This is a genomic window from Flavobacterium frigidum (assembly GCF_048286795.2).
The window spans coordinates 1-83,438 of the sequence record NZ_JBLVPT020000015.1; the positions used below are offsets into that span (position 1 = coordinate 1).

Genomic DNA, 83,438 nt, shown 5'->3' on the forward strand with positions numbered 1-83,438 from the left:
ATTTACGAACATAATAATCATTTCAAATCGTCACGCTCAAAAATGACTCTTAAAATACAGATTTACAATAATTTCAAAGAACTTGTTTTATTTTTTAGTGGACACTAGTGATTCATTTTATAAAAAAAAATGTTGGTAGTAATTGGATTTTTTTTGGAGCATATTATTTCGTTTTTTCATAGTGAGTTTGTCTATAATAGTATTGTTCTTTTGTATGTGTTCTCTGGTGTAAAAGGATGCTGTAACTATTCGGTTTCAAAGCACTTTTTTATTTTGGTAGTTATATTAAAAAAAAACAGAAAGCCTTACCTTAAAAACGTTTTCAATTCCTCGTATGATTTGATTTTTATACTTATTTTTTCTTTATTTATCACACTTTCTATTTGTTCTGGAATGGGCAGTTTTACATTCAAAGCGGGTTCTACTACATCCAGAAATTTAATTGGGTGAGCGGTTTCCAAGAAAATTCCAATTGCGTTTGGGTGATTTTCTAATTCCTTTTTCAATCCTAAATATCCAACTGCTCCGTGAGGTTCTGCAATATAACCATCTCTCTTGTAAATGGTTTTCATCGCTTCTAAAGTCTCTTCATCAGAGAAGGTAAAGGATGAAAAATCTTTTTTGAATTGTTCTAAATCATTTTGATATAGCTCTTGAATTCGAATAAAATTACTTGGATTTCCTACGTCCATAGCATTAGAAATGGTCGCTTTAGAAGGCTTTGGATTATAAACTCCGTTTTCTAAAAATCTAGGAACAGTATCATTCACATTTGTTGCTGCAACAAAATGCTCGATTGGCAGTCCTATTTTCTTGGCAATGATTCCAGCACAAACATTCCCAAAATTTCCACTCGGACACGAAAAAATTAATTTCTTATTTTCTTTTTTTAAGGCTTTGTAAGCAAAAAAAAAGTAAAACATTTGGGGTAACCAGCGTGCAATATTGATTGAGTTTGCAGAAGTTAAGTTTTTGTGTTTTAAACGTACGTCTAAAAATGCTTTTTTAACCATGTCTTGACAATCATCAAAAACGCCATCAACTTCTAGTGCTTTTATATTTTGTCCTAATGTAGTTAATTGTTTTTCCTGAATGTCACTTACCTTTTTGGATGGATAAAGAATAATAACTTCAACACCTTCAACAGCAAGAAAACCGCTTGCAACAGCGCCGCCTGTATCGCCAGAAGTAGCTACAAGAACTGTGTTTTTACTGTCTTTTATATTTGTATTAAAATATGCCAAACAACGTGACATGAATCGAGCGCCAACATCTTTGAATGCCATTGTAGGTCCATGAAATAATTCAAGTGCGTAAATTCCTTTTTCGATTTCTACTAAGGGAAAATCAAAACACAAGGTATCTTTGATTATTGTTCGTAATGTGATCTCAGGAATTTCATTACCTACAAATTGTTGAATCGCTTGATATGCAATTTCTTCGTTGCTTAAATTTTCGATAGTGTCAAAAAAAGTAGGTGCTAATGGGGTTATGGTTTCAGGAAAATACAATCCTCTATCAGATGCTAATCCTTGTATCACAGCTTCTTTGAAAGAAACTTGTGGGGCGTTATGGTTTAAACTATAGTATTTCATTGTTTATTAAGTTCTAAGTAATTAGTCTTTATTCTTGGCTTTTGCAACGGAGCATTAAGAACTAAGTACTCATTTTTAAATAATTCGTACTCCATCAGGATTTACTTTTGACACATGAATTTCATACGGTAAATTCATTTCATCATATACGGCGCTCATCGCTTTTGCAATTTTTTCTGCAGTTTCTTTTCCTTTACTCAATGCAAAAATAGAAGGACCCGAACCTGAAATTCCTGAACCCAAAGCACCATTTTCGTAGGCTGTTTTTTTTATTAAATCAAAGCCAGGAATCAACACGCTTCGCAACGGTTCTACAATTTCGTCATGCAAGGAACGTCCTATCAGCTCGTAATCTTTGGTATACAAACCAGCTATTAGTCCGCCCACATTTCCCCATTGAATAATAGCACTTTTCAATGAAATAGTTTGTTTTAACACCGATCTTGCATCCGAAGTTTTTAATTCAATTTGAGGATGAACCACCGTAGCATACAATTTTGAGGGGCTATCAATGCGAATAATATCTAACGGATTTGAACTTCGTACTAATGTAAATCCGCCCAAAAGAGCAGGAGCAACATTATCCGCATGAGCATTTCCACTAGCTAGTTTTTCGCCCTGCATGGCAAATAGAACCAATTCCTTTCGGGTAAATGGTCGTCCAAGTAATTCATTTATGCCAAAAACAGCTCCGGCGGAACTAGCAGCACTGCTTCCTATTCCGCTTCCCGCTTTGATGTGTTTGTAAATTTCAATTTCGAATCCAAATTCGGTTTCTACAGCTTCCAAAATTGCTAGAGCAGATACTCCAGCCACATTTTTTTCGGTTTCTAGCGGCAAGTCCGCACCCACAATTTTAGTAATTCGAATCCCTTTTTCAGCTGATTTCCTAATGATCATTTCGTCGCCAGCAGTTTCCAAACAAAGTCCCAAGACATCAAAACCACAAGAAAGATTTGCGATTGTAGCGGGGCAAAATATTTTTATTTCATTCATAAATTTTGGTTTCAGGTTTAAAGTTTCAGGTTTAAAGTTTTTGCCAGTTGTAGAACTTGAAACCTTAAAAAAATAAAACTTTTAACTATTTCTTAAATGTTTACAATTCTAATCACATCAGCAAATATACCTGAGGCCGTCACTGCAGCTCCTGCACCAGCGCCTTTTATCAACAAAGGCTGATCTACATAGCGATCTGTAAAAAACAGCACAATATTATCTTTACCTTCTAAATTGTAAAAAGGATGGTCTTTAGGAATGAATCGCAACCCAACATTTGCTTTTCCGTTTTCAAATTGTGCCACGTATTTTAATCGCGAATCTTTACTAAGTGCTTCTTTGTAAATAGATTCAAAGTGCTCTGCATGCTCTTGTAAAGACTCGAAAAAAGCTTCATTTGTAGTGGTTTCCAAGCATGCTGCGGGCATAAAAGATTCATTTTCAATTTCGTCAATTTCCATTTTGTAACCGCTTTCCCTAATCAGGATTAAAATCTTTCTAGCAACGTCAATTCCGCTCAAATCAATTTTCGGATCTGGCTCTGTAAATCCTTGTATACCAGCTTCTTTAACTACATCATGAAAAGTACTATTTTGCTCAAAATTATTAAAGATAAAATTTAAACTTCCAGATAAAACAGCCTGAATTTTATTGATTTTATCTCCAGAGGCAACTAGGTTTTTCACAGTATCAATAATTGGTAATCCGGCTCCTACATTCGTTTCAAATAGAAAAGGGGTATTGAATTGTCGGGATAGTTTTTTTAGTTTTTTATAGTTGTCGTATTCTGATGCACAAGCAATTTTATTACAGGTTACTACTGCAATATTTTGTTTTAAATAGTGTTCATAGGTTTTAGACACACTTTCATTTGCAGTAATATCTACAAAAATACTATTGCGTAAATTGAGTTGTTTTACATTGGATATAAACTGTTCTTTATCGGCAGGATCACCAGTTTCCAATAAGAAATGCCAGTTTTTTAATGAAATCCCATCTTCATCGAAATACATTTTTCGAGAATTGGACAATGCAATAACGCGGAGGTTTATTCGTAAGGTGTCTTTTAAAAATTTCTTTTGTTGGTGTATCTGTTCGATAAATTTTTCTCCCACATTTCCCACTCCCATCACAAAGAGATTCAATTGCTTGGTGTTTTTTTCGAAGAAGTTTTCATGTAAAGAATTCAATGCTTTTTTTACATCGCGTTCGTTTATAACTGCCGAAATATTTCTTTCGGAAGCACCTTGTGCAATCGCTCGAATATTTACATTGTTTTTCCCCAAAGTGCTAAACATTCTACCGCTCAACCCTTGATGATTTTTCATATTTTCTCCAACTAATGCTATGATGCACAGGTTTTTTTCGACAATACAAGGTTTTATTTTATTTTGTAAAATTTCAACTTCAAAGGCTTTGTTTATAGCAATTTCGGAAATGTCGGCATCTGAATTTAGAATTCCGATACAAATTGAATGTTCTGAGGAGGCTTGAGTAATAAAAACGACATTGACATTTTCTTGTGACAACACTTCAAAAAGTCTTTTGGAAGAACCAGCAACACCAATCATTCCTGGACCTTCCAGCGTAATCAAACTAATTTTATCAATATGACTAATTCCTTTCACAGGATTGGTAAAATCCATTTGTTGGTTGGAAATTAATGTTCCCTCGGCTTCTGGCTCGAATGTATTTTTGATAAGAATTGGAATATTTTTTTTTAAGACGGGTTGTATAGTTGGCGGATACAAAACTTTCGCACCAAAATGAGATAATTCCATTGCTTCCTGATACGAAATAAAGGCTATTGGATGTGCTTGTTTTACAATTTTAGGGTTGGCTGTATACATTCCGTTAACATCGGTCCAAATTTCTAAATCTATAGCATTCAAAGCTCCCGCGAGTATAGCAGCGGAATAATCAGATCCTCCGCGGCCTAAAGTAGTATTGATCCCGTCTAATGAGGCAGCAATAAATCCAGGCATAACGACCACTTGATTTTCATTCGAAGCAAAAAAATCAGTTATTAAAGCATTGGAAACATCAAAATTTACAATTGCTTTACCAAAATGGTTGTTGGTTTTAATAAGCTCTCGACTGTCTTTATAAATACTATTGTTCCCATTTTGTTTCAAAGCTTCGGCGATAATGAAAGCAGATAGTAATTCACCGAAACTCAAAATTGTATCTGAAGTTCTGGGTGATAATTCGCCTAAAAGATAGCAGCCATCCAATAAGGTCTCTAAATGGTTGATTATTCTTTTTACATGGCTCAAAAGACTGCTTTGTTCACTTATTGGTATAAGATCTTTTAATACGTCTAAATGCTTTTTCTCTAAATCGGTCAGAATTACTTTGAAGTTTTCGTCGCCAGCAGCTGCTTTTTGAGAAGCTAGTTGCAACAGATCAGTTACTTTACTCAACGCAGAAACTACAACAATTAATTTTTCATCTCTTGCTTTTTCATTTATAATTCTTAAAACCAACTTTATGTTTTCTGCATTGGCAACAGAGGTTCCGCCAAATTTTAATACTTTCATATCTAATAATTTATATTTTGTACCTGTAAAATCGCCAATTTTATCTTTTTCAACTTAGTTGTGATTTACTAGTGTTTAGTTTGTTTGTTTAGAAACGTAGTCTTTTATACACAGCCAATAAACTCTTTTTCTTTCGAAAAAAATAATAATAGAATTATATGTAGTGAGTTTACCCCAAAGGGGTAGTAGCAGTCGTTGTTGAAAATGAAAAAGCAAAGCCAACCCAAATTTGAGTTGTTATCGAAGTCTGATATGTTGCTTTGTGGTGTGTCATTTATATATTCAAAAGTACTGTTTTTTATAAAACACAGCGCGACTCAAATTGTTTTTGCGAATATTTGAAAATAAGAGGTATCTGCTGATAATTGTTGATTATTGTTTCATTTATTAGGTACTCAAAAAAGCTATTCGTAATTTTTATTGAATTCTTTAATTTATTTCCAAAAGTTTATTGCTACTTAATGCAAAAGGATTGATGCAATTATTTTTATTATGATAGCGAACTGCTGAAAGTATCCCCATTACTATTTTATAAATGAAATAGGATAAGCAAGTTACTAAGATCAAAAGTGTTTTGAGAATACTTTTGATCCGCATTAGAAAAAGTAAAAAACAATAATTTTTTGTTTTGTTTAACTTTAAAATTAAAATAGGAGAAATAAATGTTGTGTAGTTATAAAGATTTATTCAATTTTACTTACTTAAAACTAACAAAATGGACAATACGCATTACATTAGTACTGAATTGCTTAGCTTAGAAATACTGCAGGAAATTGTTTTACATCATAAATTACTGGCGCTATCAGAAGAAGCAAAAGTTAATATTCAAAAATGTCGTGAGTATTTAGACAAAAAAATGGCATTACAATCGGAGCCTATTTATGGAATAAACACTGGTTTTGGATCTCTTTGTAATGTTAAAATATCAAATGAAAATTTATCAAAATTACAAGAAAATTTAGTTAAATCACATTCTTGTGGTACCGGTGGAGAAGTACCAATTGAAATTGTAAAGTTGATGTTGTTACTTAAAATACAATCCTTGAGTTACGGGCATTCGGGCATTCAATTACAAACAGTAGAGCGATTGATAGCCTTTTATAATAATAATATTTTCCCTGTAATTTATGAACAAGGTTCACTAGGAGCTTCGGGAGATTTGGCTCCATTGGCACATTTATCGTTGCCTTTATTGGGCGAAGGTGAAGTTTATTTTGAAGGTAAAAAAGTGCATTCGAGTGTTGTTTTGAAACATTTTGATTGGCAACCGATTGTTTTACAATCAAAAGAAGGATTGGCTTTACTGAACGGAACACAATTTATGAGTGCTTATGGAGCCCATATTTTAATGAAGGTAAATAAGTTTTCTTATTTAGCAGATTTAATAGGAACTATTTCATTGGAAGCTTTTGATGGTCGTATAGAACCTTTCCATGAATTAATTCATTTTATTCGACCTCACAAAGGACAAATAATTACTGCGAATCGTATTAAAGGATTCTTAGAAGGAAGTGAGATTATCAAGCAGCCAAAAAAACATGTTCAAGATCCGTATTCTTTCCGCTGTATGCCACAAGTACATGGCGCTTCAAAAGATGCAATTGACTATGTGAAAAAAGTATTTAAAACTGAAATTAATTCGGTGACCGACAATCCAAATATTTTTATTGAAAGTGACCAAATCATTTCTGGTGGTAATTTTCATGGACAACCTTTGGCATTGGCCCTAGATTTTATGGCAATCGCTTTAGCAGAATTAGGAAGTATTTCTGAACGAAGAACGTATCAGTTAATTTCAGGAACGAGAAATCTTCCCGCATTTTTGGTTGATAATCCAGGACTTAATTCAGGCTTGATGATTCCACAATATACCGCAGCGAGTATTGCAAGTCAGAACAAGCAGTTAGCAACACCAGCTAGCATAGATAGTATTGTTTCAAGTAACGGGCAAGAAGATCATGTAAGCATGGGTGCAAATGCCGCTACTAAAGCTTTACGTGTTTTAGATAATTTAGAACGAATTCTTGCCATAGAATTATTAAATGCTTCACAAGCTATAGAATACAGACGTCCTTTATTATCTAGTAACTTCATTGAGTTGTTTTTATACGCGTATCGAGAGGAAGTACCGTTGATAAAAGAAGACAGGATTTTACATTATGACATTGAAAATACAGTTTCATTCTTGAATACTTTTCAAATAGAAAATAATTTGTTAACAATGGCTTAACATTAGCGATTAATAATGAAGTAATTTTGCCAAACTAAATTTTAATGAAATGAACATAAATAATTTTTTCCAATTTTTGGTTCCTAAAGACAAAAAGTTTTTCCCTCTTTTTGAAGAAGCTTCTAGTAATTTAATAGAAATTGCTACAAATTTGCATGAAGCCGTAAACCTTCCTTTAAAAGAACGCGAAGTTCTTTTTCAGAAAATTGATGTTTTAGAACAAAAAGGAGAGGATATTACCCGTCAAACAAACCTTGAGTTGAGTAGAAATTTTATCACACCATTTGATAGAGAGGATATTTATTCATTAATTACTTCAATTGATAATGTTGCTGGAAATCTTCATGGTGCAGCAAGTAGAATGCGTTTGTACCAAGTAGATAAAATTACCAAATCAATCAGAAAATTAACTGAAATTAATCTCGAAGCCTGTCAAAATATTGATGTTGCTATCAGAGAATTGAGAGATTTGAAAAAAATGAAGAATATTACTGATGCTTGTCTTCGAATTAATAAACTAGAAAATAAATCAGACAACGTTTATGATAAAGCGGTTCTTGATTTATTCGAAAATGAAACGGATGCAAAAAATATAATCAAATACAAGGAAGTATTATCAGTTTTGGAAACTGCAACGGATAAATGTAAAAGTGTAGCTGGTGTTTTAGAATCTATTTCTGTAAAACATTCTTAATTCAATCCGTTTTATTCTGAAATTAAAAATATGGAATTTACTCTACTTATAGTTATTATAGTTTTGGCATTAATTTTTGATTACATCAATGGTTTTCATGATGCTGCCAATGCTATAGCAACAGTTGTTGCTACCAAAGTATTATCCCCTTTTCAGGCTGTTGTTTGGGCAGCATTTTTTAACTTTTTGGCTTACTGGGTTTTTGGTTTTGGTGTAGCTGATACTGTTGCAAAAACTGCTAATACCATGGATATAAACCTAATTGTGATTTTAGCAGGTGTAATAGCAGCTATTATTTGGAATTTATTTACGTGGTGGCAAGGAATTCCTTCAAGTTCTTCTCATACATTGATAGGTGGATTTGCAGGGGCAGCCATTGCTCATGCTGGTTTTGGCGTAGTTTCTTGGTACAAAGCAGGAAAAGATGGTGGTATGCCTTCGGGAGTTTTAATCATCGTTGCCTTTATTATTTTGGCACCTTTATTGGGAGCTTTGATATCTTATTTAATGTCTATTTGGTTGCTTAATGCCTCTAAGAAAAGTATTTATCCAAAGATTTTCACCGCTTTGTTAATGGTATTAACAGTTTGGTTTGTAGAATCACAAATGGTTTATTTTGATCAAATTGAAAAACCTCGTTTTGATTCTCATTTTTGGAGTGTTGCTTTTGAGACACACAATATAAAATGGTTTTTAGTTGCTTTTATAGTTTTGTCAATTAGTACTTTTTGTTTGATATTTAGTAGTTTAAATTTAAATCAGGCGACTGCTTGGTTAAAGAAAATGCAATTACTATCATCTGCAGCTTTTAGTTTAGGTCACGGAGGAAATGATTCCCAAAAAGTAATGGGTATTATCGCAGCAGCTGTGGCAGTTTATATCAACACTAGCGGTGTTGCTCAAGAATCGCTGCCATCTTGGTTGGATGTTGTATTACCAAATGATGAAGGTGCTTTTAAAATGCCCGCTTGGATTCCTTTAGCGTGTTATTCTGCCATTGCTGCAGGAACTTTAAGTGGAGGATGGAAAATCGTGAAAACGATGGGTTCAAAAATCACAAAAGTAACATCTTTTGAAGGTGTTGCTGCTGAAACAGCAGGAGCTTTAACCTTATATTTTACAGAACATTTTAAAGTTCCTGTAAGTACAACACATACAATCACGGGATCAATCATTGGAGTTGGTCTTACTAAAAGAGTCTCTGCAGTACGTTGGGGAATGACCGTAAGTTTGTTATGGGCTTGGGTTTTAACTATTCCAATATCCGCAATTCTTGCAGCAATCTTGTACTACATTTTCAGTATTTTTATATAACGAAGTGAATTATTTACAAAAAAAACCATTCTTAACGGAATGGTTTTTTTGTGAATTTCATATACGTTTCTTTAAATTTCAGAATATGATTTGTTTTATGCGAAATGTTTAATTGTATTAAAAATTTCAGTTTTCATCATTTAAAGCTTAAAATCTGGATTCATTTTGTTTGAATTTATCAATGTAAATTGAGTTTGATTCGAACAATAATAAATTATCTGTTTTTTAATAGGAGGAAATTATACATTGAATTCGATGTTCATTTTTTTAGGTGTATTTCATTTATTTTTAATATTGTAGATGCTAAATGATGGCATGATGTTATTTTAGATCCGCTTTTTGCTTGAAATGTTTTTCAATTGCTTTGATCATTTCACCTGCAATATCCTTGTTTGTAGCGCCTTCAATTCCCTCTAAACCCGGAGATGAGTTTACTTCAAGCAATAAAGGACCTTTTGAGGAACGAATAATATCTACACCAGCTACTTTAAGATCCATTGCTTTAGTTGCTTTAATAGCTATTCTTTTTTCTTCAGCGGTAACTTTTATTATAGATGCTGTTCCTCCAAGATGAATATTGGCTCGAAATTCACCTGGCATTGCTTCCCTTTGAATAGCGGCAACTACTTTTCCGTCTATAACAAAACAACGAATGTCTTTTCCATTGGCTTCTTTGATAAATTCTTGCACCAATATATTAGCATTTAAACTTTTGAAGGCGTTGATAACACTCTCTGCTGCTTTTTTGGTCTCCGCTAAAACTACCCCTTTTCCTTGTGTTCCTTCTAGTAATTTTACGATCAACGGGGAACCTCCAACCATTTTTATCAAATCATCGGTATCCAAAGGTGAATTGGCAAATCCAGTAGTGGGAATTTCTACGCCATGATTTAATAGTAATTGCAAGGAGTATAATTTATCACGTGATTGTGTAATAGCGTTTGAAGAGTTCAGGCAATACACTTTTAAGGCCTCAAATTGTCTAGTTAGTGCACAACCGTAAAAAGTAATACTAGGTCTGATTCTAGGAATAACAGCATCAAATTGATTTAATATTTTTCCACCGCGATAATGAATTTCAGGTGTTTTTGCATCGAGTTTCATATAACATTCTTTGATGTTCAAAAAGTGCATTTCATGACCACGCATTTCGCCTGCCTCCATGATGCGCTTGTTGCTATACAATTCTGGATTGCTGGCCAAAAGTCCAATGCGTAAACCAGAACTTGCTTTTTCAGAATTTTTATATAATTCTTTCAAAGTGTCAGTGCTAGGCTGTCCCAAAAGATATTTTTGTTCTGGATCTACTAGCACTCTTCCGCTCATCGCTTCACGACCTAGTAGCATTCTAAAACCCATAGAATCTCGATTGGTCAATGTCATTTCAATTGGCCATTTTGAACTTCCTATTTGAAGATTTGTTTGTATAACATAGCGTTGTTCTCTAAAACCACTTGAACTTTTAACAATCCGTTTGTCAATTAAAGGAGCTTCGCAATGAATTACCGTTTTTAGATTATTCTGTATCGGGTTAATGTCAAATTTCACCCAGTTGCTGTCGTTTTTTATAAACGGGGCAATGTTTATAGCGTGTAAAGCAGATGTTTTTGCACCCGAATCAACTCTTGCTTTTATTGTAGGAATTCCTATTTCTGGAAAAGAACACCATTCTTCACTACCTAGAATAACTTTATTGTCTGACATAAATTGATATTTTTAACCTTTTTTAAAATCAAATGTAAATATTTGTTTTCAAAAAAAGGATGTTTATTGTAAATAATAAACCCGTTATGTTATAAAAACGTAACGGGCTTATTGAATTGTTTTAAGGAGTAAATTTAAAGATTTGTAGCCTCTCCAGCTTTGTGAATTTGAACGGTGAGTTCTTGTGAACCCTCTTCTATATCCATAAATATTTCATCACCTGAAGTGATTTTAGAAGTTATGATTTCCTCAGCTAATGTATCTTCAACATACTTTTGAATCGCTCTTTTTAAAGGCCTTGCGCCAAATTGTTTATCAAAACCTTTCTCAGCAATAAATGCTTTTGCTTTATCAGAAAGATTTAATTGATATCCTAATTCAGCTACGCGTGCAAATAATTTTTTCAATTCAATTTCGATAATTAAATCAATATCATGTTTTTCTAGGGCATTGAATACAATTACATCATCAATTCGATTCAAGAATTCAGGTGCAAAAGTTTTCTTTAAAGCATTTTCTATAATGCTTTTCGAATTATCATCAGCCTGAGCCACTTTGGCAGCGGTTCCAAAACCTACACCTTGCCCAAAATCTTTCAGTTGTCTGGCTCCCACATTTGAAGTCATGATGATAATTGTATTCTTGAAATCAATTTTGCGTCCTAAGCTGTCTGTCAAATATCCGTCATCTAAAACTTGTAATAACATATTAAAAACATCAGGGTGCGCTTTTTCAATTTCATCAAGAAGTACCACACAATATGGTTTTCTTCTTACTTTTTCAGTAAGCTGACCACCTTCTTCATATCCAACATAACCCGGAGGTGCTCCAACTAATCGTGAAATGGCAAATTTTTCCATGTATTCACTCATGTCAATACGAATCAAGGCATCTTCAGAATCAAATAATTCTTTCGCTAATACTTTCGCCAATTGGGTTTTACCTACGCCAGTTTGTCCTAAGAAAATAAAAGAACCAATTGGACGATTCGGATCTTTTAATCCGGCACGATTTCTTTGGATAGAGCGCGCAATTTTCATCACCGCTTCTCTCTGTCCAATAACTTTTCCTTCAATAAGTTCAGGTAATTTTGCTAATTTGTTGCTTTCAGTTTGTGCAATTCGATTTACTGGAATACCACTCATCATAGAAACTACATCAGCAACATTATCTTCAGTAACTTCTATTCTGTTGTTTTTAGCATCTTCTTCCCACTGTTCTTGAGCAATAGCTAAATCTTTTTCAATACGTTTTTCATCGTCTCGAAGTTTAGCAGCTTCTTCGTATTTTTGTTTTTTTACAACAACATTCTTCAGTTCTCGAACATCTTCTAATTGACGTTCTAAATCTAAAATTTGTTTGGGTACTTCAATATTAGTGATGTGAACTCTAGAACCTGCCTCGTCCAAAGCATCAATAGCTTTGTCTGGTAAAAAGCGTTCAGACATGTATCTATCCGTTAATTTAACACAGGCTTCAATAGCTTCTTGTGTGTAAGTAACATTGTGATGGTCTTCGTATTTATTTTTAATATTATTCAAAATGGTAATTGTTTCCGATACCGTAGTTGGCTCTACGATTATTTTTTGAAAACGTCTTTCCAGAGCTCCATCTTTTTCTATGTATTGTCTGTATTCGTCTAATGTTGTTGCGCCAATACATTGAATTTCTCCACGAGCTAATGCTGGTTTAAACATATTCGAAGCATCAAGCGAACCAGTGGCACCACCAGCGCCAACAATGGTGTGAATTTCATCTATAAAAAGAATGATGTCATCATTTTTCTCTAGTTCGTTCATGACAGCTTTCATGCGCTCTTCAAATTGTCCTCGGTATTTTGTACCCGCAACTAAACTCGCTAAATCAAGCGTTACAACACGTTTATTGAATAAAGTACGTGATACTTTTTTCTGAATAATTCGTAACGCTAAACCTTCGGCAATAGCAGATTTACCTACACCTGGTTCCCCTATAAGTAAAGGATTGTTCTTTTTTCGACGGCTCAAAATTTGCGAAACGCGTTCAATTTCCTTTTCACGTCCCACCACCGGATCTAATTTTCCTTCTTCAGCCATTTCGGTTAAATCTCTTCCAAAATTATCTAAAACTGGAGTTTTTGATTTTTTGTTGGACTTATTTGCTGGATTGTTAAAGCTACTTTCTTTCAGACTGTCATCTTGTCCTGAATCGTCATTATACGATTCATTTCTTGGCAAATTTTCTATAAAATCTTCTTCGTTTGGAGTCATGTTTAGATATTGTTCTTTGGCTATATCGTAATCAATTTTTAATTTATTCAATAGCTTGGTTGTTGGATCGTTTTCATTTCTTAAAATACACAACAATAAATGTGCTGTGCTAATCGAGGTACTTTGAAATACTTTTGCTTCCAAAAAAGTAGTTTTTAAGGCTCGTTCTGCTTGGCGTGTCAAGTGTAAGTTTTTTTTCTCAACATTTACTTCTAAACTGGGACTCGCAGGGCTTAGGATTTCTACTTTTCTACGTAAATGTTCTAAATCAACATCAAGGTTATTCAATATTTGAATCGCTTTGCCGTTTCCGTCTCTTAAAATACCTAACATTAAGTGCTCTGTTCCTATAAAATCATGCCCCAATCGCAATGCTTCTTCTTTGCTGTAAGTAATAACGTCTTTTACTCTTGGTGAAAAATTATCATCCATAATATATATTTGATATCGTAAATTTAGTGAATTAGTGATAGAAAAACAAAAACCATTCCTATTCGAAGTGCTGTCAGCTAAGTGACAAAAATAATCATGATATTAAAGTTAAATTTACCTTAAATTATTAACTTAAATCGAGGAATAATTTGTTGATAAATCATTTAAATAAGTGTTTTAAAATTGGTTTAAAAATTTCAAAAAGGCGTATATTGGCACGTTTTGAAACTAATATAATTATTTAATATAACAACCTATGTCTGAAGGAGAAAAGTTAATTCCTATTAACATTGAAGATGAAATGAAAACAGCTTACATCGATTATTCGATGTCAGTAATTGTATCAAGAGCACTTCCAGATGTCAGAGATGGCTTGAAACCAGTACATCGAAGAGTACTTTATGGTATGCATGATTTAGGAGTAAACTCCAGATCTGCCCATAAAAAGTCCGCAAGAATTGTCGGGGAAGTTCTTGGAAAATATCACCCACATGGTGATACCTCTGTCTATGATGCCATGGTTCGTATGGCACAAGAATGGAGTATGCGTTATTTATTGATTGACGGTCAAGGTAATTTTGGTTCTGTGGATGGAGATAGCCCTGCAGCAATGCGTTATACGGAGGCTAGAATGCGCAAAATTTCAGAGGAAATCTTGGCGGATATAGATAAAGAAACTGTTGATTTTAAATTAAATTTTGATGATACGTTAGAAGAGCCAACAGTTATGCCAACGCGTGTTCCTACCTTATTAATAAATGGGGCAACAGGAATTGCAGTTGGTATGGCAACTAATATGCCTCCGCACAACTTAACCGAGGTAATCAACGGTACGTTAGCCTTCATGGATAATAATGATATTGAGATTGATGAGTTGATGACGCATATCAAAGCTCCCGATTTTCCTACAGGTGGTATTATATATGGTTATGAAGGGGTTCGTGAAGCATTCAAAACAGGTAGAGGACGTATTGTAATGCGTGCCAAAGTAGGTTTTGAAGAAGTGGATGGAAGAGAATGTATTATCGTTACCGAAATTCCTTATCAAGTTAACAAGGCCGATATGATTAAGCGTACGGCTGATTTGGTTAATGATAAAAAAATTGATGGAATTGCGAATATCCGAGATGAATCGGATAGAAACGGGATGCGAATCGTTTATATTTTGAAACGTGATGCTACACCAAACGTAGTTTTAAATACACTTTATAAATTTACACAGTTACAATCTTCGTTTAGCGTAAACAACATTGCCATTGTGAAAGGGCGTCCGCAAATGTTGAATCTGAAAGATTTGATTCATTATTTTATAGAGCACCGTCATGATGTAGTGACTCGCAGAACGCAATTTGAATTGAAAAAAGCGGAAGCTAGAGCGCATATATTAGAAGGTTTGATTATCGCTTCAGATAATATTGACGAAGTAATTGCTTTAATCAAAGCTTCAAAAAGTACCGAAGAAGCAAGAGAAAAATTAATTGAAAGATTCAATTTATCCGATATTCAATCTCGTGCCATTGTTGAAATGCGTTTGCGTCAATTAACAGGTCTTGAACAAGATAAGTTAAGAACAGAATACGATGAAATAATGAAGTTAATAGAGTATTTAAAAGCTTTATTAGCAGATGTAAACTTAAGAATAGCCTTGATTAAAGAAGAACTAACGGAAATTCGTGATAAATATGGAGATACACGTCGTTCTGTTATAGAATATTCAGGAGGAGACGTAAGTATTGAAGATTTAATTGCAGATGAAAATGTTGTAATCACAATTTCACATGCAGGATATATTAAACGTACCAATCTTACGGAATACAAAACGCAGAATAGAGGAGGAGTTGGGCAAAAAAGTGCAGGAACAAGAGATCAGGATTTCTTAGAACACATGTTTGTGGCAACAAATCACCAGTATATGATGTTCTTTACGCAAAAAGGAAAATGTTTCTGGATGCGTGTTTATGAAATACCAGAAGGAAGTAAAACCGCTAAAGGACGAGCTATTCAAAACTTAGTTAACATTGAAAGTGACGATAAAGTAAAAGCATTTATTTGCACCCAAGATTTAAAAGACAAAGAGTACATCACTAGCCATAACCTTATTATGGTGACCAAAAAAGGGCAGGTAAAGAAAACATCTCTTGAAAAATATTCTAAACCTAGAGTCAATGGAGTTGCTGCGATTACAATTAAAGAGGGCGATGAGTTATTAGAGGCAAAATTAACTAATGGTCAAAGCCAAATTATATTAGCTGTTAAATCTGGAAAATTAGTTCGATTTGAAGAGACTAAAACCCGTCCAATGGGAAGAACAGCTTCTGGAGTTCGTGGAATTACACTTAAGGACGATTCAGATGAAGTAATTGGCATGGTTACTGTAAATGATATGAATAGTGAGATATTAGTAGTTGCCGAAAACGGATATGGAAAACGATCTAGTTTAGACGAATATCGTATAACGAATCGCGGTGGTAAAGGAGTTAAAACACTCAATATTACTGAAAAAACAGGTAAATTGATTTCTATAAATGCAGTAACTGATGCAGATGATTTAATGATTATCAATAAATCAGGATTGACCATCCGAATGGCCGTTGAAGACCTTAGAGTAATGGGTCGAGCTACACAAGGTGTGAAATTGATCAATATAAAAGGAAACGATTCTATTGCAGCTGTAACAAAAGTTATGAAAGATGATGTGGCTGAAGTAGTCTTAGATGAAGATGGAAACATTATCGAAAATGAAACTATAGAGCGAGTTAAACCCGTTTTAGAAGTACTGGAAGACGAAGGATCGGAAGAGGATGAAGACGAGGACGAAACCGAAGAAGATGAGGCAGATGACGAGTCAGATGTAGAAGATGACGAAGACGAATCATAAAAAATAGAAATCTAAGAATAATTATTAAACAAAAATAGAATAGTATGAAAGGTAAATATGTATTACTAGCATCAACAATATTGATATCAGTAGCTACTTTTGCTCAAAAAGATCAAATTAAAGCCGCTGAAAAAGCGTTGAAAGCAGGTAAGTCTCAAGAAGCGGTAACCATATTGATGGAAGCAGAAACGGTGATGGCTAACGCGACAGATGCTGAAAAAGCGCAGTTTTTTTATGTAAAAGGAAATTCATTATTGGATTTAGCAAACAAGAATATTGATGCTAATACTAATTTTTCTCTTGCTGCAAAAGCATACCAAGATTTAATTGCAGCAGAAAAAACTTCTGGAAAAGTAAAATTTTCAACACAAGCAGCTACTTCAATAACGGAGATTAAATACAAATTGATTAACGGTGCTATTGCTGATTCAAAAGCAGAAAAGCATGCAGATGGTGCTAAAAAATTATATGACGCTTATTTGTTAGATAAAAAAGACACTATTAATTTATATTATGCTGCTTCAACTTATGTAAATGCTAATGATTATGATTTAGCTCTCAAGCTTTATGATGATCTTAAAACCTTAAATTATTCAGGAAAAGGAACGAGCTATTTTGCAGTTAATAAATTAACGACTCAGGAAGACTTTTTCAACACTTTACAAGAAAGAGACAGAATGGTAAAGTTAGGAACACATGAAAAGCCTAGAACAGAAGCAATTCCTTCAAAAAGAGGTGAGATTTATAAAAATATCGCTTTGATTTTAGTACAAAAAGGAAAAACGGAAGAGGCGAAGAAGGCAGTTTCTGATGCGAGACTTGCAAATCCAGAGGACACCTCATTAATATTGACTGAAGCTAATTTGTATCTTGAGACTAAGGATTTTGATACTTACAAAAAATTAGTGGCACAAGTTTTAGAAAAAAATCCAAATGATGCTGATTTAGTTTTTAATCTCGGAGTATTGAGTGCCAATGCAAAAAACACAGTGGATGCTGAAAAATATTACAAGAGAGTAATCGAAATTAATCCACAATATACCAATGGATACATAAATCTAGCTGCAATGAAGTTAGAGAATGAAAAAATTATCATTGATGAGATGAACAAATTGGGAACCTCTACAAATGATATGAAGCGTTATGACGAGTTGAAAAAGAAAAGAGAAGACCTATTTAAAGCAACAATCCCTTACCTTGAAAAAGCCGTTGAATTAGACCCTAAAAATGTAGATGTTAATAAAACTTTATTGGGTGTTTACAGTGCCTTGGAAATGACTGCAGAGTATAAAGCATTAAAAGCGAAGCAATAAGTATTTCTTTCGTAATAAAAAAAATACCTGTCTAAATTTAGACAGGTATTTTTTTTAAATGATTTTTTTTATTACTCTTAATTTATGTGTGTGCTTGTTGGTATCAGCATTAAATATTCCTAAATGGTCTATGCGATCGATACGTACCTTTCCACTGGCGTGAATGATGTAATTGTCGGCCATTATAATGCCAACATGGATAATATTACCTTCTTCATTATCAAAAAATGCAAGATCGCCGGGTTCACTCTCCTCGATAAAGCTCAAGGCTTCTCCTTGTGTTGATTGTTGAGAAGCATCTCTTAATAAATGATATCCATTGAGTTTGTAAACCATTTGCGTAAAACCAGAGCAATCTATACCAAAAGGAGTTTTACCACCCCAAAGGTAAGGAGCATTCAAATACATAAAGGCACTATTGATTAAACTTTCTTTTGATTTTTCTCCACTGGTTTTAGTCCCTTCAAAATTAAAATTAGAGCTATTTATATCATTATGATTAAGGAAAGCTAAAGAAGATCCAAGGGGTATTGGAATCAATAAATTGTCTGGAGCAGTAACGTATTCTATTAAATCTGCATTGAGAATTATGGCTTCTGCTGATAATTGATTAAAACTAGATTCTGAGATAAGTTGCAATTGCTTTGTATCGATCCAACCTTCATAATCATCATATTGCATTTTAACTTTAGACCATTGTTTTTGTTGTTCTAAAATTTCAAAATGTTCACCAAATAGAACTTGAGAAACGATTTCGCCTCTATCACTGGGTTCAAAGCGAAGTGGAATGATGGCTAAATTACAAATTCCGAACATCTAAATTTTATTAAAATTTAATAATTATGGGTTATAAGTCTTAACTTATAACCCATTTTATATAATTATTTTAAGCTCTCTCAATTACAATTGCTGATGCACCGCCACCGCCATTACAAATTGCAGCAGCACCTATTTTTGCATTGTTTTGCTCTAATACATTCAGTAAAGTAACAATGATTCTAACTCCAGAACAACCCAGAGGATGTCCTAAAGATACTGCGCCACCATTTACATTTACTTTGCTGTCTTCTAGGCCTAAAATTTTAGAATTAGCCAAGCCAACAACAGCAAATGCTTCATTAAATTCAAAATAATCAACATCGCTAATCGCTATTCCTGCTTTTTCTAATGCTTTAGGCATTGCTTTTGCTGGACTTGTAGTAAACAATTTTGGTTCTTGTGCAGCATCGGCATATCCTTTAATATAGGCCAAAGGTTTTAATCCTAAAGCGATTGCTTTTTCTTCACTCATCAGGATTACAGCTGCTGCACCATCATTGATTGTAGACGCATTTGCGGCAGTTACAGTTCCGTCTTTTGTGAAAACAGCGTTCAATGAAGGTATTTTATCTAATTTTACATTAGTGAATTCTTCATCTTTAGAAACTATGATAGGGTCGCCTTTTCTTTGTGGAACCGAAACCGGAACAACTTCATTGTCAAATTTACCCGATTCCCATGCTTTTGCACTCCGCTCATACGATTGAATTGCGAAGTTATCTTGATCTTCACGACTAAAGTTATATTCTGTTGCACATAAGTCAGCACATACTCCCATAGCGCTGTTATCGTAAGCATCAGTAAGACCATCTTTTTGCATTCCATCAATCATTGTGGCTGGACCAAATTTAGTTCCATTTCTAAGGTTGAGGTAATGTGGAATCATACTCATGTTTTCCATTCCGCCGGCAACTACAATTTCAGCATCGCCGCACAGTATTGCTTGTGCGCCCAGCATCACCGCTTTCATTCCCGAAGCGCATACTTTATTTATGGTGGTACAAGAAACAGAATTAGATAAACCAGCGTATAATGCAGCTTGCCTTGCAGGAGCTTGTCCTACACCAGCTTGAACTACATTACCCATAAATACTTCATCTATTAAATTTGGATCTAGATTAATTTTATCTAGAGCGCCTTTGATTGCTGCTGCTCCTAATTTTGGCGCAGTTACTGTAGATAATCCCCCCATAAAACTTCCGATAGGTGTTCTAACGGCAGATACGATAACAACTCTTTTGTTCATAACTATGATAATGTTGGTTTATCTAGCAAATTTAAGCTTTTTTAGATAAATTCATATTTTGGGAGTTAGATAATCGCTTTTAAATTTAATTTGATTGTATATGTTTGATTGTGAAGCTTTTTTATGGATGTATCAAAAAATATTAAAAAAAAGCTTTAAAATAGTTGTGAGAAGTCTAAAGATATCATAAGTTTGCAACCGCAAAACAGAACACGTTTTCTTGAGCTTGGAGGGGTGCCAGAGTGGTAATGGAGCAGTTTGCTAAACTGTCATCGAGTAATCGGTGCCAGGGTTCGAGTCCCTGTCCCTCCGCTTTGTAATTTTTTTCGGGGTGTAGCGTAGCTCGGTTATCGCGCCTGCTTTGGGAGCAGGAGGCCGCAGGTTCGAATCCTGCCACCCCGACTTTTAGGAGTCGATTTAGATTTTTAAAATGGAGGCATAGCTCAGCTGGATAGAGCACCTGCCTTCTAAGCAGGCGGTCGAAGGTTCGAATCCTTCTGCCTTCACAAAAACCGATACTCAACAAGTATCGGTTTTTTTGTTTTAATAGTTCTCGAATTTCCTTTATTTATTCTATTTTTATAAAAAATAGCATTTATGACTTCCTGTTTCAAACCATTTGCACTTCTTTGTACCTTTTTATGTATTGTCTCTTGTAAATCACAAACTATCGTTTCTGATGCTAAAGAAAATAACAGTTCAATTATTAATGATACTACATTTGTAAATTTAAAGGACTACAGCCTAGATTTTGTTTATGACTTGAAATATTCAACTACTGATAATTTTTTGAAAGCTAAAGTTTATGATTGTGAAGCATGTTTTTTACGTCTTAAAACGGTAACTGCTTTGGTAGAAGTGAATAAGAAATTCATGAAAAAAGGATTTAAAATCAAAATTTTTGATTGTTATCGTCCCTTAGATATTCAAAAAAAAATGTGGAAAATTGTTTCTAATCCAGAATATGTTGCAAATCCAGCCAAAGGTTCGGTTCATAATAGAGGAGGAGCGGTAGATATTACTTTGGTTGATGCAACAGGGAAAGAGTTAAACATGGGAACTTCTTTCGATTTTTTTGGAATCGAAGCGAGTCATAACTATCCCAAAGTATCTATGGAAGTAAAAAAAAATAGAATTCTTATCAGAACACTTATGACTAGCAATGGTTTCAACTCTTTTGATTCCGAGTGGTGGCATTACAATTTAAAGTCAGGTTTAAATGATAAAATATCAAACGCTAAATGGGACTGTGAATAATACTATTCTATGCATTTTAAGTAATTAATGAAGTAGTCTTCGGGGTAGTATGTTTCATTATTTAATTCTGATTTTAACTCCTTTTTTAAAACATAATCCTCTGTATCCGTCAAGTATTTTATACGCATCAAAGAAACAGAGGAGTTTTTTAGGTCTTCAAAACTTTCTTTCATGAACATAAAAATTCCGGAATTAATTCTATTATCAAATCCTTTATCATCCCTAATCATAGTACCACAATTTTCTTGATCGATATGAATTAATGTAATTATTTTACCATTATTTAACTGTAAGATTAATTTAGAATTTTTATCGAAGCAATTGGCTTTCATAAAATCTTTACTTTTTTGAATATTTTGAACAGTCAAAGTTGGTAATCCATCTGTCAATGACAAAGTGCAAAAAATATAGCTTGAGCTTCCGCCAAATTTTTTCTCACTAATCATATAATCCCGGGTTGCTTTATAGGTGCCAATAGAATCATTTACATTGACACTATAATCACATGGTTTCTGTGCTGCACTATTGAAGCTGATGAACAATGAGTATAAGAAAATTATGTATTTCATTTTTATATTATTTTAGTGCAAATTAAAACTATTTTATGATTGTTTTCATCAGTTGTAAAAAAACAATAGGTATTTCCTCCCTCTTTTATTTTCCATTTTTTCCGAATAGTTTCGACACTATCTGGAAAGTTTCTTGTGGTTAGATTAGCTTGTTTCTTTTCTAAGTAAACTTTCATCTCCGATTTATGGTATGGTATTGCGTGTAGAATTTCAAAAGTACGTCCTGGAAATGAAATTAAGACATCAGAAGTGTAAAGATGAGAGTGTTTTTGTATTTTATTTAAATTGTAAAATGTTCCAACTTCATCGAATCCACCTGATTTCATGATGGCGCTATTGGGTTCGTATAAATACTTTTGTGGACTACTGTAATTTGGAATTTTAGAATTTTTGTTTAAAATGAAATCGAATAGTTCAATTTTATTCTTAACGATATTAGCAGTTTTGATCTCTGTAGTGCCAAAATAATCTTTGTGTAGTTCCCATAACAACTCTTTTACTTCATTTTCTAATGCTAGGATATGAATAATTTTAACGTTTTTTAATTCTGATAAACCTGCAGAAATATCTAGTATAGGTGCAGTTTTTATAAGTACAGAATTTGAATGAGAGAAATAAAAATCGAGGTTTTCAGGAACATTAGGCAAGCAATCCTTTAACATAAATACTTTACCTTTTGTTTCATTTCTTCTAGAAGGATCGATATAAATCCAATCCCATTTTTTATTTAAATTAGATAAAACAACTAAGCTATCTCCGGCATAACAGTTAATATTTAATATGTTTAATTGTTTAAAATTGTATTGAACGATAGCAGAAAGCTCTGAATTTATTTCACAATGAGCTACTTTATTAATTTTTTGTGCAAAATAATAATCATCTACTCCAAAACCTCCAGTTAAATCGATTAAAGATTCACCTGAGATTAAAGAAGCTTTGTAAAAAGCTGTTTTTTCAGATGAAGTTTGTTCTATTGAAATTTTATTAGGAAATATAATATTTTGAGCCAAAAACCAGGTAGGCAACTTCTCTTTAGCTTTTGTTTTAGCTTCTATTTGATTCAAAATGATATGCCAATTCATTTCTTGAAAAGGATTTTTTTGTAGGGCTAACTTTGTTATACTTTTACCAATATTTTCATTGATAAATGCCTGTATTTTGGCATCTAAAATCTCTAAATCCACAATTAGATGTCTTTGGTTAGTAACATAATGATTTTGTTTTCTGGAAAAAATTCTTTTCCAATTACTTTGATTATAGTATAAAGAGGAACAGCCACTATCATTCCTAGAATTCCAAAAAGGAAACCTGCAATGAGTATCACTAAGAAAATTTCGAGTGGATGTGAACTCACACTTTTAGAAAAAATGATAGGTTGTGACGCATTGTTATCGATAATTTGAACTATCCAAAAACCAACTAAAACGTATATCGTTGTTGGTAAAATTTCAGTTCTAAAATCACTCCCTAAATTACTCATCATCGTTAAAATAGCGGCTAGAAAGGAGGCAATCAATGGCCCTATATAAGGAATGATATTGAGTACTGCACATAAAAAGGCAATAACAATTGCATTTGGAACTCCAAAAATGAATAATACGATTAAGTATAAAAGAAAGACAATAAATAATTGAAGCAATAAACCAATAAAATATCGAGACAGCAAGTGGTTTATTTTTTCTAATGAGCTTAATATTTGATCTTCATGGCTATCTTCAATTATTTTTTTAAAACCAATAATGAAAATTAATCGATCCTTTAAAAAGAAAAAAGTAATAAATAAAACGGAACCTAAGCCAACCCCAAAGCTACTGATAGTATTGATTACTGTATTTAAAAAATTAGGAATAAAATTAAAATTGATTTTAGACGTAAGATTAGTCTCTTTTAAAATTTGAGAAGAATCAATTTGGTGACTCTCTAGATATAAACTGATTTGACTTATTAATTGAACAATATTACTTTCTATTTTTGAAGTATTTAAAAGTGATAAATTTTGACCTTGTGATAAAATTAAAGGAACAAACATCATTATAAAACCAGATATAATCAATACAAAAAGTAGTAAAGTGGTAATAGTAGCAAAAATATGATTGAATTTCAATCGCTTTTTAAAAAAGTCTAAAATAGGATTCCCTATTAAGGTTAGTATTAAGGATACAACGAGATAGATTAGTACCGCTTGAATTTTGTATAAGAAGAACAAAACCAAACCGACAACTAGAACGATTAATAAGGCTCTGATAATGCCATTTGAAATGGTTTTAGGTGTAATCATTTTATTGTTTTAGGTTATAAAGATAAAAAAACTCGCTAACAAGTAGCGAGTTTTATAATCTAAAAAAACAAAAAATTATAACCTGAAACTAGCTCTTGATCCACCAGAAACAAAAACTGCAGCCATTCTTGATTTTTGTCCGTTAGAGAACATGTACATTCCTCTATCATCAGTATAATCCATATAGTTCATTGTCATTTCAACAGGATTTCCTGAACAAGTACTATAATGTGGGTATGCTGGAACTCCAGAATTTGCAGCGTTGTGAGTAGGTGTATCAGATACTAAATCACTACCGCAAGTTGCATCTCCCCAAATATGACGTAAGTTCATCCAGTGTCCTACTTCATGAGTTGCTGTTCTTCCTAAGTTGAAAGGATATACAGCAGTTCCCGTATTCCCTAAATATTTAGAATCTATAACAACACCATCAGTAGAAGAGGATCCGCCAGGAAATTGAGCATAACCTAATATACCACCACCAATTGTGCAAGCCCAAAGGTTCATCCTAGTAGTTGGAGTAGTTGGTGAAATTCCTCCTAATGAAGTACTTTTCATTTCATCGTTTGTTCCCCATGAAGTTTTAGTAGTTGCTTTTCTGTAAACTGCTTCAAGTACAAAAGAGATTCCAACATTTGCTTTTACTCCTGCAAATAAAGTAGGTACTTGATTAAAATCTGAATTAGCAGCATTAAAATCTTTGTTTAAAACATCAATTTGAGATTGGATTTGTGCTAATGAAATATTTTCCGTAGTTGTTCTGTACAATACATTAACTACGACAGGAATTTGAATTTTTCCATCTACTATTCGAGCAGATGCCATTGATTTTTGTGTGAATGCTTCAATCTCGTTCATTCTTAGCGCTAGTTTTGGATCAGCTTTCATTTGAGCTAATAATACGTCCTGAGATGCGCAGCCTCGTTGTGCAATTGCATTAGTTTCTGGAGCAGATTCTGTCGTTTCATTTTGACAAGAGAAAAGCATTACTAATGCTACAGCAGATAAAAAAATTTTTTTCATAGTAAATAGGTAATAAATTAGTTTTGGTTAATTATTTAACAATTTTATAACTTTTTATTTAAAACACCAATTTTTTACTCATTTATTTTTTAAATAATGTAGAATACTATTTCTGCTTTTATTTTGGATTTAAAATTGTAAGAGTAGTAGCCAAAATTTTATGGATAAAAAAATAGCAATGGAAAATTCGGTAGAAATAAAATGCTAAGAAGTGTTATTATTTTCAAGAATACCTTGAAAAATAGAATAAAAAAAGGAGGTGATTTATTGAATCACCTCCTTTTATGAAGTTTAAAAATTATATTCCGAAACCTGCTCTTGCTCCACCTGAAACAAAAATTGCAGCCATTCTTGATTTTTGACCATTAGAGAACATATACATTCCTCTATCATCAGTGTAATCCATGTAGTTCATAGTCATTTCTACTGGAGTTCCAGTACAAGTGCTATAGTGTGGGTAAGCCGGAACACCATAATTTGAAGTATTGTGTGTAGGAGTGTCTGAAACTAAATCACTTCCACAAGTAGCATCTCCCCAAATGTGACGTAAGTTCATCCAGTGACCAACTTCATGAGTCATTGTTCTTCCCAAGTTGTATGGGAATGCTCCTGAACCAGATAATCCAAAATATTTAGAATCTACTACAACACCATCTGTAGAAGAAGCTCCCCCAGGAAATTGAGCATAACCTAAGATTCCACCACCAATAGTACAAGCCCACATATTCAATTTAGTTGTAGGTGATGTAGGATCTAAACCTCCTTGTTTTGTTTTTTTCATAGCATCTCTAGTCCCCCAAGAAGATTTAGAAGTAGCCTTTCTGTTTACTGTTTCTAAAACAAACGTGATTCCTACATTTGCTGCAACTCCAGAGAATAAAGCTGGTGTACTGTTGAAATCTGAATTTGTAGCATTGAAATCTGCATTCAATACATCAATTTGTGATTGGATTTGAGTTAGCGAAATGTTTTCTGCAGCAGTGTTATATAAAACGTTTACTACTACTGGAATTTCAACTCTACCATTTACCAAACGACCATTTAGCATTGCTTTTTGAGTAAAAGCTTCAATTTCATTCATTCTCAAAGCTAAAGTTGGATCAGCTTTCAATTGCGCTTCAAGAACTTCTTGTGATGCACAACCACGTTTTGCAATTGCATTAGCTTCTGGAGCTGCTTCTGTTGTTTCATTTTGACAAGAGAAAAGCATTACTAATGCTACTGCAGATAAAAGAATCTTTTTCATAAATAATTTGTTATAAATTAATAGGATTGGTTAATTATTTCACAATTGTATAACAATTATTTCATAATAAAAATTTTTTCAATTAAAAAAATCAAATAAAAATAGCAAACAATCGATTTTACTGCTTTTGTTTATTTTTGACGATTTATTATTTACAAGTGCTTTCATACAAATAGAAAACACCAGTGATAGTAATACTCTATTTCATAAATAGAAAAGGATTTTTAAGAAATTTTATGTCATTACTTAGAACAATATCTTAAAACTATTGGAAATGTGTAGGTTATTGTTTTTTACTTTAAAACTTAGAATTAGAAATTAACCAATTTTCTATCTTTGGTAATTGGGTCTGTCTAAATGAATTTGAATTAAAATTTGAAAACGAGAATTAATAAAAAAATAGATGAATTACATTATTGTAAAATCACCAAAATTCAATTTTAATTATTAAAAATGTAGTTTAGAATGTTAGCTCCCATTTTAAGAGCTTTTTCACGTACTGCTAAGGGATCATTATTTACTTCCGCATCTTCCCAACCATCACCTAAATCGCATTCGTAGGTGTACAGCAAAACCAACTTATTAGCGATAAAAATACCAAAAGCCTGTGGTCGTTTTCCGTCGTGTTCATGAATTTTTGGTAACCCATTAGGGAAGGAATAAGGTTTTTGAAAAATGGCGTGCGTGGCAGGTATTTCAACCAACTCATTATTTGGAAATATTTTTTTTATTTCTTTTCTAATATATTGATTCATACCATAATTATCGTCAATATGAAGAAAACCTCCAGCGAGTAAATAATTTTTTAGATTATTGCTGTCAGCGTCATTAAAAACTACATTTCCATGCCCAGTCATGTGAATGTATGGGTATGAAAATAAATCGGGACTGCTGGGTTCAACCGTTGTTGGTTTTGTTTTTATTCGAGTATTAATGTTGGCGTTACAAAATTTTATCAAGTTGGGTAGCGATGTAGGATTTGCATACCAATCACCACCACCACTGTATTTAACCAAAGCAATTTCTTGAGAAAATGATGGTATAGAAAGTAAAACTAGTAGATAAAATAGTTGTCTCATAATGGATAAAATAAATGTTTATTCTTCTTCATTTATAAAAACCACGCTGTGACAGGCTACAATTGCTGCAGTTTCTGTTCTTAATCTGGTTGTGCCTAATGTTACTGCAACAAATTCATTTTCAAGCGCCAAAATAATTTCTTTTTCTGAAAAATCACCTTCTGGTCCTATTAATATGGTTACATCTACATTGGGTTTCACAATTGATTTTAGGGTCTTTTTTTCAGTTTCCTCACAATGTGCAATTAGTTTTAAACCTTTTCTATTCCCTTTAACAAACTCTTTAAAGGTGATGGCATCATTTAATTTAGGTAAATACAATTCATTAGATTGCTTCATAGCAGCTAATAAAATCTTATCAAATCGCTCGTTATTAATGACTTTTCGCTCTGAATGGTCACAAATAATTGGTGTTATTTCGTGTACGCCTATTTCTGTGGCTTTCTCGAGAAACCATTCAAAACGATCATTCATTTTCGTTGGTGCTACTACTAAATGCAAATGAAATTTTGAAGCAGTCGCTTTTTCGAAAGAAAGAATTTTTACAGTACACTTGCTATCGGAGGCTAATGTAATTTCAGTTTTGAATAAAAAACCAAGTCCGTTGGTTACATGTAAAATATCGGTATCTTTTTTTCGAAGTACTTTAATAATATGTTTGCTTTCTTCTTTATCAAAAGCAAATGTTGCTGTAGTTTCCGAAATATTCGGATTGTAAAATAATTGCATAATTTATATTTGTATTCTAGCTTTAGAAACAACAGAGGAAGTTTCAAATTGTTGTGATAAAAACTTTTGGTACCCCACAATACCTATCATTGCAGCATTATCGGTCGTATATTCAAATTTCGGAATAAAGGTTTTCCAACCGTATTTTTTTTCTGTTTCTTTTAAGGTGTATCGAATTCCAGAATTTGCCGAAACTCCCCCGCCAATAGCAATTTGTTTAATTCCTGTATCTTGGACTGCTAACTTTAATTTATCCATTAAAATTTCAATAATGGTATGTTGAATTGATGCGCAAATATCATTTAAGTTTTCATCAACAAAATTTGGATTTTCTATTTTTTTCTTTTGAATAAAATAGAGAATGGCCGTTTTTAAACCGGAAAAGCTAAAATTCAATCCTGGAACTTTTGGTTTAGTAAAAGCAAAAGCTTTAGGATTTCCTAATTGGGCATATTTGTCAATCAAAGGTCCACCTGGGTAAGGAAGCCCTAATATTTTTGCGCTTTTGTCAAAAGCTTCGCCAACAGCATCATCTGTGGTTTCGCCAATTATTGTCATGTCAAAAAAATGATCAACTTTTAAAATCTGAGTATGTCCACCACTTATAGTCAACGCCAAAAAAGGGAATGTTGGTTTTTCATATCCATCCTCATCAATAAAATGAGCTAAAACATGCGCTTGCATGTGGTTTACAGCAATTAATGGAATTTTTAAAGCCAATGCAATAGATTTTGCAAATGAACTTCCCACCAGCAATGAACCCATGAGCCCAGGACCTTGAGTGAAGGCAATTGCTGATAACTGATCTTTTTGTATATTTGCTTTTCGAAGCGCTGCATCGATCACCGGAACAATATTTTGTTGGTGTGCACGTGAGGCTAGCTCAGGTACAACGCCACCATATTGATTGTGTATTAATTGATTCGCCACGACATTTGACAATACTTTATCGTTTTGTAAAATAGCGGCAGCGGTATCATCACAAGAACTTTCGATCGCAAGAATAAAAACCTCGGAATTTTGCATAAAAAGGCATAAATTTTGAATTACATTTGACAAATCGATTCAATAAATCGATTTGTAGCATTCAAAATTAAAGAATTTTTATTGAAAGTGTTGCTGTTTCCAAGTGCAAATTAAAATATTATAGAATTAAATAGTTTAAAGGTATCAAAAAATTTAGAAAAATAGTATTTCGTTCTTTGCTTGGACTAATCCTACTTTTGTTAGTGCTTGGTATTGCATTGAGCATGCCATCAGTACAAACAAAAATTGCTAGATACTTCACCAATAGTATAAATGAGGATTTTGGTACTAAGATTTCTATTGATGAAGTTGCTATTTCAATTTTTGGAGGCGTGAAATTTAAGAAAGTATTGATTCTGGATCATCGCAATGATACTTTGATTTATTCTAATAGGATTTCTACAACCATTTTAGAAGGTAAAAAAATGCTAGATGGAGATTTGATCTTTGATGATCTAAATTTACATGGGTTATTTTTTAATTTTAAAACCTATAAAAATGAAAAGAAATCCAATCTTAATGTATTTTTCGCAGCTTTTGAAAAAGGGAAAAAATCAAAAAAGAAATTTTTACTTAAAATAAATAAGGCTCAAATTTTTGATGGCCGTTTTGTTTTAACCGATGAAAATAGGGAGAATCCCAAAGATTTAGATTTTACCAAACTAAATGCGTCCTTGACAGACTTTCAAATATATGGACCAGAGGTAACTTCCATGATTGATAAAATGTCATTTTTGGATTTCCGAGGTTTGTATGTCAAGAATTTAAATTCAAAATTCACGTATTCAAGAGAGAATATCAAATTAGAAAAGCTAGATCTATTGACCAAAGAATCTACGTTTAAAGGAACGGTAGTTCTAAAATATAAAATTGAAGATTTTTCTAGTTTTACAGATAAAGTTCTATTTGATATTAAATTAGATGCCGCTTCTATCGCCTCTAATGATATTCGTTATTTTTATAAAGAAATTGGTAAAAATCAACATTTTTACGCCAAAACCAATATTAAAGGAACTCTGAATGATTTGCGATTTAAAAAATTAGAGTTGGTAGATGATCGTAAAACCCAAATTAATGGCGATCTCAATTTCAAGAATTTATTTGCTAAAAAAGGGCAGAAATTTTCTATGTATGCGAAGTTTAGTAAGCTAACATCGAGTTATGATGACTTAATTGTGATACTTCCCAATATTTTAGGAACCAAATTACCAACTTCTTTAAAAAAATTAGGCAGGTTTACCGCTTCGGGAACTGCTAACGTTTCGACTACTGCTGTTGAAGCTGATTTTTATATGGTCACGGCACTAGGGATTGTCTCTAGTAATCTGGAAATACAGAATATTGATGTAATCGATAAGGCGTCCTACACTGGGAACGTAATTTTAGAAAAATTTGATATTGGAACTTTATTTGATCAGAAAGAACTTGGTACCGTAAGTTTAAATTTTGATGTTGATGGAAAAGGCTTTAAACGAGAATTTCTTAATACTGCAATAATTGGTGACATTAGTCAAATAGAATATAAAAATTATAATTACACTAATATTGTTGTCAATGGAACGCTAAAAAGTCCTAATTACAAAGGACAAATTTCTATAAACGACCCTAATTTAACGATGACTTTCGATGGGTTATTAGATTTAAGCAAAAAAGACAGTCGTTATGATTTTCATATCAATGTTGAGAATGCCGACTTAAATAAATTGAAATTAGTAAAAGATCCTATTTCTTTTTTTAAGGGAGATGTTGTCGTGCAAGCCTCTGGCAATAACATAGAAAATTTTCAAGGTAATGTGTATATCAACAAAACATCCTATCGAAACAGCAAGGGAATTTATGACTTTGATGATTTTACAATTGCATCCAGTTTTGATTCCAATAACGTTAGAACCATTACTGTAAATTCACCAGATATTGTAGAAGGAGAAATAGTTGGTAAATATGAATTCAATCAATTAGAAAACTTAGTAAAAAATTCTTTAGGAAGTTTGTACACAAATTTCAAACCAAGTAAGGTTAAAAAAGGACAGTTTCTTCAATTCAATTTCTCTATTTATAATAAAATTATCGAAATATTTTACCCAGACATTGTCATTGGTGCTAATACAGTTGTAAAAGGGAATATAAGTTCTGATAATCAAGAATTTAAGCTGAACTTCAATTCGCCTCAAATTATTGCAGCTAATACCACATTCGATAATATAAGAGTATCGGTAGATAATAAAAATCCACTTTATAATGCGTTTATTGAGTTAGATAGTATCAAAACTAAATATTATAAAATTCGAGATTTTAGTGTTATTAATGTCACTATGAAAGACACTTTGTTTTTTCGTTCGGAGTTTAAAGGTGGATCAAAAGGGGAGGATTACTACAATCTGAATTTATACCATACCATCAATAAGGACAATAATAATGTTGTAGGAATCAGCAAATCAGAAGTCAAATTCAAGGATTATCTCTGGTTTTTAAATGAAAATGATGCACCAAATAATCAAATAGTATTTGATAAATCATTCAAAACTTTTGATATCGACAATATAATTATGTCGCATGAAAATCAGTCAATTTCTTTAATGGGAACTTTTGACGGACCAAACAAGAAGGATTTAAAACTAAGTTTTAAAGATGTCGATCTCAACCAAATTACGCCTCTCAATAACAAGTTAGTAACCAAAGGAAACATTAATGGCGAGGTCAATTTTAAGCAAAACAATGCAGTTTATCAGCCTACAGCTTCTATAGTTATAGATAATTTAAATGTAAACAAAACAGATTTAGGAACTTTGAATTTTGAAATTGAAGGCGATGAAAGTCTTAGGAAATTTGTAATAAATTCTAACTTAGAAAATAAAAATGTAGAATCGTTTAATGCAAACGGAAGCTTCGAAATAATCAACAAGGAAACTATTTTAGATTTAAAGTTAAAATTCGAAAAGTTTAATATTGCAACTCTTAACTCCCTCGGCGGTGATGTTTTGTCCAACATAAGGGGTTCCATTTCAGGTAACGCTAGTATTGAAGGCAATCTTAAAAAACCAAATATTAATGGACGTTTGTTTTTGAATGATGCTGGTTTGACGGTTCCGTATTTGAATGTTGATTACGCATTAAGCGATAATACTATTATTGATTTGACCGATGAAAAATTCTTGTTCAGGAACAATACAATAACCGATACCAAATACGGAACCAAAGGGCAATTGAATGGAAATATTGAACATAATAATTTTGCCGATTGGAAACTAGATTTAGCTATAAATTCTAAAAGACTTTTGGCATTAGATACCCAAGACAGTGAAGATGCAGCCTATTACGGTACTGCTTTTATTGATGGAATGGCCACCATTAAAGGAAAAACGAATACTTTGTTTATAAAAGTAGATGCAAAATCTGAAAAAGGAACAGCCATAAAAATACCGATTAACAATGCTGAAAGTGTAAGTGATAATGTTTTTCTGCATTTTGTGACTGCCCAAGAAAAATACAATTTAAAAAATGGAATTACTGAAAGTGCTAGAAATTACAATGGTCTAGAACTTGAATTTGATTTTGATATAACACCAGATGCCGAAGTAGAAGTAATTTTAGACCGAAATACGGGTCATGGAATGAGAGGAAAGGGATTTGGATCTTTGTTGTTTAAAATTAATACTTTAGGAAAGTTTAATATGTGGGGAGATTTCCAAGCATATGAAGGAACGTACAATTTTAAATATGGAGGACTTATTGATAAGAAATTTGCCGTTCGAAAAGGTGGCTCAATAACATGGGAGGGTAATCCTATGAGAGCACAATTGAACCTGGAAGCCGTATACAAAACAACGGCAAATCCTGCAGTTTTACTTGATAATTCTTCATTCAATGCAAAAGTTCCAGTAGAGGTAATTATTGGTATTCGGGGCGATTTAACAAGTCCGGAACCTGATTTTAATATTGAATTCCCAACAGTTAGTAATGTTTTGAAATCTGAAATTCAATATAAATTAAATGACAAGGATGTACGACAAACTCAGGCGTTGTACTTATTATCATCTGGTGGTTTTTTGAGTCCAGAAGGGGTGAGTCAATCTGATTTTTCAGGAAGTTTATTTGAAACGGCCTCCAGTATATTGGGAGGTATCATACAATCTGACGATGAAAAATTTAAAGTCGGATTGAATTTTATTGGCGCCGACAGACGAATAGGGAAGGAAACCGATGGTAGATTTGTCGCAACAATTTCGTCAAAAATAAACGAAAGAATAACCATCAATGGGAAATTAGGTGTTCCCTTTGGAGGGATAAATGAATCTGCGATTGTGGGAGATATTGAAGTATTGTATCGAGTAAATGAAGATGGAACACTTAATTTACGTCTTTTTAATAAAGAAAATGACATCAATTATATCGGACAAGGAATTGGGTATACACAGGGTTTAGGTGTTTCTTACGAGGTCGATTTTGATACTTTTAAAGAGTTCGTAAATAAATTTTTTAAAAATCTAAAAATAGATAGAGCGCCAGTTCCCGTTGCCGAAGATCAAGATTCAGATATGTCTCCTGATTATATAAATTTTTCTGCACCAACAAAATCGACCAAAAAGAAGGTCAAAAAAAATCAAGAAGGTCTACTTCCCGAAGAAAACGAATAGCGATATTTAAATATAAAAACTTAAAAAAAAAGGTATTTCATTATCATCTTGCCTCCTACTTAGAGTAAACAATAGCAATACTTTATCCTCACTAAATTACAAATGTAGCTATCTGTTTTTTTTATTTTAAATTTTATTAGCTCCTACTTATCATTTGGTATCGATTTCTCAAAAAAAACAAACTAATTGTTAATTATCAAATAAAAATCCATTATTTTTAAGTTTTGATATTAAAAAACGGTTTTATTTTGTTTTTCTAAAAACTTATCAACGAAAACGTTTGAATTCTGAGTTGTTTACTAATTTATTAAAAACACAGCTTTAAAACTGCTTGATGTTTGCTAATTTTACCCTTTAATACTTAAATAATGCCAAAAACAATAAAAAAAGTTGGTGTTCTTACTTCGGGTGGCGACTCCCCAGGAATGAATGCCGCTATTCGCTCGGTTGTTCGTACATGTGCGTATCATAATATAGAATGTATAGGAATTTATAGAGGGTATCAAGGAATGATTGAAGGAGACTTCAAAGAAATGGGACCTCGAAGCGTAAACAACATCGTTAACAAAGGAGGTACGATTCTTAAATCGGCTCGATCATTAGAGTTCAAAACGCCTGAAGGAAGAAAAAAAGCATACGAAAACCTTACCAAAGCGGGTATTGATGCTTTAGTAGTTATTGGTGGAGACGGAACTTTTACAGGAGGCTTATTATTCAATTCCGAATTCAATTTTCCAGTAATGGGAATTCCAGGTACAATAGATAATGATATTTTTGGAACGAGTCACACTCTGGGGTACGATACGGCTCTGAATACTGTTGTAGAAGTGATTGATAAAATTAGAGATACTGCAAGTTCTCATAACCGATTGTTCTTTGTAGAAGTAATGGGTAGAGATGCGGGGCATATTGCCTTGAATGCAGGTATTGGTGCAGGAGCCGAAGAAATATTAATTCCGGAAGAAGATTTAGGATTAGACCGCCTTCTAGAGTCGCTACAAAAAAGTAAAGCATCAGGTAAATCATCTAGTATAGTGGTTATTGCAGAGGGCGATAAAATTGGCAAAAACGTATTTGAATTGAAAGATTATGTTGAAGCCAATTTACCAGAGTATGATGTTAGAGTTTCGGTTTTAGGTCACATGCAGCGTGGTGGTTCGCCTTCTTGTTTTGATAGAGTTTTAGCAAGTAGATTAGGTGTAAAAGCCGTGGAGTCATTGCTAGAAGGAAAATCAAGTTATATGGTTGGTTTGCAAAATGATAAAGTATCGTTGACGCCCTTAGAACAAGCAATTAAAGGTAAAACGATGATTGATAGAGAATTATTAAGAGTTTCAGACATTATGTCTACATAAATGATTAAAGTTTATTGTGAGGAAATTAGGCTTTAGGTTGAGTTAATATATAAACAAAAAAATTAAAGTAAAATGTCAAAAGTAAAATTAGGAATAAACGGTTTTGGAAGAATTGGAAGAATTGTTTTCAGAGAATCTTACAATAGAGATAATGTAGAGGTGGTAGCGATTAATGATTTACTTGATGTGGATCATTTGGCTTACTTGTTAAAATATGATTCTGTTCACGGACGTTTCAATGGAACTGTTGAAGTTATAGATGGGAAACTTTTTGTAAACGGTAAAAATATTCGCATTACTGCAGAGAAAAACCCTGCTGATTTAAAATGGAATGAAGTTGATGTTGATGTAGTTGCTGAGTGTACTGGTTTCTTTACAACTATCGAAACTGCAACTGAGCACATTAAAGGTGGCGCTAAAAAAGTAATTATTTCTGCGCCTTCTGCTGATGCGCCAATGTTTGTTATGGGAGTTAATCATGAAAAAGCACTAGCATCAGATAGAGTAGTCTCTAATGCTTCTTGTACTACAAACTGCTTGGCTCCACTGGCCAAAGTAATCAATGATAATTTTGGAATTGTAGAGGCTTTAATGACTACAGTTCACGCTACAACTTCTACACAAATGACCACTGATGGTCCATCTAGAAAAGACTGGAGAGGCGGACGTGCTGCATCGGTAAATATTATTCCTTCTTCAACTGGTGCTGCAAAAGCAGTAGGTAAAGTAATTCCAGAACTTGACGGAAAATTAACAGGAATGTCAATGCGTGTTCCTACCACAGATGTTTCTGTAGTAGATTTAACTGTAAAAGTTGCAAAAGAAACTTCTTATGCAGAGATTATGGCTGTTTTAAAATTAGCTTCAGAAACTACCATGAAAGGTGTTTTAGGATATACTGAAGATTTAGTAGTGTCTCAGGATTTTGTTTCTGATTCTAGAACTTCCATTATTGATGCTAATGCAGGAATTGGACTGAATTCTACTTTCTTTAAAATTATATCTTGGTACGATAATGAGTACGGATATTCTAGTAAATTAATTGATTTGTCAGTGCACATAGCAGGTTTAAAATAATTATATATATTTACATAATTCCGTTATCTTAACTTGTGACGGGATTTTGTTTTTTGTTCGCTTTTCAAAAAATAAAGTTTTGCATTTTGAAAAGTACACTTAAAAACCAAAAATAAAACCAAAAGAAATGAGATTAATAGTTGATAGTGGTTCTACCAAAGCCGATTGGATTGCGATAGATGAAGATGGAAAAGTATTGTTTACAACACAAACTCTTGGATTAAATCCAGAAGTTTTGGAAAATGATGAAATTATTGATCGACTTAATGATCGCTTTGATATTTTACAAAACAAAAAAAACACCACTCATTTGTTTTTTTATGGCGCTGGTTGTGGGACAGATAAAATGAAGATATCGCTTTCACAAATATTTCAAAACTATTTTCCAAATGCTATAATTTCTGTAGAAGAAGATACCTATGCAGCGGTTTATGCTACCACACCAAACGGACAACAAGCCATAGTGAGTATTCTAGGAACAGGTTCAAATTGTAGTTATTTTGATGGAAAAGAGTTGCATCAAAAAGTACAATCACTCGGTTATATTGTTATGGATGATTGTAGTGGTAATGTTTTTGGAAAAGAATTAATTAGAAAGTATTATTTCAATAAAATGCCAAAAGAATTAGCGGCTCAGTTCGAAAAAGAATACGATTTAGAACCGGATAGCGTGAAAAGTAAATTGTATAAGGAACCTAATCCAAATGCCTATTTAGCCACTTTTGCAAAGTTCTTAATTCAACATAAAGAAACGGAGTTTTGCAGAAAAATTATTTTCAAAGGGATGAAATCTTTTGTCAAAAATTACATCAAACAATTTAGTAATTGCAAGGAGGTTCCAGTACATTTTGTAGGTTCTATTGCTTTTTACTTAAAAGAAGAATTACAAGAAACGTTTGATAAATACGAATTACAATTGGGCAATGTACTTAGAAGACCAATTGACGGATTAATAGCCTATCATATCGCTAATAAATAGAAAGTGTTTTCTAAAATTATAAAATCCAAATTCCAATATTTAATATCGGAATTTGGATTTTTTTTTGACATATTCTATAAAATTGCAATCATAGAAATTTCTATATTAACATTTTTTGGCAAACAAGCTACTTGAACTGTCTCTCGCGCTGGGGCGGTTTTTTCATTAAAATAAGAACCATAAACGGTATTTATTTTTGCAAAATCATTCATATCCATGATGAAAATGGTTGTTTTCACGACATCTTCAAAGGTCATTCCAGCTTCTAGTAATACCGCTTTCATATTTTGCATTACTTGTTCGGTTTCTACTTCAATACTTCCCATAACCAGCTCTCCAGATATTGGATCAATGGCAATTTGACCCGAAGTATAAAGAGTATCTCCTTTTAAAACGGCTTGATTGTAGGGTCCAATAGGAGCAGGTGCATTTGCTGTAAAGATTATTTTTTTCATAAAACAATTATTTTTTATTTCTTAAAAAGAATTAGCGGTTGATCGTACTTCGTTTGTCCCATTTGATATCACTAAGAACACCCGATTTTATTCCGATAAAAAATCCCCAATTGGCATTGGTTCCAAAGGGTGACCAATTAAAATCCATTCTCCAGCTTAGTAAATCTCTTTCAAAGCGAAGTTGTGTAAATGTAACTCCCTTTTGTACAAAGTCATAACCGGTTGATACTCCTGCTTTCCATTTTGGAGTTATGTCAGCATTGGCAGAAATCATGATGGAATTTCCAATAATTTGATTTTCTCTATTGTTATTGCCATACGTTAATGAATAGGCAAATGTCATGTCCCAAGGTAGTTTTGAATTAAAGAATTCTGAAATTTTGTCTTCACCTTCTTCTTCCTCTTCTTCATTAAATTGGCTCCTTCTACTATCGCCAAGATCTGTATTAGTTCCAAATAGATCATCTTCACGACCACCATTACGTTGGCTTTGTGCATTTTTATCTTTATCTTTTTTGTCTTTACCTTGACTTGAAATCGAATAGTTTAATGTCATATTAGAACTGGTCATTCTAAAAAGACTACCACCATTATCAATATTAAATACGTTGATACGCGTTCCAGAATTATCTATGGCATATGGATCTAATGTGGCTCCAAAATTCACATTCATTTTGTTGTCTAACAAAGTGGTACCGCCACTTACTCTAATTGGAGCGAATGCAAGAGAGGTTACTCCATCAGCATCTAGATTATAACTAGTCGAAAGATTCAAGTTATTTAAAAGCATGATTTTCTTAGGCTCAACCTTTGTACTGTCTTTATCTGTCACTTTGGCTTCAAACGTATTACTCAAATCAAAACCTAAAGTATTCGCGTTACTTAATCCTGGAGCACCATAAATACCATTTTCAAATCTAGAATATTGCTTGATCATGGTTCCAGTTGCATCAGTAGCGTACGTATTGTAATATTTTTCAAAACTAGGAGTGTAACCATAGGAAACAGAAGGTCTCATGACATGACGAATCGATTTTATTTTTTTATCATTACCAAAGTTGAATGTTCCGTAAATAGTGGTTCCCAAACTCGAAGAGAAAGAATAGGTTCTAAAAGCATCAAATCCATTGATTGTTTTGTCAACTACTTTGCTTTGGTCCACATCATAACTCCTTTCGATTGTTTTGGTATACCAAATTTCCTCGTAATTCATTGAAGTTGAAGCGCTAAAATATTTAAATAATTTGAAGTTAGTAGCCAACGGAATACTGTGCTGAAAGCCAACTTTGGCATCTCTAAACATTTGAGGTTTAAAAAATAAGGAATCAGTGGTTACAATACTGTTTCTTCCATTAAGATTGTATTGCAAGTTGATATTTTTGAAAAATCCTTTTTTGACTCCATCTTTACCTACAAAAGGATAAATCCTATCTACACTTAATTGCAGCGTAGGCAGAGTCATATTTATCTCTTCGGTTTGAGTATTTTGCGAATGAGTTGCAGTCAATGATAATCGAACTTGCGGAACTGTAGTAAATGTTCTAGAATAGGATACAGAAGAACTTAATGTGTTATTAAGATTCGATCCTATATTGATTTGATTAATAGATTGCTTAAAATATTTACTACTTCCTAAATTCACAGATGCTGAAAAACTAGAATTAGGATTCGCTTTAGAATCTTTAGAATGTGACCACTGAATGTTGTAAATGTTTTGTTTTAAATAATCAGGATATCCTCTTTCGCTGGTGATTAAGTTTTCGAATCTTACATTGATGTTTCCTCTGAAATTATATCTTTTGGCATAACTAGATTCAAAACGCAATCCATAACTTCCATTTGTATAATAATCGCCTAAAACGGTTAAATCATAATTGTCACTGAGGGCAAAGTAGTATCCTAAATTTTGTAATGAAAAACCTCTGTTATTGGAGTCATTGTAACTAGGTAAAATTAAACCTGAAATACTGGTCTCTTTGCTCATTGGGAAAAAAGCAAAAGGTAATGCAATAGGAGTAGGTACATTTGCAATAACCATATTGGTTAATCCTGTTACAACTTTTTTGCCAGGAATAAATTTAACTTTATTGGTTTGGAAATAGTATTCAGGATTGTCTACATCTTTTGAAGTAGTAAATCGTGCTCCTTTTAAAAAGTAAACAGAATCATTTTCTTTTTTGGTGACTGCAGCTTTTATTTTAAATTCGCCTTGATCGGATCTTGAATTCCATATTAACGCTTTTTTGGTTTTAAAATTAAAACGAATAGAATCCGGTTCAATCACATTGGTACCTTGCTTGAAATTTGGAAATTGAGTGTATGCTCCCGTAGAATCTTTAATTCGTCCGGCATATACTTCATTTTTTTCATAATCCATTACAATTATACCCGACTTCAATTCGACGTCTTGATAATACAATTCGGCTTTGTCGTACAGCGTGATTATTTTTTTCTTTTGATCTATTTTAGCATATTGTTCCGCTTTGTAACGAACCTTTCCATCAAGAAAACCTTTTTTTGGCTTAATACTGTCTAATTTTATGGTGTCAGTTTGTTTTGTCGCGGCTATTTCAGAATTTTTGATACCAGTATCCTTCGATTGTAGGATATCAGATTTCTTTGTAGTTGGTATAACCGTCTTTTTTTTTGTTATATCTTGGGAATATAATTTACCAGAACCTAATGATAGGAGAATTGATAATAAAACGATATTAAATAAGTTTGTATGCAAAGGTTTAAATGCTATTTTTGTAAAATTATGGCCTGTTTTTTGACATGTCAAACTTACATATTATTTTTTGTCAAAAAAAGGCAATTAAATAAATTTATAGACTTAGTATTTTAATTAAATTAACTTATCGCTTTATGCATAGTACAAGTAAAATTAGAATAATTGTTACTTTTATTTTGATGCTTAATTCCCTGGTTGGATTCAGCCAATCTAATACTTTTAAAGTAACTTTAGACGCCGGACATGGCGCACACGATTTTGGTGCTGTCTATGAAGGACGCATCGAAAAAAATATTGCATTGGCTGTAGTTTTAAAAGTTGGAAAAATATTAGAAGCTACTCCACAAATGCAAGTCAATTATACCCGAAAAACAGATGTTTTTATTGATTTAATTGAAAGAGCCAATATTGCCAATAGATTCAATGCCAATATATTTGTTTCCATTCATTGTAATGCAAATAGAAACACTGCAGCTGATGGTACCGAAACTTATGTGATGGGTTTAAGTAAGGTATCTTCCAACTTAGAAGCTGCCAAAAAAGAAAACTCTGTAATCACTTTGGAAAAGGATTACAAGCAAAAATATGAAGGATTTGATCCTAACTCGCCAGAAACAATGATTGGAATGACAATCATGCAAGAGGAATACCTAGACAATAGTATTTCACTTGCCAGCAAAGTCGAAGATGCTTTTGAGGATCTAGGAAAAAAAATTCGTGGTGAAGGTGTGAAACAAGCTCCTTTTATGGTACTTCATAAAGCTTATATGCCCAGAGTGCTTATCGAAATGGGTTTCATATCAAATACCATTGAAGGAAATAAATTGAATTCTGAAGAAGGACAAGATGAAATAGCAAAAGCAATTGCAGATGCTGTAATTAGCTATAAAAAAGAATATTATGGTAACGGAGAAATGGAAGTTTTTGAAGAAAGACCGGTACAAAAAATTAATGAAAAACCAATAATAGAAACTATAACTCCGGATAAACCAAAAGTTAGCCCTCAGCCTGAAACAGTTGCGAAGAACTCAAAACAAGTGGGAGATGTTGCACTACCTTTATTTAAGGTGCAACTTTCTGCTACGCGAAAACGAGTAGAGTTAGTTCCAAGAAATTTTAAGGGTCTTAATAATGTTTCTGTTACTTATGAAGGAGGAGTTTACAAATACATGTTTGGAGAAACTACAGATTATAATGAAGCAAAAAAGTATTTAAGCGAGGCGAAAGCGAAAGGGTACGCTTCTGCATTTTTAATTGCATTTAAAAATGGAGCGAAAGTCAACATTCAAGATGTTATAAATTAAAAATACAATTGCTTTTATAATTTTAGAAAAAAAACACAAATTTTGAAACTAACCACGGCATTCAAAAAGATAATTTTGTCCTTATTTTTATTTTTTGGGTACATTTCTTTTTCACAATCCAATCAAAAGTTTACAGTTATTTTAGATGCGGGTCATGGAGGTAAAGATCCAGGGAATTCGTATCATGGTTTTGTTGAAAAAGAGATTGCATTAAAAACTACTTTAAAATTAGAAAAATATCTTAAAAGAGATCCTAATATTGTTGTTGTTTACACCAGAAAATCAGATGTTTTTATAGAACTAAAAGACAGACCTAAAAAAGCAAATAGTATTGATGCTAACCTCTTTGTTTCGATACACTGCAATTCAGTTGATAACCCAGTTCCTTTTGGCACAGAGACTTTTGTAATGGGATTAGCAAGAAGCAAAGGTAATTTAGAAATTGCCAAACAAGAAAACTCGGTAATATTGCTCGAGAAAGACTACAAGCAAACGTATAAAGGTTTCGATCCCAAAAAACCAGAGACTCTAATTGGATTAAAAATTCTTCAAGAAGATTATTTGGATCGCAGTATCAATTTAGCTTCAAAAATAGAAAGCAATTTTAAAAATAAATTACACCGAAAGTCACGCGGAATAAAACAAACTCCTTTGTGGGTTTTGGATGCGGCTTACATGCCAAGTGTGTTAATCGAATTGGGTTTTTTATCTAATGGGGAGGAAGGACAGTATTTAAATTCTGAGGAAGGGCAAAATAGTATGGCAGAGTCTATTGCATCTGCTATTATCGCTTATCGCAAAGAATATAGTGCTTCGGGATCAGATGAAAATTACGAAGAGAAGCAGCCTAATAAAATACTGGATCATGATGCAAAAGACACTTCAAAAACCAGTAAAGCCAAACAAGTTTTGAGTAAACATGAGTTAAAAGCTGTAAAGACCGATGTGGTTTTTAAAGTTCAATTTGCAGCAGGAACAAACAACATTAAACTAAATCCCGCCAATTTTAATGGATTAAAAGATGTTTCAATGACAACAAGCAATGGTAAATTGTATAAGTATGCCTATGGCTCTACATCAGACTTTAGTATTGCCAAGGAGGATTTGAAAGTTGTTCAATCAAAAGGGTACACTTTAGCTTATATTACAGCTTTTAAAGATGGAAAGAATATTACTATACAAGAAGCGCTTAAATAATTACAACAAGTCAAATATTTTATATTAAATTTGTAAAAAATACTTAAATTTTGAAAATATCAAGAGAAATTAAAACTGCTATTTTAGTAATTGCATCGATTTTATTATTTATTTGGGGCTACAGTTTTTTGAAAGGCAGAGATCTGTTTACTAACTACAAGACATTTTTTGTAGAGTATAAAAGTGTTGAGGGATTAGCTACTTCGGCACCTGTGACCTTAAATGGGTTGGTAATAGGAAAAGTTAGTAGTATCACAATTGATGAAAAAACAGGGATATTGCTAGTGCAATTGCAATTAAAAACAGATTTTCCTATATCTAGATCAAGCATGGCTTCTATTTATGAACCTGGTTTTATTGGAGGAAAACAAATTGCAATTATTCCTAATTTTGAGGATAAGACATTAGCAGTAGATGGCCAAATGTTACAAGGTGGAGTAAAAATGGGTCTTACGGATAAAGTAGGGGATCAACTGGCGCCGCTTCAAGAAAAATTAGAAAAGGTATTGGGTAGTACAGAGAAATTAATTTCTGGATTGAATAACGTTTTAGATCAGAAAGGACAGCAAGATTTAAAAATCACATTAGCGGAATTGAGCAAGACAGTAGCGCAGTTTCATAAAGCATCTGAAAGTGTAAATGCTTTACTAGATTCAAATAAAACTCAAATAAATGGTACCGTTGCCAATTTAAATAAATTGTCTGGAAATTTTTCTAAAATATCAGATTCCTTAAACAAGGCCGATATTGGAAAGTCAGTAAGAAACTTAAATGCAACTTTAGCTAAAGTTGATGGTATTATGACAAATTTATCATCAGGCAAAGGTTCTATGGGCAAATTACTTAACGACGATGCTTTTTATCAAAACATTAAAAGCTCTACTAAAGAATTAGAATTATTATTACAAGATGTTAGACTTTATCCTACAAGGTATGTCAATATATCTGTATTTGGAAAGAAAAATAAACCCTATGTAGGTCCTGCAAAGGATACTATTTCTACTGTGAAAAATTAGTACTTATGAGTTATCTAGATAATATTTTATTTGCCATTTTATTGGCAGTTGGTTTTGGATATTTTTTTATCAGTGTTAAAAAAATTAGACGAAACATTAATCTTGGAACAGCTGTAAATCGTTCTGATAATCCCAAAGCGCGATGGAAAAATATGGCCATGATCGCATTAGGTCAATCAAAAATGGTAAAACGGCCTATTGCTGGGATACTTCATATTATTGTATATGTAGGTTTTGTGGTCATTAACATCGAATTGCTAGAAATAATCATTGATGGTCTTTTTGGTACACATCGTGTTTTTGCTTTTTTAGGAACTACGTACAACATCTTGATTGCATCGTTTGAAATTTTAGCTTTTTTAGTACTAGTAGCCGTTTTTGCTTTTTGGAGTCGAAGAAATGCAATCAAACTGAAGCGATTTGTAAGTTCTGATTTAAAAGGATGGCCTAAAAGTGATGCCAACTACATCCTGTATTTTGAGGTGGTATTGATGACTTTATTTTTGTTAATGAATGCCTCAGATTTACATTTACAAATGGTTCCTGGAGGATACTCGCATTTCATTAAAGCAGGGTCATTTCCAATAAGTCAATTTATCGAACCAATTTTTAATGGAGTGTCGAATGAATTAGTAATGTTGCTTTCTGAGGTTTTCTGGTGGATACATATTGCGGGTATTTTGGTATTTATGAACTATCTATACTTTTCTAAGCACTTACATATTTTACTAGCTTTTCCTAATACTTATTTCGCAAACTTGAATGTACAAGGGCAGTTTGATAATCTAGAATCGGTAACCAAAGAGGTAAAGTTAATGATGGATCCTAATGCTGATCCTTTTGCAGCTGCACCAATTGATGAGAATGCAGTTCCAAGTAAATTTGGTGCAAGTGATGTTCAGGATTTAAATTGGGTGCAACTATTGAACGCGTATACCTGTACAGAGTGCGGTCGTTGTACTTCGTCTTGTCCTGCTAATCTTACGGGTAAAAAATTGTCTCCCCGTAAAATCATGATGGATACTAGAGATCGATTGGAAGAAGTGGGAAGAAATATTGATGCTAATAAAGGTATTTTTATTCCAGACAACAAAACATTATTAAACGATTATATTACAGCAGAAGAGCTTTGGGCTTGTACATCTTGTAATGCTTGTGTTGAAGAATGTCCTGTAAACATTAGCCCTCTTTCTATTATTATGGATATGAGACGCTACCTGGTAATGGAGCAAAGTGCTGCACCAATGCCTTTGAACGCCATGATGACCAATATTGAAAATAATGGTGCACCTTGGCAATACAATCAACAAGATCGATTGAATTGGAAAAACGAATAGCTATTTGAATTTTTAATTTGTTTTTTTCCCAAGAGAAAGAAGCAATCTAAAACATAGGAGTATTTAAATAATCAAATAACCGAATCAACAATATAATATGTCAGAGAATTTAATAGTGCCAACAATGGCCGAAATGTTAGCTCAAGGAAAACAACCAGAAGTATTGTTTTGGGTTGGGTGTGCAGGAAGTTTTGACGATAGAGCTAAGAAAATAACCAAAGCATTTGTGCGTATTTTAAACCGTGCAAATGTACCTTTTGCTGTATTAGGTACCGAAGAAAGTTGTACTGGAGATCCTGCAAAAAGAGCTGGAAATGAATTTTTGTTTCAAATGCAAGCCATGATGAATATCGAGGTTTTGAATGCCTACGAAGCAAAAAAAATTGTTACTGCATGTCCGCATTGTTTTAACACACTTAAAAATGAGTATCCAGAATTAGGAGGAACTTATGAAGTGATTCATCACACTGAATTTTTAAAATCATTATTAGATGATGGTAGACTTACTATTGAAGGTGGTCAATTCAAAGGAAAACGAATCACGTTTCACGATCCTTGTTACTTAGGTCGAGCCAATAATGTATATGAAGCTCCAAGAGATTTGATTCTTAAATTAGATGCGGAGTTAGTTGAAATGAAGCGTTCTAAAGCAAATGGTTTGTGCTGTGGAGCAGGTGGCGCACAAATGTTTAAAGATGCTGAAAACGGTGACAAAGAAATTAATATTGAAAGAACCGAAGATGCTTTAGAAACAAAACCAGAAATAATCGCAGCGGGTTGTCCTTTTTGCAATACCATGATGACCGATGGTATTAAAAATAAAGAAAAGGAAGCCGAAGTAAAAGTTATGGATATTGCGGAATTAATCGCTAATGCGCAAGATTTATAAATCACTTAAAATTGCGAATTTTGATTATCTAAATCAAAATTCATAACTCATAATTAATAATTACCATGTACGTTCCATTTGAAAATTTACCCGAAGAATCTAGAATCTGGATTTATCAATCCAATAGAAAATTTTCGGATGCCGAGTTTTCCGAAATCCAAACTGCTTTGCAATCCTTTCTTGAAACTTGGGCTGCACATGGAACCAGCTTGGAGTCATCGTATCAACTAAAATACAACCGATTTATTATTATTGCGGTAAACCAAGATGTGCAGCCTGCTACAGGTTGTTCTATTGATTCTTCAGTAGAGTTTATTCAAAGTTTAGAACAAAAATATTCTGTTGATTTATTAGATAAGATGAATGTAACATTTAAACTTGGTGAGCATATTGCGCACAAACCTTTGATTGATTTTAAAAAAATGGTTAAGGATAAAGCGGTTACAGAGAATACCATAGTTTTTAATAACTTGGTTAATAATGTAGAAGAATACAATGAATCTTGGGAAGTTGCAGCCATCGATAGCTGGCACAGTCGCTTTTTTTAAACAAAATATTTCTATGAGAAAAATAGGCGTTAAAATTGTTTTATTTTATGGCTTACTTTTCCTAATTGCTTCAAGTTGTGTTGGGACTAAAGTCAAAAGCACTTTACTAGTTACTGCCAACCAAAAGTCCAAAATAGAAAATTTAGACAGTATAAAACGCAGTAATACTCCTCAACTTTTTGCGGTATCTGTTGAAGGTTCAAAATGGGTAGATAGTGTATACAATGCAATGAATTTGCGGGAGAAAATCGGTCAATTATTTATGGTTGCCGCTTATTCGAATAAAGATTCAATTCATGTAAAAGCCATAGATCAGTTAATTGAAGATAATAAAATTGGAGGTTTAATTTTCTTTCAAGGTGGACCAAACCGCCAAATTAAATTAACCAATCGTTTTCAATTAAAGTCAAAAACAACTTTATTTATTGGTAGTGATGCCGAGTGGGGATTAAACATGCGGCTAGATTCCACTTATCGTTATCCTTGGAACATGACACTAGGCGCCATTCAAGACATGAAATTATTGGAGCGTGTGGGTGTTCAAATGGGAAAACAAAGCAAGCGACTGGGTTTGCAATTCAATTTTGCTCCAGTTCTAGATATTAATACAAATCCCAGAAATCCCATCATAGGCTTTCGTTCTTTTGGAGAAGATAAATTCAAAGTTACAGAACGTGCTATTGCAATAATGAAAGGAGTTCAAAGCGAAGGTGTTTTTTCTACTGGAAAGCATTTTCCTGGTCATGGTGACACAGAAATAGATTCTCATAAAGGATTGCCTACCATTAATCTTTCAAAGGAAAGATTAATGGAGATTGAATTTTACCCGTATAAGAAAATGTTTCATGAAGGACTGTCTTCTGTGATGGTAGCGCATTTAAATGTACCTAGTTTAGAACCAAGATCAGAATATCCTTCATCGATTTCCTATAATGTGGTGACAGATGTGCTTCAAAAAGAATTAGGATTCAAAGGTCTTATTTTTACCGATGCTTTGAATATGAAAAGTATAAACAATAATAAACTTCCTAGCGAAATCAGTTTTCAAGCTTTTATGGCAGGAAACGATGTACTGTTATTTCCTGAAGATGTACCATCAGCAATAGAAAAGTTCGTTTTAGCCTATTCTACTAATTTATTTTCTGAAGAACGATTGGCTTCATCGGTAAAGAAAACTCTGAAATTTAAATTCAAAGCTGGATTAAATTCCTACAAACCTATCATCACAGCTAATGTCTTCAATGATTTAAACGCCCTTGAAAATGATGCTTTGCAGTATGAATTGTTCGAAAATGCATTGACGGTGCTAAAAAATGAAGATGCTGTGCTGCCTATTAAAAATTTAGACAAACAAAAAATTGCCTACGTAAAAATAGGAGATGATACTAATGATGCCTTTATTTCTACGTTACAAAAATACGCTGAAGTAACTGTTATTGCCGATTCTAATTTGGATAGTTTACAAGCGAAACTGAAACCGTTTACAACCGTTATTATTGGATATCACAAGTCCGATGTAGCTTTCAAAAAGGATGATTTACGATCAGATGAATTGTTTAAAATTAATTTTCTTGCCAAAAACAATACTGTTATTCTGGATGTTTTTGCTAAACCGTATTCGTTATTGCCTATCACTAATTTTGGCGATATCGAAGGATTGGTCGTTTCCTATCAAAATAGTGTAATAGCACAAACTGTTTCTGCAGAATTAATTTTTGGTGCTATAGAAGCCAAAGGGAAATTACCCGTTTCAATTCATTCAAGTTTCAAAGTAAATGATGGTTTGTCTACCGAAAAATTGAATCGATTGGGATTTACAATTCCGGAAAATGTGGGCATGAGTGGAGTTATATTGTCAAATATTGATGCAATTGCTAATAAAGCGATTGATAGCAAAATGACACCAGGAATTCAAGTTTTAGTGGCCCGAAAAGGAAAAGTGATTTTTCAAAAATCCTATGGATATCACACCTACGACAAAGCAATCAAAGTAAAAGATTCAGATATTTATGATCTTGCGTCTTTAACTAAAATAGTAGCAACGTTGCCAAATGTGATGCTGCAGTACGATCAGCAAAAAATAAATCTAGAAACTACACTAGGAACAATGTCTCCAATATTTAAAGATTCAAATAAGGCCAATATCAATTTTAAAGATTTGCTTTCTCATTACGCTGGACTTGCGGCAGGAATACCGTTTTATAAAGCCACAATGGACAATTCGAAATTTCCTTCGGAAGCTTTTTTTAGAAAAGTATCGGAAGAAAATTTCTCAAATCGATTGGCGGACAGTCTTTTTATAAGAAATGATTTTAGCAATATTATCATGGATCTTATTGTTAAGAGTAAAATTTCGACTAAAAAAGAATACAAATACAGCGATTTGACTTTTATGATTTTAAAGGATTATTTAGAAAAAACAACGGGTAAAACATTAGATATTCTCGTACAAGAAAATTTTTATCGCTCGCTCGGAATGAATAATACTAGTTTTAATCCACTAGAAAAGTTTGATAAAAATAGAATTCCGCCAACAGAAATGGATTCTTATTTTCGGAAGCAACTTTTACAAGGCTATGTAAATGATTTATCCGCAGGCTTAGAAGGTGGTGTTTCGGGTCACGCTGGTGTTTTTTCAAACGCTATGGATGTAGCTAAAATAATGGAATTGTACCTGCAAAAAGGCAATTACGGCAATAAACAGTATTTTTCTGAAAAAACTTTTAGTGATTTTAATACCTGTTACTTTTGTGCAGCAGGAAATAGGCGAGGACTCGGTTTTGATAAACCACAATTGGGTGCTGAAGGTCCTACATGTGGTTGCGCTTCGATGACTAGCTTTGGGCACACTGGCTATACTGGAACGATGGCTTGGGCTGATGCTGAAAAGCAAATTGTCTATGTGTTTTTATCTAATAGAACTTTTCCAGTTGCAACTGAAAATAAATTATCAAAAGAAAATATTAGAGAAGATATTCAAAAAATCATTTATGAAGCAATTATGGACTAAGTTGATTTTGTCTCTATTAATTGGTTCGCAATAGTGTAAGAATGTGTTTTAGTTACCAGTATTTAGCCCATATTACCATTCTAAAAATAACTTAATGAAAAATACGATTTCAGCTTTTGCAAAAATAAAAATATGGGTTGTGCTTTTTAGCATAACTTTTGTCAATGCTCAAAATGTTGATATTAATTTGCTTCGTGATATCAATATAAATAGAAATAAAAGTTTAGATCTAACTTTTAAATTTGTTACCAATAGTGCGGCTCCAGTGAGTATTGGAGCTCCTATTCTTTTGTTTACTGTTGGATTAATTAAAAAAGACAGCACTATTAAGAAACAGGCTATTTTTATCGGTGAATCATTCCTAGTTAATGGATTTATTACTTTAGCATTAAAAAAAGCAGTAAAACGGGATCGACCGTTTGAAACTTACCCAGATATTGATCAAGTTTCATCTTCTACAGGAGAATCTTTTCCTTCTGGCCATACTTCTTTGGCTTTTGCAACCGCTACCTCGCTCAGTTTGGCCTATCCCAAATGGTATGTTATTGCCCCTACTTTTATTTGGGCAAGCACCGTTGGCTATTCCCGTATGCATTTAGGAGTTCATTATCCTAGTGATGTAGTTACTGGCGCGATTATCGGTAGTGGATCAGCGTATCTTACCTACAAAGTGAATAAATGGATAAATAAAAAAGTAGAGAACCGATAGGAAATGATTTTCAATCACGATTAGCTATTGTTTAGTAATAATGGTAGTTCTTATAATTATTTTAAAAGTTTAAATATTCAAGGAATTAGATTTAATAATCGGTTCTTATTTAACTAAAATTTCCATAAAACCAATTCCAATTTTTAGTAATTTCGTTTCACTAAAATACAGAGATGAAAATTGCAATAGTTTGTTATCCTACCTTTGGAGGAAGTGGTGTTGTCGCAACAGAATTGGGACTTGAATTAGCACGACGTGGTCACGAAATCCATTTTATTACATACAGTCAACCGGTTCGCTTAGCACTTTTGAATCCTAATGTACATTACCATGAGGTAAATGTTCCAGAGTATCCTTTATTTCAATACCAACCATACGAATTGGCCTTGTCGAGTAAATTAGTAGACATGGTGAAATTATATAAAATTGAGTTGCTTCATGTTCATTATGCAATTCCACATGCTTATGCGGGCTATATGGCAAAGCAAATGTTGAAAGATGAAGGAATTAATATCCCAATGGTTACAACATTACATGGAACAGATATAACCTTAGTTGGAAATCATCCCTTTTATAAACCAGCAGTTACTTTTAGTATTAATAAATCAGATTTTGTTACTTCGGTTTCCCAAAGTTTGAAAGACGACACTCAAAAATTATTCAACATCAAAAATGAAATTGAGGTTATTCCGAACTTTATTGAATTAAATAACAATTTAAATGATCCGCGCACTGCTTGTAACCGTTCATTGATGGCTACTAAAGAAGAGAAAATCATTACCCATATTAGTAACTTTAGAAAAGTAAAACGAATTCCAGATATAATAAAAATTTTCTACAATATTCAAAAAGAGATGCCGGCTAAATTGATGATGGTAGGAGATGGTCCAGAAAAAGAAAAAGCGGAGTATTTGTGTCAGGAACTAGGAATTTTGGATAAAGTCATCTTTTTTGGGAACAGTAACGAGATTGATAAAATTTTGAGCTACACAGACTTATTTTTATTGCCATCAGAAACAGAAAGTTTTGGACTTGCCGCACTTGAGGCTATGGCTTGGAGTGTCCCAGTAATTTCAAGTAATTCTGGAGGATTACCAGAAGTAAATTTTGATGGTATCTCTGGATATCTTAGCGATGTGGGAAATACAGATGAAATGGCACAAAATGCTTTAAAAATTTTAAAAGATGAAGTTATTCTGCAAAAATTTAAAGAAAATGCATTGGCAGTTGCGAAACAATTTGATATCAAAAACATATTGCCACTTTATGAGGCTTTGTATAAAAAAGCCATAGAAAAATACGCATAGACTTTATATTTTTCAATAATAGAATGTAGTAAGACCTACATTTTGATCTATTAATCAATAAAATCTAGCAATGAAAAAAATAGTAGTGTCATTAGTAGCTTTAGCTTTAGTTTCCTGCGGAACAAAAGCAACAAAAAATTCCGAGAATAATTCTTTATTTGAAGTCTTGACACAGCAGTCAAATGGAGGTGCAAGTATTCGTTTTTTTGAAATCCTTTCTGAACCGAATCAAATAGCCATGTTACAGAATGATGAAAATTTAAAAAATAAAATTAATCCAAATGATGTTCAGACTTCTAATTTTTTAGTTTTGAATATGGGAGAAAAATCCACGGGAGGTTATAGTATAGGTATTGATACTGTAGTTGAAACCGATAAAAATATTGTTATCACTATAAAAGAAACTAGCCCGGAACCAGGTAGTATGGTTACACAAGCTTTTACAAATCCTTTTTGTGTAGTCAAAATAAATTCTAAGAAAGATATTATTTTTAAATAAAAAAAACGCCACTATTTCTAGTGGCGTTTTAATATATTGTCTAAAATACTAGAATTGATATTTCAATGCTAAAGCTACATCAGAACCATAATTGTCTTTGTAGTATCCATTTCCACCAAACTCAGGTCTGAAATCTAAAGAGATTAACAAAGGAATATCAAAGTCATATTCAATACCGATATTTCCAGCAGCATATACAAAAGTATCACTGTATTTATTACCATCAATGTTATAGCTGTAGTTTCCTACTCCACCACCTACACCAGCATACCAGTTAAAACCACCATCAATGTTCCATACCCATTGGTACAAAGCTGTTAATTTTAGTGCATTATCATCATAACTACTGTTATTATAGTTACTTCTGTTTCTCAAACCTAAATCAAGTTCTAATCTGTTGTTGCTTCCTAAGGCTCTTTGGTAAGTAAGTTCACCACCGAAACCATTATTACTACCAAAACGTAAACCTAATGCGTTTTTTGAGATGTCTTGTGCTTGTGCGGTAAATGCTAATCCAATTAACATAATTGCCGATAAAATAATTTTTTTCATAAGTCTGTTTTTATAGGTACAAATTTATAATTAAGTTGAGAGCATGTCTTATAAAATTTTCTATAAAAGTTATATAATTTACGTTTTTGTAAAAATAACAGCAGCAATTAAATTTTTAATTATAAGATGTTTTGTTTGGAAAAAAGCGCTGATGCCATAATTTGATTGCTTAAAACATCTTCCATTTCAAAAAGATTCTCCTCTTCAACAGGATCAGTTTCACAATAATTATAAATCTTCCATCGTTTTTTATTGTACTCCAATGCCGTTAAATTCTCTATCCAATCACCTGAATTTAAATATAATATCTTCCCGTTTTTGTTTTCTTTATAAATCATTTTTGGTTCATGTATATGTCCACAAATAACGTAATCATATTTTTTTTCAATAGCTAGCTCTGTTGCTGTTTCTTCAAAATCAGAGATGTGCTTTACTGCTTTTTTTACGCTAGCTTTTATTTTCTTAGAAAATGAGTAAGGCTCTTTTCCTATTTTAAACAAACACCAATTAACAAAACGATTCAAAAGTATTAAATAATCATATCCTAAGCCGCCAAGTTTAGCAATCCATTTTGAATGTTGAACAGACGAATCAAATACATCTCCATGAAATATCCATGCTTTTTTACCATCAAGTTCTAGTACTAATTTATCTACTAAAACTAAATTACCCATGTTGATATCACTAAATTTCCGAAGCATTTCATCGTGATTGCCTGTGATGTAGTATATTTTAGTTCCTTTTGTAGCAAAACCTATTATTTTTTGAATAACTTTTAGATGTGCTTTTGGGAAATAGGATTTTCTAAACTGCCATATATCAATAATGTCTCCATTTAATATAAGCGTTTTTGGTTTTATAGAATTTAAGTAATTGTATAGTTCTTTCGCATGACTGCCAAAAGTTCCCAGATGTACATCAGAAATCACCACCAACTCGACTTTTCTTTTTTTCAATGGTTTTTTGAATTTAAAGTTTATCAAAATAATTGAATTTTTAGTGAATGAAATCAAAAAGTGCGTTAAGAAATGCAACACAAAGTTAATTTTATAACAATAAATGTCTAAAACCGTTTGAATCTTTATTCTAAAATGTGGGTATAAACTTTTTACCTTTGAAGTAAAATGGTACTTTTGTTCAAAACGTAATATAATGGCAGGAAACAGTTTTGGAACTCTTTTTAGGTTAACAACTTTTGGTGAATCACATGGTGAGGCGCTAGGTGGTATAATTGATGGCTGTCCTCCAGGAATATCGATAGATTTTGATGCCATTCAAATGGAAATGTCTCGAAGAAAACCGGGACAGTCCGCGATCGTTACCCAGCGCAAAGAACCAGATGATGTTCAATTTCTATCTGGGATTTTTGAAGGTAAAACTACAGGAACACCTATTGGGTTCATTATTCCTAATACTAATCAGAAATCAGATGATTACTCTCATATAAAAGACAATTACAGACCCAGCCACGCTGATTATGTGTATGAAAAAAAATATGGTATTCGAGATTATCGTGGTGGCGGACGAAGTTCTGCAAGAGAGACTGCAAGTAGAGTAGTGGCAGGAGCTGTAGCCAAACAAATGCTTTCAGAGATTAAAATTAATGCCTATGTCTCCTCAGTAGGGCCAATTTTTTTGGAGAAATCCTATCAAGAATTAGATTTTTCAAACATAGAAAAAAATCCTGTTCGTTGTCCAGACGCAGAAACTGCAGTTGTAATGGAGGATTATATTCGAGATATTAGAAAACAAGGAGATACTGTAGGCGGAATTGTGACCTGTGTAATTCAAAATGTACCTTTAGGACTTGGCGAGCCCGTTTTTGATAAACTTCATGCTGAATTAGGAAAAGCAATGCTTTCAATTAATGCTGTAAAAGGATTTGAATTTGGAAGTGGTTTTGAAGGATCACAGATGAAAGGAAGTGAACATAACGACTTGTTTAATGCAAATGGTAGCACCAGAACGAATCTTTCAGGAGGCATACAAGGCGGAATTAGCAATGGTATGGATATTTATTTCCGTGTTGCGTTTAAGCCTGTGGCCACAATTATGCAAAAACAAGAATCATTAGACAATACAGGTGCAATTACTGAGATGACAGGAAAAGGGCGTCATGATCCTTGTGTGGTGCCGCGCGCAGTGCCTATTGTTGAAGCCATGGCAGCTATCGTCTTAGCCGATTTTTATTTGATAAACAAAACTTATTTATAATTAATCGTTACGTTTTTCTTTTTATTTTCTTACCTCCATTTCTTAATAAAAAATACAAGGTAATTTAGTTAACTAAAGTTCTTGCCTTGAGAAGTATTTGTATGAAAATATAGAATAAATTTAATCTAAAAACCAATTTAATGAATACCAAAACAACCAAAAAACCATCCTTTTTTTCGGGATTAACAGGACAAATATTAATTGCAATGGTGTTAGGTGCTATTCTTGGCATCGTTATCCATAATTCAATATCAGCTGAAGCAGCTCAAGGTTTTAGTGCAAAAGTTAAAATATTAGCAACAATATTTATTAGGTTGGTGCAAATGATTATCTCACCTCTTGTTTTTACAACACTCGTTGTAGGAATTGCAAAATTAGGTGATATCAAAGCAGTAGGAAGAATTGGTGGTAAAGCGATGGGTTGGTTTTTTACAGCCTCGTTTATCTCATTGTTGTTAGGGATGTTGTTTGTAAATTTATTAAAACCTGGAGTGGGACTTAATTTATCAAATATAGATTTGGGTACTGCAGCTGATGTAACAGCGAAAACTCAAAATATATCTTTTGAAAATTTTATTGAGCATATTGTACCTAAAAGTATTTTTGAAGCATTAGCTACCAATGAAATTTTGCAAATTGTAATTTTTTCTATTTTCTTCGGTTTAGCTGCTGCTTCATTAGGAGATTATGTTAAGCCTGTTATCAATGCTTTAGATAAAACATCACACATTGTACTAAAAATGGTGAATTATGTGATGAAATTTGCTCCAATTGGAGTTTTTGGAGCTATAGCTGGCGTATTTGCAGTACGAGATTTTCAAGAATTAGCAATTACTTATTTTAAGTTTTTTGGTTCTTTCTTAGTTGGTATTTCTTCGCTTTGGTTGGTATTGATAGTGGTGGGATATATTTTTCTAAAAAGTAGAATGACTGTTTTACTTAAAAGAATTGTAAGTCCTTTAATTATTGCTTTTGGAACAACGAGCAGTGAAGCCGTTTTTCCAAAATTGACAGAGGAGCTGGAACGCTTTGGTGTTAAACATAAAATAGTTTCTTTTATGTTGCCATTAGGGTATTCATTTAATTTAGATGGTAGTATGATGTACATGACTTTTGCTAGTATTTTTATAGCTCAAGCCTACGGAATTGATTTAGATTTAGGAACTCAAATGACTATGCTTTTAGTTTTGATGCTTACCAGCAAAGGGATTGCAGGTGTTCCAAGAGCGAGTTTAGTTGTAGTTGCCGCTACGTGCGGAATGTTTGATATTCCAATTGAAGGTATCGCATTAATTTTGCCAATTGACCATTTTTGTGATATGTTCCGCAGCGCCACAAATGTTTTAGGAAATGCTTTAGCTACATCAGTTGTTGGGCAGTGGGAAGGTGACGATGAAAATGATAATGAAGTTTTGCCAGTGTAATAATAATTGAAAGTATTTTATAAATGCACTTATCATATGAAACCTGTTCAAGCAATTGAACGGGTTTTTTTATAAAATTTAAATGATTCGTTTTTAGCACAATTAATCACCTTTTTAAAATTACACATATTCAATTTATTTTAATAGATACGATATAATTATTCCTTTATTTTTTAACAATAAAATGTATATTTGATAAATATTATTTGTTTATGCAACATCTACGTATTGTTTTAATTTTAATCTTTGGTGTATATCTTTTTGGCGGAGATTCATTCGCGCAAACAAAAGTATATTCTCAGCAAGAAATCACCAAATTAAACGATAAAGCATCCCGCTACTTAAAGAATGCTAATTTTGAGAAATCGCTAAATATTTCTAAAGTGGCACTTCGTTCAGCCATGATAAGTAATGATTTACGATCTGCAGCCATTTCTTATACAATTATTGCTGGAAATTATGCGGAGATGGCTGAGTTTGATAAAGCAATATTTTTTTACAACAGGAGCCTTTCTTATGCTCAAGAAACAAATAATGATACCTTAAGAAAAAAAATCTTTAATAATTTAGGTAATATTTATTGTTTTGAGAAAATGCAATATGATAAAGGAATCAACTATTACAAGAATTCATTAATTTATAGCCAAAAATTAGCTGATAATTATCAGGTTTTTATGACTAAATTAAATATTGCTTGGGCTTATTTTGATAGTGGTTTTTTTGAAAAAGGTTTCCCAAGTTTAGAGTTTATCAACAAATACAACAAAACATTTGGAGATGAAAGTACTGTAGTCGCAGTAAATTTGTTGAATGGGATGTATTCTTCAAATAAAGGGAATCAAGATGCTGCTAGTTCCTTTTTTGAAGAAGCCATTAAATTTGGAAATCAAGGAAATGAGAAGTCTGATTTATCGTATTCTTACCTGGAGTATTCTAAACATTTGTTGAAAAATAGCGATTACAAAAAGGCGTATGAAAATCTTACACTTTACAATACTATCACCAACGATTTATACAACAAAGAAAAGCTTGAAAAAGCTAATTTAGTAGGTATAAATTTAGAATTAGATGCCTACAAAAGAGAAATTGATAAAATTGAATCAGAGAAACTGGCACAAGAACAAAGTATTCGCAAATCAAAAATCATTGTAGGATTGTTTGTTCTGATTGTTTGTATTTTAATAGTATTACTTTATACCTTATTCAAAAATAATAGTTTTAAGAAAAAAGCGAACATAAAGCTGTCTCAAACCAATACAGAACTCTTAGCTGCCAAAGAAAAAATAGAAGAAGTATCTGCGCTAAAAGCACAATTTTTTTCTACAATAAGTCATGAGTTACGAACCCCTTTGTATGGTGTAGTTGGAATTACTAATATGTTGCTGGATGAGCATAAAGAACTAGTTAATAGTCCGCATTTAAATTCTTTAAAATTTTCAGCGCGTTATTTATTATCATTAGTGAATGATATCTTGCAAATAAATAAAATTGAAGATAATAGAATTGTCCTGGAAAGTTTAACTTTTAATATTTCTGATGAAATTGAAATGATTAAAAGTTCGCTCTCCTTTATGGCTAAAACCAATGCCAACGAAATCATTGTGAATATTGATGATCGCATTCCAGAGTATTTAATTGGAGATAAGTTACGCCTTTCTCAAATCATTATGAATTTAGTCAGTAATGGATTAAAGTTCACAAAAAATGGAGTAGTAAGTATCCATGTTAATCTGGCAAAGGTGGAGAACAATTTTTATTTTTTAGAATTTAAAATTCAAGATAATGGGATTGGAATTGACCCTTTAGATCAAGAAAAGATTTTTGATAAATTTGTGCAAGTTAATAGAAAAGAAACAGATTATCAAGGAACTGGTTTAGGGCTTTCTATTGTTAAGCAGCTTTTAGGCCTTTTTGATAGTGATATTTCACTTCAAAGTTCTGTTGGGAAAGGAACTGAATTTCAATTTGTAATTGCGTTTGAACACAATATGGAACGAACGGCCGAAATTATTAATAACATACAAGTAGAAATTAGTTCCACACAAATGATACATGTTTTGGTAGTGGAGGATAATCGAATAAATCAAATGATTACCCGAAAAACAATTGAAAAAAATAATTACAAATGTAGTGTTGTAGACAATGGATATGATGCCTTAGATATTTTAGAAAAGGAGAATTTCGATTTAATTTTAATGGATATAAACATGCCGTTAATCAATGGTTTTGAAACTACAAAACTAATTCGGCTCAAAGGAATTGATATTCCTATTGTAGCATTAACAGCCTTTAATAAAGCTGAAATTACCGAAGAAGCACTTTCAGCAGGAATCAATGACATTATAATAAAACCATTTGACTCCTTTAAATTATTTGAAATTATCAAAATACTAACTTCTAAATCAAAAAAATAGTACGACACACAAAATCAAGTTGCATTAAACAAGCAATCAAAAAATTAAAAATAAAAACGCCTTTTGTTACCAAAACAAAAGGCGTTTTTTATGTTAGAATATATACTAGATCAATACCAACGTTTTTTATTTTGTTTAGAAACTTCCGATTTTCTTGATTTGTGTGCTCCTCCGCTTCGGTTTGAATTTTTTTGCTGTGAACCTGCCGGCAGTTCAGGACTTCCAGAATGCCAATGATATTGATGATCACTAACCGTTTTTACATCTACTTTTATAAGTTTTTGAATGTCTTTCCAGTAGGTATGTTCATCTTTACTACAAAAAGAGATTGCAATACCACCATTTCCAGCACGTCCAGTACGACCAATTCGGTGCACGTAGGTTTCAGGTATATTTGGTAGATCAAAGTTGATAACAACGGGTAATTGGTCAATATCAATTCCTCGTGCAGCAATATCAGTAGCAACTAATACACCAACTTCTTTATTCTTGAAAGCATCTAATACGCGTTGTCTTGCATTTTGTGATTTGTCACCATGAATGGCTTCTGCAGCGATATTATTTTTTCGCAACGCTTTTACAACATTATCAGCACCGTGTTTGGTTCTCGAAAATACTAGAACATCCGTTAGCTTTTCAGTATTAATCAGGTGGTATAATAAGTTTCTTTTTTCACCCTTTTCAACAAAATATACTCGTTGTTCTACATTTTCAGCGGTTGATGATACAGGCGAAACACTAACAGTTGCAGGATCAGTCAAAAACATTTCAGCTAATTCTCGGATGGCAATTGGCATTGTAGCCGAGAAAAATAAGGTCTGTCTGTTTTTTGGCGTAAGCTTTACAATTTTCTTGACATCATTTACAAATCCCATATCAAGCATTTGATCAGCTTCATCGAGTACTAAAGCATGTAAGTGGTCTAAATCGATGAAACCTTGTTTATGTAAATCTAGCAAACGCCCTGGTGTCGCGATTAAAATGTCAACCCCATTTTTTAAAGTATCTACTTGTGGATTTTGTGATACTCCACCAAAAATCGTAAGCTGAGTCAGATTGGTGTATTTTGCATACGTATCAAAACTTTGTCCAATTTGCACTGCTAATTCTCTGGTAGGTGTTACCACTAAGGCACGAATTTGTTTTGCTTTCTTTGAAGAACCAACAATTCGGTGTAATTGATGAATAATTGGTATGGCAAATGCACCTGTTTTTCCTGTTCCTGTTTGAGCACAACCAATTAAATCTCTGCCTGATAATACAATTGGTATTGATTGTTCTTGAATGGGAGTAGGGTTAAGGTAGCCTTGCTCAAATACGGCTTTTTGTATACTTTTAGAAAGTGATAAATCTTCGAATAACATATTTTTGGTATTAAATATCCTGTAATAAGTACAGAAATAGTGCAACAAAGATAGGATTATTATTTTTGATGGTTTTTTATATAGGATTTAAGAGTTGAATCACTACAAATTAAATACAAAACTGTACCTTCAGTACGGATTAAATTGAATTTGATTTCATGAAATCGGTGACTAAGTAACCTATAAGTTTACCTATCAAGTGATTGTTTTTTTCTTCACCTAGATCAGGCGCACCCTCACAAATATGCAAGTAGGTTGCGTTTTTATTTTTTGCAAAGTAAGAAATGAATTGACGAAGTTGCTCCACTGAAAAACCGCTCAAAGTCATTGCACTACAGGCAATATTTGGAATGGAATCTAAATCAATTTCAATTCCAAAAAAATCGTCATTTATAAACTCTAAAGCTAGAGCCATTTCTTGATTGAAATCTTTTTCTTTTCGAATGTTTACGCTATCGTAGGTATTGTATCGTACACGATCTTCTATTTTTTTTATAATATCTAAGACGCTTTTTGAAGTGTAATTTTCGTGTAAACCGAAAATAAAATATTTTTTTAAAAACCCTTCTTCAAAAGCATACGAAAAACCGTTCCCGCTATGTCGTCCCTCTAAAATTCTAAAATCGGAGTGCGCATCAAAGTTTATGGCATTGATTGGTTTTCCTTTGGCTAGAGCCGAACCTTTAATATTTCCGTAAGCATTATTGTGTCCGCCTCCTATTATTATAGGAATTTTTCCTAATTTAATAATATTAAAAATAATATGAGAAACATCTTTATCAATTTTTTCTACCAATTGACTCAGTTTAGAACGATCGTCAATATCATTAAAATCCAAATGCTCTACCTCTTTCATTTCGGCACTAACATTCAGTTGGCCTAAAATAAAAAGTTGGTTTCCTTTGCAAAATCGATTGTGCTGGATGTTAGCAATACTTTTAATGGCACTATCCCAAGCTGAAGCAGCGCCAGGTCTACCGAAATTCGCTCTAATGCCTATATCCTCTGGGATTCCAAACAACACATATTTTGCTTCACAAGTTGTAAGAAACGTTAATGGATCAGTGTCTTTTGGTACAGTTATCATTTTCTCACCAAATTTGATTTCACCACTGCGATGGTTCGTAATCTTCGCAAGATCTTTGATGGTAAATGGTATTATTTTTTCCATTAAAAAAAATATTTTTCATCAAAAATAATATAAATACATTAACTGACGTTATGAGGTGGTTATATATTGTTAAATTTGTAAAATAAATTAAATTAAAACTAAAAATGGAAAATCAAAAAAGTAGTTCAAGTCTCAAAGCGGTTGTAGCAATATTAGCTATATTATTAGTGGGGAGTTTGGTTTATATTTTTAAATTGACTTCAGATACCGAAACCGTAAAAACAGAATTGAAAACCACACTAAGCGATAAAGAAACAGTGATGAAGGATCTGGAAGAATTAAAATCGACTTACGATGCTGCTATTGCAGAAAACACATCGATGTCTGATGAATTAATTCAAGAAAGAGACAAAGTAGTTAACTTGATGTCTGATTTAAATAAGTCAAAAGGAGATGTTGCATCTTTAGCTAAATACAGATCGCAATACAATTCTTTACAAGGAAACATGAAGGTTTTAATAGCTGAAAATGATCAGTTAAAAAAGGCAAATACAACACTTACCGCACAACGTGATAGTACCGTTGTAGTGCTAGGCGAATCTAAGAAATACAACGAAGCGCTAACTGGACAAAATGAAGAATTATCTAGAGTTGTAGAAAAGGCAGCTAAATTGACGGTGTTGAACACAAGGGGTTCAGCATTTAAATTGAAAAGCTCTGGTAAAGAGGTTTCTACTGATAAAGCGAGCAGAGCTGATGTTCTAAGAATAAGTTACACAATTGCAGAAAATCAAGTTGCACAATCAGGTACAAAATCATATTACGTTCAGGTTATCGATAGTAAAAACAATGTTCTAGGAGACAAGAAATCAGAAACTTTTGGTGACGATACTCTCGTGTATAGTTTTATTTCGAATATTAATTACGAAAATAAAACTATTGATGTAACAGAGAACTTGCGAGGTAAAGATTTTCCAAAAGGAACTTATTATGTAAATATTTTTGAAAAAAATCAATTGGTTTCAAAAACTAGTTTTACTTTGAAATAAGAAAATTAGAAAATAAAAATCAAAAGAGGAACGTAATGTTCCTCTTTTTTTATGAAAAAATTTCACCTTCAATCAATACAGTTTCAATTAGATTACTGCCAAAAGCGTAAGGAATTTGATTGTAGGAGGGAATAGGTTTGGTAATAATTAGATTGGCTTTTTTACCAATGGTAATGCTTCCGTGGGTTTCAGATATCCCCATAGCATAAGCTCCGTTTATTGTAGCAGCATTTATGGCTTCGTCGGGTGTCATTCTCATTTTAATACAAGCAGTAGCTACAACAAAGTTCATATTTCCGGATGGAGTAGAACCTGGATTATAATCCGTTGCGAGTGCTAATGGAAGTCCCGCTGCAATCATTTTTCGTGCTGGAGTATAAGGAATACTCAAAAAATAAGAGCATGAAGGTAATGCAACAGGCATTGTCTCCGTATTTTTTAACGCTTCAATATCTTCTGGTTTCATTATTTCAAGATGATCTACAGAAAGGGCCTTGTATTTTACACCAGCCTGAATTCCGCCAATCGAATTAAACTGATTGACATGAATTTTTGGTTTTAAGCCAAATTGAATTCCTGCTTCCATAATTTGTTCGGTTTCCTCCACTGAAAAATATCCAGTTTCACAAAAGACATCTATAAAATCTGCTAGTTTATTTTTAGCAATTTCAGGAAGCATTTCATTAATTATTAAATCAATATAGCCTTTATGGTTTTCTTTAAATTCTAATGGGAAAGCGTGAGCGCCCAAGAATGTTGTTTTGATAGTAATTGGAAAGTTTTGAGATAATTGTTGAATTACTCGAAGCATTTTTAACTCACCATCAACTGTTAATCCGTAGCCAGATTTAATTTCTACTGCTCCAGTTCCCAAACGCATCATTTCTTCGAGCCGAATTTTTGATTGATTGTAAATTTCTTCTTCGGCAGTTTCATTGAGTTTTTTTGCTGAATTTAGGATTCCACCACCACGATTGGCAATTTCTTCATAAGTCATACCATTGATTCGATCTACAAATTCTTGTTCGCGGTTACCCGCATAAACAATATGCGTATGACTGTCACACCAAGAGGGTAAAACGATTTTTCCTGTTGCATCAATAGTTTTATCTGCGTTTATTTTAGGCAAATGATCCATCGAACCAAAATCTGCAATTAGGTTGTCATTAATTACTAAAAAAGCATTCTTAATTGTGGGAAGAATGGCCATTTCGGTACCACAAACTTTATCGATTGCTGTTTCCCGAACCTGCAATAATTCTTTAATATTTACAATTAATGTGATCATTTAGATACTGTTATTCTGAAATTTTAATTTCAAACATTTTATCCCAATTTTTTCCAGTTACAAAAATGGTTTTCGTTTTAGGATTGTAAGCGATTCCGTTAAGGACATCGGTATCTGGTAATTTTGTGATTTTTTTCTTTAAACCGGCAAGATCGATGATCGCTTCTACGGCACCATTTTTAGGGTTTATTATGGCGATGGCATCTTTTTGATACACATTACCGTAAATTTTCCCATCGATCCATTCTAGTTCATTAATGGATTTTATCTTAGTTTCAAAAGAGTAAATGTTCAAATAATCTACTTCTTTTAAGGTAGTTGGATCCATAATCCAGATTTTTTCGGTTCCGTCCGATTGGTATAAATTTTTCCCATCATTTGTCAATCCCCATCCTTCAATAGGTTTAAAATACGTAAACGTTTTCTCTTTCTGGAACGTATCTGCGTTATAAACATATCCTTCATTATTTTGCCATGTTAGTTGGTATACTTTATTGTTCAGAATTGTAATTCCCTCTCCAAAGTATTTGGAATCAAGGTCAGTTTGTTTGTAAACCTTTCCCGTTTTGTAATCTGTTTTTCGTAAACTAGATTTACCATATTGACCCGTTCCTTCATATAAAGTGTCACGATAAAACTCTAATCCTTGTGTGTAGGCTAATGTATCGTGCGGATACGTATTGAGAATAGTATATTTTAATAATTTAGGTTGAATGTCTGAAACTAATTCTACTCTTGTACTGGCCTCAGCATTTTGACCTTCATAGTAGACTATTGCTTTGAGGTTTTGATATCCTAGTTTTTGATCTTTAAGTTCAAAAGACAATTTCTCAACTCCTTTTTTTGAACCAACTTTTTTATCATTTACATAATAGATGATGCTGTCAATAGTTTTAGAATTTGAGTTCAAAATTGACAATGAAAGCGACTCTTTTGGGTTGTATAGTTCCTTGAATTTTGAATTATCAAAGGGAAATAAAGTATTTTCATTTTTTTTTGTGTCTGAACAGCTGGCTAAGGTGATTCCTAATAAAATGATAGATAGCAAGTTATAATTTCTCATAGTTTCTTTTTTTGATGTACCAATATACAACGATATTTTTAATGATTAAAGCTCTTGCGAAAATATAAAAAGGTTGTATATTTGCACCGGCAAGTCCTACACGACCAGCTCCTGCAGACTCCCCCAGGATGGGAACATAGCAAGGGTACGTGGTTGAGCGGTGCGATGTAGGTCGCTTGCCATTTTTTATTTAACTGATTTTCAGATTCTTTTCGAAATTTAAAACAATATTTGGTCTTCCTTCGGGAGGATTTTTTTATTTTTGGACTCTTCTAGCACAAATAGCAATACTAATGGGTAAAGTAGTTTTAATAACAGGCGGTTCGTCAGGAATTGGGAAATCGATGGGGGAGTATCTGCATCAAAAAGGCTTTATCGTTTATGGTACTAGCAGAAACCCAGACCGCATCTCGAATTCAGTCTTTCCTTTAGTGACTTTGGATGTCCGTGATACAGAATCCATTCAAGCGGCTGTTGCCAAAGTTATAGCGCTCACTGGTCGACTGGATGTAGTAATTAACAATGCAGGTATTGGTATTACGGGACCACTAGAAGAAATTCCGATGCAAGAGATTAAGAACAATTTTGAGACTAATTTCTTTGGTCCTATCGCAGTGATGCAAGCGGTATTGCCACAAATGCGCACACAACAATCTGGGTTGATTATTAATATTACCTCTATTGCGGCCTACATGGGGTTACCGTATCGCAGTATTTACTCCGCTTCAAAGGGCGCGCTTGAATTGGTAACAGAGTCGTTGCGTATGGAAGTAAAATCCTTTGGGATTGCTATAACAAATGTGGCACCAGGAGATTTCGCAACCAATATTGCAGCAGGTCGTTTTCACGCACCTGTATTGAAAGGATCTGCTTATGAGCAAACCTACGGAACTTCATTAAAAACAATGAATGCACATGTAGACAATGGTGGTAATCCTAATGAAATGGCAGCGGCCATTTATACTATTATTCAAAATCCAAGTCCCAAAATTCATTATAAAGTAGGCGCTCTGATACAAAAATTTTCGATTGTCTTGAAGCGAATTCTTCCGGATAAAGTATATGAAAAAATGCTTATGAACCATTATAAAATTTAGTCTATGAGTATTATTGCCGATTATTTACCAATTTTTTTTAGCATATTAATTATTGCTGGAATATTTTTTACTGTATATTATATTCTGAAATCATTAAGTAATAAAATTAATAATGCTGAACTTTATAGAGAAGATACACTTAATTTATTAGAGGAAATTAGAAATGAATTGCAAGAATTGAATAAAAAGAATTCTCTTAAGTAATTATAAGTTGTAATTTTGTACGCAATTTGCGTGAAGGATTGCAGCGGCATCCCTCGCTTTTTAGCGAGGATACAGCGGAAAGCCTGACCCGAAGTTTTTACGGAGGGTCACGCCCAAAGAATTAGAAACACACAATTAAATTATATATTATGAAATTTTTTATTGACACGGCTAATTTAGCTCAAATTAAGGAAGCACAAGCATTAGGCGTTTTGGATGGCGTTACAACAAATCCTTCGTTGATGGCCAAAGAGGGCATTACAGGAAAAAACAGCATTTTGAAACATTATGTAGATATTTGTAACCTTGTTGATGGTGATGTTAGTGCCGAGGTAAATGCGCTTGACTATGACGGAATGATTAAAGAAGGCGAAGAATTAGCAGATTTACACGAGCAAATTGTGGTTAAATTGCCAATGACCAAAGAGGGTGTTAAGGCGGCTAAATACTTTTCTGACAAAGGAATTAAAACAAACGTCACTTTAGTATTTTCTGCTGGGCAAGCTTTACTAGCAGCTAAAGCGGGTGCTACTTACGTTTCTCCATTTATTGGTCGTTTGGATGATGTGTCTACAGACGGTTTGGCTTTAATTGAAGAAATTAGACTGATTTATGATAATTACGGGTATGAAACTCAAATTCTTGCAGCTTCAGTGCGTCACACAATGCACATTGTAAACTGTGCTAAAATTGGTGCTGATGTAATGACGGGACCACTTTCGGCAATTTATGGCTTATTGAAACATCCTTTGACGGATATTGGATTGGCGCAATTTGTTGCTGATTTCGAGAAAGGAAATAAATAGATTTAATATTGCAGATTACCTATTTCGGAATAAATAAAAACTCCCATTTTGCTTAGCATAATGGGAGTTTTTTGGTTGGTTTGGTTTTGGTTAGTTTGTAATGAAATTAATGTCCTCCACCAACTTCTATTTCTTTTCCGATTCCTTGTTTTTCTAAAATTCCAATTACTTTCCATCCGTAGAATGCGATGAATGCAAAACATAAAACAGGAATAAAGTAGGAAGCATGAATTCCGATGATATCGGCTAGTTTTCCTTGTAATGGCGGAATAATTCCACCACCTAGAATCATCATAACCAAAAAGGCAGAACCTTGCGAAGTGTATTTACCTAATCCTGCAATTGCCAATGAGAAAATAGATGGCCACATAATGCTTAAGAATAATCCACCGCTCATAAAAGCAAAAATAGCTATTGTTCCAGTAGTGAATAAACCAATAAGCATGGCTGTCATTCCCATTAAACCAAATATCATTAAGGTTCTTGATGGTTGATCTTTCCCTAAAAAGAAACCAGTAATTTGAAACAAAATCACGAATGCGTAAGCATATAACGGTGTTACATCTTGACCAGAAATTGCGTTAGCGGCCAATACCACGCCAAAAGCGATATAAGGAACTACGATTAATAAGATTTTCTTTAATTGTGATGATGGGTTAAAAACGGTAATAGCACCAGCCCAACGACCAATCATTAAACTTCCCCAGTACATAGACATATAGGGTGCAAGTGCAGGACCAGTAATGGATCCAAACACATCCGTTTTCAATAACTCACCCAGGTTACTTCCTATTGTAACCTCGACACCTACATAAGAGAAAAGGGCAAGCATTCCCAAAACCAATTGCGGGTATTTCATGGCGCCCCATCCTTCAGGATTTTTTTGTGCTGTTGTATTAGCAAATAATAATCCAATAACAATGACTAAAAGTGTTGTAGCGGTTAATGCTAATCCTAAATAATCTTTTTCGTTGTTTGTGATAAAATGTTGGATAAAGTCAGCATCTTCGTATCTAGAAAATATGAAAGCAAAAATAGCTATTAATGTTACCGTAATTGCAATCAGCGTTTTCATAGCTTTATTTGCTGTTTTAAATGTTGAGTCACTTTTTCCTGAAGGTAATTTTTTAGAAAAATTAAATAAGGCTGCTGCTAATAAGAAAAGACCACCAACAGCAATATATAAAGTAATCATTGAATCAAGTGAATCCGCTTTTTGTGCAAATCTTTTTATGAATTTGTCATCTACTTCAATTAAAGGTATTGCTCCAAACAGAGCAATAGAAACTACGATTGGACCAATTGTGGTTCCTAATGAATTTATACCTCCCGCAAGATTTAATCTACTGGATGCTGAATGCGGTTCTCCAAGGGATGCTGCAAAAGGTTGAGCTGATGTTTGTTGCAATGAAAAACCAAGTGCTACTATAAATAAAGCTCCAAGAATAAAAAGGTAACTACCTTGAGTTACTGCTACTATCATTAATACAGCACCCAAAGTACTGATCAGTAATCCATAAATAATTCCTTTTTTAAATCCCCATCCGTTTAGAATGTCTTTTTTGGCAATACTACTAAATATGAAAAGCAATAAAGCTCCAACATAATACGCACCATAAAAAGCAAAATCAATAAGTTGACTTTGAAACTGGTCTAAGCCAAATTTAGCTTTACAAAATGGAATGAAAATTCCGTTTGATGCTCCAATAAATCCCCAGAAGAAAAATACGGTAATTAGCGTATAAAGTGCGGAATTATTGGACTTAGTTTGTTCTGAATTCATAGGTTTAATTTGGTTAATGATTATTGAATTGAATTTGATTCGATTGCAAGATTGTAAATATATTTGTTAAGTAAATTAAAAAAAAATAAATCACGCTAAATGTTGATATAATTATTAAATAACCATTTTTTGTTCTAAATGTCTGCTTTTTTTTCAAAGTTTACTGCATGCAAAACAATTAAAGAACAGGCTACAAATTAGAGTATTGGGTTATTTTGTAATATTGAGTTTAAATTTAGAGAATACAATAATTTTACGACCTACTTTTTAGGAACTGTCAATTTGTTTTTTTCTCGCTATTTAAAAAAGGTATCTTTAACAATCATTAAAAAATAAAGTAGAAAGTGTACTTTAAAAATAAAGCAGAAGTGTATTTGAACCTATTATTTTAAAACCTATTCTCTAAATATAACTGTGCGTTTATCGAAATTTTAAAAATCTACAATACCAACTTCTTATGAAATTCATTTTAATTCTATTATTTGCTGGCATGGTTTCAAATGCTCAAATACAAAAAGAGCAATTGAACCTTATGCCTTGGCCTCAAAATATAAATTTAACCGAAGGTACTTTTGCTTTAAGCAAGAGCTTTAAAATAAATATTACAGGGGAACCAAATGGTAGAATTTTTATTGGTGCAACTAACTTTTTACGTCGATTGGATGGCAGAACAGGATTGTTTTTAGAGCAAGCCTTTTTGACTAAAACCAATGAATATCCCGAAGCCGAATTACAAATAAATTGTACTCGAAATGGAAAAATAGAAATCAATGAAGACGAAAGTTATCGGCTAACAGTTACTTCCAGTAGAATAGCAATCGATGCAACTACAGATTTAGGTGCTTTACATGGATTAGAAACACTTTTGCAATTACTACAAAACAACAGTACTACCTATTATTTTCCAATTGTTGAAATATCAGATGCACCACGTTTTACTTGGAGAGGACTAATGATAGATGCAGCTCGACATTTCCAACCAGTTGATGTCATCAAAAGAAATCTTGATGCTATGGCTTCCATGAAAATGAATGTTTTTCATTGGCATTTAGCCGATGACCAAGGATGGAGAATTGAATTGAAAAACCATCCTAAATTAACAAAATTAGCTTCGGATGGAAATTTTTATACGCAAGAGGAAATAAAAAACATTGTAAAATATGCAGATGACCGTGGAATTTTAATAGTTCCCGAAATTGATGTACCGGGACATGCTTCGGCACTGTTGACGGCGTATCCAGAAATTGGGAGCAAAGTAAGTGATAGCAAAGTATCCTATGAAGTACAGCGTAATTCAGGTATTTATAACGCAACTTTAGATCCTACTAATTCTAAAACATATGAAATATTAAATTCTATTTTTGATGAAGTATGCCCACTATTTCCGGGCAGTTACTTTCATATTGGTGGTGATGAGAACAATGGCAAGGAATGGAAGGTAAACCCAACTATTCAGCAATTTATGAAAGAAAATAGTATAGGAAACAAGAATGATTTGCAAACATATTTTAACATGAAGTTGATTCCAATGCTAAGAAAACATAACAAAAAATTAATGGGTTGGGAGGAAATAATGACCGAAAACATGTCTAAAGACGCCATAATTCATGCTTGGAGAGGAACAAATGAAGGTCAAGAAGCTGGCGGAGCATTAATCAAAGCTGCAAAAAGCGGATACAATACTATTTTGTCCAATGGGTTTTATATCGATTTGATGCTAGGTTTAGAAAGTCATTATTTGAATGATCCCTTGCCTAAAAAGATCATTCTTACTCCAGAGGAAAAAGCAAGGGTTTTAGGAGGAGAAGCTGCCATGTGGAGCGAACTTGTAACGCCATTAAATATAGATTCTAGGATTTGGCCACGAACCGCCGCAATAGCCGAGCGATTATGGTCAAACGCCGATGTAAATGATATGAACAGCTTGCGCAAAAGGTTGAAAACGATTTCTTTTCGATTAGAAGAACTTGGAATTACTCATATTAGAAACAAAGAAGTGATTTTAAGAAACATCAGCAACAACCAAGATACACGCGCATTGAATGATTTTTCGAACCTTTGTGAGCCACTAAAAAATTACAAACGCAATGGTGGCGGAAAGAAATACCGCATGCATTCCCCGTTAACCTTATTCGCGGATGCTTGTAACGCGGATGCTCCGGAAGCACTAGATTTTAATGCCGCTGTGAAAAATTATTTAGCGAATAAAATCAAGGAAAATAAAGCTGTGGTAACCGATTTTTTCAAGAAGTGGATTGCCTTAAACTCTAATTTAATTGCGTTGAGTGCTAATGCTCCCCTAATACTACCGTTGTTGCCTTTATCAAAAAGTTTAAGTGATGTATCTCAGCAGCTTTTGCTTGTAATAGATAAAAAACAAAAAGTTAACCAAGTGTTATTACAAGATTTATTGGAAAAATGCAATGAAAGAAGTCCTTCAGATGTAGAATTAGCAGTGTATGGAAGTTTGAAAAAATTAGTTGACTCAATTTAATCTGACTTTTGTTTGAAAAAATAGTGTCATTATGATCCTGAAATAAAGTTGAAATTATAATTAAATAAGTTAGATTTTATCATTCAAAACTGCTAAAAATGTATTTTTTTTGAGTTCAGTAAATCAGTATTTTTTTCGTATTTTTGCAAAAATTTTATAAAATAAACATTCATGTTAACAGTCAATAATTTATCAGTTCAGTTTGGCAAACGAATTTTGTTTGACGAAGTAAATACGACCTTCACACACGGTAATATTTATGGCGTTATCGGAGCCAATGGCGCTGGAAAATCTACTTTTCTTAAAATAATAGCGGGTGAAATGGATCCAACCTCTGGACATATCCATTTAGAGGTAGGAAAACGGATGTCGGTTTTAAACCAGAACCACAACATGTTTGATGAGAGTACCGTATTGGAGACCGTAATGATGGGGAATAAAACCTTGTACTCAATCAAAAAAGAAATGGATGCTTTGTATTTAGATTACAACGATTCTAATGCAGACAGAATAGGGGAGTTGCAAGTACAATTTGAAGAAATGAATGGTTGGAATGCTGATTCTGATGCCGCATCAATGTTGTCTAATCTAGGAATTACAGAAGAGCATCATTATACTTTAATGGGGGACTTGGAAGGAAAAACAAAAGTTAGAGTGCTTTTGGCGCAAGCTTTGTTCGGGAATCCAGACTTGCTTATTATGGATGAGCCCACCAACGATTTGGATTTTGAAACGATCGCGTGGTTAGAAAATTTCTTGGCTAATTATGAAAATACTGTAATTGTAGTATCTCACGACAGACACTTTTTAGACTCAGTTTGTACACATATTTCGGATATTGATTTCAGTAAAATAAATCATTATTCTGGAAATTATACCTTCTGGTATGAATCCAGCCAATTAGCCGCAAAACAACGTGCGCAACAAAACAAAAAAGCAGAAGAAAAGAAACAAGAACTAGAAGAATTTATTCGTCGTTTTAGTGCGAATGTGGCCAAGTCTAAACAAGCTACTTCTCGTAAAAAAATGATTAGTAAGTTGAATATTTCTGAGATAAAACCATCAAGCCGTCGCTATCCTGCAATCATTTTTGACCAAGAGCGTGAAGCGGGAGATCAAATTTTGAATGTACAAAACTTAAGCGCCTCTATTGATGGAGAAATTTTGTTTAAAGGTGTCGATTTGAATATGGCAAAAGGTGATAAAATTGTTCTTTTTTCTAAAGATTCAAGAGCGACAACTGCTTTTTATGAAATATTAAACGCAAATCAAACCGCAGATTCAGGAACTTTTGATTGGGGAGTTACAACTAACCAAGCCTATTTGCCAGGTGATAATCATTCATTTTTTGAAAGCGATTATTCTCTTGTAGATTGGTTGCGTCAATGGGTAAAAACGGAAGAAGAGCGTGATGAGGTAAACATCCGTAGTTTCCTAGGAAAGATGATTTTCTCGGGAGAAGAAGCTTTAAAAACCTGCAGAGTATTATCAGGAGGAGAAAAAGTGCGTTGTATGTTGTCACGAATGATGATGGAAAGAGCCAATGTTTTAATGCTGGATGAGCCTACCAACCACTTGGATTTGGAATCGATTACGGCTTTCAATAACTCATTAAAAAATTATAAAGGTTCCGTAATTTTCACCACACACGATCATGAATTTGCTCAAACCGTTGGAAATAGAGTAGTAGAATTAACTCCAAATGGAGCTATTGATAGATATATGACGTTTGATGAATACTTGGATAACGAAGGTGTTCAGGAATTAAGAACTAAAATGTATACCATATAAAAAGTGATTTATATAAAGTAGAAAATCTCCCGCAATAGTGGGAGATTTTTTTTTGAATTGGTTTCAAATATTAATTCGAAAGTATTGTTGTTTATTTTCTGCCGAAAATTTTGCTAATAATAAAGATTATAATGGCTATCACTGCAACAACTATAAATATACCAACACCAATTCCCGCTTTAAATATACCTTCAATAATGGAACAACTTGTAAATGAAAGGGATATTAGTAACAGCATTAGTATTCTTGTTATTTTTGTTTCCATGGTTTTATATTTTAAACTATTAATTATTAATTTTCAAAATTACAGTTTGCCTGAAAGTATTTGTTATATAATTTTTATAGATTGTTATAAAATTGACTTTCAAAATATCGCTGCTGGTCGAAATATTGGAGCATACATTTTCTATATTTTTATTTATAAAATGATACATTTGAATTTGTATATTTGACAAACAAAATTACACAAGTACAATGAGCCAAAAAGTATTACTTACTGCAAAAGAAGTTACTATCATATTGCATCGTTTGGCTTGTCAATTAATTGAAAAACACCTAGATTTTACCGATACAATATTAGTAGGAATTCAGCCCCGAGGTGTTTTTTTAGCTGAGCGCTTAAAAGAAATTTTAGAAAAAGAATATCAAACTCCAGAAATTCAGCTAGGTTATCTCGATATTACTTTTTTTAGAGATGATTTTAGAAGAACTGACAAGCCATTAGAAGCCAATAAAACCAAAATTAATTTTATCGTTGAAAATAAAAAAGTCATCTTTATAGATGATGTATTATTTACAGGGCGCAGTATTCGTTCTGCTTTAACAGCTATACAATCATTTGGCCGACCATCAGAAATTGAACTTTTAGTTCTTATTGACAGACGTTTCAGCCGCAATTTACCCATACAACCGGATTATAGAGGCCGACAAGTTGATGCGATTAATAATGAAAAAGTAAAAGTAAGTTGGAAAGAAAATGAGGGAGAAGACGGGGTGTATTTAATTACCAGTTAGGTTGTTTCAATACTAGCTATTAAAAATTATAATCGTAAACAAAAATGAAAGAATTAAGCGTAAATCATTTATTAGGTATTAAATACATCAATAAGAATGATATTGACCTCATTTTTGAAACAGCCGATCATTTTAAAGAAGTTATCAATCGACCAATCAAGAAAGTACCTTCATTACGAGATATTACCATCGCCAATATTTTTTTCGAAAATAGTACTAGAACAAAACTCTCATTCGAATTAGCTCAAAAACGTTTATCTGCTGATGTTATTAGTTTTTCGGCAGCACAATCTTCAGTCAAAAAAGGAGAAACTCTAATAGATACCGTTAATAATATACTTTCGATGAAAGTTGATATGGTAGTCATGCGTCATGCAAATCCTGGTGCTGCTTATTTTTTATCGAAAAACGTAAAAGCCAGTATTGTAAACGCCGGTGATGGGGCGCACGAGCATCCTACACAAGCATTATTAGATAGTTATTCCATTCGCGAAAAACTAGGTGAAGTTGGTGGAAAAAAAGTGGTAATTGTTGGTGATGTTTTGCATTCAAGAGTTGCTTTGTCTAATATTTATGCGTTGAAAATGCAAGGTGCAGAAGTTAAAGTTTGCGGACCAAAAACGCTTATACCAAGATATATTGAATCTCTTGGTGTAACGGTTGAACCTAATTTGATAAAAGCCCTAGAGTGGTGCGATGTGGCCAATATGTTACGCGTGCAAAACGAAAGAATGGATGTGAATTTTTTTCCTTCTACACGAGAATATGCACAGCAATATGGTGTAGATAAAACTATTTTAGACTCCTTGAACAAAGAGATTGTTATTATGCACCCTGGACCTATCAATCGCGGTGTAGAGATTACTAGCGAAGTGGCTGATTCCAATCAATCTGTAATTCTAAACCAAGTCGAAAACGGTGTCGCTGTTAGAATGGCGGTAATTTATCTTTTGGCTTCAAAAATTCAATAGTTTAAGGTAAAAAAATGCAAAACAGCTATTTGTGAAATCATCTACGAAAAGTAGACCTAAAAATTAATAAAGATGAAAGTAGATCAAAAAGGACACACAATTAACATTAGAGATACTCAGGGTGATTTTACTTCTTTTCTAATGAAGATTACGCATCAATATAAAACATTTGAAAAACACAACATCATTGTTGATCTTTTAAAGCACACAGATTTGACTACAAATGATATTAAATTATTTATGCCGTTGTCAAAACTTCATAAAAAAGCTAAAAAATCGTTTGTTATCGTTACTGCTGATTTTGATTATAATGCAGTTCCTGCAAAACTGACTGTAGTTCCGTCTTTATTGGAAGCACATGACATAATTGAAATGGAAGAAATAGAAAGAGATTTAGGATTTTAAAACAAGTAATGCATTTTAAAACTAACATCAGGAAAGTGCCTCATCTTAGTATTGTTTTATTAGTGGTGGCTACGATACTACTTTGCCTTAATTTGTATTCTTTATGAACAATAAATGATTTACACAGTTATTGGGGAATAATCGCTAATTTACTAGTAGCAATTTCACTGGCTTTAAAAATAAAAAAATACAACAAGGAAAAAAATCTTGATAGTTTGTAAATAAGTTTTAAAAAACTAGCCTAGTACTGTTCAATATTTACTTGTATCCTAACTTTTAAAATGAAATTAGAAATTGAAACTAACAATACTAGGTTGCTATGCCGCAACTCCCAGAACGTTTACGAATCCTACTTCACAGATTCTAGAAATAAAAAATAGAATTTTTCTTATTGATTGCGCCGAAGGTACTCAGGTGCAATTGCGAAAAAACAAAATCCGTTTTTCGAAAATCAATCATATTTTTATTTCTCATTTACATGGCGATCATTTTTTTGGATTAATTGGTCTAGTGTCCACATTTACACTCTTGAACAGAACTACAGATTTACATATTTATGGTCCAAAGGGAATTCAGGAAATCATTAAGTTACAGTTGAGGTTGTCCAATTCTTGGCCCAATTATAGTTTGTTTTTTCATGAATTAGAATCTAACGAAAGTGAAATTATTTTTGAAGACCAAAAAGTAGTAGTAAAAACCATCCCGTTAAAGCACCGAGTATACACCAATGGCTTTTTGTTTGAAGAAAAAATTGGAGAGCGAAAATTGAATATGGATGCTGTTCAAAATTATAAAATTGATATCTGCTACTATCAAAATATTAAAAACGGCAAAGACATTACGCTTGATAATGGTAAAGTAATTGAAAATGCAAAGTTGACATTTGATCCTATTGCTCCAAAAAAATATGCATTTTGTTCTGATACTGCATATCATGAAGCGATACTTCCTATTATTAAAAATGTCGATGTTTTGTACCACGAAGCAACTTTCTTGCAATCAGAAGAAAGCTTGGCAAAAAAGACATTACACTCCACATCCAAAGAAGCAGCTACAATTGCATTAAAAGCGAATGTCAAGCAATTAATTCTGGGACATTATTCAACTCGATACGAAAATATTGATTTTTTTAGAGAAGAAGCTGCTGCGATTTTCCCCGAGGTTGTATTGGCTGATGATGGCAAAATTTTTGAATTTTAAATAAATCAATTTTTTTGCTTAGCCGGTTATCTGTATCTAAATCTATTAAAATGCATCATATAATTATTGAATAATCTTAAAAACATATAACAATGAACGATTTAAGTAACTACAGAAAGTCTTACGATAAGAGTGAGCTATTAGAATCAAGTATACCAGACAATCCAATTAGCCTTTTTAACACATGGTTTCATGAAGTAGAGGACCTTGGAGGAGATAGCGAAGTTAATGCCATGACAGTATCTACAATTGGTCTAGATGGGTTTCCAAAGGCTAGAGTAGTTTTGTTGAAAAATTTTGATGAAGAAGGGTTTGTTTTTTACACCAATTATAATTCAGAAAAGGGTAAGGCAATTGATCAAAATCCTAATATTTGTCTATCGTTTTTTTGGCACACAATGGAACGACAAGTAATTATTAAAGGTATCGCTAAAAGAACAACGGAAGAAACTTCGGATCGTTATTTTGACTCTAGACCTGATGGCAGTAAACTAGGAGCTATCGTTTCTAATCAAAGTGAAATTATTCCGTCTCGTGACTTTTTAGAAAATAATCTAAAACAATTGGAGAATGATTTTAAAAATGTACCAATCCCACGACCTGTGCATTGGGGAGGATTTCTTGTAACCCCTTTAGAGATAGAATTTTGGCAGGGAAGGCCTAATCGATTGCACGATAGAATCAGGTATAGTGCTTATAATCAGCTTTCTTGGAAAATAGATCGCCTCTCTCCATAATGTAGGAAATATGCATATTTAAATGTTTTTTTTATGTAGTTTATCGATTATTTTTGGTACTTTAACGATAAAATGAATATGTTTGATAAAGAATTACAAACCTATTATTTATTTATTAAAGAAGTTTGCCCCACAATCTACTTTAAACTTAATCTACTACATTATGAAAACAACATTACTTCGTGCATTATTGCTATTGACTGTGATATGCACCATGAATTCATGTTCTTCAGACGAATCTGAAGTTGCAGATGTTTCTGCAAAAAAAGTAGTTAGTTATTCTTATAATACAATAGAATTACAGACAATGGACTTGATCAACAAACACAGAGTTAGTGTTGGTTTAAATCCTTTAGAAAAAATCAATCATATGTCTTTTAAATCAGAAGAGCATGATAATTATATGATTGCTAATAATGTTGTCAACCATAATGATTTTGTAGCTCGATCAGAAAACATAATTAATACTTTAGGTGCTAAAACCGTGAGTGAGAATATAGCTTATAATTACAACACTCCACAAGCTGTACTGAATGCTTGGTTGGCTAGTCCTAGTCATAAAGCGAATATAGAAGGCAATCATACGCATTTTGGAATAGCAATTAAAGAAAATCCAGCAAATGGAAGAAAATATTACACCAATATTTTTGCCAAAATTTAGTTAGAGTTTGTTTTTTTTTAAATCTAAAAGGTTGCCATATCCCCAAATGGCAGCCTTTTACATTTATATCCATTTGAAAATTGTTAGTTCATGTTCAATGTTTTATAGAGTTTGTTTAAAAAATAGTCTAATGAATTCATTGAACTATTTTTTTGCTATCTATTTTCGGTTAATTCAAATTAATTTTAAAATTTTGTTGTGTTTTAAGTGTTTGGATTTAAATAAGCAGAAGGCTGTCATTTCATGATAGTCTTCTGCTTTTTTTTGAAATACTTACAAATCTATAATAATAAATTCGCTTCTTCTGTTTAGTTGATGCTCCTCTTCTGAGCAAGTAACATTATCAGCACATTTATTTACGAGTTGCGTTTCGCCGTATCCTTTACCGGTTAATCGATTGGAATTAATACCATTTTTAACCAGCCAGTCGATGGTAGCTTTGGCTCTTCTTTGCGATAGTGCTTCATTGTATTTGAATGTTTGTCTGCTATCCGTATGTGATCGGATGTCAATTTTCATGGTTGGATTCTGATTCAAAACATCTAATATTTTTTCTAAATCTAAAGCGGCTTCTGCTCTAATATTTGATTTGTCTAAATCGAAATAAATCATTTTAATTCCAAAACATTTACCCAGATCATCACCAACAGCTACTTTACAAATTTCTTTTGTCATTGCTATTGGTAAGTATGTTTTTCCAGTTGTAGCTTCTGTAGTAATTTTCTCTTCTTTGGTGGTATACTCCAGTTTTTCAGCTCTTACATTGTATGTTTTTCCACATTCAACAGCAAAGTTATAGTTTCCTTTTTCATCTGAAGCACCCGTATGAATTACCTTAAACTGATTATCGTATATGGTTATTTTAGCATTAGCGAGTATTTCGCTTGTTTTTACATCGGTGATTGTACCATATAGGCTTTGCTCACAAATAAGTTTTCTTGTTTCTAAAAATGTATAGATGTCATCATATCCTTGACCTCCGTCTTTATTAGAAGAGAAAAAGCCTCTTCGAGATTTGGTATCAATTAAATACGCAAAATCATCTTTGGGAGAATTTATATCGGCTCCTACATTTTGCACTTCGCTAAAAGTTCCCTCTGCACTTATTTTAGACATAAAAACATCCAATCCTCCAAGTCCAGGATGTCCATCTGATGCAAAGTAAATTTCATTTTCGTTAGAAATAAAAGGAAAAGTTTCTTTACCTTCAGTATTAATAGATTTTCCTAAATTTTTAGGAATTCCAAAAGTACCATCCTCATTTATTTTCACTTTAAATAAATCAGACTGTCCTAAGGTACCGGGCATGTCAGAGACAAAATACAATGTTTTTCCATCGGGGCTTAGTGCGGGATGTGCTGTACTGTAATTATCACTATCAAAAGGAAGTTCAGTTACATTAGTCCATTTTTCATTTTCTAAAGTGGCTTTGTATAATTTGATTAAAGTAATTTTATTTCCATCTTTTCCTTTTTTGCCATCAAGATAATTGTTTCGAGTAAAGTACATGGTTTTCCCATCAGCAGTAAAAATAGGAGTAGACTCATGAAACTTAGAGTTAATTGTCCCATCAAACTTTTTTGGTTTATTAGTACTTGGAGTTAGGTCAGCATCTAAATCAGTGGTGTATAAATTTGTAAAATACTGATTGGTCCATTTGTGTTTTCGCTGTCCGAGACTACCAGTATCTCTGGCCGAAGCAAAAACTAATTTATTCGAATAAATAGCAGTTCCATAATCAGAATAGATCGAATTGATTCCCGCATCTTCAATAGTGTACCTTCCAGAATTAGCTTTAATGGCTTGTAGATAATTGGTATTTTGTTTAAAGAGTTTGGCTCTACCATCATTGGCTGATTTTTGGCTGAACAATTCCATCACCTCATTGGCCTTATCATTTTGATTGATTGCTCTTAAAGACTGCGCATAGCGATAATAATATTCGGGTTCCAAAGTCGAGGTGTCTAAAGCAAACAATTCTCCATACCATTTGGCAGCTTTATCGAATTCGGAATTAAAGTAGTAAGCGTTTCCTAACTTTTGGAACAGATCTACAGATTTATATCCTTTCTCAGCAATTCTTTCATAGGTTTTGATGGCATCTACATAGGCATAACCCTCATATTTTTTATCAGCTAGGGTCAACTTTGCATTTTGAGCATAAATGTTAATGGAAAAAACACTTACTATTGTTATGTAAAGAAGTATATTTTTTTTCATAATAATTGTTTTTAGAAGAACCTTGGAGTTGTGATTTTACCATTATTTTTAAATATTTCATAGCGCAAAAATATTTCATGGGAACCAGAATTGTAGTTTTTTAATCTTGTTGTATCATGATCGTAACCATAACCAATATACATTCCTTCAGAAACCTGAAAACCAACCATAGCACTCACAGCAGCCGACCATCTGTAGGCTAATCCAAGAACAAACTTATCATTAAACATAAAATTCCCAGACAAATCTACTTGAAGAGGTGCGCCTTTGACAACTTTAGTTAACAATGCAGGTTTGAATTTAATAGATTCATTCATATCAAATGCGTAACCTGCAATTAAATAGTAATTAATTTTTTCTTTAAAAATAGCAACTTCATTGTCGTCATAACGATTGCTTTCTATAAAATTAGGAATTGAAAATCCGATATACGCCTTATCAGAATGCCAATAAACTCCAGCTCCAATATTAGGGGTAAATTTATTATTGAAATCTCGTATACTTGGATCAGCATCAGCTGGATTTAATTTGTTAATATCCAGATTAAACAAGTTAGCAGTTGCTTTAATTCCAAAAGAGAGCTTAAAAGTTTCCGAAGTAGGGACCGTGTAAGAGACATCAGTAGAAATTGTATTCTCTGTAGTAGGTCCAATTTTATCATTAATTATAGTCACTCCTAAACCTAAATTGCTTTCGTTTAATGGAGTATTGACAGAGGCAACATTGGTAACAGGAGCTCCATCTAGTCCTACCCACTGTGTACGATGTAGCGCAAAAATACTGAAAGCGCCTCTTGATCCCGCATAGGCAGGATTAATATTGATGGTGTTGTACATGTATTGAGTAAATTGAGCATCTTGTTGTGCATAATTTACAAATGCTGTAAACATCAAAACGAAAGAAAATAATTTTGTTTTCATAGTAGATATTTATTATCTCGAATTGGCTATCGACTTTTAAGAGAGTAATACTTTAGTTCGATTTGATAAAGTTCAATTGGATTTTATAAGATGAAATAGTTTTTTAATTATAAAATACCTGAGGGTAAAAAATCCTCAGGTATTAGATTATTTATTTAGATAAGTATAAATATCCGTCTTTTTTGTTGGTTATAGTTTTTCCTGTACCGTCAAGAGATGTATAACTCAAGATGTAAAAATATGTTCCAGTTGGTAATCCAGTAGATTGCTGAATAGTAGATCTACCAGCAGAAATACCTTCAAAAGCATTACTGGTATTATTATATCCTTTGGTTTCATATACTAATACGCCCCATCGGTTATAAATCTCAACTGTATTATCTGGATAACAAACGGTATCATCAATATTATCGATTACGAATTTTTCATTAATCCCATCACCATTTGGCGAGAATGCGTTGTGCACCACTATCGTTCCACAAGCTAATACAATTCCACATCCTGTATTTACAGTCATAGTTATTCTAATTGTTCTAGGGCAAGTAGCATCATTAACCTTATATTCAAAAATGTAATCTCTTACTGAAAGTCCAACAGCGTTAAGCATACTGCCCTGTAAAGCATTTGAATTGTTTACATCTACCCAAGTTCCGTTAGTAGGAGTACCCGTTGGTAATAAATTATTCAAATCGGTTGTTGTAGTATCCCCATCATTACAAATAGAACTACTGGTAGATACAACACTATTGACGATAGTCACATTTACAATTTGAGTAAACTCAGAAGCATTTCCACAAGTGTCAGATACCAACCATTTTCTAACTATTGAATAAGAACTGTCAGTTCTGTTAATGATATTCTCTGTAAAAATAGGAGTAGAGACAGTTGAACAATTATCCACAAATACAAGTTCTGGCTTTGCTGGAATTGCATCACAATTCACGTTAAGTATCGGTGAATAAGCTGTGTTAGTAATTGGACCAACTGTATCGCTAACATTAATAACTTGTGAAGCAGTAGCTTTATTTCCAGATGAATCAGTTGCTGTCCATGTTCTTGTTATGGTGTAAGATCCTATGCAACTTCCTTGTACTTCCACATCAACGAATGTCAAGTTTACAGGTCCACACGTATCAGTTGCTGTTGCTTGTGCAAAACTAGGTGTTGCACTACAAGTTATTACAGAAGCTGCTGGTAATTGTGCAATGGTTGGCGCTACAGTATCTGTAACATTTATTGTTATTGTAGCTCTATGACATGTGGTTGGATTTTGTTTTTGACATATTTGATATGTTAAAACGTATGAACCACCCGAAATTCCGCTTTGAACTGTTACATTCCCAAAATTGTCTAACGAAATGTTTAGGTTCGAGCCTGAAACTATAGAAATATTTACGTCTTCATGTTTCACTGGGTTGCCGTTTAAAGTATCGTTAGTCAGAACATTACCAATAACTCCAAATGAAGTACAATTAATTTCTGAATAGGTATCTGCAACGGCATTAATAGTAGGCGCAACATCATCATCTAAAATAGTACCAGTAGTACTTACCGTTCCATTAGCAATGTTGAACGTTTCATCTACTTCATCAATAGTATCCAAAGTTGTTTGTACCGATACCGTTCCCGTAGTTGCTCCAGCAGGTACCGTTGCAAAGACGTTAGTAGTAGTGTAATCCGCACTTCCAGCAGTACCATTAGTCAATACAAAAGTATAGGTAATCGCTTGATCCGAAGGATTACTCAAGGTAAAGTTGAATACCACCGCATCCCCTTCGGTAGCCGAAGCCGGAGCGATCGTTGCCACGGTAGGAGCGTTATTATTGTCGATAATTGTACCAGTAGCACTCACAGTTCCTATAGTGATGGTGAACGTTTCGTCCACTTCATCTATTACATCAGCCATAGTTGGTACCGATACAGTTCCCGTAGTTGCACCAGCAGGAACCGTTACCGTTACAGTTGTCGTTTCGTAATCACTATTTCCTGCCGTTTTGTTAGAAAGAGTGAAAGTATACGAAGTTGCTATTGCAGAAGGGTTGCTCAAGGTAAAGTTGAATACCACATCAGATCCTTCGGTAGCAGCAGCAGGAGTGATCGTTGCCAAAGTAGGGGGATCGTTATCATCTAAAATAGTACCACTAGTACTTACTGTTCCAGAAGCAATGCTAAAGTCTTCGTTATTTTCATCAATCGTATCCGTAATTGTTGGTACACTCACGGTTCCCGTAGTAGCACCCGCAGGTACGGTTACTGTTTGCAATGTATTAGTGTAATCAGCACTTCCAGCGGTTCCATTGGTGAATGTAAAGGTATACGTTGTATCCTCAGCAGAAGGATTACTCAAGCTGAATTCAAACACAACAGGACTTCCTTCAGTAGCCGAAGCAGG

General features: G+C 33.1%; 62 protein-coding genes, 3 tRNA genes and 1 other RNA gene. 39 read left to right on the forward strand and 27 right to left on the reverse strand.

Annotated features, from left to right (window positions below; genetic code table 11):
• Window positions 1-305 precede the first annotated feature (305 nt).
• The 3 genes from thrC to thrA form a co-directional block, all read right to left on the reverse strand.
• Complete coding sequence (thrC, locus tag ACNQGB_RS13065) at window positions 306-1,595, reverse strand: threonine synthase (RefSeq protein ID WP_417944337.1); 1,290 nt, start codon at window positions 1,593-1,595, stop codon at window positions 306-308.
• Window positions 1,596-1,670: 75 nt separating this feature from the next.
• Window positions 1,671-2,591, reverse strand: coding sequence for a homoserine kinase (locus tag ACNQGB_RS13070; RefSeq protein ID WP_417944336.1), 921 nt, complete (start codon window positions 2,589-2,591; stop codon window positions 1,671-1,673).
• Window positions 2,592-2,683: 92 nt separating this feature from the next.
• Window positions 2,684-5,131, reverse strand: coding sequence for a bifunctional aspartate kinase/homoserine dehydrogenase I (gene thrA / locus ACNQGB_RS13075; protein WP_417944335.1), 2,448 nt, complete (start codon window positions 5,129-5,131; stop codon window positions 2,684-2,686).
• 715 nt (window positions 5,132-5,846) lie between these two features.
• On the opposite strand from thrA, the gene hutH reads away from it, so the two are divergent.
• From hutH to ACNQGB_RS13090, 3 genes are read left to right on the forward strand one after another with little or no spacing between them, the layout of a single operon-like run.
• Complete coding sequence (gene hutH / locus ACNQGB_RS13080) at window positions 5,847-7,361, forward strand: histidine ammonia-lyase (protein WP_417944334.1); 1,515 nt, start codon at window positions 5,847-5,849, stop codon at window positions 7,359-7,361.
• A 49-nt stretch (window positions 7,362-7,410) separates the two neighbouring features.
• A complete protein-coding gene (locus ACNQGB_RS13085; RefSeq protein WP_309758891.1) occupies window positions 7,411-8,055 on the forward strand; it encodes a DUF47 domain-containing protein in 645 nt (214 codons plus the stop codon).
• Between the two features lie 30 nt (window positions 8,056-8,085).
• Entirely contained in the window at window positions 8,086-9,369 is a 1,284-nt protein-coding gene (locus ACNQGB_RS13090) for an inorganic phosphate transporter (RefSeq protein ID WP_417944333.1), read from the forward strand.
• Window positions 9,370-9,690: 321 nt separating this feature from the next.
• Here ACNQGB_RS13090 and rimK read toward each other — a convergent pair whose 3' ends face one another.
• Both rimK and ACNQGB_RS13100 read right to left on the reverse strand, forming a co-directional pair.
• Window positions 9,691-11,073 carry a 30S ribosomal protein S6--L-glutamate ligase gene (gene rimK / locus ACNQGB_RS13095; protein ID WP_417944332.1) on the reverse strand — a complete coding sequence of 461 codons (1,383 nt, stop codon included), beginning with the start codon at window positions 11,071-11,073 and terminating at the stop codon, window positions 9,691-9,693.
• Between the two features lie 134 nt (window positions 11,074-11,207).
• The gene (locus tag ACNQGB_RS13100) at window positions 11,208-13,754 is read right to left on the reverse strand and encodes an ATP-dependent Clp protease ATP-binding subunit (RefSeq protein ID WP_417944331.1); all 2,547 of its coding nucleotides are present in this window, start codon (window positions 13,752-13,754) and stop codon (window positions 11,208-11,210) included.
• Between the two features lie 256 nt (window positions 13,755-14,010).
• Between ACNQGB_RS13100 and gyrA the strand changes: the two genes are divergently transcribed.
• Together gyrA and ACNQGB_RS13110 are read left to right on the forward strand one after the other, a co-directional pair.
• Window positions 14,011-16,632, forward strand: a complete 2,622-nt coding sequence (gene gyrA / locus ACNQGB_RS13105) for a DNA gyrase subunit A (RefSeq protein ID WP_417944330.1) — start codon at window positions 14,011-14,013, stop codon at window positions 16,630-16,632.
• Window positions 16,633-16,676: 44 nt separating this feature from the next.
• A complete protein-coding gene (locus ACNQGB_RS13110; RefSeq protein WP_417944329.1) occupies window positions 16,677-17,945 on the forward strand; it encodes a tetratricopeptide repeat protein in 1,269 nt (422 codons plus the stop codon).
• A 54-nt stretch (window positions 17,946-17,999) separates the two neighbouring features.
• On the opposite strand, the gene ACNQGB_RS13115 is transcribed toward ACNQGB_RS13110, so the two are convergent.
• Both ACNQGB_RS13115 and ACNQGB_RS13120 read right to left on the reverse strand, forming a co-directional pair.
• Entirely contained in the window at window positions 18,000-18,761 is a 762-nt protein-coding gene (locus tag ACNQGB_RS13115) for a C40 family peptidase (RefSeq protein WP_417944328.1), read from the reverse strand.
• A 70-nt stretch (window positions 18,762-18,831) separates the two neighbouring features.
• On the reverse strand, window positions 18,832-20,010 hold the full coding sequence (locus ACNQGB_RS13120; protein ID WP_417944327.1) for an acetyl-CoA C-acyltransferase: 1,179 nt from the start codon (window positions 20,008-20,010) through the stop codon (window positions 18,832-18,834).
• A 228-nt stretch (window positions 20,011-20,238) separates the two neighbouring features.
• Here ACNQGB_RS13120 and ACNQGB_RS13125 point away from each other — a divergent pair.
• The 4 genes from ACNQGB_RS13125 (at window position 20,239) to ACNQGB_RS13140 (ending at window position 21,267) form a co-directional block, all read left to right on the forward strand.
• Window positions 20,239-20,322 (forward strand) — tRNA-Ser (locus ACNQGB_RS13125).
• Between the two features lie 15 nt (window positions 20,323-20,337).
• Window positions 20,338-20,412 (forward strand) — tRNA-Pro (locus tag ACNQGB_RS13130).
• A 30-nt stretch (window positions 20,413-20,442) separates the two neighbouring features.
• Window positions 20,443-20,516, forward strand: a tRNA-Arg gene (locus ACNQGB_RS13135).
• 91 nt (window positions 20,517-20,607) lie between these two features.
• Complete coding sequence (locus ACNQGB_RS13140) at window positions 20,608-21,267, forward strand: M15 family metallopeptidase (RefSeq protein WP_417944326.1); 660 nt, start codon at window positions 20,608-20,610, stop codon at window positions 21,265-21,267.
• A gap of 2 nt (window positions 21,268-21,269) precedes the next feature.
• Here the strand turns inward: ACNQGB_RS13140 and ACNQGB_RS13145 are convergent, their stop codons facing one another.
• The 8 genes from ACNQGB_RS13145 to tsaD all read right to left on the reverse strand — a co-directional run bounded on the left by ACNQGB_RS13145 (window position 21,270) and on the right by tsaD (window position 29,217).
• A complete protein-coding gene (locus ACNQGB_RS13145) occupies window positions 21,270-21,836 on the reverse strand; it encodes a hypothetical protein (protein WP_417944325.1) in 567 nt (188 codons plus the stop codon).
• 2 nt (window positions 21,837-21,838) lie between these two features.
• Window positions 21,839-23,020, reverse strand: a complete 1,182-nt coding sequence (locus ACNQGB_RS13150; RefSeq protein WP_417944324.1) for a THUMP-like domain-containing protein — start codon at window positions 23,018-23,020, stop codon at window positions 21,839-21,841.
• Window positions 23,021-23,022: 2 nt separating this feature from the next.
• Entirely contained in the window at window positions 23,023-24,114 is a 1,092-nt protein-coding gene (locus ACNQGB_RS13155; protein WP_417944323.1) for an AI-2E family transporter, read from the reverse strand.
• A gap of 75 nt (window positions 24,115-24,189) precedes the next feature.
• Window positions 24,190-25,137, reverse strand: a complete 948-nt coding sequence (locus ACNQGB_RS13160; RefSeq protein WP_417944322.1) for a zinc metalloprotease — start codon at window positions 25,135-25,137, stop codon at window positions 24,190-24,192.
• A 298-nt stretch (window positions 25,138-25,435) separates the two neighbouring features.
• Entirely contained in the window at window positions 25,436-26,383 is a 948-nt protein-coding gene (locus tag ACNQGB_RS13165; RefSeq protein ID WP_417944321.1) for a zinc metalloprotease, read from the reverse strand.
• Between the two features lie 440 nt (window positions 26,384-26,823).
• Entirely contained in the window at window positions 26,824-27,462 is a 639-nt protein-coding gene (locus ACNQGB_RS13170; protein ID WP_417944320.1) for a DUF4159 domain-containing protein, read from the reverse strand.
• An 18-nt stretch (window positions 27,463-27,480) separates the two neighbouring features.
• On the reverse strand, window positions 27,481-28,191 hold the full coding sequence (locus ACNQGB_RS13175; protein ID WP_417944319.1) for a 16S rRNA (uracil(1498)-N(3))-methyltransferase: 711 nt from the start codon (window positions 28,189-28,191) through the stop codon (window positions 27,481-27,483).
• A 3-nt stretch (window positions 28,192-28,194) separates the two neighbouring features.
• On the reverse strand, window positions 28,195-29,217 hold the full coding sequence (tsaD, locus tag ACNQGB_RS13180) for a tRNA (adenosine(37)-N6)-threonylcarbamoyltransferase complex transferase subunit TsaD (RefSeq protein WP_417944318.1): 1,023 nt from the start codon (window positions 29,215-29,217) through the stop codon (window positions 28,195-28,197).
• A 224-nt stretch (window positions 29,218-29,441) separates the two neighbouring features.
• Between tsaD and ACNQGB_RS13185 the strand changes: the two genes are divergently transcribed.
• The 4 genes from ACNQGB_RS13185 (at window position 29,442) to ACNQGB_RS13200 (ending at window position 37,262) form a co-directional block, all read left to right on the forward strand.
• Window positions 29,442-33,851 (forward strand): translocation/assembly module TamB domain-containing protein, encoded by a 4,410-nt coding sequence (locus ACNQGB_RS13185; RefSeq protein ID WP_417944317.1) that lies wholly within the window; start codon window positions 29,442-29,444, stop codon window positions 33,849-33,851.
• Window positions 33,852-34,219: 368 nt separating this feature from the next.
• The gene (pfkA, locus tag ACNQGB_RS13190) at window positions 34,220-35,206 is read left to right on the forward strand and encodes a 6-phosphofructokinase (protein WP_417944316.1); all 987 of its coding nucleotides are present in this window, start codon (window positions 34,220-34,222) and stop codon (window positions 35,204-35,206) included.
• Window positions 35,207-35,278: 72 nt separating this feature from the next.
• Window positions 35,279-36,283 (forward strand): type I glyceraldehyde-3-phosphate dehydrogenase, encoded by a 1,005-nt coding sequence (gene gap / locus ACNQGB_RS13195; protein WP_417944315.1) that lies wholly within the window; start codon window positions 35,279-35,281, stop codon window positions 36,281-36,283.
• Window positions 36,284-36,410: 127 nt separating this feature from the next.
• Complete coding sequence (locus tag ACNQGB_RS13200) at window positions 36,411-37,262, forward strand: N-acetylglucosamine kinase (RefSeq protein ID WP_417944314.1); 852 nt, start codon at window positions 36,411-36,413, stop codon at window positions 37,260-37,262.
• A gap of 74 nt (window positions 37,263-37,336) precedes the next feature.
• On the opposite strand, the gene ACNQGB_RS13205 is transcribed toward ACNQGB_RS13200, so the two are convergent.
• Together ACNQGB_RS13205 and ACNQGB_RS13210 are read right to left on the reverse strand one after the other, a co-directional pair.
• On the reverse strand, window positions 37,337-37,717 hold the full coding sequence (locus tag ACNQGB_RS13205; RefSeq protein WP_417944313.1) for a RidA family protein: 381 nt from the start codon (window positions 37,715-37,717) through the stop codon (window positions 37,337-37,339).
• 31 nt (window positions 37,718-37,748) lie between these two features.
• Window positions 37,749-40,499, reverse strand: coding sequence for a putative LPS assembly protein LptD (locus ACNQGB_RS13210; protein WP_417944312.1), 2,751 nt, complete (start codon window positions 40,497-40,499; stop codon window positions 37,749-37,751).
• An 83-nt stretch (window positions 40,500-40,582) separates the two neighbouring features.
• Between ACNQGB_RS13210 and ACNQGB_RS13215 the strand changes: the two genes are divergently transcribed.
• The 10 genes from ACNQGB_RS13215 (at window position 40,583) to ACNQGB_RS13260 (ending at window position 52,264) form a co-directional block, all read left to right on the forward strand.
• Entirely contained in the window at window positions 40,583-41,752 is a 1,170-nt protein-coding gene (locus ACNQGB_RS13215; protein WP_417944311.1) for an N-acetylmuramoyl-L-alanine amidase family protein, read from the forward strand.
• 42 nt (window positions 41,753-41,794) lie between these two features.
• A complete protein-coding gene (locus tag ACNQGB_RS13220) occupies window positions 41,795-42,949 on the forward strand; it encodes an N-acetylmuramoyl-L-alanine amidase family protein (RefSeq protein WP_417944310.1) in 1,155 nt (384 codons plus the stop codon).
• Window positions 42,950-42,999: 50 nt separating this feature from the next.
• Complete coding sequence (locus ACNQGB_RS13225) at window positions 43,000-43,965, forward strand: MlaD family protein (protein WP_417944309.1); 966 nt, start codon at window positions 43,000-43,002, stop codon at window positions 43,963-43,965.
• A 5-nt stretch (window positions 43,966-43,970) separates the two neighbouring features.
• Window positions 43,971-45,302: a 4Fe-4S dicluster domain-containing protein gene (locus tag ACNQGB_RS13230; RefSeq protein WP_417944308.1), complete on the forward strand. Its 1,332-nt coding sequence runs from the start codon at window positions 43,971-43,973 to the stop codon at window positions 45,300-45,302.
• Window positions 45,303-45,399: 97 nt separating this feature from the next.
• Window positions 45,400-46,191, forward strand: coding sequence for a (Fe-S)-binding protein (locus ACNQGB_RS13235; RefSeq protein ID WP_417944307.1), 792 nt, complete (start codon window positions 45,400-45,402; stop codon window positions 46,189-46,191).
• 65 nt (window positions 46,192-46,256) lie between these two features.
• Window positions 46,257-46,739 carry an ABC transporter ATPase gene (locus ACNQGB_RS13240; RefSeq protein ID WP_417944306.1) on the forward strand — a complete coding sequence of 161 codons (483 nt, stop codon included), beginning with the start codon at window positions 46,257-46,259 and terminating at the stop codon, window positions 46,737-46,739.
• Window positions 46,740-46,752: 13 nt separating this feature from the next.
• Entirely contained in the window at window positions 46,753-49,749 is a 2,997-nt protein-coding gene (locus ACNQGB_RS13245) for a glycoside hydrolase family 3 N-terminal domain-containing protein (RefSeq protein ID WP_417944305.1), read from the forward strand.
• Window positions 49,750-49,843: 94 nt separating this feature from the next.
• On the forward strand, window positions 49,844-50,458 hold the full coding sequence (locus ACNQGB_RS13250) for a phosphatase PAP2 family protein (RefSeq protein ID WP_417944304.1): 615 nt from the start codon (window positions 49,844-49,846) through the stop codon (window positions 50,456-50,458).
• Window positions 50,459-50,631: 173 nt separating this feature from the next.
• Entirely contained in the window at window positions 50,632-51,765 is a 1,134-nt protein-coding gene (gene bshA / locus ACNQGB_RS13255; RefSeq protein ID WP_417944303.1) for an N-acetyl-alpha-D-glucosaminyl L-malate synthase BshA, read from the forward strand.
• 70 nt (window positions 51,766-51,835) lie between these two features.
• A complete protein-coding gene (locus ACNQGB_RS13260; protein ID WP_417944302.1) occupies window positions 51,836-52,264 on the forward strand; it encodes a protease complex subunit PrcB family protein in 429 nt (142 codons plus the stop codon).
• Between the two features lie 48 nt (window positions 52,265-52,312).
• On the opposite strand, the gene ACNQGB_RS13265 is transcribed toward ACNQGB_RS13260, so the two are convergent.
• Window positions 52,313-52,816 (reverse strand): hypothetical protein, encoded by a 504-nt coding sequence (locus ACNQGB_RS13265; protein WP_417944301.1) that lies wholly within the window; start codon window positions 52,814-52,816, stop codon window positions 52,313-52,315.
• A 119-nt stretch (window positions 52,817-52,935) separates the two neighbouring features.
• A complete protein-coding gene (locus ACNQGB_RS13270; RefSeq protein WP_417944300.1) occupies window positions 52,936-53,772 on the reverse strand; it encodes a UDP-2,3-diacylglucosamine diphosphatase in 837 nt (278 codons plus the stop codon).
• 196 nt (window positions 53,773-53,968) lie between these two features.
• On the opposite strand from ACNQGB_RS13270, the gene aroC reads away from it, so the two are divergent.
• From aroC to ACNQGB_RS13285, 3 genes are all read left to right on the forward strand, one after another.
• On the forward strand, window positions 53,969-55,030 hold the full coding sequence (gene aroC, locus ACNQGB_RS13275; protein WP_417944299.1) for a chorismate synthase: 1,062 nt from the start codon (window positions 53,969-53,971) through the stop codon (window positions 55,028-55,030).
• A 140-nt stretch (window positions 55,031-55,170) separates the two neighbouring features.
• Window positions 55,171-56,454: a dicarboxylate/amino acid:cation symporter gene (locus tag ACNQGB_RS13280; RefSeq protein WP_417944298.1), complete on the forward strand. Its 1,284-nt coding sequence runs from the start codon at window positions 55,171-55,173 to the stop codon at window positions 56,452-56,454.
• A 212-nt stretch (window positions 56,455-56,666) separates the two neighbouring features.
• Window positions 56,667-58,868, forward strand: coding sequence for a response regulator (locus tag ACNQGB_RS13285; protein ID WP_417944297.1), 2,202 nt, complete (start codon window positions 56,667-56,669; stop codon window positions 58,866-58,868).
• Window positions 58,869-58,978: 110 nt separating this feature from the next.
• Here the strand turns inward: ACNQGB_RS13285 and ACNQGB_RS13290 are convergent, their stop codons facing one another.
• Entirely contained in the window at window positions 58,979-60,232 is a 1,254-nt protein-coding gene (locus ACNQGB_RS13290) for a DEAD/DEAH box helicase (protein ID WP_417944296.1), read from the reverse strand.
• 139 nt (window positions 60,233-60,371) lie between these two features.
• Window positions 60,372-61,403 carry a formimidoylglutamase gene (locus ACNQGB_RS13295; RefSeq protein WP_417944295.1) on the reverse strand — a complete coding sequence of 344 codons (1,032 nt, stop codon included), beginning with the start codon at window positions 61,401-61,403 and terminating at the stop codon, window positions 60,372-60,374.
• Window positions 61,404-61,507: 104 nt separating this feature from the next.
• Here ACNQGB_RS13295 and ACNQGB_RS13300 point away from each other — a divergent pair, with 104 nt between their 5' ends.
• The gene (locus ACNQGB_RS13300) at window positions 61,508-62,392 is read left to right on the forward strand and encodes a hypothetical protein (protein ID WP_417944294.1); all 885 of its coding nucleotides are present in this window, start codon (window positions 61,508-61,510) and stop codon (window positions 62,390-62,392) included.
• A 49-nt stretch (window positions 62,393-62,441) separates the two neighbouring features.
• Here the strand turns inward: ACNQGB_RS13300 and hutI are convergent, their stop codons facing one another.
• Entirely contained in the window at window positions 62,442-63,680 is a 1,239-nt protein-coding gene (hutI, locus tag ACNQGB_RS13305; protein WP_417944293.1) for an imidazolonepropionase, read from the reverse strand.
• 10 nt (window positions 63,681-63,690) lie between these two features.
• Window positions 63,691-64,743 carry a glutaminyl-peptide cyclotransferase gene (locus tag ACNQGB_RS13310; protein ID WP_417944292.1) on the reverse strand — a complete coding sequence of 351 codons (1,053 nt, stop codon included), beginning with the start codon at window positions 64,741-64,743 and terminating at the stop codon, window positions 63,691-63,693.
• 87 nt (window positions 64,744-64,830) lie between these two features.
• On the opposite strand from ACNQGB_RS13310, the gene ffs reads away from it, so the two are divergent.
• The 4 genes from ffs to fsa all read left to right on the forward strand — a co-directional run bounded on the left by ffs (window position 64,831) and on the right by fsa (window position 66,850).
• An RNA gene (gene ffs, locus ACNQGB_RS13315) (signal recognition particle sRNA small type) lies at window positions 64,831-64,928 on the forward strand.
• 108 nt (window positions 64,929-65,036) lie between these two features.
• On the forward strand, window positions 65,037-65,840 hold the full coding sequence (locus ACNQGB_RS13320) for an SDR family oxidoreductase (RefSeq protein ID WP_417944291.1): 804 nt from the start codon (window positions 65,037-65,039) through the stop codon (window positions 65,838-65,840).
• Window positions 65,841-65,843: 3 nt separating this feature from the next.
• Window positions 65,844-66,044 (forward strand): hypothetical protein, encoded by a 201-nt coding sequence (locus tag ACNQGB_RS13325; RefSeq protein WP_417944290.1) that lies wholly within the window; start codon window positions 65,844-65,846, stop codon window positions 66,042-66,044.
• Between the two features lie 149 nt (window positions 66,045-66,193).
• Window positions 66,194-66,850 (forward strand): fructose-6-phosphate aldolase, encoded by a 657-nt coding sequence (gene fsa, locus ACNQGB_RS13330; RefSeq protein ID WP_417944289.1) that lies wholly within the window; start codon window positions 66,194-66,196, stop codon window positions 66,848-66,850.
• Between the two features lie 106 nt (window positions 66,851-66,956).
• On the opposite strand, the gene ACNQGB_RS13335 is transcribed toward fsa, so the two are convergent.
• Window positions 66,957-68,633 carry an MFS transporter gene (locus ACNQGB_RS13335; protein WP_417944288.1) on the reverse strand — a complete coding sequence of 559 codons (1,677 nt, stop codon included), beginning with the start codon at window positions 68,631-68,633 and terminating at the stop codon, window positions 66,957-66,959.
• 457 nt (window positions 68,634-69,090) lie between these two features.
• On the opposite strand from ACNQGB_RS13335, the gene ACNQGB_RS13340 reads away from it, so the two are divergent.
• From ACNQGB_RS13340 to ACNQGB_RS13375, 8 genes are all read left to right on the forward strand, one after another.
• Window positions 69,091-71,127 (forward strand): beta-N-acetylhexosaminidase, encoded by a 2,037-nt coding sequence (locus ACNQGB_RS13340; protein ID WP_417944287.1) that lies wholly within the window; start codon window positions 69,091-69,093, stop codon window positions 71,125-71,127.
• A gap of 171 nt (window positions 71,128-71,298) precedes the next feature.
• Window positions 71,299-72,918, forward strand: a complete 1,620-nt coding sequence (locus ACNQGB_RS13345) for an ABC-F family ATP-binding cassette domain-containing protein (RefSeq protein ID WP_417944286.1) — start codon at window positions 71,299-71,301, stop codon at window positions 72,916-72,918.
• 474 nt (window positions 72,919-73,392) lie between these two features.
• Window positions 73,393-73,932: a bifunctional pyr operon transcriptional regulator/uracil phosphoribosyltransferase PyrR gene (gene pyrR, locus ACNQGB_RS13350; RefSeq protein ID WP_417944285.1), complete on the forward strand. Its 540-nt coding sequence runs from the start codon at window positions 73,393-73,395 to the stop codon at window positions 73,930-73,932.
• Between the two features lie 44 nt (window positions 73,933-73,976).
• A complete protein-coding gene (locus ACNQGB_RS13355; protein WP_417944283.1) occupies window positions 73,977-74,903 on the forward strand; it encodes an aspartate carbamoyltransferase catalytic subunit in 927 nt (308 codons plus the stop codon).
• Between the two features lie 72 nt (window positions 74,904-74,975).
• Window positions 74,976-75,308: a ribonuclease Z gene (locus ACNQGB_RS13360; protein WP_309759786.1), complete on the forward strand. Its 333-nt coding sequence runs from the start codon at window positions 74,976-74,978 to the stop codon at window positions 75,306-75,308.
• Between the two features lie 294 nt (window positions 75,309-75,602).
• Window positions 75,603-76,508, forward strand: a complete 906-nt coding sequence (locus tag ACNQGB_RS13365) for a ribonuclease Z (RefSeq protein ID WP_309759783.1) — start codon at window positions 75,603-75,605, stop codon at window positions 76,506-76,508.
• Between the two features lie 92 nt (window positions 76,509-76,600).
• Window positions 76,601-77,245, forward strand: coding sequence for a pyridoxamine 5'-phosphate oxidase (gene pdxH, locus ACNQGB_RS13370; protein WP_417944282.1), 645 nt, complete (start codon window positions 76,601-76,603; stop codon window positions 77,243-77,245).
• A gap of 163 nt (window positions 77,246-77,408) precedes the next feature.
• Window positions 77,409-77,906 carry a CAP domain-containing protein gene (locus ACNQGB_RS13375; RefSeq protein WP_417944281.1) on the forward strand — a complete coding sequence of 166 codons (498 nt, stop codon included), beginning with the start codon at window positions 77,409-77,411 and terminating at the stop codon, window positions 77,904-77,906.
• A gap of 273 nt (window positions 77,907-78,179) precedes the next feature.
• Here the strand turns inward: ACNQGB_RS13375 and ACNQGB_RS13380 are convergent, their stop codons facing one another.
• The 3 genes from ACNQGB_RS13380 to ACNQGB_RS13390 form a co-directional block, all read right to left on the reverse strand.
• Window positions 78,180-80,126, reverse strand: a complete 1,947-nt coding sequence (locus tag ACNQGB_RS13380) for an OmpA family protein (RefSeq protein WP_472777122.1) — start codon at window positions 80,124-80,126, stop codon at window positions 78,180-78,182.
• An 11-nt stretch (window positions 80,127-80,137) separates the two neighbouring features.
• The gene (locus ACNQGB_RS13385) at window positions 80,138-81,046 is read right to left on the reverse strand and encodes a PorP/SprF family type IX secretion system membrane protein (protein ID WP_417947438.1); all 909 of its coding nucleotides are present in this window, start codon (window positions 81,044-81,046) and stop codon (window positions 80,138-80,140) included.
• Between the two features lie 151 nt (window positions 81,047-81,197).
• On the reverse strand, window positions 81,198-83,438 hold a 2,241-nt coding region (locus tag ACNQGB_RS13390), incomplete at its 5' end, for a gliding motility-associated C-terminal domain-containing protein (protein WP_472777123.1).

What these genes read in the sequence shown, in the direction of transcription:
- thrC (WP_417944337.1), bottom strand. Translation starts at nt 1,595, where the DNA reads ATGAAATACTATAGTTTAAACCATAACGCCCCACAAGTTTCTTTCAAA.
- ACNQGB_RS13070 (WP_417944336.1), bottom strand. Translation starts at nt 2,591, where the DNA reads ATGAATGAAATAAAAATATTTTGCCCCGCTACAATCGCAAATCTTTCT.
- thrA (WP_417944335.1), bottom strand. Translation starts at nt 5,131, where the DNA reads ATGAAAGTATTAAAATTTGGCGGAACCTCTGTTGCCAATGCAGAAAAC.
- hutH (WP_417944334.1), top strand. Translation starts at nt 5,847, where the DNA reads ATGGACAATACGCATTACATTAGTACTGAATTGCTTAGCTTAGAAATA.
- ACNQGB_RS13085 (WP_309758891.1), top strand. Translation starts at nt 7,411, where the DNA reads ATGAACATAAATAATTTTTTCCAATTTTTGGTTCCTAAAGACAAAAAG.
- ACNQGB_RS13090 (WP_417944333.1), top strand. Translation starts at nt 8,086, where the DNA reads ATGGAATTTACTCTACTTATAGTTATTATAGTTTTGGCATTAATTTTT.
- rimK (WP_417944332.1), bottom strand. Translation starts at nt 11,073, where the DNA reads ATGTCAGACAATAAAGTTATTCTAGGTAGTGAAGAATGGTGTTCTTTT.
- ACNQGB_RS13100 (WP_417944331.1), bottom strand. Translation starts at nt 13,754, where the DNA reads ATGGATGATAATTTTTCACCAAGAGTAAAAGACGTTATTACTTACAGC.
- gyrA (WP_417944330.1), top strand. Translation starts at nt 14,011, where the DNA reads ATGTCTGAAGGAGAAAAGTTAATTCCTATTAACATTGAAGATGAAATG.
- ACNQGB_RS13110 (WP_417944329.1), top strand. Translation starts at nt 16,677, where the DNA reads ATGAAAGGTAAATATGTATTACTAGCATCAACAATATTGATATCAGTA.
- ACNQGB_RS13115 (WP_417944328.1), bottom strand. Translation starts at nt 18,761, where the DNA reads ATGTTCGGAATTTGTAATTTAGCCATCATTCCACTTCGCTTTGAACCC.
- ACNQGB_RS13120 (WP_417944327.1), bottom strand. Translation starts at nt 20,010, where the DNA reads ATGAACAAAAGAGTTGTTATCGTATCTGCCGTTAGAACACCTATCGGA.
- ACNQGB_RS13140 (WP_417944326.1), top strand. Translation starts at nt 20,608, where the DNA reads ATGACTTCCTGTTTCAAACCATTTGCACTTCTTTGTACCTTTTTATGT.
- ACNQGB_RS13145 (WP_417944325.1), bottom strand. Translation starts at nt 21,836, where the DNA reads ATGAAATACATAATTTTCTTATACTCATTGTTCATCAGCTTCAATAGT.
- ACNQGB_RS13155 (WP_417944323.1), bottom strand. Translation starts at nt 24,114, where the DNA reads ATGATTACACCTAAAACCATTTCAAATGGCATTATCAGAGCCTTATTA.
- ACNQGB_RS13160 (WP_417944322.1), bottom strand. Translation starts at nt 25,137, where the DNA reads ATGAAAAAAATTTTTTTATCTGCTGTAGCATTAGTAATGCTTTTCTCT.
- ACNQGB_RS13165 (WP_417944321.1), bottom strand. Translation starts at nt 26,383, where the DNA reads ATGAAAAAGATTCTTTTATCTGCAGTAGCATTAGTAATGCTTTTCTCT.
- ACNQGB_RS13170 (WP_417944320.1), bottom strand. Translation starts at nt 27,462, where the DNA reads ATGAGACAACTATTTTATCTACTAGTTTTACTTTCTATACCATCATTT.
- ACNQGB_RS13175 (WP_417944319.1), bottom strand. Translation starts at nt 28,191, where the DNA reads ATGCAATTATTTTACAATCCGAATATTTCGGAAACTACAGCAACATTT.
- tsaD (WP_417944318.1), bottom strand. Translation starts at nt 29,217, where the DNA reads ATGCAAAATTCCGAGGTTTTTATTCTTGCGATCGAAAGTTCTTGTGAT.
- ACNQGB_RS13185 (WP_417944317.1), top strand. Translation starts at nt 29,442, where the DNA reads ATGCCATCAGTACAAACAAAAATTGCTAGATACTTCACCAATAGTATA.
- pfkA (WP_417944316.1), top strand. Translation starts at nt 34,220, where the DNA reads ATGCCAAAAACAATAAAAAAAGTTGGTGTTCTTACTTCGGGTGGCGAC.
- gap (WP_417944315.1), top strand. Translation starts at nt 35,279, where the DNA reads ATGTCAAAAGTAAAATTAGGAATAAACGGTTTTGGAAGAATTGGAAGA.
- ACNQGB_RS13200 (WP_417944314.1), top strand. Translation starts at nt 36,411, where the DNA reads ATGAGATTAATAGTTGATAGTGGTTCTACCAAAGCCGATTGGATTGCG.
- ACNQGB_RS13205 (WP_417944313.1), bottom strand. Translation starts at nt 37,717, where the DNA reads ATGAAAAAAATAATCTTTACAGCAAATGCACCTGCTCCTATTGGACCC.
- ACNQGB_RS13215 (WP_417944311.1), top strand. Translation starts at nt 40,583, where the DNA reads ATGCATAGTACAAGTAAAATTAGAATAATTGTTACTTTTATTTTGATG.
- ACNQGB_RS13230 (WP_417944308.1), top strand. Translation starts at nt 43,971, where the DNA reads ATGAGTTATCTAGATAATATTTTATTTGCCATTTTATTGGCAGTTGGT.
- ACNQGB_RS13235 (WP_417944307.1), top strand. Translation starts at nt 45,400, where the DNA reads ATGTCAGAGAATTTAATAGTGCCAACAATGGCCGAAATGTTAGCTCAA.
- ACNQGB_RS13240 (WP_417944306.1), top strand. Translation starts at nt 46,257, where the DNA reads ATGTACGTTCCATTTGAAAATTTACCCGAAGAATCTAGAATCTGGATT.
- ACNQGB_RS13245 (WP_417944305.1), top strand. Translation starts at nt 46,753, where the DNA reads ATGAGAAAAATAGGCGTTAAAATTGTTTTATTTTATGGCTTACTTTTC.
- ACNQGB_RS13250 (WP_417944304.1), top strand. Translation starts at nt 49,844, where the DNA reads ATGAAAAATACGATTTCAGCTTTTGCAAAAATAAAAATATGGGTTGTG.
- bshA (WP_417944303.1), top strand. Translation starts at nt 50,632, where the DNA reads ATGAAAATTGCAATAGTTTGTTATCCTACCTTTGGAGGAAGTGGTGTT.
- ACNQGB_RS13260 (WP_417944302.1), top strand. Translation starts at nt 51,836, where the DNA reads ATGAAAAAAATAGTAGTGTCATTAGTAGCTTTAGCTTTAGTTTCCTGC.
- ACNQGB_RS13265 (WP_417944301.1), bottom strand. Translation starts at nt 52,816, where the DNA reads ATGAAAAAAATTATTTTATCGGCAATTATGTTAATTGGATTAGCATTT.
- aroC (WP_417944299.1), top strand. Translation starts at nt 53,969, where the DNA reads ATGGCAGGAAACAGTTTTGGAACTCTTTTTAGGTTAACAACTTTTGGT.
- ACNQGB_RS13280 (WP_417944298.1), top strand. Translation starts at nt 55,171, where the DNA reads ATGAATACCAAAACAACCAAAAAACCATCCTTTTTTTCGGGATTAACA.
- ACNQGB_RS13285 (WP_417944297.1), top strand. Translation starts at nt 56,667, where the DNA reads ATGCAACATCTACGTATTGTTTTAATTTTAATCTTTGGTGTATATCTT.
- ACNQGB_RS13290 (WP_417944296.1), bottom strand. Translation starts at nt 60,232, where the DNA reads ATGTTATTCGAAGATTTATCACTTTCTAAAAGTATACAAAAAGCCGTA.
- ACNQGB_RS13295 (WP_417944295.1), bottom strand. Translation starts at nt 61,403, where the DNA reads ATGGAAAAAATAATACCATTTACCATCAAAGATCTTGCGAAGATTACG.
- ACNQGB_RS13300 (WP_417944294.1), top strand. Translation starts at nt 61,508, where the DNA reads ATGGAAAATCAAAAAAGTAGTTCAAGTCTCAAAGCGGTTGTAGCAATA.
- hutI (WP_417944293.1), bottom strand. Translation starts at nt 63,680, where the DNA reads ATGATCACATTAATTGTAAATATTAAAGAATTATTGCAGGTTCGGGAA.
- ACNQGB_RS13310 (WP_417944292.1), bottom strand. Translation starts at nt 64,743, where the DNA reads ATGAGAAATTATAACTTGCTATCTATCATTTTATTAGGAATCACCTTA.
- ACNQGB_RS13320 (WP_417944291.1), top strand. Translation starts at nt 65,037, where the DNA reads ATGGGTAAAGTAGTTTTAATAACAGGCGGTTCGTCAGGAATTGGGAAA.
- ACNQGB_RS13325 (WP_417944290.1), top strand. Translation starts at nt 65,844, where the DNA reads ATGAGTATTATTGCCGATTATTTACCAATTTTTTTTAGCATATTAATT.
- fsa (WP_417944289.1), top strand. Translation starts at nt 66,194, where the DNA reads ATGAAATTTTTTATTGACACGGCTAATTTAGCTCAAATTAAGGAAGCA.
- ACNQGB_RS13335 (WP_417944288.1), bottom strand. Translation starts at nt 68,633, where the DNA reads ATGAATTCAGAACAAACTAAGTCCAATAATTCCGCACTTTATACGCTA.
- ACNQGB_RS13340 (WP_417944287.1), top strand. Translation starts at nt 69,091, where the DNA reads ATGAAATTCATTTTAATTCTATTATTTGCTGGCATGGTTTCAAATGCT.
- ACNQGB_RS13345 (WP_417944286.1), top strand. Translation starts at nt 71,299, where the DNA reads ATGTTAACAGTCAATAATTTATCAGTTCAGTTTGGCAAACGAATTTTG.
- pyrR (WP_417944285.1), top strand. Translation starts at nt 73,393, where the DNA reads ATGAGCCAAAAAGTATTACTTACTGCAAAAGAAGTTACTATCATATTG.
- ACNQGB_RS13355 (WP_417944283.1), top strand. Translation starts at nt 73,977, where the DNA reads ATGAAAGAATTAAGCGTAAATCATTTATTAGGTATTAAATACATCAAT.
- ACNQGB_RS13360 (WP_309759786.1), top strand. Translation starts at nt 74,976, where the DNA reads ATGAAAGTAGATCAAAAAGGACACACAATTAACATTAGAGATACTCAG.
- pdxH (WP_417944282.1), top strand. Translation starts at nt 76,601, where the DNA reads ATGAACGATTTAAGTAACTACAGAAAGTCTTACGATAAGAGTGAGCTA.
- ACNQGB_RS13375 (WP_417944281.1), top strand. Translation starts at nt 77,409, where the DNA reads ATGAAAACAACATTACTTCGTGCATTATTGCTATTGACTGTGATATGC.
- ACNQGB_RS13380 (WP_472777122.1), bottom strand. Translation starts at nt 80,126, where the DNA reads ATGAAAAAAAATATACTTCTTTACATAACAATAGTAAGTGTTTTTTCC.
- ACNQGB_RS13385 (WP_417947438.1), bottom strand. Translation starts at nt 81,046, where the DNA reads ATGAAAACAAAATTATTTTCTTTCGTTTTGATGTTTACAGCATTTGTA.